Here is a 115,343-nt window from a genome sequence, read left to right as displayed (position 1 = left end):
GCCGCGCAACCAGCCTGACAGCCAGTCCATCAACATGACCATCACAATAATCAGGATGATGTAATAGGCGACTTCCTCCCAGTCCTTTTGGGTCTGGATCGCCTGCGTCAGCATCAAGCCGATGCCACCGCCTGTGATCGCGCCAATGATCGTCGCGGACCGGGTGTTGGATCTCGAGGAAATAGAGCACCTGCGCCAACAGCACCGGAACCACCTGCGGGATCACCCCGAAGCGATACCGTTGCAGTGGTTTCGCTCCCGTCGACGTGACACCTTCGATCTGTTTGTCGTCGACGTTTTCAAGCGCCTCAGAGAAAGTCTTACCGAATGTTCCCGTATCCGTGATCAAAATCGCCAAAGCACCCGTCAATGGCCCCGGACCAAACGCACGGGCAAGAACAACCGTCCAGATCAGCGCATCCACGCCGCGCACGAAATCAAACAGGCGGCGGGTGGCAGCACGCAACAGCAGGATTGGCGTAAATCGTTTTGCGGCCATGAACGCCAGTGGCAGCGCTATCATCGCGGCCCCCATGGTGCCGAGGAACGCCATGAGGATCGTCTCACCGATGGCCCAGGCCACATCTTTGTGGCGCCACATTTTATTGTTCCAAAAGTCCGACATCGCGCCGCTGATGTTACCACGGTCAGGATCAATCTGGGCGCCAAACAGCACCTGACCGAAACCCACCCCGTGATAGGGGCTGTCGAGCGTGAACCAAAACAACTCCCACCCTGCGAAATAATTGAACACCTCGGTGCGGCTTCCGGTCAACGTGATCCGACCCTCGGGCGTGGTGATCGCAACACGGCGGTCCGACGCGTTGATCCAATCAGGCAGATCAGCGGGCAGATTGGTGGTGACCTTGCGGCCTTCGGCCTGCGCGGCGATCAAAGCAAAGCCCGGAATGTCCACCTCTGTCCGGTTGTCGGGCAGGAAACGCACAATCGTATCACCGCCCAGATCAACCGTGATCACATCAGTGCCGCTGACCCAATCGGGGCGTTCGCCTTCGGGGTATGCGCCCTTGCGCTCGCCCTCAACCGCATAGGCGATTTCGCCGTTCCGGTTATCGCGCGTGACGTGAACCTTGTGGGACCATACATCAGACGTCAACGCACGCGCGTTGTCCATATTCGCCCGCTGGACCAAGCTGGGCACATCGAACGCAAAGAAGATGTAGGTGAAATAAATCAAGATCAGCGCAGGTAGGCCAAAGGCAAACAGACGTTTGCGGCGAAACAGACCCTCCGCATGCGCCTTTGTGGCTTGAATATCTACGGAACTCATTGGGCCTGTCCTTCGGTCAAACGGTTGCGGTAGCGGCTTGAAACCTGATCAAAGAAGACGATCGTGCCGAACAGCAGCACAAAGATCGCGGCGGCCTCATCGAACCGACCCGGTCCCCATGCCATCGCATTGCGTAACTCGTACCCAAGGCCGCCCGCGCCAACAAAGCCCAGAATGGCCGATGCGCGGATGTTGATTTCAAACCGAAGCAGCGTGTAGCTGACGTAATTTGGTGCGACCTGCGGCAACACGCCCAGCAGCATCCGCTGTGTCCATGTGGCCCCGGTTGAGGCCAAACCTTCGACGGGCTTGAGGTCGGCATTTTCGGCCACTTCGGAAAACATTTTGGCCAGTGCGCCGGCTGTGTGCAGCGCAATTGCGATCATCGCGGGCACCGGACCGCCGCCCAAGACGAAGATCAGGACCAACGCGATCACGATCTCGGGGATCGCACGAAGAATGTCGGAAAACCTGCGAAACAGTGGGATCAGGCGTGGCCATTTCGCAAGGCCCCGCGTCCCCAACAGAGACAGGATCAGGCCACCAATCGCGCCGATGATCGTCGACATTGCTGCGATATTTATGGTTTCGATAAGGGCAGGAAAAAACTTGGCAATCAGGCCTGGCAGGTCAGCGCGCTTTTCCCACGCCTCGGCGAGAACCTCTCTGGGGTAGTCGCCAATCTGATGCAACCCTTCCCAGAACCCACCTGCATTGCGCTCATCGGCAATGCTAAAGCCGGACACCATCAAGACCACGAAGATCAGCAGCGCCAAACCACTGTATAGTCTGCGCCGTCCGACCTGCGCGAGGTAGCTTTCGCGAATATTACCGACGCTTGGCGCGCGGCCCGAGTCTGTTGCTGTCATGATGTCCCCGCACAAAAATACCGGCCGCCCCGCATGCGAAGGCGACCGGTGTCGTCATGAAAATATCTTAGTTGCCGATCACAGACTGACGGGCCGCAACAATGCTTTCGTATGTTTCGTGGGTCACCGGTTGGGCGCCGAGGTTATCGCCCGCGAAAACGCCGTAAGAACACTCTGGGTCGTTTTCATACAGGTTGTCCATAAGGTCGGTCATTGTCGCCTTTACGTCCTCAGGAAGTGCGCTGCGCAAGACGACTGGGCCTTCAGGGATAACTTCGGATTTCCAGATTTGGACGAGGTCGTTCATGTCAACAAGACCTGCATCAACCGCACGGCGTAGGGCACCAGAGTTATAGCCATCTTCCCATTCACCTTGGGCGTCAGCCCAGGATACACCAGCGTCGATGTCACCATTTGCAACCGCAACGATCGTTTGCTCGTGGCCGCCGGTGAATTTGACTTCACCAAAGTAATCGCCCGACTCCATTGTGGCTCCGGTCGCCTGTGGGATTTCGATGGATGGGATCAGGTAACCGGATGTGGAGTTCGGATCACCGAAACCAAAGACCTTACCCTGCACATCTTCCAAGCTTTCGATACCGCTATCAACGCGGGCAAAACCGATGGAGTGATAACCGATTGACCCGTCGAGATTTACTTTAACCAGCACAGGCTCGACGGCGTCGGGGTCTTGCAAATACGTTGCAGCGTAAGAAGACGCCCCAAGCCAAGCCATGTCAATGGTACCACCCAACAGGCCCTGAATGACGCCATTGTAGTCTGCGGGTGCAAAGATTTTTGTTTCTACGCCAAGCGCTTCAGTTGTGTAGTCCGCAAGACACGCAAAAGAGTTCATGCGGTCTTGGGCGTTTTCACCGCCGAGAACGCCGATACGGAACTCAGTGATTTCTTGTGCAAAAGTAGGGGTGGCCAAGGCCGTAGTTGCCAATGCGGCTGCGATAAACTTTTTCATCAGTGTCTCCATGGAGGGAATTGGGCGCCCGTTGGCGCGGGTAAACTGGCTCAGGCGACGACCTCGATTTTGGGCGTGTCGGTTCTGTCCAGCGTTTCGATTTCGGTTGATGTGGCTGCTTCGGAAAAGTCCGCGCCCGCCCCGTAGATGTCGCGTGCAACACCTGTCGTAAGCTGTGCGGGCGTGCCGTCGAAGACGATACGGCCATCACGCATACCAATCACGCGGTCACAGTAGCGGCGCGCGGTATCCAAGGTGTGCAGGTTTGCGATGACCATGCGGCCATCTTCTTCGTGGATGTCGCGCAGGGATTGCATCACGACCTGCGCGTTCATTGGATCAAGCGAAGCAATTGGTTCGTCCGCCAGAATGATTGCTGGGTCCTGCATCAGCGCGCGCGCAATCGCGACGCGCTGTTGCTGACCACCTGATAGCGCTTCGGCACGTTTTGGTGCCTGTTCAGCGATGCCAAGACGGTCCAGAATATCGATGGCTTTGTGAATGTCCGACTGAGGATAGAGGTTGAACATCGTCGCCAGCGTTGAGCGGCGGTTCAACGTGCCGTGCAACACATTCGACACCACATCCATGCGCGGCACCAGATTGAACTGTTGAAAGATCATCGCGCAGCGGGATTGCCATCTGCGTCGCGCGGCACCGCGCATTGCCGTCACGTCTTCGCCTTCAAATAGGATTGTGCCGCTCGACACATCGCTGAGCCGGTTAAGCATCCGCAATAGCGTTGATTTGCCAGCGCCAGATCGTCCTATGATACCAATCATCGCAGGTTCATCAATCTGAATGTTGGCTGCGTCTACCGCGACTTTTTCGCCAAAGCGCTTCGTCAATCCGTTGATACTTAGCATGCCATCCCCCGATGCGTTTTCGGAGTGGTTAAGACTGTAATTCAACACTTTGGTGGCAGTTTTGAATCAGATTTCTGATGGTTTCTTAACGACTACGTGACAGCAAGTCGGTCGCTGAACGGCGCCGGGCTTCAAACCGATCAACAAAATCGCTGCTGCAACACACATGGGAATATTTCTGTCATATACTTGTTACATTAACGCTTCCCCGACTAATGTGATCCTATGACACGCTATACTTTTACTTTCCTGGCGGCCTTCTTGGCCTTTCCCGCTGTGGCTCAGGCGCAAACGGCGGATGTGACATGCGACGACAGCGCCCGCTTGGAACGGATGCTCAGCACTGTGATGCAATCCGAACGCCGCGCCCTCGGTTTGCGTGGGCCCGAGACATTGCTTGAGGTCTGGATTGATCCGCGCACACAGGATTGGACTTTGGTACAGACCTACACCAACGGGACGTCCTGCATCATTGCGATGGGCGAACACTGGGAAGATTTGATGCCCGCGCCGGCATAGACACTGCTAGGCCTCCTCAAGGCGGTCTGTTGCTGGGGCAGGTGTTTGGCTGAGGGCAGAGATCTGCGCATAGTCTTTGCCACTCAGTGATACGTGCGCTGCGGCGAGTGATGGTCGCAACTGATCAACCGATCGCGCACTAATAATTGGGCAAGTCACACTCGGATGATGTGCCGCCCACGCCACGGCAAGAGTCGCGGGCGCCACCTGCATCTGCGTAGCAAGGGCGGCAAAGTCCTGCGCTGTCTTGTGCATCCATGGCTGGCCATACCGCGCGGCATACCGACTGTCAGTGGCAAGACGTCCGCCCCCACTCCAGGTGTCCTTACCCGTCAATAGCCCCGCACCAAGGGGAGAATAGGCGGCGACGCCGATGCCTTCGGATTTGGCCATGGGCAGCAGTTCAACTTCCGCCTGACGTTTGACCAGTGAATACATCGGTTGGATGATATCAATACGGGTGCCCATAGCCTCTGCGACCCCCTGCGCCTTGACGACCTGCCATGCCGCATAGTTGGATACGCCAATGTGGCGGATTTTTCCGGCCTGCTGCAATAGCGCAAGCGCCTCAAATGTTTCGCTCGTTGGGGTATCTGCGTCGAAGCGGTGCAGATACAGCAAGTCAATGCAATCCAGTTGAAGCCGCTTTTGGGAGTCCGCAAAGGTCGTGTTGATGTTCCTGGACCCCGCACCGCCCGTATAGGCAACCTTGGTCGCGACATAGATATCGTCGCGCTCATCTTTGATGAACTGGCCCAACAGCGTCTCGGACGCGCCGCCTGTATAGACATGTGCTGTGTCGAAATGGTTCACACCCGCAGCGCGACAGGCGTCAAACATGGCCCGGCTCATCCCTGCATTGGCTGTACCGCCAAATTGCATTGTGCCAAAACACAAAGGAGACAATGGCGCCCCGCCAATTGTCTTTAAGTTTATCATGCCGCTTGCCCCTGCTCGGGTGTCAGAAAACCTACCGCGACGGCGGAGAGTGCGACCATGCCCGCCGCGATCCCCAGCATCAGGGGGAGCCCTCCGATCTGATAGCTCAGCCCTGATGCGAGTGTCCCGATCAAGCGCCCCGCAGCGTTTGCCATGTAGTAGAACCCGACATCCATGGTAACGCGTTCTGCCTTCGTGAATGACAGGATCAAAAAGGAATGGAGCGAGGAGTTCACCGCAAACAGTGCCCCGAACACCAACAGGCCCGCGACCACGCTGAGCGTCAGCCAATTTTGCGGACCATCTGCGACCAGAGCGGCCAAAGACAGAACCGCAGGCACGATTGCAAGCGCCCACGCCCAACCTCGTGCCGCTGCAATTAGATCGGAGGTGGGGCGTGATTTCGCCCGCAGGATGCGTGGGGCGTTGGTTTGGACCAGCCCGTATAGAATAACCCACACGGCCATGAAGGTCCCGATCAGGAAAAACGCCGTGCGATTGCCTTGCGTCGTGCCGTCCGACAGAACCGCGTAGAAATAGATCGGAATACCGACCACGAACCAGACATCGCGCGCACCGAACAAGACGACCCGCGCAGCGCTCAGCCAGTTGACGTTGCGGGACTTGGAGAACACCTCGGTAAATTTCGCGTCCTTGCGGCCCTTGGGCAGCCCTGACGGCATGAACGCCAGCACAGCGATCAGGATCACCGCCAACACCGCCGCCATGCCAAGCACAGCGCCAACAAAGCCCACTGTCGCCAAAAGCGCGGCACCCAGCAGAAACCCGACACCTTTGACCATGTTCTTGGATCCCGTCAGCAATGCAACCCATCGGAACAATCCCGCATCACCCGCAGGCGCCAGCAATTTGACCGCAGATTTGGACGACATCTTGGCGAGGTCCTTGGCGACACCGCTCGCGCCTTGCACCAGCATGACAAACACCACCGACGCCCCTACGGCCCATGCAGGATCAAGCTGTGCCAACGCCAAAAGTGCTGCAACCTGCAACCCAAGGCCCGCATAAAGCGTCGACGTCAGCCCGAACCGCGCCGCGATCCAGCCTGCGCAGAGGTTCGTCACGATCCCAGCGATCTCGTAGAGCACAAACAGATAAGCCAGTTGAACGGGCGAAAACCCCAGCGTATGAAAGTGCAACAGCACCAACATCCGCAGCGCCCCGTCGGTTAACATGAACGCCCAATAGGCGGCTGTGACGGCAATATAAGCCGACAGGCCCTCGGGGCGCGTTGCGGTCACAGACTGTCCCCAACCATCAACGCCACATCAACCAGACGATGGGCATAGCCCATTTCGTTGTCATACCAAGCGTAGACTTTCACCTGCGTGCCGTTGATGACCATGGTCGACAACGCATCCACGATGCTTGAACGTTCATCATTGGTGTAGTCGGTGGATACCAACGGGCGCTCTTCATAGCCCAGAATGCCGTTCAACGCGCCTGCCGACGCGGCTTTGAAGAGGGCGTTCACCTCTTCGGCGGTCGTTTCGCGTTCAACCTCAAACACACAATCGGTCAGTGATGCGTTGAGTAGCGGCACGCGAACTGCATGACCATTCAAGTGCCCCTTAAGTTCGGGGTAGATCAGCGTAATTGCTGTCGCACTGCCCGTCGTCGTCGGGATCAAGGAGTTGAGCGCCGAGCGCGCACGGCGTAAGTCCTTGGCAGGGCGATCCACGATGGTCTGGGTGTTTGTCACATCATGGATCGTGGTGATCGACCCATGCTTAATCCGCAGATTTTCATGGATCACCTTCACCACCGGCGCGAGGCAGTTCGTAGTGCAACTGGCGGCGGTCACGATGCGGTGGCGGTCCGCAGCATAGATGTCGTGATTGACACCATAGACGATATTGGCCGCATCACCGTCCTTTACCGGGGCCGACACGACGACCTTTTTCACACCAGCCGCGAAGTAGGGCGCGATCTTGGCCTCAGACTTGAAAACCCCTGTACAGTCGATGACCACATCGACCCCGTCCAGCGGCAGGTCAGCGATGTCGCGGGTGCCAATGAACGGCAGGCGTGTTCCGTCAATGGTTACGCTGTCCTCGTCATGGGTAAATTCGGCGTCCCAGCGTCCATGCACCGTATCAAACTCCAGCAGGTGCGCGTGCATCTCGGGATCGCCAACCGCGTCGTTGACCCACGCGATCTTTGCACCCCGCGCCAACAGGGGTTTCAGAGCAAGTTTGCCAATACGGCCAAGGCCATTCAGGGCGTAGACAGTCATTGGTCTATCCTTTGTCGTTCATTTGGCCGATGTCATCCACGGCCCTTTGCAGGGAAATACGATCAAGCGACGCAATGGGCAGCGCGGTAAACCCCGTCATGCGGTTGCGCAACGCACCATAAGTCTGACGGAACGCGAGGCTTTTTCTGCATCCGTGCCCTCAACCTTAACCGGATCAGGCAGACCCCAGTGGGCACTGATGGTCTGCCCCTGCCACGCGGGGCATTCCTCATTGGCAGCCTTGTCACAAACGGTGAACACGAAATCCAAGGCCGGCGCATCTTCGGTCTGAAACTCTCCGATGTTCTTGGCGCGCAAAAGTTCAACGTCATGTCCGTTGTGCTCCAACACTTCCAACGCGAATGGGTTTAGCTCCGATTTCGGCTTGGTGCCTGCGGAATAGACGTTGAAGCGATCCGGCGAGAGGTCGCGCAGGATGGCTTCGGCAAAGATCGACCGGGCCGAATTGCCGGTACAGATGAACAAGACGTTGAACTTTTGATCCTTCACTTCAGAACTCTTACTTGTGGCATCATGATCAAAAGGAAGACAGATTTCGGGTCGTCCCCGACAGCAGTCATGAAGAAGAAACCCGATTGTCGCTTGCGTCGCCTCAATATCCACCGCGTAGCGCAGCGATGTGCCGACCCGCTCTTGGCTGATCAGACCGGTTTGCATCAGTGCGCCCACATAAGTGGAAAGCGTATTGGGCTTTAGGTCCAGCGCATGCGCCAATTCGGTCGCAGGGACGCGATCAGGGTAGCGGCGCATAAGCAGCCGGAACACGGCAAGACGTTGCGGATGTCCAAGCGTTGAAAGTCGATCGGGAATCAGTTTATCCATAGTTCATGAATAATTGAATTATGGATCGGCGCAAAGTGAAGGTTTTGTGACACTGAGCCCGTGGCTCGTTGGAGAAAATCTCTGTGAAGAGTTGCGGATACGCGATCTAGAGCTAAGTGATGCGCCGAGAGACCGTTGCTTCCCCGTCCGCGACATCAAGCTGAAAAGCTAGCCCTTTCGGGTCACTGTATCCAGCCACCTGACGATTTCCTTTTGAGGTGCTCCCAAGAACTCTGCAGGTTGCCGAGGATCAAATATGTGCTTCTTTGGGTCAAAAACGCTTGGTCCGCGCGCAGTTCTCTTCTTGACCCAAACAGCAGCAATGCGGTTCGCTTCATCCATTTCCGCAACATATCTGTCCATAGCTTACCCACTCCCCAGTATGTAACGCTTTCATGACGCTAAAATACTTGGAACGATTCGAGAAGTATCCCAGCGGTCCGGGGTCTGTCCCGGATGCGCCTGGACCTTTGAGCATGCGTTCGCGATTGGGACCAAATACTGATAATGCACGGACCCGGTCCGACTGAAGCACTAGATCTGTGCATCCACTACGACCTGATGGTCATATTCCAGTGAGGCAGACCTCACCAAGACCTCGGCGAACGGCCAGCACCGTTCGCCGAAATCGCTTAAATGTCGATGCGCTCTGCGATTGTCAGAGCGTCTTCTAGTTCGACACCGAGGTAGCGCACTGTGCTATCGACCTTCGTATGGCCAAGCAAAAGTTGCACTGCGCGCAGGTTGCCGGTCTTGCGGTATATCTCCGCGGCTTTAGTCCGGCGGAGTGAATGGGTGCCGTAGCCGCTCGGCTCCAATCCAATCATTGTCACCCAATCACGGACAAGCCGACCATATTGACGTGTTGAGATATGCGGGCGGTCGTGGAAGCGGCTCGGAAACATGAAGCGGCAACCGATCATCTCCGGTGACCTCATCCAAGCAATGACGGCATCCCGCGTGTTTTCAATCAATTCAAACTGAACCGGCTTTTTGGTCTTGCTTTGGATAATCGAAACACGTTCGCGAACGCGATCATCTTTGACCAAGTCGGTCACGGTGAGTTTGACCAGATCGCAGCCCCGTAACTTACTATCAATCGCTATGTTGAACAGCGCTAGGTCGCGAAGGTCGCCCGCAAGTTCGAGGCGCGCGCGGATTGCCCAGACTTGTTTGGGAAGCAGCGGCCGTTTCTGCCCGATGATCCGCCCTTTGTTCCAGGCTTTGCGCTTAGGGGTAACTGCAGGAAGTTGGACTCTTGGCATGATTTGCCCTCCAATCCTCCCTCCAAGCCCAGTCGTCAGCACTGCGCTGACACCAAAAGCATAGCATTGGATTGAATGGCCGTCCTTGGCCGCGCGTGCAGGCGGTATTTCTAAGACAGCATGGCGCCGCAACAAGCCAGACTTGATCCTTTCGCCTTTTATCTTGGCTGCGATTTGTTTGAATGACCACTTTTCCTGCTGCGCGGCAGCACCGAAATTTATGCCGTTGCAGCATTATCCTTGCTGCACGCGCGCGCAGCAAGAAAAGCGAACTCACAGAATGGGCTGATTGTGTTGAAAAACTCCAAAATCTGACGGCTGCATTTTTCTGCCAGATTCCGTTGCGGCGGCCAACTTGAAACCAAGTGCCCAGTGAAGGCTCTGAGAGCCTCGCACGTCGCCAACGCTGATCTTAGGCCGACCCCCTAAACGAATTTTTGAAGTGGACCTCTATAGGCAAGTATTTGACCCACTTTGACGAAAATCGGAGTTTTTCAACACAATCGGCTCCTTTGGCCCATTCGCCGCGCCCCGCACGGATGGCAGCTTTTCTTAATTTGGGTCACTGTCACGATCAGAAGGTCAAATTTATCAAACGGCCCACATCGCGGTTACTCCGAAATCAGCAAAGACATGGGCAGCGTAGCATCCGTCGCCTTGTCCCGCGTTGCGAATGTTGGTGTGCAATAGGGTTGCTGACGCACATAGCTTGCCATTTCCGCCCGTTTGTCGCGGCGCGTCATGGGGCCCCAATCTGCGCCAATCCCTGCAGAGCGACCGTTTTTCAGGGCAATGGCGCCGTCGCGAATGACTGTCGTTGACATAATGCGTATGGCACAACTCAGATTAGCCGCGCCATCTTTCAATGCTTTACCGGATTGCGCGCGGCATCCATAGCCGCGGGCCGTTGAGGGCTGGATTTGCAACAAACCAAACCAACGCCCACCGCCACCGACGGCTAACGGATTCCATGTGCTTTCATGCTTGGCCAGCGCTGACAGCAAACCTGTCCAAAAGGCTGCGCGTTTGTCTGGGCCATTCTGCGCATAGGCCGGGCACCAATCGCCAATGTCTTCAGGTACCGTGCTAAGCAATTGAACGCCATGCGTTGTTAATGCGGCTTTGGACGCTTCGCTCCATTCCGCGCCTTGAGGCAGATGGTTCCACCGCGCCTCGGGCAGCGGTGCGCGCGTAGCTTCCGGTTCAGACTTTGTGCCGCAGGACATAATTAAAAGGCCTGCTGACACAAGCAAAGCCGTCACTTTCATAGTCTTCATGGAGCAAAATTCTCTGTATAGTCCAGACTGGAGGCTGCTTGCGCTTCAACACGCGCCGGTCTCGGAACTGGTCGAACAGTATCGAGTGTCCGACAATATTTCTGTTCCCGTAGGTAGGACGCCATTTCGGCCCGTTTCGTGCGTTTCGTCATTGGACCCCAATCTGCCCCTACGCCGGCAGAGCGGCCGTTTTTCAGCGCGATGACGCCATCACGTGGAACAGTCGTGGCCATAATCCTGACAGCGCAGCTCAGATTGGCAGAGCCATCCTTCAGCGCTTCACCAGTAACCGCCCGGCACTTATATCCCCGCGCAGTCGCTGGCAGGATTTGGGTCAACCCGAACCAGCGCCCGCCACCGCCAACAGCGCGCGGCTTCCACGTGCTTTCATGCTTGGCCAGGGCCGATAACAACCCATTCCAAAAAGCCGCGCGTTTGTCAGGGCCATTTTGCGGATAGGCCGGGCACCACTCGGCAATATCTGCGGGAACCATCTTGATCAGCGGCTTGCCATGGCTTTTGAGCGCGGAAAGGGTGGTACGGGTCCAAAGATGCCCTTCCGAGCGGAAATCCCAGCGTGCGCGTGGGATATAGTCAGGCTTTGGCGTCGGTTTTGGGATAGGCTGCACCACTTGGGTCCGAGCCGTATTCAGGACTGAGGGCGGAGCAGCATGTAACACGCTTTCCGCCCAAGCAGAGGACCCATAGCAGAGGGTACAAACTATGAAAAAATATCTCAACATTCGGCGGATGTTGCCCCAAACGGCCTCTAAAGAGCAAACACCATAGGCCGCAAAGCGCTTTTTGCTATTTAACATGCTGTAAAATATAAGAAAGCCTACACCTATTCGGAACGGGCAGGACAACAAGTCCACAAGCTGTGGCATAGAATCACCTCGCAGATTGGCCGTGATGATGCAGAGCAAAACATTGCACTTGCCAGCCGGTTTGGCTAAGCGAACCTCAGATATAAAATTTAGAGGCCACACCATGCTTGATCTGACCTACGAGACGCCGAAACCCAAAGTCATCGCGGGCGCGAAGCAGGATTGGGAATTGGTCATCGGCCTTGAGGTACATGCACAGGTTGCGACAAAGGCGAAGCTTTTCTCAGGCGCTTCGACACAATTCGGCGCTGAACCCAACTCAAATGTATCGTTTGTTGATGCTGGCATGCCGGGTATGTTGCCCGTCATAAATGAGGAATGCATTGCACAAGCGGTGCGCACTGGTCTTGGTCTGAATGCCGATATCAACCTCTATTCCGCCTTTGACCGGAAGAACTATTTCTACCCCGACCTGCCACAAGGCTACCAGATTTCTCAGCTTTACCACCCCATCGTGGGCGAGGGCGAAGTGCTTGTCGATATGGGCCCGGGCATCGCACGTGTTGTTCGGATTGAGCGGATCCATCTTGAACAGGACGCGGGTAAATCGATTCACGATATGGACCCGCAGATGTCATTCGTCGATCTGAACCGCACTGGCGTGGCCTTGATGGAGATCGTGTCCCGCCCAGATATCCGTGGCCCTGAAGAAGCTGCCGCCTATGTCAGCAAACTGCGCCAGATCATGCGCTATATCGGGTCATGTGACGGAAATATGCAGAACGGCAACCTGCGTGCAGATGTGAATGTCTCGATCTGCCAGCCCGGCGCTTATGAGCGATATCAGGAAACCGGCGATTTTTCACACCTTGGCACACGTTGCGAGATCAAGAACATGAATAGCTTGAGGTTTATCCAACAAGCTATTGAAGTTGAAGCAAAACGCCAGATTGCCATTGTTGAAGGCGGCGGTAAGATTGACCAAGAAACCCGTCTTTATGACCCAGACAAGGGCGAGACGCGGTCGATGCGCTCCAAAGAAGAGGCGCATGATTATCGCTACTTCCCCTGCCCGGATTTGCTGCCTTTGGAAATTGAACAGGCGTGGATCGATGATCTGAAATCCAGCCTGCCCGAACTGCCCGACGAGAAACGTGCGCGGTTTATGGATGGCTATGGCCTGTCCGAATATGACGCCTCTGTGCTGACGGCAGATGTCGAAAACGCTGCCTATTTCGAGAAGGTGGCCGAAGCCTCTGAGGGTAAGCTCGCCGCAAATTGGGTGATCAATGAACTGTTCGGACGACTGAAAAAGGATGACGACAAAGGTATCACGGAAAGCCCGGTCAGCCCTGAACAATTGTCCGGTATCATCGCGCTGATCACCAAGGGTCATATCTCTGGCAAGATCGCTAAAGACCTGTTCGAAATTGTCTACTCCGAAGGGGGCGACCCGGCGGAAATCGTTGAAACCCGCGGGATGAAACAAGTGACCGACACGGGCGCTATTGAGGCCGCCGTGGATGAAATCATCGCAGCCAACCCTGCACAGGTCGAAAAGGCCAAAGCCAATCCGAAATTGGCAGGCTGGTTTGTCGGTCAGGTCATGAAGGCGACCGGCGGCAAGGCAAACCCAAAAGCCGTGAATGAGATCGTGGCGAAAAAGCTGGCAAGCTGATATAATTTGACAGACCGTGACAGCTTGGCATCAATGGTCCGATTGATAAAAAATCGTTGTTGGCGAAATGAAAGCTCCACGCTAGAAGACAATTTGTCATGTTGGACGAGGAATCATGTCACAGTTTGAGTATTCAGTTATTCCATCCCCCCGCAAAGGCAAATCTGCCAAGGGTGTGAAAGGCACGCCCATGAAACTTGCCAATGCCTTGTCGTCTGTCATGAATGATATGGCTACGGAAGGATGGGAATATGTTCGCGCAGACACCCTGCCCTGCGAAGAGCGTCAGGGCCTGACCGGTAAGACCGTTAACTATCATTCACTTCTAGTCTTCCGTCGCCCTCTTGCTGAAAGCTCTGCAGATGAAGCTGCAACTCAGGAAGTCCTTGGCCTGCCACCCCTCAGAGAAGAGCCAAAGCTCGTGCGGGAAGAACCCGAGACATACGAGCTGTATGAAGAAGAGCAGGAACAGATAGACACGACCGAACATCAGTCTGAGCAAGAAGCCGGAAACGATGTTGCAGACAGATTACGTTCTGTCTTTGCATCCCAACGCAACTCAGCCTAACGGCTTGCCGCGTTAGGGCGCAGAAATATCAAGCGCAAGCGCGTGTATACGCCCTATGATGTCTTTGCCTATCGCTTCGTGAACTGCACGATGTCGCGCAAGACGGCTTTGCCCAGCAAAAGCGTCGGACACGATACGCACCTGAAAATGGCTTTCGCCACCCTCTTGATACCCTGAATGCCCCCTATGGGCCTCACTGTCATCGATCACTTCCAACTCAACCGGCGCAAAGGCCTCGTGCAATTTGGCATGAATCTGCTCAACAACGCCCATGATTTTCCATCTTTCCTCTTCACCTCTGCACAGAACACTCTAAACTCAAGCGTCCTGAGTCGAGAAGGTATTTTCCATGACTGGTCGTGCACCCTTTGATCCATTCGAATTTGACATATCTGTTTCCACCGACAAGAAACGCCGTGCCAAAGGCAGGCGGGGCATGTCTGGTGCCGTTGAGACATCCCAGCGCGTTTGTGAGGCACCGGGATGTGATGAGGCGGGAAAATACCGCGCGCCCAAGTCGCCAGACGTGCTTGATGATTATTACTGGTTCTGCAAGGAGCATGCCCGCGAATACAATCTGAAATGGAATTTCTTCGAAACCCATACGCAAGAAGAGATGGAGCGTCAGATGGCCTCTGACAAAGTATGGGAACGTGAAACCAAGCCTTTCAAAAAAGGCGAAGAGCAACGCGCATGGTCCCGCCTTGGTGTTGATGACCCGATGGCCGTGCTGGGTGAAAATGCAACCCGCAATCCCGGCAAGCGTTCCGGCGATGTAAACAGGAAGTTGCCACCGACAGAACGGCAAGCGCTGGAGATCCTTGAAGGCAAGGCCAACATGAACAAGTCAGAGCTTCGTAAGCTCTACAAGTCTTTGGTGAAAGATTTGCACCCCGACATGAATGGCGGCAACCGCGCGGATGAGGACCAGTTGCAACAGGTCGTTTGGGCTTGGGATCAAATTAAGGACAGCCGCAATTTCGGAAATGACTGACTGCCTATTGATAGACAGTTAATTTTAACGCCAACATCTCTGCGGCAGGATTACGCATTTTCAACCCCGCCTTGCCCTTGCCCTTCCCTATTATATGTTGCATTTCATCGCAGAGCCGAACCCTGGCGTAGAGGACATTTGAAAATGGCAGACGGAAGCATGGATATCGGCGCAAAACCAACGGAAGATATCGCGGTTCGTGACGTCTTCGGGATCGATAGCGATATGAGCATCAAAGGATTTGCCGATCGCTCTGACCGTGTGCCTGACCTCGACAGCACCTACAAGTTTGACCATGACACGACGCTGGCAATTCTTGCGGGTTTTTCCCACAATCGCCGCGTGATGATCCAGGGTTATCACGGCACTGGCAAATCCACCCATATCGAACAGGTGGCCAGCCGTCTGAACTGGCCTTGCGTGCGGGTCAATCTCGACAGCCATATCAGCCGGATTGACTTGATCGGAAAAGATGCGATCAAGTTAAAGGATGGCGTTCAAGTCACTGAATTCCAAGAAGGTATTCTGCCTTGGGCTTTGCGAAACCCGACTGCGATCGTGTTCGACGAATACGATGCAGGCCGCGCCGATGTGATGTTTGTCATCCAGCGAGTGCTGGAAGTTGACGGCAAGCTAACCCTGCTTGACCAGAACAAGGTGATCGAACCGCACCCCTATTTCCGTATTTTTGCAACGGCCAACACGGTCGGCCTTGGCGATACAACTGGCCTTTATCATGGTACGCAACAAATTAACCAAGGCCAGATGGATCGCTGGTCACTGGTTGCAACACTCAACTACCTGTCGCATGATGCCGAGGCTGCGATCATCTTGTCCAAAGCGCCGACCTACAATACTGCCGAAGGCCGCAAGACCATTGGCCAGATGGTTACGGTTGCCGACTTGACGCGCACCGCCTTTATGAATGGCGATTTGTCGACCGTGATGAGCCCACGGACAGTGATTGCCTGGGCGCAAAACGCGCAAATTTTCAAGGATGTCGGCTACGCCTTCCGCGTGTCCTTCCTGAACAAATGCGACGAGCTGGAGCGCGAAACCGTGGCCGAGTTCTACCAACGCTGCTTCGACGAGGAACTGCCAGAAAGCGCAGCTAGCGTGAGCCTTGGCTAGTAGAGTATCAGCCATTGTCGCAACGATTGCTTTAACGCTACCGGCCGTAGCGCAGGATGTTGACCAGCTATACGACCTAACGAACGCTGTCTGGCCTGATGCTGTGAAAAACAAAACAATAGTCAGCCAATGCGCCGGTTTGCTGCGGTTTTACATCGATAACCAAGACCCAAAATTGAACAGCACGACTTTGGACAGGCAAGAAGCACTATCTGAGGCCGTCATTGCCGAGAAGAGAGAGAAATTTCTGGCGCAAACTGAATTGGAGCGTGAGATGGCTCAGTATTTTGGTGGCCTTCGTGAGGCCATGGAAATTGCTGATGGGGTAAATCCAGAACATGCTAATTATGCACAAGGTCTTGCAACTATGTTTTATACTCAGATTTATCGCTCAGTCGAGGTCGCCTCAATTGAGGAAACAGGTCAGGCCTGGAAGAAGGGAGACCCCTTTAAAGTCATGTTTGACGCCCACAAATACGCCTGCACAAAAATCTATAATAGGCGGGAAGAAATCGGGCCCGCGAAATGAGCAAACCAAACGACAACCCTGCTGATCCGTTCAAAAAAGCCTTGGCCGAGGCGACTAAGACGCTTGCCAATGACCCCGATCTTGGCGTCAGCTTCAGTGTCGATCCGCCCGGCATGACCAACGATCAGGTCCGCCTGCCCCAAGTCACACGCCGCATGACCAAGGATGAAGTGTTGCTGGCCCGCGGAACCGCCGACGCCTATGCCTTGCGTCGCCGCTTTCATAACCCGACCACAAACAACCGCTATCTGCCTCAGGGCAACATGGCGCGTGAGCTCTATGATGCGATGGAAACGGCCCGTTGCGAAGCGATGGGCGCACGTACCATGCCTGGCACGGCTGGCAATATCGACGCGAAGATTGGCTCCGAAGCGGATCGCAAAGGTTATGGCCAGATCACCGAGCCCGGTCAGGCACCTCTCTCAGTGGCCGCAGGTTATCTGATCCGCCATCTTGCGACAGGGCGCGACCTGCCTGCTTCGGCGCAGAATGTCATGGGGCTTTGGAAGGATTTCATCGAACAATCCGCTGGCGGAACGCTCGAAGACTTACAGGATGTGCTCGACAACCAATCGAAATTCGCCAAATTCGCCCGCCAGATCATCGACGATCTGGGTTATGGCGATCAGCTTGGTGATGACCCTGATCAGATGGATGACGATCAGGAAGACGAGGCCGAAAGTAACGAGCAGGAAGAAGATCAGGACGATAGCGCCAATCCTGATAAAGAGGACGATTCCGAGGATGCGGAAGCCGCGCCAGAGCAATCCCAGGATGAACAGCAAGATGCCTCGCAGGCAACCGTTCAGCATGATGACATGGCCGATGCTGAAATGGGCGACGAGGCAGAAATGCCCGAGGGCGATGCGCCGATGGACCCACCGCCCCCCCGCCGCATTCCGATGCGGACCCGAACTATATCGTCTATTCCACTGAATTTGACGAAGAAATCAGGGCAGAAGATCTGGCCGAGCCGCAAGAGCTTGAACGCCTGCGGGCCTATCTTGATCAACAGTTGGACCCGCTGAAAGGTGCCGTGTCACGCCTTGCCAACAAATTGCAACGCCGCCTGCAAGCACAACAAAACCGCAGTTGGGAGTTCGATCTGGAGGAAGGTATTCTGGATGCAGGCCGACTGGCCCGTGTCGTCGCCAATCCTACAACGCCTCTATCCTTCAAGCAGGAAAAAGACACCGAGTTCCGCGATACCTGCGTGACGCTTCTTTTGGACAACTCCGGGTCCATGCGTGGTCGTCCGATCTCTATCGCTGCGATCTGTGCCGATGTTCTGGCGCGCACGTTGGAACGCTGTCAGGTGAAAACAGAAATTCTGGGGTTTACCACCCGCGCCTGGAAAGGCGGCCAAGCCCGCGAGAACTGGCTGAACGAAGGCCGCCCACAACAACCCGGGCGCCTCAATGATCTGCGCCACATCATCTATAAATCCGCTGACGCGCCATGGCGTAGAACGCGGCCCAATCTGGGCCTGATGATGAAGGAAGGCTTGCTGAAAGAAAACATCGATGGCGAGGCTTTGGAATGGGCACACAGACGAATGATAGGTCGACCTGAATCGCGTAAGGTTCTGATGGTCATCAGCGACGGGGCGCCGGTGGACGACTCAACTTTGTCCGTTAACCCTGCAAATTACCTGGAGAAACATCTGCGCGATGTGATCGAGATGGTGGAACGGCGTAAAGCCGTGGAGCTGATCGCCATCGGCATCGGCCATGACGTGACCCGCTACTATGATCGCGCCGTGACGATCACGGATGTAGAACAATTGGCGGGCGCAATGACCGAACAGCTCGCAGCCCTGTTCGACAGTGATCCAAGGGCACGGGCCCGCATTATGGGGATGAAACGGGCCAGCTGATGTTTCAGACATTCGATGCGACAACCTCGCCCCTGCAAGGTCCTCCACGGCTTGCGGCCTTACGCGCGCTTCTGAAACAGGAAAAGCTCGACGGGTATATCGTACCGCGCGCCGACGCCCATCAAGGCGAATATGTCGCCCCCTGCGATGAACGGCTTGCATGGCTGACAGGATTTACAGGATCAGCCGGGTTTTGCGTTGTTCTGTCTGATATCGCTGGTGTCTTCATTGATGGCCGCTACCGCGTTCAGGTCAAAGAGCAGGTTGATACCAAGCACTACACGCCGGTGCATTGGCCCGAAACCAAACCTGGTGACTGGATAAAGGACCATTTGTCCGAAGGCGTGATCGCTTATGATCCATGGCTTTTCACCAAAACCCAGGTTGACGAGATCAAAGAGGCTTTGGAAGACACCGCCATCACGCTTGAGGCCCGAGCACAAAACCTGATTGATAGCATATGGGAAGACCGCCCTGCCCGCCCGATGGGTACGGTTGAAGCCTACCCGGTTGAGCTAAGCGGTCAGCGCTCACCAGACAAACGTGAACAGATTGCGCAAACGCTGCGGGATGCGGGTCAGAAATGTGCCATTCTGACTCTGCCCGATAGTATCTGCTGGCTTCTCAACATTCGCGGCACCGACATTGCGCGCAACCCTGTCGTGCAGTGCTTTGCCATCATCCATGATGATGCGCATGTTGATTTGTTTATAGAAGCAGAACGCGTTGCCCATCTGGGACCAGACCCCAATATTGCGATCCTCGCGCCCGAGGCTTTTTCCACCAGCATAACCAGTTGCAACGGCCCAATTCGTGTGGACAAAGCGACCGCGCCGCAAGCGATTACCGACCTGATTACCAAACAGGACGGTGCTGAGCTAATCTACGACGAAGATCCCTGCATCCTGCCCAAAGCCTGCAAGAATAATGTCGAGATCAAAGGCACCCGCACGGCCCATCTGCGTGATGCAAAAGCGGTGATCAAATTCCTGGCCTGGCTGGATGCCCAGACCCCCGACAGCTTCACCGAGATCGACGTTGTCACAGCGCTTGAAGGGTTCCGCAGCCAAACCAACGCCCTGCGCGACATCAGCTTTGAGACCATCGCCGGCACTGGTCCAAACGGGGCCATCGTGCATTACCGTGTTACCAATGACACCAACCGGACGGTCGCGGATGGCGACCTGCTGCTGGTTGATAGCGGCGGACAATATGTGGATGGCACAACCGACATCACCCGCACCATTGCCATCGGCACGCCCACACATGAGCAACAGGAATGTTTCACCCGCGTGCTGCAAGGCATGATTGCGATCAGCCGCGCACGCTTCCCAAAGGGTCTTGCCGGGCGCGATCTGGATGCGCTCGCCCGTGCATCACTATGGATGACAGGCCGGGATTACGACCATGGAACTGGTCACGGCGTCGGCGTATATCTTTCGGTGCATGAAGGCCCCCAACGCTTATCGCGCATCTCACACGTGCCTCTGAAGCCCGGCATGATCCTATCGAATGAGCCCGGCTATTACCGCGAAGGTGCCTTTGGTATCCGCATTGAGAACCTGATCGTGGTACAACCTGCCCCACCTCTTGGCGATAACCGTGATATGCTCTGCTTTGAGACGATTACTTGGGTTCCCATTGATCGCCGGTTGATCCTGATTGAACTTCTCAACGCTGACGAACGTGATTGGGTCAACGCTTACCATGCCGAAATCCGGGAAAAACTGGATATCACAGGGCCAGAGGCCGATTGGCTGCAACAAGCCACCGCACCAATTTAGATACCCTGTGGCCTTGCAAAGTGACACAAGCCTGTCATGTTCCCGGTCTACCTGTATTTTTGGAGGAGTCCCCATGGCTGACCATATAAAACTGCGCAAAGCTTCCGGCACCTATTCGATCCGTGCAGGCGGGGCGGTTCTGGGGGAAAGCTCCAACGTCATTGAGCTGAGCGAGGGCAGCTATGCCCCCGTCCTTTATATCCCACGCGCCGACCTAGCGATGGCCTTCTTTGATCAGACTGACCATAGCACCCATTGCCCTCATAAGGGCGATGCGACCTATTTCACCATTCAGGCCAAAAGCGGCCCGATCAAGAACGCAGCATGGTCTTACGATGCGCCCAAAGCTGGGTTGGAGCAGATTGCCGGGCATCTTGCCTTCTACACTGACAAAGTTACGGTTGAGCAGATTTAAAGCTTTTGAGAACACTGCTCCCAACTTAAAAACGGATTGGATGCAAATCGGATTCAAAAAGGGAACTGTCTTAAAAATGACACCACCCAAGCATCGTAGCTGGTTTAGCTATTTTTTGGAAAATTATGGTGGGCCAGCGCTATTCTGCGCAGCCTTGTCGTTATTTTTTATTGGCCAAAGCTTTCAAAGTGACTGGTTAGCACGGTCTTTTAACGAACGCGGGGTAGAAGTCACCGCAGAGATCGTTGATCGGGATATACGATCTCCTGATGACGACACTGATTTTTATTATGTAACTTTTAGATATACTGTGTCTGGTGTCACGTATGAAGAGACCCGAGTTGTGGGCTCCGGATATTATGAAGATCATCCAAAAGGCGTTTCAACACAGATTATGTATTTGCAGAATGATCCAAGCACAATTCAGGTGCATAAAAATGAGAAACAGTCAGAAACTAAGGCAAATTGGTTTGTGGCAGGTTTGCTGGGTGTAATTTCAGTTATCGTATCTCTTTATGCAGCAGTGCGTGCATCCATACTGATAAAATCCCAGCTTTCGCCTTTTAAGGACTGAATACCTGGAAAACAATAAATTTGGGGCGATAAGGTCAGGCCGCAACCAACCCGAAGATGAGAACGGTATTCACGAATGTTCCTCCGCCGCTGTGGCAGCCAGGGCGCGGTTGTATTGTCGTAAGGCATCCACCTGAAACAAGGCGCCAAGGATCGTGGGCGGCTCCCCCTCTGCACCGAAGGTGACAACGGGGATAAACGCGCGATTGCTATGTTCAAACATAGGCATAGCGTCTTCAAGCGTGGCGTTAGGGCCGATATGCACACCTTCCTCAATCACCGCCCAGACCGCCTCGTCCGAAGCCGCATTTGGGTCATCCGGCTTGCGCATTACGTTTGACACCCTAAACATTGACAAAAGATAGGCTTGCGGTCCCGCGGCCAGATGTACATTGCGTTTTTCCAACTGCGTCAGGAAGAATGACCGATCCACCAACCGGCTGGATAGCGCAGTGGATAGCGATACCGCCACCATCACCGCCAGCCCGGTCTGCCAGTCGCCCGTCAATTCAAACACGATCAGCGTGGTTGAAATCGGCGCGCCCAGAACCGCCGCCGACACGGCCCCCATTCCTGCCAAAGCATACAGCGTCTGTTCCCCCGAGACATCCGGAAACACCCCTGTCGCCACATATCCGAAGGCCAGTCCAGTCAAAGCGCCGACCATAAGGGATGGTGAAAAGACCCCGCCACCCATCCGACCCGCCATTGTGATTGCGACTGCAATCACTTTCAAAACGGCGAATATTACCGCTTCATGCAACAATAATTCCCCGGTCAGCGCAGCCGAGATCGTGCCATACCCGACCCCGATAATATGTGGAAACCCGATCGCAATGACACCCAGCAAAGCGCCCGCCACCGCAGGACGCAACCAACGCGGGATATGCATCTTCTTTTGCACATAAGTGCCGATATCATCGGCCCAGAAAATCGCGCGCATCAGCGCGACGGCGACCAAGCCGGAAAGAAGGCCCAACATCAAAAACGCCGGAAGCTCTACATAGAAATTCAACGTGTTTCCTTCGGGCAGCATGAATTCCGTCACGCCCCCAAATTCCAGACGGTTGATCACCGTCCCGGCTGCGCTGGCAATCACGATGGGGGCAAAAGCATGCACGGCGAAGTGGCGCAACACCACTTCCAATGCAAACAAAGCACCAGCAATCGGCGCGTTGAAACTGGCCGAAACCGCAGCCGCCACCGCACATCCCAACAGGTCGCGCCCGGTGATCCCATTAGCCTTGATCAGCCCGCAAACCCAGCTTGAGATCACACCTGCCAAATGCACCACCGGCCCCTCGCGACCTGTAGACCCACCCGTGCTGAGCGTGATCAGCGACGCTGCGGCAGAGGCAAGCCCTGCGCGCTTTTCCACCCGGCCATTATGCAACGCGGACCCTTCAATCACGTCAGCCACAGAACGGACCCGGCCATCCGGGGTAAAGAAATGCAGGATAAGCCCTGTGAGCAACCCGCCCACAATGGGGATCAGCACGATCCAGTACCACTCCAGATCGGTGACGAATTCCTGAAGCTCGCGCACGTCCTTGGCGTCATAAAGGACGCCCTGTATCGCCTCGATCCCTTTGCGGAACAGCAGCGCGGCAAACCCGGCGGCAATACCGATCATCAAGGCAATAAACCAGAACTGTATCTGCGACGGCCCCCGGTGGCGCATCAAGCTCCAACCCTTGCGACAGGCTAGAACAGCGCCATCCAGTTGCTGTCCGATCAGGGTTTTCTCTGGCTCGGCCATATGTACCCACATGCTGCCACTTTCCCTAACGGATCAGACAGCTTAACTTACTTTAACACCAAACCGATCCGGGGACACAGCCATGACCATTGCGGATGCGATTACAGAACTCTCTTCTGTTCTAGGCGAAAGGCTCACGACCTCCAAGTCAGATCGTGACATTCATGGCCGGTCCGAGACCTATTTCACGCCCGCACCACCTGACGCAGTCGCTTATCCGGAAACAACGGACGAAGTTAGCCAGATCGTGCGCATCTGCGCGGCTCATGATTGCCCCGTGATCCCATGGGGTACAGGGACATCCCTTGAAGGGCATAGCCTTGCTATCCGTGGCGGCGTCACAGTAGATTTTTCGCGCATGGACAAGGTTCTGGCGATCAACCAAGAGGATATGGATGTTGTCATCCAGCCGGGACTGACCCGCGTTGCTCTGAATGATCATTTGCGCGCAACTGGCCTGTTCTTCCCGATCGATCCCGGCGCGAACGCCGCCCTTGGCGGGATGGCAGCCACACGGGCCAGCGGTACGACCGCCGTGCGGTATGGCACTATGGCAGACAATGTTCTGGCGCTTGAGGTTGTGCTGGCCGATGGCCGCATCATCCGCACCGGGTCTCGCGCGCGTAAATCCTCTGCCGGATATGATCTGACCCATCTGTTTGTCGGCTCTGAAGGTACATTGGGTCTGATCACCGAGCTAACACTGAAATTGCAAGGTATCCCCGAGGCAACCTCTGCCGCCATTTGCGCCTTTGAGAATATCGAGGCCGCCGTGCAGACTGTTATCATGACGATCCAGATGGGTCTGCCGCTGGCTAGGATCGAATTCGTCGATACTGCGACGGCCGCCGCGTTCAATGCCTATGCAGAGGCGTGTATGCCGGAAAAAGCTCATTTGATGGTAGAATTCCACGGATCAGATGCTGGTGTTCAGGAACAGGCCGAACGCTTTGGGGAACTGGTATCCGAGATGGGCGGCTCTGGCTTCAAATGGGCCACCCGGACCGAGGATCGCTCTGCCCTATGGAAAATGCGGCACGATGCTTATTACGCCATTCTGGCCTCGCGCAAGGGGGCCACGGCGCTGGTTACGGATCTGTGCGTGCCGATCTCGAAACTGGCCCAAGCCGTAGAAGAAACCCGCGCCGATATCGCCACTTCCAATATCCCTGGCCCAATTCTGGGCCATGTGGGCGACGGTAACTTCCACGCTATTCTGCTGGTTGACCCGGGCAGCAAGGCCGAATTGGAAGAGGCTAAATCCCTGTCAGACCGCATGGTCAACCGGGCCCTTGATCTGGGCGGCACTGTGACTGGTGAGCATGGCGTCGGCATGGGCAAACTAGATTACATGCACCGCGAACATGGCGAGGCCTGGGGCGTCATGGCCGACCTGAAACGCACGATGGACCCGAAAAACATCCTGAATCCCGGTAAGGTGGTACGGGTGAATTAATACAGCACTTATGGCGTGCCCAGCAACGCCTTTGCGGCTTCTCGGGCCGCGTCGGTGATCTTGTCTCCCGACACCATACGGGCAATTTCGTCGACGCGGGCCTTTGTGTCCAGAGGCGTCACAGTTGAAAACGTCTCATCTTTGCGCACTTGTTTTTCCACGCGCCAGTGATGCCCCCCAAGGGCTGCGACCTGCGGCGAATGGGTTACGACCAAGACCTGCGCGCCTTCGGCCAGCGCCGCTAAGCGACGTCCAACCGCATCCGCTGTTGCCCCGCCCACGCCCCGGTCAATTTCATCGAAGATCATTGTCACCCCAGAGGCCTGCCCGGTCAGGCAAACCTTCAGAGCCAACAGAAAGCGCGACAATTCCCCGCCCGAAGCAATCTTGTTCAAAGGCCCCGATGGCGCACCGGGGTTTGTCGCCACCGTAAAGGCCACCGCGTCGCATCCGTCGGGACCCGCCTGTTCCTCTGTCATCTCGGTGCTGAATATCGCGCGTTCCATCTTGAGCGGCGCAAGCTCTGCCGCCATGGCTTTGTCCAGCAATTTCGCGGCCTTCACTCGTTTGGTCCGAACCGCCTCTGCGGCCACCTGATACTCCGCCTTAGCGTCGTTCAGCGCAGCGCTAAGCCCCGCGATTTCTGCCTCACCGCCATCTACTGCCGCCAGGCGCGCCCGCAATTCATCTGCAAGCCCGGCCAGATCATTGGCCAGCACATTATGCTTGCGCGCCAGACCGCGTATTGCGAACAGCCGTTCTTCCACGGCTTCCAGTTCACGCGGATCAAACGACAGCGCGTCCAGACAGGTCTCAACCCCTTGCGCAGCCTCACCCAGCTCTGTCATTGCGCGCTCTAACCCAGCCAACGGCTCATCAAGTTGGCCTTCGGCCTTGTCTGCCACACCATCAAGCCAACGGGCGGCATCGCCCAGATTACCTTCTGCGCCGTTTGACCCAAGTGCCTGCAATGCCTTGCCAATGTCTTCACGAATACGCTCCCCCGCTTGCATCAGGCGGCGTTGCGTGTCCAATTGTTCCTCTTGTCCCGGTTGCGGATCAAGCACGTCCAGTTCTGCTACGGCATGACGCAGGAATTCCTCGTCCTTGCGCGCCTCTTCCAGTCGGTCTTCTGCCGCCTTTAGCGCTTTGCGCGCCGAAGAAACCTCTCGCCAAGCCAACCGAACCGTGTCCAAATCAACACGCGCATAGGCATCCAGCAATTGCCGGTGCACGCGCGGGTTCAATAGTCCCCGATCATCATGTTGCCCGTGCAGCTCAACCAACGTCTCGGATAAGGCCCGCAACACCTCGCCCGACGCACGACGATCATTGACATAAGCCTGCTTGCGCCCGTCGGGGTAATTCACTCGACGCAGGATCAGCTCACCCTCGGGATCAAACCCAGCCTCTTCCAGAACGGCAATGGCATCGTGCCCAGCGGGCAGATCAAACGCCGCCGTGACTTCGCCACGCTCGGCCCCCTGACGCACCAGTTCGGCCCGACCACGCCAGCCCAAAACAAAGCCCAGCGAATCCAGTAAGATAGATTTACCTGCCCCGGTTTCCCCGGTCAGAACATTCAAACCCGGCTGAAATTCAAGGCTCAGCCGGTCGATGATCAGCATATCGCGGATATCAAGACTGCGCAGCATTTACACCCCTTGCCGCCTGCACGGGTTTCACCCTTATAGCCACTGTCCCCTGATCATCTGCCGGTACACATCCCGTAGCCATCCGGTGCCGCGCGCGTCCGGGGCCAACCCACGACCTTTCAGCAGGTTGAAGCTGTCCTGATAAAATTCCGAAGATTGATAGTTATAGCCAAGGATTGCCGCCGCTGTCTGCGCCTCATCGGTCAGGCCCAGCGACAGGTAGCTTTCGGTCAAACGGTGCAATGCCTCAGCCGTATGTGTCGTTGTCTGGAATTCTTCCACCACAACACGGAACCGGTTGATCGCCGCCGTATAGTGACCGCGCTTGAGGTAATACCGCCCGATCTCCATCTCTTTGCCCGCCAGATGATCGAATGCCAGATCAAATTTCAGGATCGAGGAGTTGGCATATTCGCTGTCAGGATAGCGTTCAATTACAGCGCGCAAAGCTTGCAAGGCCTGAAAGGTCAGACCCTGATCGCGGCCAACCTGATCGATCTGATCATAGTAGCTGAGTGCCAACAGATATTGTGCATACGCCGCGTCTTCATCTGCCGGGTAAAAGTCCAGATACCGTTGCGCAGCCGCGCGCGATTCCTCGTATTTCTGATCTGCATGATAGGCAAAAGCCGACATTATCAAGGCACGTTTCGCCCACTCGGAATAGGGGTATAGCCGCTCAACCTCGTTGAAAAAGCGCACCGCTTCTTCCGGATCGCCGCCTTCAAGCTCAAACTCTGCCTTTTGATAGATTTGTTCCGGCCCAAGGTTCTCAACCGACACATCGCGGGTTGCGCCCCCACCAAACAAGCCGCCACCGCCGCCACAGGCTGACAGGCCAAAGAGACAAACAATCACAGCTATTTTGCTTACATAAGACCCACTGCGCGACATCAACCGCAAACCCCATATTCCCCGCCGTTTCTGATTAGAGAAATCGGCCAATCCATCGCGGTCTAGCACATCTTTTCGCGGGGCAAAACGTCTTTAAAGCGGATGTGAACGTCTTAGGCCGCCAACGGCACATCGGTCAATTTCACACCAACGCCCGGCAGATGCCGTGCTTGCTTGGCCGAGCATTTAACCAGTCGGTAAGACCCTGGCGTTGCAAACAATTTACGCAGCAACCGATTGGTCATCGCATGACCAGCCCGCTGCCCTGTGTAACAGCCGAGAATAGGCATGCCAGCCAGTGCCAGATCACCCAAGGCATCCAGCATCTTGTGGCGCACGGCTTCATCCTTGTGACGCAGGCCACCGGGGCTCAGAACAGTATCGCCATCTACAACAACAGCGTTCTCATAAGTGCCGCCCAGGGCCAGCCCCTGTGCGTGCATCGCATCGATATCAGCTTTACGGCAGAACGTGCGGCTATCGCTCAATTCCCGAACGAAGGCACCATTGCCCATGTGAAGATGTTTTGCCTGTCGACCGATTACCTTGTCGTCAAAATCGATCCGAAAATCGATCTCAAGCGCGCCTGCCGGGGTCATCATGGCAACTGCGCCATTATCTTCGACCATAACAGGTGACAAAACTTCAATTGCATAGAGCGGCGCGTTCTGAACCTCGATCCCGCATGCAATGAAAGCTTTTACAAATCCAGCAGAGCAGCCATCCATAATAGGTATTTCAGGGCCATTCACCTCAACAACCGCATTGTGGATACCACAGCCGGCCAAGGCTGCCATGATATGTTCAACCGTCAAAATCTCGACGCCGTCATCGTTTATCAGGCGGGTGCAAAGCGGTTTCTCAGCAACATGGTCGTAAAGCGCCGGGATCATCTGATCACAGCCCACTATATCCGTGCGGCGGAACCATATCCCATGCCCGGCCGGTGCCGGAAGCACCTTCATCGCGGTCGTTACACCCGAGTGAAGACCAACGCCACTGAACGTGGCTTTTGATTTTAGTGTCGCCTGCACCTACTGCTCCTAAAGGGAAACTGTTTTCCCAAACGATTGCCATATGGAACGCTTTGTTTAAACGCCATAATCTGTGGCATAATCTAGGGTTACAGAGCCCTTGTCACAATTCACTCTTTATGACCGTTTGAAACAATGTTGCAATACCGTTTAAAGTATTGATTTCAAAAGAAAAAGGCCGGCATTGCCGGCCTTTTCAAACTTATGACGTAACGTCGATTCAGTTGGCTTGACGCCGCAGGAAGGCAGGTATCTCGATTTTCTCCTGCTCAGGATCGGCAACCGGGTCCGGATCATAGGACGTCACTGGGGGGTGTCTGCGGGCAACCTGTTGCGGCTCAGACGCCATGCCTTCATGCCCATGACCTGTCATGCGATTGATAAGGGAGTTGATCCCGAACCGTGGTTTTTCAACATGCCCTTCAGCCGCCTCATGAGACGCATGAGCAGGCTCTGGCTGCTGATGACCGGGCGTCTTGTTCACAGCTGCGCGCAGCCGCTGCAATGCCTCTGGCGTTGGCGTGCCTGCAGGCGCGCGTTGCTGATGCTGAGACACGAAAGAGGGATGGACCTCTTGGATCGGTTCTGGCTGTGGCGCAATCTCTTCAGGTTGCTGGTGCTGATACACCGGCATAGGCAACCCGTCTTCTGACACAGGCTCTGGTGTCGGAGCTGCCGCAGGCGTTTCCAGTTCTGCAAACAAGGATGGTTCAGGCGCTGCAGATTGTGGAGCCGCTGGTGCAGGCGTTACAGATGCCGCAACAGCAGGTGTTTCAACTATAGCAGTCGCAGGCGTCTCGACTTCAGGTTCCGGCTTGCGTTCGGGCTGGGTCAAAGGTGTCGCCAGACTGCGACGCGGCACTTCCATTTCAGCGGCCTCTTCGCTGGCATCGATACCTGTCGCCACGACGCTGACGCGCATATAACCTTCCATCGATGTATCGAGAGTAGACCCGACGATGATATTCGCTTCTGGGTCCACTTCCTCGCGGATACGGTTCGCGGCTTCGTCCAGTTCGAATAGTGTCAGATCATGGCTGCCGGTGATATTGATCAGAACGCCTTTTGCACCGCGCAACGAGATCTCGTCCAGCAGCGGGTTCGCAATGGCCTTCTCGGCGGCCTGAACAGCGCGGTCTTCACCATCGCTTTCACCAGTACCCATCATCGCTTTGCCCATCTCGTCCATAACGGCGCGCACATCGGCAAAGTCGAGATTGATCAGACCGGGCCGGACCATCAGATCGGTCACGCCCTTGACGCCTTGATACAACACATCATCAGCCATCGAAAACGCCTCGGTAAAGGTGGTCTTTTCATTGGCCAGACGGAACAGGTTCTGGTTCGGAATGATGATCAGCGTATCAACGACCTTTTGCAGCGACTCGACACCGTCTTCGGCCTGTTGCATCCGCTTGCCGCCCTCAAACTGGAAAGGCTTGGTCACGACACCAACGGTCAGAACACCCAGTTCCCGTGCAGCTTGCGCGATAATTGGCGCGGCACCCGTTCCGGTCCCGCCCCCCATACCGGCGGTGATAAAGCACATATGTGCGCCTGCAAGGTGATCGACAATTTCCTCAATCGTTTCTTCAGCGGCGGCGGCCCCGACACTTGGGCGCGCACCTGCCCCAAGACCTTCCGTGACTTTTACACCCATCTGTATCTTCGCGCTGGATTGCGATTGTTGCAGGGCCTGCGCGTCTGTATTGGCCACCACAAACTCGACCCCGTCGAGTTCTTTCTCGATCATATTGTTGACCGCGTTTCCACCAGCGCCACCGACGCCGAAGACTGTGATACGTGGTTTCAGTTCTGCCTGTTCGGGCATCCGAAGATTGAGTGTCATGAGTATGTCCGCCTGTCTGTTCCGTTTCGGAGTGGGCCAGTTTCGGCCCTTATAATTATGCCTCTTAGCCTGAAACCTTACCGACACTTCCGGGCGGCGTCACGCAAAAAACACAGTGTTTGCACAAAATATGGCTATTTTATTTTCCGCTTCGGCGGTATTTCGCGCATACCTGCAAATCTAGCAGAAACTCGCTGCATAGGCACAAAATGCAGAAAATCTCGCTCTCGGAAATCATCCGGAACGTGCAGCGGCTTCTCGCTGTCATTCAGGCCGAATCCAGATCGATCTGGCCTTGAAGCTCTCAATTTATGGCGACTGCTCAGCCTGCCATTTCGCCTCTTTGGGCGTTACACCTCTTGTTAGCACATCGGAATTTCGAGGTCATCCAAATTTTCGAAACCCTACCAATTGTCTTTGAACCATTTAACGGCCCGTTTCAGTGATCGCGCCGGGTAGCTATCAACGGGAATGTCGAAATCCCACCATTCATCCTGCGGGTGCGCTGCAAACAAACAGGTGCCAACCGCGCTTGCAAAAGACGGGCCTGTCACCGATTGCGGCAAGCCTTGCACTCGCAAAGGTCTGCCAAGGCGAACCTGCTGACCCAGAATTTTCGTCGCCAACCCGTCGAGTCCCGGCAATTGGCTTGCGCCCCCTGTCAACACAATGCGTTGTCCCGGCAAATGCTCGAACCCGGCGGCATCAAGGCGCACGCGAACCTCTTCCAGAATTTCCTCCATCCGCGGACGCATCACGCCGATCACCTCGGCACGGCTGACAGTCCGGCGATCATGTTCCCAATCGCCCGTGTCAGAACTCAGATCGATCCGCTCACGATCATCCATCCCCGTCGCCACAAGCCCGCCATAGAATGTCTTGATCCGTTCCGCTGTCGGCATTGGCACCTGCAAGCCTTGCGAAATATCCGAGGTCACATGATCCCCACCCATGCGCACTGTGTCGGCATAGATCATATGCTTTTTGATAAAGATCGAAATTCCAGTAGACCCGCCACCCAGATCGATGCAGGCCGCGCCCAGCTCTTGCTCGTCTTCGACCAGCGATGCAATCCCCGCCGAATAGGCTGAGGACGCAATCCCGGCCAGTTCCAGATCACATCTTTTAATGCAATATAACAGGTTTTCGATGGGTGCGCGGTCCACGCTTAGCATGTGCATATCAACCGACATCGCATTGCCAGCCTGCCCCCGCGGATCGCCCAGACCCGTGCGATGATCCACCGCGAAATTCACCGGCTGCGCATGAAGAATTTCCCGATCAGCCCCGTAATCCGGCAAATCACAAGAGCTCAGAACCCGCGCAACGCAATTATCAGTGACCGTCCCATCATGCAGATCAACCGTCCCGGCAAGACCATAGGACCGGGGCTTGGCCCCTGCAAAACAGGCAATCACGTGATCCACCCGCACATTCGCCATTTTCTGCGCTGCCTGTACGGCAGTTCGAATAGCACGTTCGGTCTCATGCATTGCGTCAATCTCGCCAAAGCGAACCCCACGAGACCGCGTTGTTGCAGCCCCGATCACGCGGAATGACGATTGCCCGGCCAAGGATCCAATCCCGTCACTATCGCGGAACCGCTCAGGCCCATCAAAGCGCAGCACAAGGCAGGCAATTTTCGACGTCCCAACATCCAGCACAGCAATGACCCCACGATGCAAAGCTGCTTGCCGCTTGTTTCTCATGGCGCGTTGGGACTGGTAGAGGTCGGTCATTCCTGGTTGTCCTTCTTCTTGATTTCAATTCCCTGAGACACGCGCAGCTCAGTCATCGCGTGCGGAGACAGTTGCAGTGTGGGGCGTTTTCCGTTGCGAATATCGATCCGGGTGACATCACGGCTGAGCAAGCCTTGGGCGTCATTCAAAGCAATCACCCGGTCCAGCGCCTGTTCCGGCTCGGTCTCGGGCAACAGGATACGCTGGTTGCGATCCAGCACGATGTCCCAGCGGCGTTCACCCATACGCACAAGGCCCAGAATGCGTTCGCCAATCGGTTCGGCCCGGCTCAGCAGACGCAACGCTTCGGGCACAACGCCATCAGCCCCCAGACCTGTGATCAACAGCAAATCAGAACGGTCAGCACGCGCGGCAATATTCACTACCCGGTGCCCCGCTTCATCAAGCAACGTCAATCCGTCCGGCCCGCGCCAGACAACGGCAGGCACACGTTCCGTCACACGAACCGCCAACACGCCGCCTGAGCGGACGCGAATATCAGCCCGCGCCACCGCATCCAGCTTTTCGACCTCGATACGCAGGGCTTCGAGGTCAAGATCGAACGAGCTTATAGGCAGATCAACTGGCAAGACTTCCCGGATATCACCCGCAAGATCCTTGGACGCGCCGTCAATTGCCATGATCTTCACCATGAATTCAGGGCGCTCCTCAACCGATCTGCGAAGTTCTGCAAATTGCACATTCAGGCTGTCGCGACGCCCCTCATCCGAGAAATAGAGGCCAATAAGCACGATAACCGTTGCCACCGGCAAACCCACGCGCAGGCCGACACGGAAAATCGGCGTCAACCACAACCGCTGAATGCGGTAGGCCACACGGCTTGGTGCCGGATCGCGTTTCATCGGTTGCATGACGCGTCCTCCACGACCCAACGACACAATGCACCCATGGACATACCGCAGACCTTCGCCTGCTCTGGCGTCAACGATGTTGGTGTCATCCCCGGTTGGGTATTCGTCTCCAGAAGGATCAGACCGTCTGCCCCTTTCCCTTCGTCCCAGCGAAAATCTGTGCGGGAAACACCCCGACAGCCCAGCACCTGATGCGCACGCAGAGCATATTCGAGACAGAGATCGTGAATATCCGCAGGAATTTTCGCCGGGACCACATGACGCGACCCGCCCTCGGCGTATTTCGCATCATAGTCGTACCAACCATCGGTCAGAATATCTGTTACCGTCAAGGCGCGGTCGCCAATGACAGTTGTTGTCAGTTCGCGCCCCGGTGCAAAGGCTTCAACCATCACCGTCTCTGGCATAGTCTCGGCCAGCTTGGGCGGACCATTGGCATCCTCATGCACCAGATAGACCCCGACAGAAGACCCTTCATTGTAAGGTTTTACCACATAAGGTGGGGCCATCAGATGGCGTGTCATAACCTCAGCCTTTGGGGCCAGCAGGCTGTCAACCACTGGCAAGTCAACGCTGCGATACACCGCTTTCGTGCGCTCTTTGTCCATCGCCAAAGCCGAGGCCAAAACGCCGGAATGGGTGTAGGGAAGGCGCAGCCATTCCAGTATGCCTTGCACACAGCCATCTTCGCCCCAGCGACCATGGAGCGCATTGAACACAACATCAGGGGCAATTTCGATCAGGCGCACAGCGACATCCGGACCTGCATCCAGCTCCGCCACTTCAAAACCTTCTTCCCGCAAAGCAGCGGCGCAATCACGCCCAGACGAAAGAGACACCTCGCGCTCTGCCGAGGGCCCGCCCATCAATACCGCCACTTTCACGGATGTCCTGCTCGACATACCCGCCTCATGTGCCTGCTCGGGCCTTTTGCGACCCTTGTTATTGTGTGTGGAGCCTTTGCGGCCCCTACATCTTGTGTTTAGCTTTTGATTGGCCTATCACCTATCCGAAGCACTTCCCATTCTAACTGTATTCCACTGTTTTTGAAAACCTTTTTCCGCACCAGCTCACCCAAATCCTCTAAATCGGCAGCGGTGGCTTGCCCGGTGTTTATCAGAAAATTTGGATGTTTCTCGCTCATCTGCGCGCCACCCAATGTGGCACCACGCAAACCGGCATCTTCGATCACCTTCCATGCCTTAAGGTCATGATTGTCATCCGCCCGGCCCGTTGAGCTATATCCAACAGGGTTGCGAAAGGTGCTTCCGGCACTGCGATCCTTTGTTGGCTGTGTCGCATTACGCTTAGCAAGCTGATCTTCCATCTTTCTGCGCAAAGCTTCAGGGGCGCCAGTCGATGCCTCAAACACCGCTTCCACAATCACCGCACCCTCTGGCAAATCACTTTGCCTGTAGCGGAAATTCAGGTCATCCGGGCCAAACGTTACAACCTCGCCCGCGCGGGTGATGACAGTCGCCTCAACAAACACATCGGCCACGTAAGACCCGTAACACCCGGCATTCATCCGCACCGCCCCGCCAATGGCACCGGGAATGGTTCGCAGAAATGTCAGATCTACCCCCGCATCTGCTGCCTTGCGCGCCACATGTGCATCCAAAGCCGCAGCTCCACATGTCACCCGCGTGCCTTCAACTGTGATACCGTTGAATCCCCGGCCAAGCCGGACCACCGCAGCACGCAGCCCCCCATCCCGGACAATCAGGTTCGAGCCGACCCCCATCGGAAATACCGGTATATCGAGGTCCAGCGCCTTCAGAAACTGCGCCAGATCATCATGATCTGCAGGTTGAAACAGGTAATCTGCAGGCCCGCCAACCCGAAGCCATGTCAAGTCAGCGAGAGGGCGGTCGGGGGTCAGAGCGCCCTTTACAGATGGTAGAGATTTCATCAATACACCATATCGATGCATCGCATCACTCGGCCGGGCCCTTCTCAGGCTCTACAATCTTGCGTTTGACCCACCGCCCCAAATAGCGGACCGGCCAGCGTAAGATAGACACGCCTGCGGCCAGACAGAACAGACCTATCCAGGGGCCATTTTCATAAGTAACCCATCCCAACAGAGGAATACCGACCGCAATCAGCACATAAGCTGCAGGCCAGTGATAGTGTTTGGACGGAAACATCGCGGTCACATTTGCGACGATCATCCAGACAAAGGCTAAGACCAAAGACAGGCTCATTTCGGGGTCTCCTTGCGCTCTCGCGCGACTCGGTACAGGTACTTCAATGGGTTACGGAACATCGACACAAAAGCCGCAAGGGCAAGTAAGGCAAACCAGACCCCGTGCTGATACCAGATAAAGATGATCAGGATCGGCGCCAGCAGTAACAGGCACAATCCGGGTTTGTATTGATACCGCATGGGCAATAACGCCACGCCGGTCGCCAACAGCGCCCACAGGATAGAAAGAAGGACCGACCAACTCACCCTTGCCCCCTGCGCATGGTGTATATCTTCATTTCGACAACCTCTCGGCCAATCCATTTGCCCAACCGCTGATTGTGCCTGCCCCAAGGCAGACAACCATATCACCGTCTTTCGCTTGCTCACGCACCAGTCGTTCCAGATCATCCTCGCCCGTCACCGCACGCGCATGGCGATGGCCATGGCGGACAAGCCCCGCCACCAGATCATCGCGCGAGGCACCTTTGATCGGGTCTTCCCCGGCCGAGAACACATCTGCAATGCCGACGACATCCGCATCATTGAAACAACTGCAAAAATCCTCGAACAGATCATGCAGGCGTGTGTATCGATGGGGTTGGTGGATGGCGATCACCCGCCCCTCGGTTGCCTGCCGCGCGGCTTTCAGAACGGCGGCGATCTCAACCGGGTGATGGCCATAATCATCAATGATGGTCACACCGTTGACCTCACCCACTTTGGTAAAGCGGCGATTGACACCGCCAAACGCCGCAAGCGCTGCTTTGATTTCTGCCGCCTTCATCCCCAGATGCCGGGCAATGGCTACGGCGGACAAGGCATTGGAGACGTTGTGATCACCGGGCATAGGTAGGGTGCACCCTTCGATGACCATCCCGTCATTTTGCAACGCAATATCAAAATGCGCGACGCCGTTCTTATAGCTCAGATTGACCGCCCGCACATCAGCCTGCGCATTAAAGCCAAAGGTCACGACCCGGCGATCTGTGATCTTGCCCACCAGCACCTGCACATCCGGGTCATCGGTGCAGCAGACAGCCAGCCCGTAGAACGGAATGTTGGAGACGAAATCCAGAAACCCTTGCTGCAAGTTCTCAAAACTGTCCCAGTGCTCCATATGTTCGGGGTCGATATTGGTCACAATCGCGATTGTCGCAGGCAGGCGGTTGAACGTGCCGTCGCTTTCATCGGCCTCGACCACCATCCATTCGCCCTGCCCCACCCGCGCATTTGAGCCATAGGCATGGATGATCCCGCCATTGATAACGGTCGGGTCAATCCCGCCCCCATCCAGCAATGCGGCAACCATTGTCGTGGTTGTCGTTTTGCCGTGGGTGCCCGCAACCGCGATATTCGACTTCAGCCGCATCAGCTCGGCCAGCATTTCCGCCCGGCGCACGACCGGCAAGCCCATGGTTCTAGCTGCGTCAAGTTCAGGGTTGCCTGATTTGATAGCGCTGGAAATCACCACGACATCTGCATTCTCAAGATTTTCCGCGCTCTGCCCTTCAAAGATCACAGCACCAAGGCCCTTTAGCCGATCCGTGATTTTCGACGCTTTCAGGTCAGACCCTTGCACCTTATAGCCGTGGTTCAACAGAACCTCAGCAATGCCGGACATACCAATGCCGCCGATACCGACAAAATGGATCGCACCAAGTTCAAGGGGCAGTTTTGTTGCAGCGCTCATGCGTTCTTCTCATTGAGGATTTCGACCAATTCGACCAGCCGTTCCGTTGCGTCAGGCCTGCCGGCAGCAAGTGCGGCATTAGCCATCTTTGTGGCCGCGTCCGGATTGTCGAAAATTGCGAGTATATTCTCAACCAAAGCTTCCTGCGTCAGCTTACTTTCTGGAATCAGGATCGCGGCGTCTGCCTCGACAAGGCCTTTTGCATTGGCCGTCTGGTGGTCAGCTGTTGCAGCCGCGTATGGAATAAAAATGGCTGGTCGCCCAATCACACTGATATCCGCCACCGAAGAGGCCCCCGCCCGCGAAATCACTAACTGTGCTTCAGACAACCGTCGTGGGACATCCTGAAAGAACGGCTCCACCTCGGCAGTGACACCTGCTGCGGCATATGTCGCCGTAACATCCTCTATGTCCTCAGCCCGTGCTTGGTGGGCGACACGCAGATTGCCACGCACCGCGTCAGGCAGGCTTGCAATCGCCGCCGGAACAATCTGGGATAATATCCGCGCACCCTGAGACCCGCCCATCACCAATAGGCCCATAGGGTAATCACCGGGCGGAATATAAGGCGCACCTTGCCGGTCCAGAACGGTGTTGCGCACCGGGTTGCCCGTAAATATGCCATCCACGCTGTCAGGCAGTTCCGTGGGCCATGTGCCGCAGGCCACCGCGTCAACGCGCTTGGCAAAAAACTGGTTAACCCGCCCCAGAACCCCGTTTTGCTCATGCAGCATACGTGGCAGGCGCATTAGGGTTGCAGCCGCCATTGCCGGGAACGCCGGATAACCACCAAAACCCACAACCACCGCAGGCCGGTCTGCGCGCATCTTCATCAATCCGGACGCAACACCGCCCGCCAGCTTGAACGGGGCAATCAACTTACCGACAATCCCGCCACGGGCAAAGGTGGCAGAGGGCAGCACTTCGATTTCGACCGTATGGGGAAAGCCGCCCGTATACCGCGATCCGCGCTCATCGGTTGACAGTTTCACCCGCCAGCCTTTGGCCAGCATCACCTCGGCCAAAGCCTGCGCCGGGAACATATGCCCCCCTGTACCGCCAGCGGCTATGATCAGAAGAGGCCCAGACATCTCAGCGCCCCCGCTTGATTAGAATATCGCCGATCTCGCCCTGCGGGCAGGTGCGCGTAAAGGCCAAGAGCATCCCTAACGCGATCCCGCCCGCAATCAGCGACGATCCACCGTTTGAAACAAACGGCAACGTCATTCCTTTTGCAGGCAACAGCCGGACAGCCACCCCCATATTGATAATGGCTTGCATCGAAAACATGGCGATCAGACCCGTACCAGCCAGCCGGATAAACGGGTCACGTTCCTTCGTGAGACGATAGAGCGTGCGCACAGCCAGAATGGCATAAAGCGCGATGATCGCCAGCACCATCACCAGACCGTATTCCTCGGCAGCAACGGCAATAATGAAATCCGTATGCGCGTCCGGCAAAGACCATTTCACTGCCCCCTCACCCACACCGACCCCGAAAAACCCACCCTCGCGGATTGCGTTGGTGGCATAGCCAAGCTGCGTTGTCGGATCGACCTCGGCGGACAAAAACCCATCGATACGGCGCGCGAAATGCTCGGAATAGGTATAAGCACCAAGGCCCGCAAAACTAACAGCCCCAGCCATGCAGATCAGCAAAAGCATCGGCGCACCGGCGACAAAATACACAACGCCCCAGCCAAACAGCACCAGACAGGCCTGCCCGAAATCAGGCTGTATCGCCAGAAAACCCACGACGATCATCGTCAGGGCAAAGGAAAACATCTTGCCAGGGGGGCCGTTGATCTCTTGGCTGGCAGCGATCAGCCAGGCAGATATCACGATAAAGACCGGTTTGAGAAACTCAGACGGTTGCACAGAGGCAAAGCCAAGCGAATACCACCGCACCGCACCTTTGCCGAAATCCGTTCCAAAGACCGGCAGCAACATCAAAGACACCAGCGCCCCAAAGAACGCCAGAATTGCCAGACGCCGCACCAGATGGGTCGACATCATCGAAACCACCACCATCGTTCCCAGCGCCAGCGCCCCAAAGAACGCTTGCCGCGATACATAGTGAAACGGGTCCAGACCGTTCTTTTCTGCCAGCGGCGGCGAGGCCGCGAGGCCCAGTAACAAACCAATACCAAATAATGCGAAAACGCAGGTCATCGACCAACGATCCACGGTGCGCCACCATTTCGGAAGAATAGGCTCTCCCGGACGCACGGTCACGGCGCCATACACCATCTCGGTCATGAGAATACCGCCTCAAACTGCCTCAAACGCCCGGTTTTCCGGGTCTGTAACAGAACACTAACCCGTTTTGCCTTTGCAATCCAGTGTCAACTGCCCACGAAACGCTGGAAATTGCTGGATATTTACTTGGATTGGCAGCCTGCGTTATCACATGTTACAAAACTGACCCGAATTTCAGCGCAAATCCCCGATTGGCAAGAATGTGCTGCGCAAAATATTCGGGAATATCCTTGCAGGTTTGGCCTCAAACAGCAGAAAACCAGAAATCAACCCCCGGAACAGGCCTTGTAATCTAACTCACAGGTTTGTCAGGCCCACCTTACGGCCGTCAGCGTTACAATTGTACTGCGGTCGACATTGCGGCCGCGACAACGCCAAGAACGGAGATACGTTATGTTACGCACAGCTCTCACCACTGCCCTTGCGGCCACTCTCATGATGGCTGCGGCCCCCGGTTTCTCACGTGTAATGATCAGCGAGGTCGACGTATCCGCCGATCTGGATGCGATCAAAAATGAAAATGCTGCGGCCCATTGGTCGTCCCTGTCCGATAACCTGGAGAACGCCATTGTCGAGCGGATCACCGACCGGATCGTGGAGGACGGCGCCCGAATTTCTGTCGATATAGATGAGGTTGCACTGGCCAATGGTTTTCGCTCACCTCTGACCCCAAATGATTCCAAGCTTGTGGGGAAGGTGCGCATCAGTGACCCGAACGACAACTCCAATTTCGCCAACTATACCCTGACAGTCAGTTTCGAGCAGGCCCAGCAGTTTTTCTTGCCAGGCACCGATCTGCGGCTAATCACTGCCGACAGTAAAGAATATTACGACGGCATGATCGCCGCTTTCGCCGAGCGGGTTGCGTCAAAGCTACCCTGAGCAACGATAACTCTGTTAAGCCAAAAGCGGGCCGCCCTGAAAGGGGCGGTCCGTTTTTATAACGCAGAATGGGTTATCACCTATCCCGCCCGCGTCTAAAGCCCCTCAACCTGCGCGATGAAGTCCTCGCCGCGCTTTTCGAAGCTGTCATATTGATCAAAGCTCGCCGCGGCAGGGGCTAGCAGGACAGTATCTCCGGCCTCGGCATCACGGGCTGCGGTGGCTACAGCATTGGCCATCGTGTTGCAAACCTCATGCGGCAGATCACCCAGCTGCAAGGCAAAGCCAGGCGCTTCGCGTCCGATGACATAAGCTTTCTTCACACGGCCCAAATGGGTCAGCAGCCTATCAAGGCCGCCTTCTTTCTCAAGCCCGCCACATATCCAGCGGATATTTTCGAAGGCTTGCAAGGCCTGCGCAGCACTGTCCACATTGGTGGCTTTGCTATCATTAACGAACCGCACGCCATCTTTTTCGGCCACGAGCTGGCTGCGATGGGGCAACCCCTTGAAGCTGTGAAACGCCGCCTCGATCACTCGCGGGGCAAGACCAACGGCGCGGCAAACGGCATAGGCCGCGCAGGCATTCTGATGATTATGCGCGCCGGGCAAGCCGACAACCTTGCGTAGATCAACCGAGGCCATCTGCTTGCCCCGACGCCATTCTGCCAAAAATCCCTTGCGGGCAAAAACAGTCCAGCCAAGCCCTGCCAACTTGCGCCCGGACGAGATCTGGATGACCCGATCATCGCCTGACCCGCCTGCCAGTTGATTGGCCAAATATTGCCCTTCGACCTCGTCCACGCCGATCACCGCACGATCCGGGCCACCTTCTGCAAACAAACGGCGCTTGGCGGCGAAATACCCGCCGGGACCGTTATGCCTGTCCAGATGATCAGGCGACAGGTTGGTAAAAACCGCAATATCCGGCGTCAATGCACGGGCCAGTTCCGTCTGGTAAGAGCTCAGCTCAACGACCACGATCTCGCCGTCAATTGCAGGTTCCATATCCAACACGCCGCGCCCGATATTGCCAGCCAGCTGCGTGGGACGGCCAACCTCTTGCAGGATATGATGGATCAGGGCGGAGGTCGTGGATTTTCCGTTCGACCCAGTCACGGCAACCACTTTGGGCATTTGGTCAAACCCGTCCCAATCCTGCGTGGCAAAGGACCGGAAGAACAGACCGATGTCATTATCTACAGGAACCCCTGCCGCCCAAGCCGCTGCAATGATCTTGTTGGGTTGCGGATAAAGGTGCGGGATGCCGGGCGACACGATCAGCGTTGCGACATCTTCAAACGCACCGGCTTTGGTCAGATCATAGGGTGCAAAGCCTTCGGCCTCAGCCCTTGCGCGCACGTCAGCGCTGTCATCCCAGACCAGCGGCGTGGCGCCGCCCGCCTGCAAGGCTTGTGCCGCAGACAGGCCAGAGCGGCCAAGCCCCAGAACTGCAACCTTCGCGCCCTTATAGCCCCGAACCGGGATCACCAATCGATCCTTTTGCGGTCCCGGAAGAAGCCGCCCGTTGGGCCATCATCAGGCAATGTCGCCAGCCAGATTGCCGTATCTGCACCTTCCTGTGTGCTGCGCGCAGCACCTGCACCGCCCATGCGGGTCTTGACCCAACCGGGGCACATGGCGTTGATCTTGATCGTTGCGGGCACATCTTGCGATGCACGAAGGGTCAGCGCGTTCAACGCAGCCTTGGCGATACCGTAAGCCCCGCCACCGCCCAATCCTTCCGAGAAGCTGCCCCATTCGGATGACACGTTCACGATTCTGCCATATGCGCGCGCTTGCATCCCCATAAGGGACGCACGCATCAATTCGAACGGCCCATTCACCATCACCTGCATAGATCTGTAATAATTATCATTCGGGCCCAGAAACGGCATCTCTTCCAGAAGGCCGGCATTGTTGACCAGCACATCCAGTTCCCCCGCCCAGGCGCGCGCTTCGTTGATTGAGGTCGCATCCAGCAAATCAAGCCGTTTTGAGCGCACCCCAAGTTCTGCAGCGGCGATTTTACCTTCGTCAGGGTCCCGCGCACCGATTATCACATCCAGACCTGCATCCCGCAAACCCGCCGCAATAGCCTTACCAATGCCGCGATTACCACCTGTAACCAGCGCCGTTCTCATCTGATTTTCAGGGTCGCCAGCCCGATCATTGCAAGGATCAGCGAGATGATCCAAAAGCGAATGACGATCTGCGGCTCGGCCCAGCCTTTCTTTTCAAAATGGTGATGGATCGGGGCCATCAGAAACACCCGTTTGCCCGTGCGTTTGAAATAAAGCACCTGAATGACAACGCTGAGTGTTTCAACCACGAACAGCCCGCCGACGATCCCCAGAACCAATTCATGCTTGGTCAGAACGGCGATAGCACCAAGGGCACCACCCAAGGCCAAGGACCCGGTATCACCCATAAACACAGCCGCAGGGGGGCGTTGTACCACAGAAAACCCAGACCACCACCAATGAGCCCTGCGGTGAAAATCAATAGCTCGCCGGTGCCAGGGACATAATGCACATCCAGATATTCCGTAAAATCAACCCGCCCCACCGCATAGGCGATAACCCCCAACGTGGCGGCGGCAATCATCACGGGCATAATGGCAAGGCCATCCAGTCCATCGGTTAGGTTGACAGAATTAGCAGCCCCCACGATCACCACCATGGCAAAGGGAATGAACATAAAGCTGAGATTGACGAGCGTATCTTTGAACACAGGCAATGCCAGTTGATTGGTCAGCTCATCCGGGTGCAGCAATGTGGCGGCATATCCCGCAATCGCAGCAATCACAAAACCGATCAACAAACGCACCTTCCCGGAAATACCCGCATGGCTGTTCGACGTTACCTTAGCGTAATCGTCAACAAAGCCGATCAACCCGAAGCCGATTGTCACCAACAGCACCGTCCAGACAAACCCATTATCAAGCCGCGCCCACAGTAAGGTCGACACGACCAGCGCCCCAAGGATCAGCACGCCACCCATCGTGGGGGTGCCCTGCTTGGTCAGCAAATGCCCCTCAGGGCCATCATCGCGGATAGGTTGGCCATTGGCCTGCCTGCGCCTGAGCAAATTGATCAACGGCTTGCCAAACATGAATCCGAAGATCAGCGCCGTAAAAAATGCGCCACCAGCCCGGAATGTGATGTAACGAAACAGATTGAAAAGGTCGCCACCATCGGACAATCCGGTCAGCCAATACAACATCTAGGGTGTCCCTCTTTCATTTTTGTCAACGGATTGACCCAATTTTGTGATGGCGTCAACGATGCTGGCCATTTTCATTGAGAGTGATCCTTTAACCATCACCACATCGCCGGCATCCGCCAACTGAGTTGGGCGTGCCGACAGCTCAGCCGCTGTTTCAGCCCAAAACCCGCGTTTATCCTCGGGCAAAGCCTCGTGCAGATGTTTCATCAACGGACCGACACAATGGACCCTGTCGATCTTTTCCATGGCTGGTCGCCCAGCAAAGGCCGCATGTAGATCAGGCCCCGTCGGGCCCAGTTCTTTCATGTCACCCAAGATGGCCACGCGACGCCCTCTGGCGACGCGGCCGATATTATCTTGCGGTGTGGTCTCGGCCAGAACATCCAACGCAGCCCCAACCGAAGCAGGGTTGGCATTATAGGCATCATCAAACAGATCAATCCCGATACCGCTTTCAATATCATCAAGCTGAATGAAATGTTTCTTGCCGCGCCCGGCGGGCGGCGCCCATTCTGCCAGCGCAACCGCTGCCTGCCCCAGATCACCCCCGGCGGCATGAACCGCGGCAAGTGCTGCAAGCCCGTTCATCGCAAAATGTTGCCCCGGCGCGCCCAGTTTGAACAGCAGGCTTTGTGTCCCGTGCTGCACCCTGCATACGGTCGTTTCATCACTTGAGATCGCTTCAACCAGCCGCCAATCTGCCGTTTCGTTCTGCCCGAAGGTCTCTCGGCGCAAATCAATGCCACCGCTTAACAAAGCGCTGGTCTCAACATCCCCGTTTACAATCGCCACACCGCCCGGCGTCACGCCTTGCAGGATCGACGCCTTTTCGCGTGCGATGTCTTCGACAGAATTGAACGCCTCCAGATGTGCAGGAGCCACGGTCGTAATGATCGCCACATCCAATTGTGCCATTACAGCCAGAGGTGCGATCTCGCCGGGATGGTTCATGCCGATCTCAATCACCGCGAAATCCGTCTTGGCGGGCATGCGAGCCAGTGTCAGCGGAACGCCCCAATGGTTGTTGAAGCTTTTTTCCGCCGCATGGACATGACCCTGCCCGGACAGCGCAGTGCGCAGCATTTCCTTGGTCGAGGTCTTGCCAACCGACCCTGTGATCCCAATCATCTTCGCCGCCGCCCGCGCCCGCGCAGCGCGGCCCATGGCCTCTAACGCGCTTAGGACGTCGTCGACGATTAACAACGGTGCATCTTCAGAAACGCCGTCCGGCACGCGCGATACCAGCGCCGCTGCCGCCCCCTTGTCCAACGCTTGGGCGACGAAATCATGACCATCGCGCACGTCCTTCAAGGCCACAAACAAATCGCCCGGCTCAATCGAGCGCGTGTCAATCGACACCCCTGTCGCGCCCCATTCCGTTGTTGCCCGACCACCCGTTGCCGTTGCCGCGTCCGAGGCTGTCCAGAGCACGCTCATATCCGTCCCTCCAAAGCGGCCACAGCCACACTGGCCTGTTCCACATCATCAAAGGGCAACACATCATCGCCCACAATCTGCCCGGTCTCGTGGCCTTTACCAGCAATCAACAGCGTGTCACCGGGACCAAGCGCATCGACACCACGCAAGATCGCTTCCGCCCGGTCGCCAACCTCATTGGCCGCTGGCACCGCGTCCAGGATCATCGCCCGGACCACGGCCGGGTCCTCGCTGCGCGGATTGTCGTCGGTGACAAATACCACATCGGCATTGTCCCGCGCCACAGCCCCCATCAGGGGGCGCTTGCCTTTATCCCGATCACCGCCTGCCCCGAACACAACGATCAACCGCCCCATCACATGGGGCCGTATCGCCTTCAGGGCTGTTTCAAGCGCATCCGGTGTATGGGCATAATCGACAAATACCGCCGCCCCATTGCTACGGGTTGCAGCTTTCTGCATCCGGCCCCGCACCGTTTCAAGTCGTGGCAATGTCTGAAAAACATCTGCAGGCTTCGCGCCTGCACCAATGGCAAGCCCCGCCGCCACCAGCACGTTTGACGCCTGAAACCCGCCGATCAACTCAAGCCGCACCTGACAAGCCTGCCCGTCATGGGCAAATCGTAGCTCCTGCCCGGTCGCATCAAACCTTTGGCTCAGAAGCTGAAGCTCACACGCGTCAGATTGCCCAACCCGCAGCAAATGGTGGCCCCGCTTTCGGGCCACACCCAGCATATCCCGCCCGCGCGGATCGTCCATGTTGATCACGGCAACGCCATCCTGCGCCAGAACCCGCGAAAACAACCCCGCCTTGGCATTGAAATAATCCTGAAACGTCGCGTGGTAATCCAGATGATCCTGCGAGAAATTGGTAAACGCGGCAGCCATCAGATGTACGCCATCCAAACGCCGCTGCTCCAGCCCATGAGAGGATGCCTCCATCGCTGCATGGGTTACACCGGCCCCGGCCATCTCGGCCAGAAGGCTGTGCAGGGTTATCGGCTCTGGTGTTGTATGGGTCATCGGCGCGGCATACGCACCTTCGACACCTGTTGTTCCAAGATTTGCGCCTTTCAGCCCAAGCTCCATCCAGATTTGCCGTGTGAAACTTGCAACCGAGGTCTTCCCGTTGGTGCCTGTCACCGCCACCATCGTGCCGGGCTGTGCGCCGAACCAAAGCGCGCTGGCATAGGCCAGCGCCTGTCGCGGGTCTTCGGTCACGACCACGGCGACATCCGATGCCGCCAGTTCATCAGCGGCAATCTCGGCCCCTTCCGGATCGGTCAGAACCGCGCCCGCCTTCATCCGCAAAGCGTATGTAATGAACTCGCCCCCGTGGATTTTGCTGCCCGGCAGAGCAGCAAACAAATGGCCCGGTTTGACCGTCCGACTGTCGACCGACAGGCCTGTGACCTCGGCCTCGCGCCCATCACGCGCGGTCAGACCAAGTGCATTCAAACTGGCTGTATTGCCTTGGTCCATCTGCCCCCCTTTAGTATTTGGTCTCTGTTACCGCAGTCAGGGTTCCGGGTTCAATCTCTGGTCGCAGCCCCAGAAGCGGCGCAACCCGGCGGATCATCTCTGCCGCCACGGGCACTGCCGTCCAACCAGCGGTGCGGCGCGGCTTGGTGCCGGAATTCTCGGACGGCTCATCTAGCGTAACAATCAGCACATATTGCGGATCATGCATCGGAAAAGCCGAGGCGAAAGTCGCGATCACCTTATCATCGTAGTAGCCACCCGTATGTTTGGCCTTATCTGCTGTTCCCGTTTTGCCGCCCACCGCATATCCCGTCACTTCGGCAAAGCTGGCTGTGCCACGTTTGACCACCTGACGCAGCATCTTGCGGGCCTGCTCCGAGGTTTTCTCCGAGATCACCCGTGGGCCGGGCTCGCGATTTTCCGATTTCAGCAATGTTGGCGTCACTTTTGTCCCGCCATTTACAACCGTCGCATAGGCTGCAGCCAGATGCAGCGGGCTTGCCGCCATACCGTGGCCATAGCTGATGGTCATGGTCGAAATATCGGACCACTTTTTGGGCCACAATGGCTTGGAACCGGGGGCCTCCACCAATTCCACTTTCGTTGGTTCAGAAAAACCGAGTGCTTGCAGAAACGCCTTTTGACGGACCCCGCCAATATTCAGCGCCATCCGAGCCGTGCCGATATTCGAGGATTCGACGATCACATCGGTCACACTCAGCTCATCACCATAATCATGAAAATCGCGGATTTTGTAGCGCCCCCAACGCAAAGGACCTTTGGTCTCGATCATAGTCGATGGGTTGACCAGCTTCAGCTCCAACGCCTGTGCGACGGTGAATATCTTGAAGGTTGAGCCCAGTTCATACACACCCTGCACCGCTCGGTTGAATAAGGGACTGTCAGACGGATCACCCTTCACAGGCTGCTGAGGTCGTGTGTTCGGATCGAAATCCGGCAGCGACACCATCGAAACCACTTCACCGGTTTTCGCATCCATCAATATGCTGGTCGCGCCCTTGGCGTTCATCAACTTCATACCGCCATACAGGATGTTGCGCGAAACGGCCTGTATCGACATATCGATGCTCAGCTCCAAAGGCGCACCGCCCTGCGCTGGATCACGCAGATATTCGTCAAACGCCTTTTCAACGCCCGCCGTGCCGATCACCTCGGCAGAATGCACACCTTCACGCCCGAAACTGGCCCCACCCAGAACATGGGCCGCCAGTTTGCCGTTGGGATAAAGGCGCATTTCACGCGGGCCAAACAGCAAACCCGGCTCACCAATTTCATGCACAGCCTGCTGTTGCTCCGGGCTAAGTTTTTTCTTGACCCACAAGAACTTACGCTTACCGGTGAAATCTTCTTGCAACTTCTTCAAATCAAGATCAGGGAAAATCTCGACCAGTTTCTCCGCTGCTTTATAGGGCTCCACCATCAAATGAGGCTGCGCATATAGCGAATTCGTCACCAGATTTGTCGCCAGAACGCGGCCATTGCGATCTACGATATTCGCCCGCTGTGCCACAATATTGGCACTGGATACCGACGCACGTGGCTCTGTCGCCTCAGACGATGCCAGCACCATCATGCGCGTCCCGACCAAGGAGAAGCCGATCAGGAACAACACCCCGACGAACAGCAAACGGCTTTCAGCGCGCAGACGCATTTGATCGCGCATTTCCTCATGACGCAGACGGATATTCTCACGCTCGATCCGGTCAGGGTTTTCCCCGGTCGAGCGCGCAGCCAAAATGCGCGCCAAAGGGCGCAAGGGTGTCCGGATCATTGCGTGCTCTCCCCGCTGCTTACATCAATTGCCTCGCGTAAGGCCTCAAGGATCAGGTCTTCCTCTTTCTGCGGCTCCGCAATCTGACCGACGGTTCCGAATTGATCAGGCGTGATCGGCATCAGTTGTAGTCGCTCAAAATTCAACGACGCCAAATCTTGCAGACGCTCCGGTCGGTTCAGATAAGCCCATTCTGCTTCCAGCACGCTCAGGCGTTCGCGCGTGGCCCCAATAGTGCGCTGCAAATCTGAGGCCGTGCGCAGCGCTTCCTGTGTTTTGTAATTCTCATAGTAAGCCCAATAAGCCAGCCCCATTACCACCAAAGCAGAAACCGCATAAAGAAAGCCACGCATCAGAAAAGCTCCTGTCCGACAAGTTTTGGTAAACCCAGCGCCGTGCGATCCTGAGCCTGAGCAGGCACATCGATGCGCCGCCCGACCCGCAACTTGGCCGAACGGGCACGCGGATTGCGCGCTAATTCCTCGGGCAAAGCCGTCACCGCTTTCCGGGCGATCAGCTCAAATGTGGGTGTTACCGTATCTTGCAAAGGTGCGTGGCGGCTGCCACCCCCGGCGCGGCCTGCGCGCGCTTGCAAAAACTTCTTCACGATCCGGTCTTCCAGTGAATGGAAGGTCACAACGGCCAGTTCTCCGCCGGGCTTTAGCGCGCGCTCCGCTGCTTCCAACCCGGCAATCAACTGGCCGAACTCATCATTCACCGCAATCCGAAGCGCCTGAAAACTACGCGTCGCCGGATGGCTTTGTCCCGGCTTGGCACGCGGCAAACACGCCTCAACCACAGCAGCCAATTGCCCGGTTGTCGAAATTGGCCGTGCGGCAACAATTGCCTTGGCGATCCTGCGCGATGCGCGTTCCTCGCCGTATTGAAACAGAATATCCGCGATCAACGCCTCATCACCCTCATTGACCAAATCGGCAGCCGAGGGCCCATCCTGCCCCATCCGCATATCCAAAGGACCGTCACGCAAGAAAGAAAATCCGCGGTCAGCCTGATCGAGCTGCATTGAAGAGACCCCAAGATCAAGAACAACCCCATCAAGCGGCATATCAGCCAACGTATCGAGGTCGGAGAACACCCCTTGGCGCAAAACCAGCCGGTCCCCATAGGAGTCCGCCCAGGGCTTTGCCATCTCAAACACCATCGGGTCGCGGTCCAACGCAATGACCCGATCCGCCCCGGCCTCCAGAAAGGCGCGGGTGTAGCCACCGGCCCCGAACGTGCCATCAAGCCAAATGCCCTTTGGTGTCACAGTCGCAAGAATTGCATCAATCAGAACCGGCAGATGCGGCGCCTCTGGGTCTGAAACACGCGCGGCAGCGGCCATGATCACTCCACCGCAGCAGGGGGCGGTGCCGCATCAAGCAAGGTCAGAGGATCGAAATCATCCCCCTGCTCGGCAAGCCAGTTTTCGATATCCGCATTGCGGTTTTCATGGGCATCAGGTGCCCAGATCTGGAATGTATCGCCCGAAGCCTTGAAATAGGCCTCATTCGATATCCCGACCTTTTCCCGCAGCTTTTGTGGCAACACCAAACGGCCTGTGTCATCGGTCTGCGTCGGCAAGGCCTGCCCATTGAAAATATGTTCCAGCGCCCGTCGTTGGCGCGACCCGCGCGGTAGGCGGGAAATCGTTTCATCCACCTCGTTGATGGCCTGCTGCGTGTAAACTTCAAGGAATTTCTGGGATTGACCACCATAAACGATCACAAGGTTCGGCGTCAGCCCATCGGTCCAATCTGGATCGCCGGCTTCAAGCACACGGCGAAACAGAGCCGGGATAGACACCCTGCCCTTATTGTCCACCTTATGGACACTTTCACCTCTGAACCTTTGCGCCACGCGTCCCTAGTCCCGTTCCCCCATTCTAAAAATGGAAACGGCGAATTGAGCTGCTGCCACTGCCCAATCCGCCGCCCTCGTCCCACTTAGGGAGTGTCCGACCCGCGCCACCTGGGGGGATGTCTGCTCGCGCAGGGTCGGACGTCTTTCAATGAAAGCGGGGCCTGTATGAAACCTTTTCGGTCGCCTTGGGGTTCTTAGCGCCCCTTCTCTTATCCCGTCCTCATCGTGAGAATGAATGTACACGGGTATTCATGGAAATCAATACCACTTTATGGGATATACTAGGCTATCGAGAACGAAAAGGCTTCGCAAAATATAGAAACCGCGAAGAAAAGAGTGCAATTAGTAGGAGTGTAATAAACAAGCACTATATATAGTGTATAAAAAATATGGAATTTTTCCCATAATTTCCCACTAAATTACAAAAAATCGCTGCTTCCAAAGCATTTCAGACGCGAATCACCCATAAAATAGGAGTCGCGACCGCGTGAATAAGCGTGATTTTGCTCGACGAGCTTTTCAAAAACGCACACCGTTTACCTCATCAGTAAAACGACTTGCACCGCCCATACAAAGCAACTTAGAGAGAAATCATTCAAATGATGGACGTATATCAATGAAATTTTATCTTGCCCTAGCATTTCTGCTGGCCCTTGCCGCATGCAAAGAAAGCCTTGAAGATCAGGAAGCCGCCCGCATTCAGGCGCAGGCTGAATTTAATACCAAGGCAGATGGCCTTGAAGACACCGCGATGCGCGACCAATTCAAACAGCTTGCCCATACGGCTTTTCTTGTCAAAGGCTGGGCGATTGAGGGCCAGCGCCCACCGACCAGCGTTCAATATACAGCTGATCCCTTCGCTGTCTTATCAGACTATGAAAACGGTCAGGCCCTGCTGGACACATATCTTGCAGGCTTGATGGTCATAAACCAACCGCCCTACAACGCCTATAGCCTCGATGTGAGGCCACCTTTCGCTTATCCTTTCGCCCATGCAGTGATCTGGGATGAGGTTGCGTTTGACGATGGCAGTACACTACCGGTCAGCTACGAATTTGAGCGCACCCCGCCGGTTGTCGGCGTTTGGAACAATGGCACGGTTCTGAGGGTAGAAGTCGAACCCGGCACCGAGATAACGCAACTGCCCACACGTGTTACGGGAACACTCAAGGTCAGCGTGCCAACCCTGCCCGAAAAACTGACCTTGTCTCAGGGCGACAGTGCGACTGTCGGTGACTACAACATTACATTGGAAGAGATAGATGGCCACATCGTCTTGCTCGACATAAAGCGACTAGACGGTGCGTTGATAGATATTGACAGTGACGCCGTGATCATCGGGGCAAAGGACACGACGGGACAATACCTTTATGACAGTGGCGGCGGCACAGGCCGCACGGAATTTTTCGATGACTACCTTGAGGTCGTGGGCACGATGCTAGACGCAGCGCTTGCAGGTAAATTCGAAGGCGCATCACTTGAAAAGGAACTTGAGACGCGGCTCGTCAGTTTTGAGGAAACCCACCGTGCCAGCCTGACACTTACCAAATATTATAGAGGCGAGGTATCCGAGGTGGATATCGCCCTAGTCACGACACCTGATAGTGAGCAGGTTGAAATTCCGCTGGATATGGAAATCACAAATTTTGAAGCACCACGCGATAGCAACCAGCCTATCCGCCCGATCCCAAGCGATGCGGTTGTCTTCGCAGAGATGCCAGAAACCTCAGCCCCTGTGGACCTTGAGATAAGCGAGTTGCAAGATCGCATCACGGTTACGACCTCTGACGGGCAACATGACGAACAAGATATCAGATTCGTGTACCCAAAGGTCCCAAGTGATCTGTTTTTCGATGTCTTTGATCGTTATGAAATGGATGACGGTCAGGTGACATTCTATACGGCGTCCGGCGATGTCATAAATACACCGGACCAAGACACGATTTATGAACTTACGGTCAACCGGTTGGAGTTTAATACAACGAACTTTCCTCAGCCCCCGGTGCGGGCCAAAGGCAGCTTTACTGTGAACACAGCGCCCTACATGACATCTGAGACACATAGTGCAAATGAGCTGCCCGAAGGTATTGAGCTGCGCGACAATATGTTAATCTCCCAAATCAAGAACCAGAAATCGGATGCAATAGTGTTCGCCATGGATGCGAATGGCCGCGTTCTGAAAAAATTCGCAACGATTCCCTACCGCTATAGCGACGGGCCGAGCCTTTCTGTCGACTACTATTTCGGCACGCCTGCCTCTATTCTCTATGTCACGCGTGGTGACATTGAAGAATATACGTATAAATTCGACGTTCCCATCGAAGCGGCAGTGGCAGAATAGGCTACGCCATACCGCCCGCCACTAGCCGTGCCGCCAGCGCCCCATAAGCATCGGCGACCGCCCCCTCGCCCGCTGCAATCGGCGTCCCTTCGTCACCAGCCAGCCGAATATAAATGTCCAGCGGGATTTCCCCCAGAAACGGTAGACCCAACCGTTCCGCATCTTCCTTGACGCCACCATGCCCGAAAATATGTGCCTCGCGCCCGCAATCGGGGCAGATATACATGGACATATTCTCAACCAACCCCAGAACCGGCGTGTTCAGCGTCTTGAACATATCCAGCGCCTTGCGCGCGTCCAGCAACGCCACATCCTGAGGGGTCGAGACCACAATAGCCCCGGTCAGCTCAGATTTCGTGCATAGCGTCAACTGCACATCCCCCGTGCCCGGCGGCAGATCAACAAGCAGCACATCCAGCTTGCCCCACTCCACCTGCCCCAGCATCTGCTGCAACGCCCCCATCAGCATCGGACCGCGCCAGACCACGGCTTTGCCCGGGTCCATCATCAACCCGATCGACATCATCGTGACCCCATGCGCATGCAGGGGCAGGATTGTCTTGCCATCCGGTGATGCGGGCCGCTTGGACACACCCATCATGCGCGGCTGCGACGGCCCATATATATCTGCATCCAAAAGCCCGACCTTGCGGCCTTGTTTTGCCAAAGCAACCGCCAGATTGGACGATAGGGTGGATTTCCCCACCCCGCCCTTGCCCGAGGCAATCGCCAAAATCCTGTCCACGCCCGATGGCTTGGTTGGTCCCGCCTGCGGTTTTGGGTGCCCGCCCACCTTTAAGGATGGTGGTGGTCCAAAGGGGGACGCTTTCTGCGCAGGTCCATGGGCCGTCATCATCACCATGGCCTTGGTGATACCCGGCACCCTTGTCACAGCTTTCTCTGCGACTTGCTGTAAAGGTGTCATGGCTTGCGCCTCTTCAGCCGCCACTTCGATCACAAAACGCACGGAATCACCTTCAATCGTGAGCGCACGGATCATATCGCGTGAAACAAGATTGCCACCGCCCGGCACCGCGACAGTTTTCAGCGCCTCCAGAACAGCATCATGGGAATTACTCATGTCAAAATTCCGCCCTATTTGATTTTCCCCATACCTAGTGACAGCGCTAACATAGAAACAAGGGGTTACTCTGCATATTGTGTCGTTTTCACTCTGCGACAAATTTGTGCACGTTGCTCAAGAGCTGTGTAAATGCCACTTTCTTGCCCAAATTGACGTCAGGTTAATCATTTGAATCAAGTACTTAAGCCATGCGAACGCTGCATAGCAGCATTGCGGAGAAAGGGGATTGTTGCAGTGCAGCATTTCCCTACATATTGGTCACAACACAGCAAAAGACATTCTGGCCCCGATGGCCAACCGAAACGAAGTGGAACTTAAAATGGCATACGCATCAAGCTCACGCACTGGCTCAGGTCTCGTCGCACGCATTTCAGCGCGCATTGCAGAACTGAAAGACCAATACGCACGGTATCGTACATACCGCAACACTCTGGGTGAGCTGGATCAGCTCTCTAATCGCGAATTGAACGATCTGGGCCTGCACCGCTCAATGATCAAAAGCGTCGCTCTGGAAGCTGCGTACAAGAACTAACGTCTTCATACACAGACCATATCCTCCCTTTGGTTTGTGTATGTGATTGGCGGCGGCCCCGTCCTCCTCCTCCCAGGGGCCGCCGTCGAAAGAATTCGAATACGGGCTGTTCGCCTCCTCCCTGAATAGCTCGTTGCCTTGAACGGCGATGCCCACCTCCTCCCGGGCATCGCCGTTTTTTTACGGGTAACAGCCGGGTTCAGCTCCTTGCGCGCATGATCGATACAAAATTGACAAAACCGTCAATGGATGTGTTTCGCGTAGGCCATTATGCCTGTGCTAGGGTTTGGCCAAAGATATACTGGAGCCACCCCATGCCCATCGCAGCCAACCGCTTTATGCTTTTGATCCTCGCAGGTGCGCTCGCCACGGCCGCGTTCGAAATCTACGGTCAAGCGATCAGCCCACTTCTGGGCGGTGCGAACCTGGCCCCTGTACCGCTTGCGGGGTCTGTCTTCAAATCCATTGCCGGCTTCGCATCCAAGCCCGCATCCTATATTCTGCACTACTTTGCCGGGGTCGTGTGCTACCCGCTGGGCTTCGCGCTTATCGCCCGACCGCTTTGGCAAAAATTGGCCCCCGCTGTTCCATGGTATGTTGTGGCCGTGGCATTCGGATGCGCGCAATGGGTCTTCGCACTTTACATTCTGGCCCATCTCGTTGCCGGTATGCCCGCCTTCCTTGGGTTCACCGGTATCACATGGGCCGCGCTCTGGGGTCACATCGTTTATGCACTGACAGCCATCGGTATCACGCAGCATTTCGCCGTAACCCGCCGCTAGGCCTCAGGCGCGCTCATCCTTTGGTGATCCCATAACCACGTAAGATGTGATTGCATTGACCTGTGGCAGTGTGCCCAAGACATCCGTATAGAATATCTTGTAAGCGGCCAGATCGGCGCATTCGACCCGCAGCAGATACTCGATAGTGCCGGTGATATTGTGACACTCCCGCACCTCTGGGCTGCGCGAGATTGACCGCTCAAACGCTTCCTGCGCAGCTTTGGAATGATCCGATAGCCCAACACCGATATAAGCCGCAAAGCCAGACCCAAGCTTCGTGCGGTCCAACACAGCACGATACCCTTGGATCACGCCCGTGCGCTCCATCTCTTGCACCCGGCGCAGACAGGCAGACGGAGACAGCCCCACACGATCAGAAAGCTCAAGATTGCTGATCCGGCCATCGCGCCCCAACTCTCGCAATATCTTTTCGTTTATTTGATCCAACTTCGTCATAAATTGCAGAGATACTGGAAAAGCAACACAATACGCAACTTTAATGCACGCCAACCCACCTAATCTTGCACTCATGACCTATGAGCTATTCACCGCCTTCGCGCTTTTCGCCTTCGTTTCTTCGATTACGCCGGGGCCGAATAACCTGATGCTTCTGGCATCAGGCGCGAATTTCGGCTTCCGCCGGACTGTGCCACATATGCTTGGCATCGGCATCGGCTTCACCTTGATGATCGTTCTCGTGGGTATTGGCCTTGCACAAATATTCACGACCTATCCGATGAGTCATGTGATCCTGAAAATTGCCAGCACTGTCTATATGTTTTGGCTCGCCTGGAGGATCGCCAATGCAGCGACCCCAACCGAAGGCCAGTCTGCTGGCACGCCCATGACCTTCCTGCAAGCCGCCGCCTTTCAATGGGTCAACCCGAAAGCCTGGGCCATGGCCTTAACCGCAGTTACGATCTACGCACCGGAGCAAACCCTTGCCGCCATTGGTCTGGTTGCTGGGATCTTTGGCGCGATTAATCTGCCCACGGTCAGTTTCTGGACCGTCCTAGGTCAACAGATGCAAAGGTTCCTGACCAACCCCGCGCGCTTGAACGCCTTCAATTGGCTGATGGCGGGGCTTTTAGTGCTGTCGCTTTATCCAGTTCTGTTCGGCTGATCACTGAGCGTAATTTTTCGCAGAAAAATTGCCTACGCTCAGAACGGCACGTCGCCAGCTGCATCTGCCGCAACAATGAAGCGGCCGACCACCTTCTTCAGGCCTGCTTTGTCGAACGCCACGTCCAGTTTATCGCCTTCAACCGCATCGATCACGCCATAGCCAAATTTCTGGTGAAACACGCGCTCGCCCACAGTAAAGGAGGACACCGCCTGCGCATCAATAACAACAGTCTTGCTTTCGCGCGGCTGGCTTACACCACGCATATTCTGACGGTCCCGCATGCGCCGCCAGCCCGGCGAATTATACACATCCGCCCGTGCTGCCTTTTCGCCCAGATCACTGTCGAGCGCGCCCATCATATGTTCCGCCGAGCCCGCCTGATGACCATAAAGCCCCGGCGGTGTCAGCACCTCGACATGGGCCTCTGGCAACTCATCGATAAAGCGTGACGGCAGCGCTGATTGCCATTGCCCATATACCCGCCGGTTACCAGCAAAAGAGATTGTGCAAAGCTCTTCTGCCCGCGTGATGCCCACATAGGCAAGCCGGCGTTCTTCTTCCAAACCTTTCAGCCCGCTCTCATCCATCGAGCGTTGTGACGGGAACAACCCGTCTTCCCAACCCGGTAAAAACACAGCCGGAAATTCCAGCCCTTTGGCGGCGTGTAGCGTCATGATCGACACTTTTTCAGACGCATCCTCGCTGTCATTATCCATGACCAGCGCGATATGTTCCAGAAAGCCTTGCAGGTTCTCGAATTGCTCTAGAGCTTTGACCAGTTCTTTAAGGTTTTCCAGCCGCCCCGGCGCCTCAGGGGACTTATCATTTTGCCACATTTCTGTGTAACCAGACTCCTCTAGGACCACTTCGGACAGTTCAATATGCGACATTTCGCTACCACGCTGAAGGCGGCCCCAGCGGTCCAGCGCGTCAATCAGGCGGGTCAGCTCAACCGCGCCTTTGCCGCCCAAACCTTTCGTGGCTAACAGCAACCGCGCGCCTTCCAGAAGCGACACACCATTGTTGCGCGCCATCATCTGAATTTTCTGTACCGCCTTGTCACCAAGCCCGCGTTTGGGCGTGTTGACAATCCGCTCAAAGGCCAGATCATCGTCAGCTGAAACCACCAACCGGAAATAAGCCATCGCATCGCGGATTTCGAGGCGTTCATAGAACCGCGGGCCACCAATCACCCGGTAGGGCAGGCCAATCGTCAGGAACCGATCCTCAAAGCTGCGCATCTGATGGGACGCACGCACCAGAATTGCCATCTCATTCAAGCCAATCGGGTGCATCCCGCGTGTACCGACCTGCATTGCTTCGATCTCGTCCCCGATCCAGCGGGCTTCTTCCTCGCCATCCCAATGGCCGATCAGGCGCACTTTCTCACCGCCCTTAGCTTCGGTGAACAGCGTTTTGCCAAGCCGACCCTTGTTGGCCGCGATAATGCCAGAGGCAGCCCCCAGAATATGTTCGGTCGAGCGGTAATTCTGTTCCAGCCGAACAACCTTTGCGCCTTCAAAATCCTTCTCGAACCGCAGGATGTTGCCCACCTCAGCACCACGCCAGCCATAGATCGACTGGTCGTCATCGCCCACACAACAAATATTCTTATGCGCCGCAGCCAAAAGCCGCAGCCACATATATTGCGCGACATTGGTGTCCTGATATTCGTCCACCAAGATATATTTGAACCAGCGTTGGTACTGGGCCAACACGTCTTCATGCCGCTGAAAAATCGTAACGCTATGAAGCAGCAGATCACCGAAATCCACGGCATTGAGCGCGATCAGCCGCGCCTGATATTCTGCATAAAGTTTGCCTCCCATATCGTTGTAGACTGCGGCTTCCGCCTCGGGCAGAGTTTCGGGCGTCCAGGCACGGTTTTTCCAGCTGTCAATCAGCCCGGCCAGCATCCGCGCGGGCCAGCGCTTGTCGTCGATATTCTCGGCCACGATCAACTGTTTCAACAATCTGATCTGGTCATCCGTATCAAGGATCGTGAAATTCGATTTCAGCCCGACCAGTTCGGCATGCTTGCGTAGAAGTTTCACACAGATCGAGTGGAACGTGCCAAGCCATGGCACCCCCTCCACAGCCTCGCCCAGCAACGCCCCAACGCGGTTCTTCATCTCCCGCGCGGCTTTGTTGGTAAAGGTCACTGCCAGAATTTCGTTGGGCCGCGCCCGCCCCATTGTCAGCAAATGCGCAATACGTGTCGTCAGCGCCTTGGTCTTGCCCGTCCCCGCGCCCGCCAGCATCAGGACGGGGCCGTCCAACGTCTCGACCGCCTCGCGCTGAGCGGGGTTCAACCCGTCCAGATATGGGGCCGCCCGCGCGCCCATGGCACGCTGAGATAAGGGAATGGCGGCGGCTTCAAACGCCTCTGCATCATCGAATTCGCTCATATGTCGAAAGATAGCCTGAAGCGACAGGAAGGAAAAGGCTTGTTCTTATAATGTTCCGACCAATTTACTGGACAAGCCAAGCGTTTGCTTTGACAAGCAAAGGATGGACGACCATGCAACCTATCCGGCGCTCAGTGACCTCAAAGCCCGAGCCTACAAACGCATCCCGCATTTCGTTTGGGAATATCTCGACAGCGGCACCGGGTCCGAGGCGACGCTACGGCGCAATCGGGGAAAGCTGGATGCGGTCCTGTTCAAGCCCTCGATCCTGCATGGCGAATTTACACCAGACCTTTCGACAGACCTGTTGGGCGCACAATACCCTTTGCCGTTCGGCATTGCCCCTGTCGGTATGTCCGGCCTGATCTGGCCGGATGCTGAAAAGCTGCTGGCCCGTGCAGCGCGCCAGCTTCAGGTGCCCTATTGCCTGTCGACCGTTGCCACCCAGACGCCCGAGGATGTCGCGCCGCATCTGCCTGAAAACGCATGGTTTCAGATGTATCCCCCGCGCGATCCTGAAATCCGTGCCGATATGATGGGTCGCGCCCGAAACGCAGGATTTCACACGCTGATCCTGACGGTAGATGTCCCCGTCGCCAGCCGTCGCGAACGACAAACCCGAGGCGGCCTGACCCAGCCGCCCAAGCTGACACCCCGCCTTGCCATTCAAGCCGCCCTGCGCCCCGCTTGGCTAAACGGCATCCGACGAACCGGAATGCCCCGGATGAAGATGATGGACGGCTATGCAGAGACCGCGAAGCTGGACAAGCAGACCCGGTCTACCACCGCCCATGTGGGCTATATGTTACGGACATCGCCCGATTGGGATTACCTCAAAACGATCCGGGACGAGTGGGACGGCCCGCTGATCGTCAAAGGTGTCACGCAAGCAGATGATGCCGCGCGACTGCAAGATGAGGGCGTTGATGCGCTTTGGGTGTCGAACCACGCAGGCCGTCAGTTCGACGCAGCCACCGCCACGATAGAATGCCTGCCGCATGTGCGCGCTGCGACAAGCCTGCCGGTCATTTTTGATTCTGGCATTGAGACCGGGCTCGACATCTTGCGCGCAGTCGCGCTTGGCGCAGATTTCGTCATGCTTGGCCGCCCCTGGCATTACGCTTTGGGCGCATTGGGTGCGGATGGCCCAGCGCATCTGGCTGATATTCTTAAAAAGGACATGGAGTCTAATATGGGCCAGCTTGGTGCCAAAAGCCTGAAAGATCTCGCCAGCAGACTTCTTTAGGATCTGGCGGCAATGCGCTTTGGCGATGCATAACCAGTTTACCTCATTACAAAAACTTCATAACTATGCTGCAACTGCAAAACAGGGATGGGTCCGATATGGCTGACTTCCAGAAAATCCTCATTGCCAACCGCGGCGAAATAGCAATCCGCATTATGCGCGCGGCCAATGAGATGGGCAAAAGAACCGTCGCAATCTATGCCGAGGAAGACAAGCTGGGGCTGCACCGATTCAAGGCAGATGAAGCCTATAAGATCGGCGAAGGGCTTGGGCCGGTTGCAGCCTACCTTTCTATTGAAGAAATCATTCGCGTCGCCAAAATGTCGGGTGCGGATGCGATCCATCCCGGTTACGGGCTTCTGTCCGAAAACCCCGATTTCGTAGACGCTTGCGTCGCAGCCGGGATCACATTTATTGGCCCCAAGGCTGAAACCATGCGCGCCCTTGGCGACAAGGCGTCTGCGCGCAAGGTCGCTATCGAGGCAGGTGTTCCGGTTATTCCCGCGACCGAAGTTCTTGGCGACGATATGAAAGCGATCAAAAAGGAAGCGGCCCAGGTGGGTTATCCGCTGATGCTCAAAGCTTCTTGGGGCGGCGGCGGGCGCGGGATGCGGCCAATTTTCAGCGAAGATGAGCTAGAAGAAAAAGTACTGGAAGGCCGCCGCGAGGCCGAAGCGGCCTTTGGCAATGGCGAAGGCTATCTGGAAAAGATGATCCGGCGTGCCCGCCACGTAGAGGTCCAAATTCTGGGCGATAGCCATGGGCAGATTTACCACCTTTGGGAACGCGATTGCTCGGTCCAGCGCCGCAATCAGAAAGTGGTGGAACGCGCCCCTGCCCCATATCTGTCAGGTGCGCAGCGCGAGAAGCTTTGTAATCTGGGCAAGAAGATTTGCGAACACGTCAATTATGAATGTGCAGGCACCGTCGAATTTCTGATGGATATGGACACTGGCGAATTCTACTTCATCGAAGTCAACCCGCGCGTACAGGTTGAACATACGGTGACAGAGGAAGTCACAGGCATCGATATCGTGCGCGCGCAAATCCTGATTGCCGAGGGCAAATCGCTGATTGAGGCAACGGGGTGTGCCTCTCAATATGATGTCAAGCTGGATGGTCACGCGCTGCAATGCCGGGTGACGACAGAAGACCCGCAAAACAATTTTATCCCCGATTACGGGCGTATCACCACCTATCGCTCGGCTACCGGCATGGGCATTCGGCTGGATGGTGGCACGGCCTATTCCGGCGCTGTGATTACACGTTATTACGACAGCCTTCTGACCAAAGTAACCGCATGGGCTCCCACGCCCGAAGCCGCCATTCGCCGCATGGACCGCGCCTTGCGCGAATTCCGTATCCGCGGGGTCAGCACGAATATCGCCTTTGTCGAAAACCTGCTGAAGCACCCGACATTTCTGAACTACGAATACCACACTAAATTCATCGACGAGACGCCAGAGCTTTTTGATTTCAAGAGCCGCCGCGACCGGGCCACGAAAATCCTGACCTATATTGCTGATATCACGGTGAACGGTCATCCCGAGACCGAAGGCCGCCCCCTGCCCGCCGAGGCACGTATGCCCGTAGCGCCACCCCGTCAGTGCGAGACCCCGCCTTACGGCACCCGCAATATTCTGGAGGATCACGGCCCCCAGGCCGTCGCCGACTGGATGGGCGATCAAAAGCATCTACTGATCACCGATACCACGATGCGTGATGGGCATCAGTCGCTTTTGGCGACGCGGATGCGCTCGATCGATATGATCCGGGTGGCACCCACTTATGCGTGCAATATGCCGGGACTGTTCTCGATGGAATGCTGGGGCGGGGCTACATTTGATGTGGCCTATCGTTTCCTGCAGGAATGCCCGTGGCAGCGATTGCGCGATTTGCGTGCCGCGATGCCCAACCTTCTGACACAGATGCTGCTACGCGCGTCAAACGGGGTGGGCTATACGAACTATCCTGACAATGTGGTGCAGGAGTTTGTGCGACAAGCGGCCGAGACCGGGGTGGATGTGTTCCGCGTCTTCGACAGCCTCAACTGGGTCGACAACATGCGTGTTGCAATGGATGCGGTTCTGGACAGCCGCAAGATTTGCGAGGGTACGATCTGCTACACAGGTGATCTTTTGAACCCGGACCGGGCCAAATACGACCTGAAATACTACGTCGAAATGGGTAAAGAGCTGAAAGCGGCAGGCGCGCATATTCTAGGGCTCAAGGATATGGCTGGGTTGATGAAACCTGCCTCAGCCACAGTCCTGATCAAAGCACTGAAGGAAGAGGTCGGCCTGCCAATCCATTTCCACACACATGACACGGCTGGCGTTGCAATTGCGACGATTTTGGCGGCTGCAGAAGCGGGCGTTGACGCGGTGGACTGCGCAATGGACGCGCTTTCGGGCAATACCTCGCAGGCGACTTTGGGCTCCGTCGTTGAGGCACTGGCCCATACGGACCGGGACACAGGGCTCGACATCAAAACCGTGCGTCAGATCAGCGATTACTGGGAAACAGTGCGCGCGCAATATGCCGCGTTCGAATCTGGCATGCAGGCCCCGGCCTCTGAGGTGTATCTGCACGAGATGCCCGGCGGTCAGTTTACCAACCTCAAGGCGCAGGCCCGGTCCGTCGGCCTAGAGGAACGCTGGCACGAGGTCGCGCAGACCTATGCGGATGTGAACCAGATGTTTGGTGATATCGTGAAAGTCACGCCGTCTTCCAAAGTGGTCGGTGATATGGCGCTTATGATGGTGTCGCAAGGCTTAACGCGCACGCAGGTCGAAGACCCAACGGTCGAGGTCGCCTTCCCCGATAGCGTCATTGATATGATGCGCGGAAATCTTGGCCAGCCCCCCGGCGGCTGGCCCAAAGCCATTCAGAAAAAGATTCTGAAAGGTGAAAAGCCCATGACACATCGGCCCGGCGAGAACCTGCCCCCTGTTGATCTGGAGGCCACACGTAAAGACTTGTCTGACCAGCTTGACGGTATGGACGTCGATAACGAGGACCTTAATGGCTATCTGATGTATCCAAAGGTTTTTCTGGATTATATGGGGCGCCATCAGACCTACGGGCCTGTGCGGACGCTTCCAACACGCACGTTCTTTTATGGAATGGAGCCGGGCGAAGAAATCAGCGTTGAAATTGATCCCGGCAAAACCCTTGAAATCCGCATGCAGGCTTTGGGTGAAACCAACGAGCTGGGCGAGGCCAAGGTGTTCTTTGAGCTCAATGGTCAACCCCGTGTGATCCGGGTGCCCAATCGCAAAATCGCGTCTGCCAGTGCACGGATGCCGAAGGCAGAGGCTGGAAACCCAAATCATATTGGCGCGCCGATGCCGGGTGTGGTGGCAGCAGTCGCAGCTCAACCCGGCATGAAAGTGACCGCAGGCGATCTGCTTTTGACCATTGAAGCCATGAAGATGGAAACTGGCATTCACGCAGAACGTGATGCGGTGGTTAAGGCCGTCCACGTCGCCCCCGGCGCACAAATCGACGCGAAGGATCTCTTGATTGAGTTAGACTAAGCGCGAATTTTCCAGGAAAATTCAATGTCCCAGAAGGCAGCATTTTTGGAAAGATGGTCGTGATTGCACCGATTTACATAGGGCTGTTGGGCTTACTCTATATTGCGATCTCAATGCGGGTGATCAGCAGACGCATCTCTGAGAAGGCTCTCTATGGCGATGCCGGAGATCGACAATTGCGCCAATATGTGCGTGCGCATGGAAATTTCGCGGAATATGCGCCGATCTTGTTGATCCTGCTACTGGGGTTGGAATTGCAAGGCACCCCTGGATGGGTGTTGCATGTGTTCGGCATAGCAATGCTGGTCAGTCGTGCTACGCATGCTTGGGGAATATCGCAGATGCCGGAGCCTTTGGCGATCCGTCAGGCGAGTATGCTCATAACATTTACCCTAACGGCACTTATGGCCTTGGGAAATCTTGCGCTTGCAATTTTTTGAACGCTTAGCGCTTGAGGCTTTGGAGGGGGCAGCTTAGGTATCAAGAACAGCTTTGAAAAAGGATTGCCCAATGCGTTTTGATTTGCCATTCACCCTGCCCCAGATCGCCTATGACGCACAGGACGGTGGCAGTCCATTTGGTGATTTGCCGGAATGGGATCTCAGCGATCTCTACCCAAGCCCAGATGCGGCGGAATTCAAGCGCGATATGGATTGGTTGGAACAAGCCTGTGCGGAGTTTGCCAAGGATTATGAAGGCAAGCTGGCAGGGTTGTCCGCGGCCAAGATGCTCGACTGCGTCAAACGCGAAGAGAGGCTTTCGATGGTGGCGGGGCGCATCATGTCTTATGCGGGGCTACGCCATTACCAGAATACGGTTGATGCAGACCGGGCCAAATTTATGGCGGACGCACAAGACAAAATCACCGGGTTCACCACCCCACTGGTGTTTTTCTCTCTGGAGTTCAACGCAATAGAGCAAAAAGCGTATGAGACGCTCTTTGCCTCTGATCTCGACCTTGCGCGCTACAAGCCCTATTTTGACCGGATGCGGGCGATGAAACCTTATCAGCTGTCTGATGAGTTGGAAAAGTTTTTACACGACCAATCTACCGTAGGCTCTGCCGCGTGGAACCGGCTGTTTGATGAGACCATTGCTGGTTTGGAATTCCAGATCGATGGGGAGGTTTTTGGCATTGAAGCAACGCTGAATCTGCTGACCGATCCTGACCGTGAACGCCGCGAATTGGGCGCGCGGGAATTGGCGAAGGTCTTTGGCGAACAGGTAAAATTGTTCGCGCGGGTTCACAATACCTTGGCAAAAGAGAAAGAAATCGAGGATCGCTGGCGGGGGATGCCCACGCCTCAGACAGGTCGGCATCTGTCAAACCATGTGGAGCCAGAGGTTGTGGAGGCTTTGCGCAACGCAGTTGTCGCAGCATACCCGAAGCTGTCCCACAGGTATTATGAGCTGAAGCGCAAATGGCTTGGGCTGGACAAGATGCAGGTCTGGGACCGCAATGCGCCATTGCCAATGGAAGACACGGCATTGGTTGATTGGGACACGGCCAAGACAACCGTTTTGGACGCCTATAGCGATTTCGCGCCAGAGATGGCTGATCTAGCCAAGCCGTTTTTCGACAAGGGCTGGATTGATGCTGGCGTGAAGCCGGGCAAGGCGCCGGGGGCGTTTGCGCATCCCACGGTGACAGATGTGCATCCTTACGTGATGCTCAACTACCTTGGCAAACCCCGCGATGTTATGACCTTGGCGCATGAATTGGGACATGGCGTGCATCAGGTGCTGGCGGCAGGGCAAGGCGAATTACTGTCCTCGACGCCTTTGACCTTGGCTGAAACCGCATCGGTCTTTGGCGAGATGTTGACCTTCCGAAAGCTCTTGGATGCGTCTGACACACCTGCACAGCGCAAGGTGCTATTGGCGGGCAAGGTTGAGGATATGATCAACACGGTCGTGCGCCAAATCGCGTTCTACGATTTTGAATGCAAGCTGCACGACGCACGCAGCAATGGCGAGCTTACCCCGGATGATATCAATGCATTGTGGATGTCGGTGCAGGGCGAATCTCTTGGACCGGCATTCGAATTCATGGACGGTTACGAGACCTTCTGGGCCTATATCCCGCATTTCGTCCATTCACCGTTTTATGTCTATGCCTATGCGTTTGGTGACGGTCTGGTGAACGCGCTTTATGCGGTTTACGAAGAAGGTGGTGCTGATTTTCAAGACAAATATTTCGAAATGCTGAAAGCAGGCGGCTCGAAACACCACAAAGAGCTGCTGGCCCCCTTCGGACTGGACGCGTCTGACCCGAAATTCTGGGATAAAGGTCTGTCGATGATCTCGGGGATGATTGATGAGCTGGAAGCGATGGAAGGCTGAATGGGTCAGCCTAAACTAACATAGTGTTTGAATAGGAAAGACATGAGATGGCGGAGCTTAAGGTGTCAAAGCGAAGCCATCCGGTGTCTCTTATCTGACGCTGCCTGTGTGGTGATGGCGTTTTCCATGGTCCATAACATCGGCAAGGATGACATGTAGTTGCCATAGTGGCGATGCTTCCGGTCTTGCGCGGCGATTGGCAGCTTGGTGCATCCACAGATCAATATCGCCAGCGTCCATGATGCGGGTGTTTGCAGTAGTGTTCATAATTTCCCCTCCAGTAACAGAGAGACCCTGATCTCTCTCAGCTTGTCTTAAAACAGGACAAAATGGTCACTTCGGGGAGGAATTGGGGCCATTATAGGAAACGATTGTTTCCAGATGCCACAATTGGCCCGCAACGCTTGCGCGCGGAGTATAGAGTGTCTCTTGAGGGAAAGGCAGGCCGATCTTTACCAAGACCTGTTTATAGAAATAAGGCGGCGCCGCCGGTTGCGGTAATGCCGGACAGGGTTTTACCCCCGCATCTTGTGGGGCAAATACCCCGTCATGCATGATTATTCAGATGCCCCCAAAGCGCGGGTGCCAAACCGGTGCGGGATCCAAGAACCACGATTTTCGACGTCGGAGGCGTTTTTAGCCGCAAGGGGTTTAGGAAGCGTTAGACCTGCGTGCGGTGCTTGTCTGCCGCATAGACCGCATCGATCATGGCCTGCGTGCCTTTGGCGTCCTCAAGGCTCCATGGAAAATCCGCGCCGTCACGCACGGATTTGCAGAAGGCCTCTACCTGATGCACATAGTGATTGTCGGTCGGAAACCGCTCAGTACTGATGTTCAGGCCGTTCCGGTGCAATTCAAACCGGGCCACGTCATAAACATTCGCGTTGAACGGAGCAGTCAAACGAATAACGCCTTTATCGCCATGAAAGGTGACTTCCTGATAGGGGTGCATCCGGGTCGAGATATAGGCCGAATAGCTGGCATGTTCGAACTGCGCGGTGAAGCGGCTCATCACATCAACGTCGTTTTGCCAATCGATCTGAGCGCTGATGTTCGTACCTTCATGCCCCGTCACATAGCGTGCGCAGCCGGTGGCGTAGACGCCGATATCAGGCAAGGCCCCACCGCCCAGATCAGCGCGGTTGCGGATGTTATGCGGGTCACGGTTGTCAAAGGTAAACGCCACGGTGATATGAGCCAGCGCGCCGATGGAGCCGCCCTGAACCAGATCGCGCACACGTTGCCATTGCGGATGGTGGACGATCATATACGCCTCGGCTGCCAGAAGGCCTGTCTCATCGCGCAGCGTGATCAGGCGGTCTATCTGGTCCGCTTGCATCGCAATGGGTTTTTCGCAAAGCACATGCTTGCCGGCTTTCAACGCCTTTTCCGCCCACTCCACATGCATCGTATTCGGCAGGGGGATGTAAACTGCATCAATCGCAGGATCGGTCAGCAGATCGTCATAGCTGTTGTGCAGACGCAGATCAGGGCAAAAGGCCTGAAACGCGCTGGCCTTATCCGGGTTTGACGTCGCCAGTGCCGCAAGACGTGCGCCCCTAGCGCTGTGAATGGCCGGACCCATATGTTCTTTGGCAAAGTTCGCCGCGCCAAGAATGCCCCAGTTGACTGTGTTTGACATGATGTTTCTCCGGTTTTAACCGGACGGTAACCCAGAAAAAAACCCGCCGAAAGGGCGGGTTTTGCAGGTTTGAAAGAATGCATTGGGTCAGGCGTCGACCAGCATCCCTTTTTCTTTCGCCAGATCGCGCATGCGTTTTTGCAACTTCTCGAAGGCACGAACCTCGATCTGACGGATGCGTTCGCGGCTGACACTGTACTGACCTGACAGTTCCTCTAACGTGACAGCTTTTTCTTTCAGGCGACGCTGAACCAGAATGTCCTTCTCACGATCATTCAGCACGTCCATTGCCTCGGCCAGCAATTCGCGGCGGCTTTCCAGCTCGTCCTTTGCTTCATAATCCGAGGCCTGATCGGCATCTTCGTCTTCCAGCCAATCTTGCCACTGCGCCGTACCTTCGCCATCCGAGGACACAACCGCATTCAAGGACGCATCCCCACCCGACAAGCGGCGGTTCATCGAGATCACTTCGTCTTCGCTCACATTCAGATCATGGGCGATTTTTTCCACATGCTCCGGCCGCAGATCGCCATCTTCAAGCGCACCAATGCGCGATTTTGCCTTACGAAGGTTGAAAAACAGCTTCTTCTGTGCAGACGTGGTGCCAAGTTTTACCATGCTCCAGGACCGCAGGACATATTCCTGAATCGATGCCCTGATCCACCACATTGCATAAGTCGCAAGGCGGAACCCTTTCTCGGGATCAAACTTCTTGACCGCTTGCATCAAGCCAACATTGGCTTCCGAGATTACCTCGGCCTGCGGCAAGCCATAGCCGCGATACCCCATGGCGATTTTTGCCGCCAAACGCAGGTGTGACGTCACCATCTTATGGGCTGCGTCCGTATCCTCGTTTTCGACCCATGCTTTGGCCAGCATGTATTCTTCTTCAGGCTCCAACATCGGAAACTTGCGGATTTCCTGCAAATATCTGCTAAGACCCTGTTCCGGCGATGGAGCCGGCAGATTACCGTAATTTGCCATACATTGCCCCTTCTAGTGTTTATTCGCTTAACATTAATTATGAACGACACGGTTCAGTTTCAAGATTTCCGGGTGGTTTGCCGATGATAGAGTGCGAAACACTTAAGAAAATAAGGCAAAATCAGCCGGAAATAACCGTTTTAATGTTATTTTCACATTAATATGTGTTTTGTTTCAAGGTCTCAATACGTTCAACATCCTCTGAAAGTCCGGCGGCAAAGGCGCTTCGAATTGCATTATTTCCCCCGAAACTGGATGTTCAAATCCCAATGTGGCCGCATGAAGGGCCTGCCGAGGGAAGGCTTTCACCGCATCCTGCGCGGCTTCTGACAAGGCTGTTTTTGTCAATTTGCGCCGTCCGCCATAGACCGGATCACCTACCAACGCATGGCCCGCATAGGCCATATGCACCCGGATTTGGTGGGTGCGACCTGTTTCCAGCCAGCATTCCAGCAGGGACAACACCGGCGGCGTACCAAAGCGCTGCAAAACGCGCGCGCGTGTAATGGCGTGGCGACCGGCATTCTTAACCACTGCTTGTCGTTGACGGTCAGTCTTGTGTCGCGCCAGATTGGCATTGATCCGCAGGATATTGCCCGCCTCGAACCCAACACCGGCAAGCCCTGTCAGGCGGGGATCAGCGGCATCCGGCACGCCGTAAGCCAGCGCCAGATAGTGGCGCTCAACGGTGTGTTTTTCGAACTGCTTGGCAAGCCCGTGATGGGCCACGTCAGATTTGGCGACCACCAGCAGGCCCGAAGTGTCCTTATCGATCCGGTGCACAATACCGGGGCGCTTTTCGCCCCCGATACCTGACAGAGTATCGGCACAATGATAGAGCAACGCATTGACCAACGTACTGGTGGGCGATCCGGGGGCCGGGTGCACCACCATCCCCGCTGGCTTGTTCACCACGATCAGCGCGTCATCTTCATAGATCACATCAAGCGGTATGTCCTCGGGCTGTGCTGCGATCTCTTCCGAGGCAGCGATGGCGACATCCCAAACCTGTCCGGCGGCTACCTTGGCTTTGGCGTCCATGACCACCTGTCCGGCGTAGGATACGGCCCCTTCGGCAATCAACCGGGCCAGACGCGACCGGCTGAGCGACGCATCTGCTGGTGCGCTCTCGGCCAATGCCTTATCAAGGCGCGCGGACGGATTTTCTGATATTGTAATCCGCACAAGATGCAAAGGGTCTGACATGGATAACGCTCCGGGTGACGAGCCCGCCAATCTGAAGTTTCTACGGCGGCTGGTAACAACCCTGACCGCGGTGATGATCCTGGGCCTTGTAGTGCTGATCGGGCTGGTTGTCATCAGATTGCAGGCCCCTGCCCTGACTTTACCTGACAGCATCACCCTGCCCGACGGGGCGGTTGCCACGGCTTTCACCCAAGGCACCGAATGGTATGCGGTTGTGACAGAAACAAACCAGATCCTGATCTACGACCGCACCACCGGCACATTGCGCCAAACCGTCGAGCTTGAGTGATTACACCGCCTTTATGGCTGGCCAGCGGTGATCCTTGTCAAAAAGCAATTATTCCGGGCCGAGCGAACATCAACATAAGCAACCTCACCGCGGCCAAAAAGCATGTTTGCGTAACCTTCGATCTGATCTGATGGCGTTATCTGACCCGTGCCATAGATAATCCGATGATCTGCGCCATAGGCTTTAAGAAGGTAGTCCGGCGACGTGGTCAGAATTGGCGGGACATCATCGCCCTTATGAGGCGTGCAGGCATCTGCACACAGGAAAATCGGGCCAGTTTCAGCATATGCATCAAGCCCCGGAAAAGGTCTTGCCGCAAGGATAAGCATCGCAGCGCCTTTGGGGATATTTTCAAGGCAAGATCGACAGGGCTTACCCTGCCCGTCTGACAAGGCATGTTCAGCAGGGTTGCCATAGACATCCACACCATCCGCGCGGATATGATCGACATAGGTTTGATCGTAGGGAAAAAAGCGCATTACAACAGTTCCAGTTATAGAAAAGACACCTCAGTCTTAACCGGACCACCTGAACCGCGCGACCCGGAACGTGCTGAATGCATCTGTTGATAGACGACGATCTGTATGGAAAGACCGTTGAGATTGAGTGATAATAGACTGCAGGATATCTCAGGCTAGGGCTGAGACGCTCTAAAATCCCACGGGCGAACTTCCAGAGCAATTTTGCCCCGCTCACCATCGGCGATGCGCAGGCTTACAGCTTCACCTGGTTCGACCGTGGAATACCCACAGGATTGCAGGACTTGGGCATGGATGAAGATATCATCTTCTTCCCCAAACGCATTGGCAAAGCCAAAACCCTTAACGTTCTCAAACCACTTGATACGTGCCGGCGTCAGGTCGCTTGCAGTGGCATCACCTGCTTCTGACAAAACGTGTATGCTATCTGTTTCCGGTTCAGGCGGCTCTACCGAATAGAGCTTCGTCGCCTGAAGTCCCCGGTCGCCGCGACGCACACTGATCCGCACAATACTGCCCGGTGAGACCGAGCTTTGCCCGAAGCTTCGTATAATATTGGCATGCAGCAGGATATCTTCGTCAGACTCATCGCTGACGACAAAACCAAGGCCGCGTTTAATATCAAACCATTTCACGCAGCCAGTTACGATTGGTGCGCTTTTCGAAAGTTCTACAACTTGGGTCATCGGTAACACTCTTTAGGTTGGCGGCCTCCTGAGACATGTCATGCACAGCATTCAGGGCTTTAGTATGACAACTCTCAGACAAGACATTTAAAAACGATACTTCCAAAGCGATAATCCCACCCCGGATAAGCCCAAACAACGATGATACGGTATGATACGTGTAATTTTGAAATAATATCATTTATTAACAAAATCTTAAATACCTTGCGCCATCAGAGAATCTGGCTTCGCGGCGGTTTGGAAACCTTACCTTCGAAGCTTTGTTGTAGCGAAAATCGCATTCGCACGGGCTGTCATCCCTTGCCGATCTTCTACCTTGAAGAAAATTATTCACGCACTGCAGCGGGTAATGCTATGATGCTTATTGTGTGTTGTGGAGTAACGGTTTGAACGAGGGAAAAATAAGGACTTCCCTGTCCAGAGTGTTGGAGTCTGGTGGCTTTAAGGCTGCTTCAGTTCTTCAGAAAATACTCAACTACGTTGTCATTGAAGAGCTAGAAGGGCGTGGCGATCATCTGAAAGCATACTCCATTGGCGTTTTCGCTTTGGGTAAGCCAGACACGTTCGACCCACAGACAGATCCCAGTGTGCGTACCAGCATGGGCAGGCTTCGGTCAGCGCTCACACAGTATTATGCCGATGAAGGCGCGGATGATCCCGTCAGAATTGTAATCCCGAAAGGGACATATCGCCCCGTTTTCGAGGAAGCGACTACATCCACAACTTCCCTACAGCCCCAAAATGCAGCGGTTGTCCCACAGACCAGATGGGTATCTCGTCAGATGCTGGTAATCGGGCTGTTATGTTTGGTCGCAATCGGATCGGCAATCACATCATATCTCTATGTTACGCGTCAGGACAGCACGGCGATACAAACGCCAAACAACTCTATGTCCATCGTTGTTGCGGTCCGTGATTTTGAACCAGCGGACGATCGTAGCGAATCGTCTGGTCTTGTGAGAGAGCTGCGCGCAATCTTGTCGCGGAATAAAGCCATCGCAGTCATTTCATCCAATGCGACAGAACCAGACGCGACCGCTCTGCAAGCTGATTTTACCGTAACTGGTAGCGTTCAAGCCTCAGACACAGGAAAACGCGTTTCCATTGAGCTGAGCAATGCCAAGACAAGAACGGTCGTTTGGGCCCGCGTGTTTGAGGCGATCCCGGATCAGATCAGCGAAGACCGGACAAGAGCGGTCAGCGCCATCGCGCGCGAACTGCGTGTCCAGATATTCGGGGCTTCCAAAATCGCGCTGGAGTCCCGTGATCCGAAGACACTTTCCGCTCAGCAACTCTTTATGATGGCGACATGGGTGCCGGGCCCGGCCACGAATGCAGTGAATTGGGAACAGGAGCGGATTGACCTAGCGCGGCTCGCTATCCGGAAATCCCCTGAATTTGGCGCGGCCTATTCGGTGTTGGCAGACAAGCTGGCTTATCTTGCGAACATGAACGGCCCCTCCAACACAGAGGCTGCATTGCAGGAAGCGCGAGACAGTGCGCGCCGGGCGATGGAGCTTTCCGCATCTGATGTAAATGTCGTTTTCAATGTTGCGCAATCCCAATGGCATCTGGGTCGTATAAGAGAAGCGACAGCCACGATGCAGCGTGTCATTGAGCTGGACCCCAGCCATACGCTGGCACGGTTCCTGGACGGCGTCCTGCCCTATACATGCGCCGCTGCGCCGGATGACGTTGTCGAAACGGCAATCATGTTTGACCAATCCCTGTCCAGCGACAATCCGATCCGCTGGCTGACACTGACCTGGATCGGATGGCTCCATGCTTACCGAGATGAATATGAACTTGCGCTTGAGGCCGAAGAACGTGCTGCGCAGATATTCCAGGTCCCCTATACGTTCATGCGACACGCGATGCTGCTCAGCAAACTGGGGCGCAATGATGAAGCAGCCGATTTGATCAGGTCACAAAAAGACAACTGGCCTGATATTGATCCCGAACATTTCTCTGCGGTAACGATCCCAAGGCTATGTCAGGAATTCGATGGTGCGGCCAAGTTTATTGGCTATTACGAAGATCTGACGGACGCTATGAAAGGCCGGCTTGAGTGAGGTCCACGAATTTCACCGCCACAGATAGGCATAGCTGGAAAATACCCCCTGTGCTTTGGCCAAAAGCCGGTTCGCCGCACTACGTTTGGGAATATCCCCCTTGCGCAGCCGGTCGATAATCACTTCAGGCGGGCAAGGTAGCTGGGTGACGGGATCAAAGTAACGCGGATACCCGATAAGTGTTGCGTGGGTCAGTTGATCCAGCGTGGGACGGGCGTCCCGCCAGACAGGTGTGTCCACACGGTCATCCGTCAGACCCCATCCCGCATAAAACGGGGCGCCATAGCAACTGACAGGTAAGCCCCGCAAAAGCGCCTCGAAGCCAAGCAGTGACGTCATGGTGCAAACCCGGTCACAACGGCTCAGCAGGGCATTCGGATCGCTTTGTTGGGCGACAAGATCGGCAGCTTTTGCGTCGATTGCGCCACTGCGCAAACCCGCCTCCACATCAGGGTGCGGTTTATAAAGGATGAATGCGTCCGGGTGATCATGCCTGACGGCTTCCAGCAGTGCAGTGTTGGTTTTGATACTCTGCGTTCCAAGGTGGATAGAGGCGTCATCTTCAACTTGTCCCGGAACAAGTATGACTTCGCGTTCGCCCGGATCAAATGCTGGCACATCACCGTCGAGATTATATTTCGTAATGCCCGCTTGGAGGATGGCGCGCCGCAGACGTTCTGCCCGGTAAAGCTCGGCTTCCGGCAAAGCCAGAGACGCGGCAATCAGACCATCCAGCTGGCTCCGGCGCGTTGCATCATAATATATCCCCTGATCATCTGTGACCAAAGACAGAGGCGCAACGAGATCAGCCCCAAGACCGCGCGATCGCAGAAAGCCATCCTCGACACGCAGAAGCGGAATATCCTGATCCAGTGCCTGACCCGCAAGGCCCTGTGGTTCCTGACTGGCCCAGACCAGAAGCGATTTGTCCTTGGCAGCCGTCACAGCCTTGGTCTGATTTGAGACGAATTGCACAGTTTGCCCGGATTGCCCGAACATCTTTTGCAAAGGTCCGCGCTTCCAGAGCCGCATGCCAAAGGCAACATGGCCAGTATGATCCTGCCTGTAGGCACGCGCTTGTGCCTCTAACGTGGCGATCACATCCTCAATCTCGCAAAGCTGATCGCGGTAAGGATCGTACCAATGGGGATATTGGATCATGGCCAACCCGAAAAGTTGCGCCCGTGTCAGTTTGCGCTCGCGGCGTGCCACTGGGAAACGGTCATCCGTCAGACCCCACCCGCCATAAAACGGCTGGCCAAACACAACGGGGCGGTGATCCGCCAGGATAGCTTCAAAGCCCATGCCTGAACTCACCGTGTACACCGCAATTGCGCCTTCCATCAGCGCATAGGGCGAAACAGGCTCGGTCAGCAGCGTGATCAAATCACTTGTATGCTCGGGCCCGTAATGGCCGGGTCTATGACCGGCGGTCGTATCGGGGTGCGATTTGATCACGATGCGCGCACCGGGATGCTCTTCCTGCGCGAAAACCAGCATCTCCAGAAAAAGCGCTTTGTTGCCACCCCCATATTTAACCGATGCGTCGTCTTTGGTCTGATCAAGCACCAGAACGTAGCCCGGTTCGGGCAGCGGGGCGGTCAAGGGGTAGGCATTGTATTTTGAGATATGCAGGTGTTTCAGGCGCGCCATTGCATCACGGGCGCGGGACAGAATGGCACCGTCATCAACCGGACCCGTCGCCAGAAGCGTTTCCAGATCAGAGGGCCCAGAGCTATCAAAGTAAGGGCGTTGGTGGTCGATGGTCAGCCCAACTGGCGGCTCCCCGAGCGGCCGGAACGGACCGACCGCAAAAACGCATCCTCCACATGAACAAGGCTTGCATCCGTGTAGTCAGCAACCGCCTCGCCGCGACCGGAGGTGGGGCTTTTGCCCCAGACCGCGATCTTGTCGCCTTCGCCTGGTTTGCCAAGGGTCAGGTCATAGCCGGCAAGCTCCATGATCCGGCGCACGCGCGCTTGCTGCAGAAAACCCGCATTGAAGTAATAGAGCCGCTGGCGATGTTGTGCGTCCCCTGAAGGGTCTTGCGGTATTACGTTAGCCACCATCACCAATAGTCGTCGCGGCATCAACAGATGCAAGCGAACCCGTCAGCGCCGAGATCGTCTTATCCCATGTGACAAACGGCGCTTCGGTGACATAGATTGTGTCCCCATCGCGGATTTGAAAATCACGGGCGTCGAACATGCCGGTAGGTTCTGTCAGATCAAGTACATAGGCAAAACGCTTGTGGCCGTTAAGGTCAGTGCGCCGTAGAACTTTGTTGGCAATATGTGCGGGCTCATCGCGGAACACGAATATACCTTTCGGGTCCGCAAGGGAGGAACTTAGCCCACCAACTTGTGCTAATGCTTCAATCGCAGAAAGTTCCCGCTTGAGAAAATCGACACGGCTTTGCGTGCCTGTGGCCCCAAGTACAGTAAATGTCCGAGTGTCTTCTTCCACAAGAACGCGGTCCTGACCGCGCAGGGCAATATCAAGCTGCGGGTTTGTGTACAGATCCTCGAACCAGATTTTGCTGCGTTGCCCCCCCGAAGGACAGTGATCTGTGCGACTTCCGGCTCTATTGTAATGCCACCGGCGCGCGCCAGCATGGCAGATAGTTTACGTGTTGGTCTGTCGATTGGATACACGCCCTGCGCGCCAATACCGCCGACCAGCGAAACAGTTGCACCATCACCCGCCACACGGTTTACACTGACCTGCGGATCAGGGGTCTGGGTGTCCAGCTTACCGGTGATTACACGGCGCAAAGCCTCAGGTGTATTTCCAGCGGCTTTGATGCGACCCGCATAGGGCACAAAGATGAAGCCATCACCGTCAACCTGTACTTCTTCAAGAACTGTCGCGCTGGCACCTTCCGAAGTTAGCAGGCCATCATCAACATTTTCCCAAACGGATAGGCCCAGAACATCACCGGGCCTGATTGTATCAGAACCCAAAACGCCCGCATTCAGGAATTCGCGTGAAAACCCAAGGGCAGGTTGCAAGTTTGTGGTTCTGGTCACGTGATTATTGACCGCAACGACGAACGCATCGCCAGATTTCTGGACAGAGCCAGAATAAATCTCACGTTTACTGGGCCCCGAACGTGGTAAACCACACGCCGCAACCGCAGTTATTGTCAAAAGCAGAGTGCAAATACGCACACTCTTGGAAACTCGCCTATTCACTTGGAATACCCCACTACATAGATTCCATTGAACTTAATCAAATATCCCTATCGAATTAAACGAAAAATGATAGTCCTTGTGTCAGTTTGCGACATATAACTGTTGCCGTGGCGTCGCAGTGCCGGATTTTAGGGCATCATAGGGGTCTTCGCTGCTCAGAATCATATCAACAACCTGACGCAGCAATTGTTTGCGCCCTCTGGTCGAGTAGTAACCACCAGGAATCTGTGAAGTTTCAAGGAGATAATGCCTATAAGCCCTGTATGCCTGGCTATCTGACCGTGTTGGCATAGCGAAAAATTGTGGCAAGGGTTGGGACGATACAAACTCCGGTTTATTATAAACAGCATCCCCGAAGACCTTAAGCGGAAGTCCGCGCCAGAGCACTTGCTGGGCTGCGGTCGAGTTTACCGTAACTGCACTGCGAGCCGTATCCAGAAGGGCGGCAAGCTTACCGCCGCGCACGTAATGCACCCGGTTCGAGACGTTATACACCTTTGCAAGACGCCTGATGTCGCGCCGCAATGGGACACGTCCGTCCTCAAGGGGGTGGGCCTTGAACACCAGATGATGATGACCCGGCGCGCCTTCGGCAAAGCCCTGAATAACGGTTTGCAGGAACTCGGACAGGGTCGAAAATGGAGAATGCTGCTGAAAACTGGCGTCATGTTCCAGTTGCAGCAAGGCCAAATGATAAGGAAAACCACCATTCTTGATCCGAAACGTGGCAATCCCACGGTCCAGAGCCGTGAAGGGCATAAAGAGCAGGCGGCGCAGATAAATCTTGAATTCCTGTGTCACAGTCAGTGCTCTGTGTGGGTGGAAGTTGCGGTATTTTCCATTCCGTAGGAACACAAAATAGTGGTAAAGCGCGCCATAGAAGATGTGCTGGCGCATATCCCCCCAATGACCGGGCGGATTGGTCAGCTCAAGATCCAAACCCTCAAGCGCTTTGCGCATGTCATCGACACTCATATCCATCAGGCGAGAATGGCCGTTGGACCCGTCGCGCTCATACGTCACCCAATAGGGGCGCAGATAGCCTTCCTCGAACACATGAATCCTGATGTTGCTTTCGCGCGCGGCCTTGATCGCTTGGGCATGTATTGGGCGTGTATCGCCATAAAGGACGATGTCAGTGATACCCTTCTCGGCAAAAAGTGCGCGCACCCGGTCCGGCCAGTCGTCCTGCGGATCGGTGAAAGGAATGTAGCAGTTATTGTTGAACCAGAACGCATCGTCGCCCTTATTGAACCCGACGCGCCAGATATCAGCCCCGGCTGCCTGCAGCATTTGCCCAAGCCTGTAGAAGAAAGGGCCATGCGGCCCTTGTAGGAACAAATAGGTTTTGCCGTGTCCCGAGACTGTCATCGCATTCCGTTTATTGGCCAATCCTGTGGAGTCAGAACAGCTTTGTGAAGAAAACATGTAATTTGTGTTAAATCTAGGGAGTTCTTGCAGCATTCGTTAGTGCGCGCTAGGTCTGGGCAAATGGCAAAAGGGGACGCGATGTTTACCGGGATCATCACCGATATTGCGACAGTGACCGAGCTGAAACAGCGCGGCGATCTGCGTGCACGCCTGAGCACAACGTATGATCCTGACGGCATCGAGATCGGTGCCTCGATCGCCTGTAACGGCGTCTGCCTGACGGTGATTGAACGTGGGATGTCTGATACAGGTTGGTTTGACGTCGAAATATCGGCTGAAAGCGTCTCGAAAACCAATATCGGTGATTGGACAATTGGCAGCCGCATCAATCTGGAACGTGCCTTGAAGGTCGGGGACGAATTGGGCGGGCATATCGTTTCGGGCCATGTGGATGGTGTGGCCGAGGTGATCTCGATGCATGATGAAGGCGACAGCACCCGCGTGCAATTTCGCGCGCCCGAGCCTCTTGCAAAGTTCATTGCCCCGAAAGGGTCCGTTGCGCTGAACGGGACGTCCCTCACTGTCAATGAAGTGCAAGGCGCAGTCTTTGGTATCAATTTCATCCCTCATACGAAAAGCGCCACGAATTGGGGGGATACGAAGGTTGGCGACCGTGTAAATCTGGAAGTTGACACAATGGCCCGCTACGTCGCACGGCTTCAGGATTACGCAGCATGACCGGGCCGGGTCACAATAATGGCCCGACGCTGGAACCGGGTGCCCGCTGGCGCAAACATTGCTGGTCAAAAGCGCGGGCCGATCTGCTGCCAACCCTGCCCATAGAGATACTGCGCACCCGCGTCCGTCGCGCGAAAGAGCTGGGTTTGACCTATAAAACCTATGCCTCCGTGCGTGCCTCGACGGGCCGCGATGTGGTTGGTTTCCTGTTCTCGAATAACGCGCTGAGACTGCTGCGCGAGGGGCAATCCTTGCCGGAAAGCCGCCGCACAGCGCTGAGCGCTTTGCGCGATACTAAACTTGCCGCGCTGGTGCACGCCCCGCTGGCCCCTGATGCTTTTGCACAATCCCTGCAAGCAGGGCTGGACCGGAACATTTCCTGCGGCCCTGCCCCACATTTTGCCGCCGCCTGGTCTGACATCCGCGCCAAGGTGCTTGAGCCGCTGCATCAGGCAGACATGCCCCGCGACGGCGTTCTTGTCATTGGCGACACAACACTGGAACGCTATTGGTCCGATGCCGGAAAACTGGCCGGCTACCTCAGCGCAGACCGGTATTTTGTGTTGGGGTAATTCTGTAGTGAAGATTGCGGCGAGGCGTTTAATGAGGACGGTAGCGAAATTACTTTATGTCAATTTCTAAAGGTACACCAAAATTTTCAAGACCTAACTACCTTTGATCAGAAGGTGCTTGCTCGGGCTTCTTTTAACAAACTCGTCTTCAATCCAACTCAATACTCGTCTTTGCCCCCCAAAGGCGACCATTTCTATAGCTTCCTCGAAACCCACCCATCGGTATTCGCTGTGTTCGTGATTTAAGGATACATCCGCAGCACTGTCGATGAATGCGACAAATACAGGCGCAATGGTAATCGCATCACGGTCCGCTTCATAGAATTGCTCACAAGTATCGGCAGAATATAAAGCGTCAGGCTTTAGACCAGTCTCTTCATCAAGTTCACGTAGTGCAGTCTGCCAAGCTGTTTCACCTTCTTCAATACTTCCCGCGATCTGACACCACTCGCCTATTAAAGTCTGTGTTCTTTTTAGCAAAAGCACCTCATGCCGTGCCTCAGTTTCTCGGACGGCGACAAGCGAAGCAAAGAACGACCTTATTGGAATTTCTGGCATTATCTACCCCTTCTCTAGCTATGGCTATGTTTAGCTTTTTTGGTAGTCGATGGTGATTGGCAAAGTATCGCTTTGTCTAACCTGTCACTATCAAATTAGCATCGCTCGGCACCCAAATAAGAACTGCCGACTGATCCCCCGATAAAGCTCAGAATAAAAGTCCACGCAGATCAACACCGCCTGCTATTCCACAAAACAAGCATTCGCCCACCCCCTTTCCAATCCGGCGACCTTGGGCTATCTGCCACGGAAGCAGGTGCAGAGGGTGCTTCATGACTGACATCGACTATTCCGATGCCATCTCCTCGGTAGAGGAAATTATCGATGATGCCCGCAATGGGCGCATTTTCATTCTGGTGGATCATGAGGATCGCGAGAATGAAGGCGATCTGGTTATTCCCGCTCAGATGGCCACGCCCGAGGTGATCAATTTCATGGCCACACACGGCCGTGGATTGATCTGTCTGACCTTGCCGGGTGACCGGATTGACGCGTTGGGCCTGCCTTTGATGGCATCTTATAACTCTTCGCGCCATGAAACGGCATTCACCATCTCTATTGAAGCGCGAGAAGGTGTGACGACAGGTATTTCCGCCCATGATCGCGCACGCACGGTTGCTGTGGCGATTGATCCGTCGAAAGGTGCCGCAGATATTGCGACGCCCGGTCATGTGTTTCCCCTACGTGCGCGTGAGGGTGGCGTTTTGGTCCGCGCAGGCCATACCGAGGCGGCCGTGGATGTGTCTCGTCTGGCGGGGCTAAACCCGTCCGGCGTTATATGCGAAATCATGAACGAAGACGGCACCATGGCGCGACTGCCGGATCTGGTGGCCTTTGCGCAGCGGCATAACCTGAAAATTGGCACGATCAGCGATCTGATCGCTTACAGACGCCGCCATGACAATCTGGTGCGTGTGCGCGATGAGGAAACCATAACGTCCGAATTCGGGGGCGACTGGAAGCTACGTATCTATACGGATGAGACACAAGGCGCTGAACATATAGCGCTGATCAAGGGCGATATTGATGATGGCAACCCTGTGCTGGTGCGCATGCACGCGCTGGACCCGCTGCTTGATATGGTTGGCACCGGTCCTTCAGGGCGCGCGTTTGAATTCTCGGACGCGATGAATATTATTGCCAAGGAAGGCCGGGGCGTTTTGGTCCTGCTGCGCGATCTGCACATGAAACTGTCTGCAAATGAGGGCGTATCACCGCAAACCTTGCGTCAATACGGGCTTGGCGCGCAAATATTGTCATCCCTTGGTGTTTCGAAAATGATATTGCTAACGAACTCCCCCACGCCCAAAGTTGTGGGCCTTGATGCTTACGGGCTGGAAATCGTCGGGACACGCAAAATATCGGAGCTTGGATAAATGGCCGGACAAGAAACGCACCACGTCCTGGAGACGCCGACATTCGACAAACCTGTCAAACTGCTGATTGTGGTCTCGCCTTACTACAAGGATATCGCCGATAACCTGCTGGCGGGCGCGCGAGCCGAATGCGACAAGGCCGATGCCACCTGCGAAGTGGTGGAGGTGCCGGGCGCGCTGGAAATTCCACCAGCTATTCGCATCGCGCACCGGCAGTCCAACTTCGACGGTTTTGTGGCTCTTGGCTGTATCATTCGTGGCGAGACGACCCATTATGACACGGTCTGCAATGACAGCTCGCACGGGTTGATGTTGCTTGGGCTGGACGGGGCCAACATTGGCAATGGCATCCTGACCGTCGAGAACCGGACGCAGGCTGTGGTCCGCGCGGACCCTAAAGATCAGAACAAAGGCGGCGGTGCCGCTGCGGCAGCCTTGCATCTGATAGCACTTCAGCGCAAATACGGCGCGCAATCCAAAGGTATCGGTTTCAAGCCAACCCCTGAAACCATTCTGATTGCTGGCGATACAGAAGGCCCCAAAACTGCATGAGCGTTTCCGGCAACCAAAAGCGGCAGATGAAATCTGCGGCACGGCTTTATGCGGTGCAGGCACTGTTCCAGATGGAGCATTCCAACCAGAGCATTGATGCCGTCCGAGCCGAATTTGAAGACCATCGCTTTGGCGCGGTTTATGAGGGTGTCGAGATGGCCGAAGGCGATGTGGACACGTTCCGCGACCTGCTGGAGGGGGCGATCGCAGATCAGTCGCAGATCGATCAGATGACCGACCGGGCGCTGGTGGCGAAATGGCCGATTGACCGCATTGACCCGACCCTGCGCGCTTTGTTCCGCGCCGCTGGGGCCGAGCTTGTGTCAGGCGGGACCCCACCAAAGGTTGTGATCGTTGAGTTTGTTGATGTGGCCAAAGCCTTCTTTCCAGAGGGAAAAGAGCCCAAATTCGTCAATGCCGTGCTGGATCACATGGCGCGCGAAGCTTGCCCCGAGGCGTTTTCCTGATATTTGCAGGGATTTAGGTACGATATCCTATTCGGAATGAAGGAGTAGAAGGGTGTAGGCTGCTTTGGGGGTTTTACGGTCTCACAAGCAGACGACACATATAGACAGCGGGCGTATCCCCGCCGTCTATATGACCCCTCGCGCCGCGGATAAGGGCCCCATGGTTCAGTGGTTTTGATCGCTGGGCTCCGGAATAAACAGCAGCATGCATTATTTGAGATACATCAGGCAGTCGCGGAGTTTGATAGGTTCTGCACAGACAATAGCCTACAGGCTGTATCAGATCACTTATCCAGCTAAAACTTTTTAGAACTCATTCTAAGTATTTGATTTTTTTGGTACCACCTCCTGGTCTCGAACCAGGGACCTCTTGATCCACAATCAAGCGCTCTAACCAACTGAGCTAAGGCGGCAACCTTGTTTTTGTCGCTCACGTATGATCGACGCCGTGCATATAGCAGGACTGCATATCCAAGGGCAATAGTTCACGTGGACAAATTGTGACAATCCAACCGCTATGATGACAGCGGGCTTTCTACTCCGTCACAGCGTCGGTGACATCTGTGACCACGTCGAAAATTGACATGTTTTGCACGAACACGCCCTCTTCCAGAAAGCGAACAGTCTGCGCAACAACAATGGGGGAGTTCATCATCAGCGTATGGGTCACAGGCAGCACCAGATGTTCTTTCATACCTTCGACTTCAGTGCTTTTGACCGACACTTTACCATCATCGCGCCCCGGTATCATCGACGAATAAATCAGGTTCAGACTTTGCGTTCCGGCAATTACGCCAAGTTCAAACGTAACTGGCCCCAGCGTATTCGGCACAGAATCCGGGCCGGTATGCAGCTCAAGCCCTGCTGGGCCATTGGCCCAAAAGAACGGGTCGAGGTCGCCCAGATTATCTACTAATTCTGACCCGTGATTGGGTGGGGCCAGCATGACGACACGACCAAGTGTGTCAAGGTCATGATCCTTCATCCACGCACGCACCATTATACCCCCCATGGAATGGGTCACGAAGTGAATAGGGGTATTGCTGTCGCATTCCGCAATCGCGGTGGGGATAGTGCTGTTGGCCAGATCGTGGATCGTTTCACTGGTCGAGGGATAATCAGGATTGACCACTTGATACCCGGCAACCTCCAGCGTTTCTTGCATCACAGTCAGTGATAGCGAGCTGCGCGCCAACCCATGCAGAAGCACGACGCAATCGGCAGCAGCCGCACCGGGCAGAAGCATGAATATAAAGGCAAGCATACGCATGAGTTATATATAGCTTTCACAACAGAGGATTTCATCCTTGACGCGCTTCAACCTTACGTAACATTCATGGCAAATCCGTGTCTGAATGAGCTGAAGATTGATTGCGCTGCACTATTGTGACGCAGGACTGTTGACATCACTGCCAGTCCAACCCCATGTATCCCCGCCAGAGATACCATATTTTTCAGAGGTAATTTATGCCCGTAGTCGTTGTGGAATCACCCGCTAAGGCCAAGACAATCAACAAGTATTTGGGCTCTGACTATACGGTTCTTGCCTCTTACGGCCATGTGCGTGACCTGCCACCCAAGGATGGATCGGTTGATCCGGACGCTGATTTCGACATGAAATGGGAGGTTGCGTCCGACTCGAAAAAACACGTCAAAGCCATTGCGGACGCTCTGAAAGACGACAACAGCCTGATCCTCGCCACGGACCCCGACCGCGAGGGAGAGGCGATTTCATGGCACCTTGAGGAAGCCCTGCGCAACCGCAAAGTGCTAAAGAAAGATACGCCCGTCAGCCGTGTTGTATTCAACGCCATCACTAAATCTGCCGTCACCGAAGCGATGAAAAATCCCCGTCAGGTGGATGAACCGCTGGTTCATGCCTATCTTGCCCGTCGCGCTTTGGATTATCTGGTGGGCTTCAAGCTGTCCCCTGTTCTTTGGCGACGTCTGCCCGGCGCAAAATCCGCAGGGCGGGTGCAATCGGTATGCCTGCGCCTGATCGTTGACCGCGAGATGGAGATCGAGAAATTCATCGCTCAGGAATACTGGAGCGTTAAGGCGATGCTGTCGACGCCGCGCAGTCAGGATTATGAGGCGCGGCTGACCGTGTTGGGTGGCAAGAAGCTTGATAAGTTTGACATCGCCAATGAAACGGCAGCCGAGCTTGCCGTTCAGGCGGTCAACAGCCGCGATCTGAGTGTGAAATCAGTCGAGGCCAAACCAGCAAACCGCAATCCTGCTGCGCCTTTCATGACATCAACCTTGCAGCAAGAGGCATCCCGCAAATTTAGCATGGGTGCGCGTCAGACCATGTCTGCGGCCCAGCGGCTTTATGAGGCCGGCTACATTACTTATATGCGGACTGATGGCATCGATATGGCCCCCGAAGCCGTTCATGCTGCCCGCGACGCCATCGCGTCGAAATATGGCAAAGACTACGTTCCTGACAGCCCGCGCATGTATAAAAACAAGGCTAAAAACGCGCAAGAGGCACATGAATGTATTCGCCCGACGGATATGATGCAGAATGCTGCCTCACTGAAAATTTCCGATGCCGACCAGCGCAAGCTTTATGATCTGATCTACAAGCGAACTATCGCCTCTCAAATGGCAGCCGCCCGGATGGAGCGCACAACAGTGATCGTTGGCTCAGCGGATGAGCAGGTAGAATTGCGTGCATCCGGTCAGGTGATGATCTTCGATGGCTTTCTCAAGGTCTATGAAGAAGGTCGTGACGATGCGGTCATTGATGATGATGACAAAAGCCTGCCGCAAATCGCCCAAGGCGAAGGCGCAGCAAAGAAATCCATCACGCCCGAGCAGCATTTCACCCAACCGCCGCCCCGCTACACCGAGGCCACACTTGTCAAGCGGATGGAAGAGCTTGGTATCGGGCGTCCTTCGACATATGCGTCGATCGTGACAACGATTCAGGACCGTGATTATGTACGTAAGGATAAAAACCGCCTGATCCCCGAAGATAAAGGCCGTTTGGTCACGGTTTTCCTAAGCAACTTCTTCCGCAAATATGTGGAATATGACTTCACAGCAGCCTTGGAGGCAGAGCTTGACGATGTTTCCGCAGGCTCGCGGGATTATAAGAATGTCCTGAGCCGCTTCTGGTCCGACTTCTCGGTCGCTATCGCCGAGGCGATGGATTTGTCGATCACCGAAGTTCTGGAAAAGCTGAACGAAGTTCTGGCACCTCATATTTTTCCACCAAATGAAGATGGAACGGACCCACGTCTTTGCCCTAATTGCGGTGCAGGCCGTCTCTCTATGCGGACGGCGCGCTCAGGCGGGGCGTTTATTGGCTGTTCAAACTATCCTGAGTGTAAATACACCCGTCCCTTTGGCCCCCCCGGTGCCGATGATGGCAGCGCAATCCCACCTGAAGGCAAACTGCTTGGCGAAGATGCAGGCGACAAAATCTGGGTCCATAAAGGCCGCTTTGGCCCTTATGTACAGCGCGGCGAGGTCACAGATGACAACAAAAAGCCGCCCCGCCAGTCCATCCCAAAAGAATGGCCCCCTGAAGAGGTTGAGCTGGAGCAGGCGCTGAAATTGCTTTCCCTACCACGCGCTATCGGTCCGCATCCTGAAGATGGCGTTATGGTCTGGTCCAATATCGGTCGTTATGGGCCTTATTTGAAACACGCTGAAAGCACGTCTGACCGGGGTGGAACCAACGCCAATCTCGAAACGATCGAGGATGTTTTTACTGTTGGCATGAACCGTGCGGTTGAGCTGTTGGCACAAAAAGTTGCGTCCCGTGGTGGGCGCGGTGCGCCTGCGAAAACCTTGCGTGATATGGGGGAACACCCGGACGAAGGCGGGCAGGTTAGCGTTATGGACGGCAAATACGGACCATATGTCAAATGGGGTAAGGTCAATGCGACTGTTCCCAAAACCATGGATGTTGAGAAAATGACTGTGGATGAAGCCGTGATCCTGATTGCCGAGAAACAAGCCAAAGGTGGTAAGAAACGAGCAGCGCCCAAGAAGAAAGCTGCGACGAAGAAGAAGGCGACGGCCAAGAAGGCGAGCTAAAAGATTAGACTCAAATGGACCGCTGCGGTGTTCAAATGAACTTCAATTGCTTCGATAAGGCGCGCTACGAATGATCAAAGGCCTCTTGCTTCTGGCAAGCATATTGCTTGTCCTGATCGCGCTTTTGATCTGGGCCAAAACCCGCCCAGCAAAGGCAGCGTTGTCGCCAAATCTTCATATAGCGGTTACGAAACTTTAGAAAATTCGCTATCTTTGGGCAAGGTCAATACTCTGTAAAAAGGTTCTGCCTATGTCCCTGAAATCCAATAGTCTTCTTGTCGCCTGCACGTTAATGGCCATGCCCGTATCCGCCGATACGATAGAAGTTGGGCCTCGCCCGCTCTACCTGATTGACCAGATGCAAGATGGCGCGTTGAAGGAAAAACTGCTCTCTTGCGCCGGTGATCCGGTCAAGCGGACAAACTTCTCTATCGGCCATCGCGGTGCGCCGCTGCAATTCCCTGAACATACCGTCGAAAGCTACACTGCCGGGGTGCGCATGGGGGCTGGCATCATGGAATGTGATGTGACGTTTACCAAGGATAAGGAACTGGTTTGCCGTCACGCACAAGACGACTTGCATACCACCACCGATATCCTTGCCACCGAGTTGTCACCAAATTGCACGGCAGGTTTCACTCCGGCCGCAGGCGATACGGAAGCCGCCGCCGAATGCCGGACGTCTGACATCACACTGGCTGATTTTCGAAGCTTGACCGGCAAGATGGATGCCGCCGATGCAACCGCCACGACGGTTGAGGCATATATGGACGGCACCGCAAATTGGCGTACCGATCTTTATGCGGCAAACGGCGGTACACTGATGACCCATGCCGAAAGCATCGCTCTGTTCAAAGACCTTGGTGTGAAGTTCACGCCAGAGCTGAAAAGCCCTGCTGTTGATATGCCCTTCGATGGGTTTTCGCAGGAAGATTATGCTCAGAAGATGATCGATGAATACAAAGCCGCCGGTATCCCTGCATCTGATGTTTGGCCGCAGAGTTTTGAGCTGGACGACATTCTCTATTGGATCAAAGCAGAGCCAGACTTCGGAAAACAGGCCGTCTATCTCGATGACAGTTATGACATTGACGGCTGGTCGCCATCAGATCCCGCGACATGGGCTCATTCCATGGAAGAGCTGAAAGAAATGGGCGTGAACTACATCGCTCCGCCGCAATGGGTGCTGGTCACGCTGGAAGACGGCAAGATTGTCCCGTCTGCCTATGCGCAAGCCGCGAAAGCTGCAGGGTTGAAGATCATCACCTGGACCATTGAACGTTCAGGCCCGCTGAACACGGGGGGTGGCTGGTATTATCAGACGATCACCGATGCGACCACAGGTGATGGTGTCATGTATGAGCTGATTGACGTTCTGGCCAAGGACGTGGGCGTCGTCGGCATCTTCAGCGATTGGCCTGCGACTGTCAGCTACTATGCAAGCTGCATGGGTCTCGATTAACCCGACGGATCAATCCTTACCTTCAGGGTCCGGTGGGTCCTGAAGGTGCTTCAAAAATTGCCCACATCCCAGTTGTAAAATCTGTTCTTTTAAGGTTGCGCTTACCGACGTAATCGTTTGGTCTTGGAATATTGTAATTAAAGTTCCACGCGTCTTTCTGGCGTATCTGATTTAAGCGAGGGGTGAACAAACATGGCCAAGAGTTTTGGGCCGCTGGTCTCGAATTGGACTGTTCCTCCAAGACCGTCAGACCCCGTTCTGCGCGGGACTTATGTTCAGCTAGAGCGTCTAAGCCTAGATCATGCCGCTGATCTGCACCGTGCGAATACGGCTCATGACGGGATCTGGGATTACCTGCCCTATGGGCCGTTTGCGTCTGTGGCGGAATATTCTGACTGGGTCAAAACTATGGCCGCAAGCAGCGATCCGCTTTTCTATGCGGTTCGCGTGCTTGAAACAGGTCGCATGGGTGGGGTTGCCACCTATCTGCGGATTTTACCCGAGACCGGTTCGATCGAGGTGGGTCATATCAATTTTGCGCAGGAATTGCAGCGGACCCGTGCAGCAACAGAAGCCATGTTCTTGATGATGAAATGGGCGTTCGAGGCGGGGTATCGCCGGTATGAATGGAAATGCGACGCACTGAATATGGGGTCGCGGCGGGCGGCCCAACGCTTTGGGTTCAGCTATGAGGGCGTGTTCCGGCAAGCCACGATCTATAAAGGTCGCAACCGGGATACGGCGTGGTTCGGGTGCATCGACAAGGAATGGCCTGCCCTGAAAACGGCGTTTGAAACGTGGCTTGCATCGGAAAATTTCGATGCGGACGGGCAGCAACGCCAAAGCCTGTCAGCGCTGACCGCGCCGGTGCTTGTCAGCCGTGATCCTTTAAACTAGCTCTTTTTCCTGAACACGGTCCTGAAGGATTTCGCGCGTCATACGGATTGCACCACTCACACCTTTATCCGTGGCGACGGCATCAGAAAGGCCGTCAGCGGCAGCTTTCAACTGCTTATCTGCTGCCAGTCGGGCAAGGCCTTGTAGAAAAGGCACAACATAAGGCAGCGTTTCGGGGCCGGAATTCAAAAGCTCATCCAGATGAGCAAGGTCTTCACGAAGCGCAATCGGGTCGGGGCTGATCATTTCGTCATTCACCAGTCTTGGGCCGCTGGGGCGTTTATCTTCCGGCAGGTGTTTCAGGATCGCATGCTGAAACGCGCTAAGCGAAGCAATGGGTTTGGCCAGAAAGGCATCCGCCCCGGCCTCTAGGGCGTGTTGGTCGTGACCATCCCCGTCAGCACCGCTGGTCGCAAGGATCACGGGCCGGCCAACGGGATCTTCTGACGCGATATCGCGGATCAGATCAATGCCGGAACCATCGGGCAATCCCAGATCGATAATGGCAACAGAGGGTCGGTAGACTTGCAAATGCCGATGCGCAGCGGCCAGACTATCGGCCCTGCGGATGCGTGCACCGGAACGGATTGACATCAATCGCACTGCTTCAGACGCAAACCGGCTGTCTTCGACCACCAGTACAGTAAGGCCCAGAAGCGGTCGGGCAGCGGTGGCAGGCAAGCTCATTGTCATACATCCCAGATCATCAGGCATATCATGTTCTCCACAAAGGCTACGTGAGTCGGTTGTTGCGTCAAATTTGAGCGTACTTGCCTAACAGAAGATGAACGGCGGCAAAGTTTTCCCTGCGGCGGTGCGTCTCTTGCAGTGTCGCGATGCACAGACCATAACCAGCGAAAGAGTTAAAAGCGGAGTTCGCCTTATGATTGGCCGTCTGAACCATGTCGCAATTGCTGTGCCCGATCTAGACGCGGCAAGCGCTCAGTACCGTGACACATTGGGCGCCAAAGTTGGTGCGCCTCAGGCGGAACCGGATCATGGGGTGACGGTTGTCTTCATCGAGTTGCCAAATACCAAGATCGAGCTGCTGCACCCGCTGGGCGAAGACAGCCCGATCAACGGCTTTCTGGAGAAGAACCCTTCCGGTGGGATTCATCACATTTGCTACGAGGTGGATGACATTCTGACTGCGCGCGATCAGCTTAAAGCCAGCGGCGCGCGGGTGCTGGGCTCGGGTGAACCGAAAATCGGCGCACATGGCAAGCCGGTGTTGTTTCTGCACCCCAAGGATTTCACCGGGACGCTGGTTGAGTTGGAGCAAGCATAATGGCGATCACCTCGGCCTTCGTTGTGTTCGCAGTGATCTGGTTTCTGGTGCTGTTCTGCGTGCTGCCACTGCGCATGCAATCGCAGGGCGACGCAGGGGATGTGGTGCCGGGCACCCCGGCTTCAGCCCCGGCTAATCCACAGATGAAACGCAAATTCCTGATCACCACCATTGTCACAGTGCTGATATGGGTGCCGGTCTGCCTGATGATTGTTTACGGCATCCTGACGGTGGACCGTTTCAACCTGTATCAGTGGGTGGACCCGTCCGGCTGAGCCCGGCTGAGCCTGTGAAAAAGGTGGGTAAAGCTGGCAACCCCAAGGATTGGCACCACAAGATTGATCACGGGGACGCTCAGCGGGATGGCCATCAGCGTCCCGGCAACCCAGATTTCAAGAAAGTGGCGTTTACGAAATTCGCGTGCCCCGGCAGTCCCTAATCGCCTTTGGGCTACCAGTTGCGCATATTCGCGGCCAAGAAGCAGGCCGTTGACCCCCCAGAAAATCAGCGGCGCAAGCGGTGCGAAGAAAATATAAAATAACAGTGCCAGAAGGTTAACCGCTAACAATAGTCCCAGAAATCGAGCGGAATCGCCCAACGCTTCGGATATGGGAACATGCGATACCGGGGGCTGGTTCGGGTAGTGTTTTACCTCAACGGCATCAGCAATCTGATCAAGGAAAAACCCGGTAAAAGCAGAGGCCACAGGGACCATCAGAAAGATAGACGCGACAAACATCACCGGGATCACAGCAAGGCTCAGGGCGTTGTCGATCCACGTGATCTCACCGACCCACGGGATCGAGAAACTGTCCGGCACAATCAGCCCGACAGCCCAGACGAAAACCACTGTGAACGCAAAAAGCAGCCCAACTGTCAGACCAAGCCCCATCAGAAGAACCCGCATGAAACGGGAGTCGCCAATTTGACCAAGGGCTTTGAGAAAGTCCGAGACGATCATGCCCGAACCCATGTCGTGATTGCATCGATGTCCGGGCGTGGCCGCTCTGGCGGGGCAGAGGTCTCGGTGCCCAGATGGATATAGCCAGCCACGAATTCATGTGGCGCAAGGCCCAGCACCTCTTTCAAAAACGCTCGATCCGTCGATGTCCAGCCGCTGAGCCAATTGGCCCCCCATCCCGCAGCCAGTGCTGCGTTCAGCAAAGCCAGACAGACGGCACCTGCGCTCAGCGTCTGCTCAATCTGCGGAATTTTTTCGGAAGGTTTCGGAGAGGAAATAACCGCCACAGAAAGCTGCGCATCAGCGAACATCTTTGCGTTCTTGGCGTTTTTGTCTGGGTCGAGCCCAAGGGATTTCCCACGCTGTTCGGCCTCAAGCGCCATACGTTGCAAAGCCGGGGCTTCTAGAACCATAAACCGCCACGGTTCCAGTTTGCCGTGATCAGGACTACGCGCAGCGGCCCTTAGCAGTGTCTGCACGTCGTCGGGACCGGGCACCGGGTCGGTCAGCGTCTTGGCAGGGCGCGAGCGTCGGGTCAGTAGAAACTCAAGCGCAGCGTCATTCGGTGTTGGCATAGGGTCCCCCGGATGTTTGAGGATATGTTGTGTATCCGGGAAGGGAGTTCAACCCCGACTGACCGGGAAAACGATGGTACAGCCACAAGACAGAGCAGGCGCATTCGTATGATCATGTCCTACCGCCCAAAGCGTCAGCCTTCAAATCCACATGCCATTAGTTTGGCGCAGCGGTGGAACGTCGTGCATTTTGTTTCGATGTAGCGAGTGTCTGAATCCTATCGAGCAGAGGCGGCATGTAATATTGATCCACACGTCAAGCATTCCCAACCCGGATCGGACCTTGATTGTGGTCGAAGTTAAAATGTGCAGTGCAGGGCTTTGCTGCCGCTCATTGCTGAACAAAACTTATTTCGGGCGCGGTAATCCTACTTATCAATCCACCAGTGTTAACAGCGTTATAGATTGATCGCGGGGGACGCGCTGTATCGTTCACACTACGCTGCACCCAATTTCTGTCCTCCATTGATCTCAATGATTGAGACAAAGCACGATCTGTAATCGTCAGGAGTTTGCGCTTGATATCATTGAAGTGACTCGGTGAATGAAGCGATACCAAAACCGGCAATGTCCATGAGCGACGAAGCAAGTTTTGATCTTCATCCCCGGCAACGCTTTGAACTTTGTTTGCAATTTTTGCAGCACTTACTCCTAGTTTGGTAAGTCTAAACTCTGGTCTGAGTGGATGGCCGTGACCGGGGTTTCGCTCCAATAATCCTATCTCGATAAGATGATCCATGCTTTGGGCAAATGCTGTCCTGCTTGCTCCTGTTGCGTTCAGCAATGGTGCCTGCCGCCCCGGAACACCTGCATACAGATTTGACAGAATTGGCAATGCCCAAGCCCTGGAGGCGATATTGACAAACGATGCAATGTACATAAATTATAGTTAATATATTTTTAGATATAAGGAAAGATCATGCCGCTCATTTCGTTGGAAGAAACTATTACTATCGCGTTATCAGTCAAAGATCGTCATGTGAGCGCCAAGTGGTACGAAAGCATGCTCGGATTTAAGACGCTCTATCACGCGGACGATGCAGGCTGGTCGGAACTCCAATCAATGACTGACGGTGTAACAATCGGCCTTGGCGAACATACCAAGCCGATACCCGGCAACTGTGTTCCAGTTTTTGGGATCGCCGATCTGGACGCTGCCCGTCAAAAATTGGAACAGGCCAAAGTGAAGTTTGATGGGGAAACCGATGTGGTCGAAGGTATGGTCAAGACAGCAACCTTTTACGATCCTGATGGCAACGCCCTCATGCTCGCTGAAGATTTGACGGTAGGGTCTTGATTTTGTGCATGTGAACGATGGCTTCCGACCCATAGGTCGTTTGTTCGTTTTTACGCTTCTCTCATTTTTGGATCAATGTCGTGACGTAAACATCGGATAGACCCTAAGCCACCTCGGCCAATGCTACTTTCGGGGCAATCCCAAGTGCGGCGCAGATGTCGCGGGTAAGTTCTGGTTTGTTCAGCGTGTAGAAATGCAAATCTTCGACACCGCCATCAATCAGGTCAGAGCATAGCTCGGTCGCAATGGCCGTGGACAGAAGCTCTTCGCGGTTATCACGCTGGGCTGTGGTGTAGGCATCGTCCAGCCATGCGGGAATAACAGCACCGCAACGGGCCGCGAAGTTGCGGGTTTTGGACCAGTTCTCGATCGGCAGGATACCGGGGATAATCGGCTTGTCGATCCCGGCCCGCGCGCAGGCATCGCGGAAGCGGAAGAACGTATCTGCCTCAAAGAAGAACTGCGTGATCGCAGCATCCGCGCCCGCATCAAACTTGCGTTTCAGGTAGGCAACATCCGCGTCAAGATCAGCGGCGTCGGGATGCCTGTCAGGGTAAGCGCCAACGCGGATAGTAAAATCGCCAGCGTCTTTGAGTGCGGTGATCAGTTCGACCGACGATGCAAAGCCGTCCGGATGCGGTTCAAACCTGTCCGCCGCCTTCGGGGGGTCGCCGCGCAGGGCAACCAGATCAGTCACGCCCGCCTTTGCGTAATTATTTGCGATGGTCAGGGTTTCATCCTTTGTCGCATCCACGCATGTCAAATGCGCCGCGACGCGCAGATCGCAGGTTTTGTGCAACGTCTCCACGGCTTCGTGGGTCAGCTGCCGCGTGGTGCCCCCGGCACCATAGGTTACAGACACAAAGGACGGATCCAGCGGAGCCAATGTTTGCACCGTGTCCCAAAGCCGAAAGCTGGCCTCCAAACTTTTGGGAGGGAAGAATTCGAACGAGACATTGGGCGTGGGCATTACAGGCTCCGGAAAGTTGATAATGTGTATGTCTTGTCCCATAGACAGGTTTGTGAGACAATTTCATAACTTTCAACATTATCATGAGGCGTACATGCATCTTGAGTTTCGCCACCTGCGCACTGTTCAGGCCATTCATCAGGCGGGTGGGCTTGCGCGGGCAGCAGATCAGTTGAACATTACTCAGTCTGCGCTGAGCCATCAGATCAAGGGTTTGGAGGATCAGGCGGGGGTTGAGCTGTTTATCCGGCGCTCAAAACCAATGAAACTGACGCCGGCGGGTATGAAGCTGTTGAAACTGGCCGAGAAGATTTTACCCGAGGTTGAGGCGTTGCAGCAGGATTTCATGGGGCTACGATCTGGCAAGACGGGGCGGCTGCATATTGCCATCGAATGCCATGCCTGTTTCGAGTGGTTGTTCCCAGTGCTGGAAGGGTTTCGTAAGGCGTGGCCCGATATTGATGTGGATATCCGGCCGGGATTGTCGTTTGACGGATTGCCTGCGCTATTGCGTGAAGAAGTCGATCTGGTTGTGTCTTCTGATCCGGAAAACCTTGATGGTGTCGATTTCACGCCACTCTTTGACTATGAACCTGTTTTTGTAGCGTCATCCCAGAACCCATTGGCGCAGAAAGAATATATCGAAGCGTCCGATCTGCGCGATCAAACGCTTATCACGTATCCGGTGGATCGCACCCGGCTGGATGCGTTTACCGAATTGTTGATCCCAGCTGGGGTGGAACCGCGCGCGACCCGGCAGGTGGAACTGACGGCTGTCATCTTACTGCTGGTCGCCTCGAACCGCGGGGTTGCTGTGCTGCCTGACTGGGTTGTCCGCGAGGTGCGGTATAACTCGGATTATGTAACGCGCCCGCTGACCAAAGGCGGCAAGACCCGCCGCCTGTATGCAGCGACGCGGGTCGAGGATACCTCAAAGCCGTTCATGTCAAATGTGATCCGCCTGGCCCGGACCGAGCCCCTCAAGCTACAGCGCCCTAAGCTTCCGGCGGAATAAGCCGGGCTGCCTGTTGTTCGCGGAGGATGATGTAAAGCCCTGCGCCCATGGTGATCGCAATACCGACAAACGCCAACCCGTTGGGCAAGTCGCGAAAGATTAGGTAGCCAATAACAGTGGCAAAGGGGATTTCCAGATATTGCATCGGGGCCAGCGTCGCCGAGGGCGCGAAGCGTAGGGACCATGTCATCAGCAGATGCGCCACAGTGCCAAGAACGCCGATCACAGCGAGCAACCATAGCTCAAACCCGTTGGGCGTAACAATCCGAAGCATCTCGGTCTGATCCGCGAATAACAGATAGATGGCCCCCAGCATGATCGTCGCAGCCACGCCGCTTGTGGCTTGTAGGCTGACCGGCTCGGTTTGTTTGGCAATCTGGCGCGTGACCAGCATGAATAAGGCAAAGACAACGGCCACGACCAAAGGCAACAGGGCTGGCAGGCCAACGGCGGCGAAGCTGGGTTGAATGACCAGTAGCGTGCCACCAAATCCAACGCAGCAGGCGATCAGGCGACGCTGGCCGATTTCTTCGCCCAGCACGTAACGGCCCAGAAGCAGCATGATGAACGGCATCACAAAGGCAATGGCCACCGCATCCGCCAAAGGTAGAAACCGCAGTGACGTGAACATCGCCCCAATACCAACAATGTGCAGCCCCGTTCGCACCAGCATCAGTCGGAAGACACGCGGCGTCATCCACAGCGACTGTCCGGTGATCCAGACCACTGGCAACAACAGCACTGCTTGCAGTGCAAAGCGCACAAGCAGCAATTGCCCCAGCGGGATTGTGTCGCCCAATATTTTTGCAATGGCGTCGCCCAGAGGGGCCAGCGCGCAGAACCCGATCATCAAAAGGATGCCCAGAACGGGCCTGTCCGCAGTCATGATCGCACGCTACCCAGCGTCAGACCCGGCTGCAATGCGTCTTCGCCCTTTCCCTTATGCGTGTAGCCAGCTATATGCGCGGCCTGAGCGACAGGAGACGACCCAATGCAAGGTAGCGCCAATCTCAACATCATGATCAAGGCTGCACGTCTTGCGGGCCGTAGTCTGGTCAAGGACTTTCGGGAAGTCGAGAACCTTCAGGTGTCGATGAAAGGCGCCGGGGATTTTGTCTCAAAAGCCGATATTGCCGCAGAAGATATTCTGAAAACGGAACTGATTGAGGCGCGACCCAACTATGGTTGGCTGGGCGAGGAAAGCACAGAGATCACAGGCACCGATCCGACGCGCCGCTGGATCGTCGATCCGTTGGATGGAACTACAAACTTTCTGCATGGCATGCCCCATTGGGCGATCTCCATTGCTTTGGAACATAAGCGCGAGATCGTCTCGGCAGTGGTCTATGATCCCGCTAAGGACGAAATGTTCTTTGCTGAAAAAGGTCAGGGCGCGTGGATGAATGACCAGCGTTTGCGCGTGTCCGGCCGCAACACCATGGCCGAAACGGTTTATGCGACGGGTGTGCCGTTTGCTGCGAATAAATACCTGCCCGCCACGCTCAAGGATCTTGCCAACCTGATGCCCCAATGCGCAGGCGTGCGGCGTTGGGGGGCAGCTTCGCTTGATCTGGCCTATGTCGCTGCTGGCCGATATGACGGCTATTGGGAACGCGGCCTGAACATCTGGGATATTGCGGGCGGCGTCCTTCTGGTAAAAGAAGCCGGTGGCCTGATCGAGCCTTTGCGCAAAGATCAGAACCTGCTGGAAGGCGGGCATCTTATTGCGGCCAATGCCGAGATTTTCGAGCAGTTTGCCAAAGTGATCCGCAGCACTTCGTAAGCTTTGAGGCTAAAACAGGGTATGATCAGCGCATGTTCCGCTGAGGGCATTGAATATTAATAATACGAAGATCTGCACCCTCAGACTTATTGTATATAGGCTTAAACGCGTAACCGCTGTTTGTTATCTTAACTGTAATATTAAAGCTTGAATTGATGCCTGCGCGTCAAACTGTCTAAAGTGATCAAAATCGCAGTGCAGATCATCAAGGACAGCAATGCGGCGGTCACTAATATATAATCGGTTTGACCGTAGCCCATATCGCGCAAAGCAAGAACGATAAGCCCATGCCCCAAAAAGATCGGCAGGGTGCGTTTGCCGAGCTGCGTAAGAGGGTTCTCTTGTTTGGGGATAAGCACAAGCACGACGATACATGTTGCAAAGCTTACAATGTAATGCGTCAGTCGCAGCAAAATTCCTACTGCGTCCGTGACGCCAAACGCAGTATATGGGTGACTGCCATACAGCCATTGGACAGAATAATCTGCTGGTATGAAATACACAGCAACACATGTCATCAATACCATTGGAACAAATACAGCCATTTTCTTTAGCTTATCAATGTCGCATTCTGAAAGCTGATAGCCGATCACAAAGAATGGGAAGAAATATACCGTTCTGGACAACGAGAGAGAATAGCCGACCCAGTCAATACAGCCCACAATGAGACTTAAAAAAATTGCTGTTAGGACGGGAAATGGAAGCCGCATCCATAGCGGTATCATTAAACGCCAGCATACAAGTGAAACCAAAAACCACAAAAGCCAATAAGGGGTAAGCAAACCTGGCATGCTCCCATTCATAGAATAGGCCCATGACCGGTAAATTAGCTCGGCTATAATATAGGGAATAATAATACCCGTGAATATCTTCCGGTAATCGATGCGTACCCTTGCAAAATATCCAGAGACCCCAACGAATAGAGGCATGTGAAACAGGTATATAAATATATATAAGTCCTTCACCAAACCGCCTTGTTGCAGGCCAGACTCGATCAGGTGACCGAAGACCACGCAGATGATCAGAAAACCCCTCAAGTTATCCATCTGCACGTTTCGCATTCGGTTCCCCCATTATGCGCATCAGGCATAGGGTTCGTGCTCTATGCCGTAAGCTATTTTGTCGAGGAAGTGTTTCGACACACTTCATAACAGTTAGGCACTGCTAGGTCTTATGACCTTGCACGCAGGGGAAGAACAGTTTTCAAAGATTACCGGTTCGCCAACGCATCTGTTGTTAAATTGCGATCAGTAAATAGTCAGATTTTATTTTTCTTAACTATTTCTTACAGGTGCAAATCAATTATTACGCAAGGCTTGTTTCGGCCTAAAAACGCTTATCTGTTTCTAACAGCTAAATGTTTTGCTACTGCATATGGGATTATGTTTCGGGATCGCTCCAAGACACCATCGCGTCGCCAGCCTGCATCGCGTCGGTCGCGCGGTCAAATCTCAGGTAGGCAATGCCATGCCCGTTCGCTTGGGTATACAAAACACCAGCTGCCTTGCCATTTGCCGTTATCTCGGTGCCCACCGGGGCCGTGCCATCTACCTTCACAGTCACCAACCCCTTGCGAAGCGTGGTCTTGTGGCGCATTCGGGCCGTGACTTCCTGACCAACGTAACAGCCTTTGCGGAAATCTACGCCAAACAGGCGCTCAAGCCCGGCTTCAAGGATGAATGTCTCGTTCGGGATCAATTCAACCCCGGTTTCCGGGATACAGTGCTTTACCCGTAACGCGTCCCAATCCACATCTGGTGGCTGTGCCTTGGCACCATATAGCCGCCACCCCAAGGCCGGATAGCGTGGGTCCGCAAATGCATCGTCAGGGGCATCGCCCAAACCCCGGCTGACGGCAATATCCGTCATCTCAAGCCCCACATCGGCGCGCAGGCGATACATATTCAGCCGTTTCAGCAAACCATCTGCCAAAGGCGCAGCCACATCCAGCAGGATATAGTCGTCCCCGGGCACCACAAAGAAATCCGCCAGATACTTGCCCTGCGGTGTCAGAAGGGCCGCATAGACCAAGCCGTCGGATAGCCCGGCGACATCATTGCTGATCAGACCTTGCAAAAAGCTTTCACGATCCGCGCCAGTGATCCGTAGCAGTTTTCGATCTTGCGGCATAATCGTCCCTCCACTCTGGACTGTCTTTGTCATATAGAAGGTTCGCAGCTGAATAACAGGCCCTTATGGCACCCCGCCTTTCGATCATTCTTCCTACGCTGAACGCGGCACAAGATTTGCCTGCGACCCTCGATAGTTTGCTACCGGGTGTCTCTGCCGGTGTGATCCGGGAGGTGATCATATCGGATGGCGGCAGTTCTGACGACACGCTCCTGCTGGCCGAACAGGCCGGGGCTGAGGTTATCACCGGCCCTAAAGGTCGGGGTGGTCAGTTGCGACGCGGGGTTGAGGCAGCGCAGGCGGATTGGTTGATGTTTTTGCACGCGGACAGCCACCTTCCTGTTGATTGGGTCGGTGCGGTGTTGGTGCATATCAAGACCCGTCCGGAAACGGCTGCGGCCTTCCAGCTAAGGTTTCGTGCCAAGGGCGTGATGCCGCGCCTTGTTGCAGGTTGGGCCAACCTGCGTAGCCGCGCCTTTGGTTTGCCTTACGGTGATCAGGCGCTTGTGATTTCGCGAAAGCTATATCAGGACATAGATGGTTATCCCGATCAGCCCTTGATGGAGGATGTCGCTCTTGCTCACGCGCTGAAGGGGCGGATTACATTGCTTGACGGTTTCATCCTGACCGGCGCGGATCGTTATACCCAAACTGGCTGGATCAGACGCGGCACGCGCAATCTGTGGACTTTGCTGCGCTACCTCATGGGCGCTGACCCCACAAAGCTTGCTGAGCGCTATCACAAACGGTGAACTGTCGGGCAATTGACGCTTTGAAGTGGTCGGTCTAACTCTGTCTGAACGATTTGAGAGGTATGTTTTATGACCCTTGCAAACGGACGGCATATCCTTGCCATTCCCGGCCCTTCTGTGATGCCCGACAGGGTGCTGAATGCCATGCATCGTGCCGCGCCCAATATCTATACGGGCGAGCTGGTTGACCTGACCCAAAGCCTTGTGCCGGATCTGAACGCAGTCGCCCGCAGTTCGGGTCATGTTGCGATGTATATCGGCAATGGACATGCCGCGTGGGAAGCCGCTTTGGTAAATATACTAAGTCCCGGTGATACAGCTCTGGTGCTGGCCACGGGGCAATTCGGCCATGGCTGGGCCGAGATGGCGCGCCGCCTTGGGATCAAGGTCAAGGTGCTGGAGTTTGGTAAACGCAGCCCGTTTGACGCCGCCAAGGTTCGAGAGACACTGGCCGCAGACAAAGATCATACGATCAAGGCGGTCCTGGCCGTACAGGTAGATACAGCCACCAGCGCGAAAAGTGACATTGCAGCATTAGGGCAGGACATGGCGCAGCTTGATCATCCGGCACTGTTGATGGTCGATTGCATCGCCTGCCTGGCCTGCGACCGCTTTGAGATGGACGCATGGGGCGTTGATGTGATGGTGGCAGGGTCTCAGAAAGGATTGATGGTCCCGCCGGGCATGTCCTTCGTGTTCTTCAATGAAAAGGCCGATAAGCTACGCGGCGATATGCAACGGGTTTCCAGCTATTGGGATTGGCGGCCACGGTCCCGGCCCGCGCAATACTATCAACACTGGTGCGGCACAGCCCCAACCCATCATCTGTATGGTTTGCGCGAAGCGCTTGATATGATCTTGCATGAAGAGGGGCTAGAGGCAGTTTGGACCCGGCATGAAAAGCTTGCCAAGGCAGTCTGGGCTGCGTTTGAGACATGGTCCAGGGACGGCCCGATAGAGCTGAACATCGCAGATCGCGCCCATCGCAGCAACGCGGTGACGTCGGTTCGGATCAGGGCACCCCTTGGCACACAACTGCGCGACTGGCTGACCGAGAATGCGGGTGTGACGCTTGGCATCGGTCTGGGAATGGCCACACCGAATGATCCAGCATGGCACGGGTTTTTCCGTGTCGGACATATGGGCCATGTGAACGCGCATATGATCCTTGGTACTTTGGCAAGCATTGAGGCCGGCTTGACTGCGCTAGAAATACCACATGGCCGCGGCGCGCTGGAGGCGGCAGCAAGCGCTTGTGCGTGATGCTAATCGCGCTGCGGTATGATGTTGATCAACAGGTGAACGATCAGACTTGCCAGCAATGACATCACATATCCCGCAACTGCCCAAAGCGTGAACAGCCCCATGAACAGCACAACAAAGGCCATCATCAGAAATGGCTTGGTGTAATCCTCAACCTCTGTGGAATGCCGGTCCGGCATGGGCGGGGCTCCTTAGCGAAATACGGACGTGAACCGCTCCAGGTTTTCTGGAGGCTCCAATTCATGAATAGGATAAAGTATCATAAACAAGACAACGAACAAGTATTCCCCTTAAGTGCGCGAACGTGCAATACGAATGAGGTTCGCTGAAGTTGATTGGATCGTTGAAGCTATAGCTATACCTGTTCGTCCCGCCCCCCCGGCTCCAATATTTACCATTGCAAAGGCCTCAACTCGTTTTGTGGCAAACGGTATGCCAAATAAAGCCCTCGAAATTTGCGCTCGACTTAAGCCGCTCGTGATCGGATCAATACGAGAAAAATATACTCCCGATCCCAAGCGGGCATTCTTCCAGCCATTATTATAGAGTGAGGGCATAATTTGTTGGCTTGCAACTATAGATTCTATGTTAGCCGTGGTTGAATAGTGATAAGCATAATCTGGCTCCGGCGGTGCGTATCCCAGCGCGGCCATGACAGTAGCAAGAACACCCAATATACCTCGTCGACCTATTCTCCCAGACTTTGGGCGCCCTAAATCTGTAGGGTCCGCCACGGTTTGAGAAACCAAGCTACTAGGTGTTTAGTCCCGGCATGTGGTGGTCTACTGATTTGTGACCATCAGAAGGGTGAACTATGGGACAAATTCTTCACGGGAGCGCCAAGACCACGCACGCCGTCCGAGCTCTCATACAGCGATCGCAAGCTTCGAACGCGGCGCTGAGTCGGGAACTGGGCATCAACGTCAAGACCGTCGCAAAGTGGCGCAAGCGTGACAGCGTTCAAGACGCTGCTATGGGGCCGAAGGAAGCCCATTCCACGGTTCTCAGCATCGAAGAGGAAGCCGTCATCGTCGCGTTCCGGCGGCACACGCTGCTGCCTCTGGATGATTGTCTCTATGCGCTGCAGCCCAGCATTCCGCATCTCACCCGATCATCATTGCATCGGTGCTTGCAGCGGCATGGGATCAGCCGTCTTCCAGATGTCGAGGGCGACAAGCCGAAGAAGAGGGCGACAAGCCGAAGAAGAAGTTCAAACGTTACCCGATTGGCTATTTCCACATTGACATCGCAGAAGTACGCACTGGAGAGGGGAAGATCCGTTTGTTCGTGGCCATCGACCGAACCTCCAAGTTTGCCTATGTCGAGCTGCATGAGAAGGCGGGCAAGATGATTGCCGCCCAATTCCTGCGCAATCTAATTGCCGCCGTGCCATACAGGATCCACACGATCCTGACGGATAACGGCATCCAGTTCACCAATCGCAAACAGGACACATCCGCATTCGAGCACATCTTTGATCGCGTTTGTCGCGAGCACGAGATCGACCACCGCCTGACAAAGGTGAACCATCCGTGGACGAACGGCCAAGTTGAACGCATGAACCGGACAATCAAAGAGGCGACGGTCAAGCGATATCACTATGACACACATTCACAGCTTGAAACGCACGTCACCGACTTCATTGCAGCCTACAATTACGCACGCCGATTGAAGACGCTGCAAGGCCTCACACCATTCGAATACATCTGCAAAATCTGGACAACCGAACCGGAACGCTTCAATGTCGATCCGACCCACCACATGCCGGGACTAAACAACTAATACTCATGAAACAGACCTAAATAACAGTCAGACACAAAAATAAATGATCTATGTCAATAGATTTCAGAGCATGGTGTGGCGGTCAAGTGAGATAGTTTGACGGGTATGGATTACCTTACTTCATGCAAAAATATATAGACTAAAATCGGCGACAATTATCAGTCATTGATCTAAATTGTTTCCATTTTTCATTCGCTTACGTTAGCAGCATAGAGTATGTTCTGTTTTGATGTGCGCATATTTACCATTTCTTCACATTTGCAGCCATCGAGGATCGTATTCGTGATTCCCTCATCCTTAGCGGATGCCCCCACCACACCCACACATCACCACCCTTGGTCTTGGCTATGGCCGCTACGGCTATGGGCTATGGAAGCTCAAAATTTGAAAATCACTGTAGTTGCGACTTCAGCAAGGCTCGATATTGGGCCAAACGCCGACTTCTTCAACAATATCTCCGCATCTTACCAATTCGTGCACGGTGCAACGAGCTTCGATTTTTACTGAACCGGACATTTGTTCGGGTCGCGGCGAATGTGCCGCGAGAGCCCAGAGTCACCGATGCTGCCAAATGGATAAATGTCCGCTGTGGCGAGGAGCGTTAAACACACCTCACCAGTGCGACAATCAGAAGGCCCAGCTGAATCCCGTCGCCTCTTCCGACACTTCCCACAGCTTTGAGCCTTGTGGTGAAGCGACAGTCAGAGCCTTGCTTGTATCAAATCCAGACCACATCTGGTCCGGTCGGAACGTCATAGGCGAGGGCCTGGGTGATTGAGTCGACCTGATCGTCATGTCTGCCAGAGGGGAAAGCGAGGAGTTCGGCTAGGAGATCGGACAGCCGGCCATGATTGCGACCTGTGCCGATTGGGATGACCTGATCTTCGTGGGCAATGGCTGGCAGGTTCAGGACTGTCCAACCATGATCATCCAGCTGAGTGACATGCCCTACCTACTTTCAGCCACGATAACCCCAACCCGGTCGCCACCAACCGACACGTAAAAACGGAATTCTCCGTCCTCGATCATTTTGATTGCCTTATCTAGTGTGATCTTCCAGCCATTTGTTTCATGGCCCCCAACATGACTAATGCGCTCCCACGCACTGTCTCTATGCAAAATTGAACTATCTCAGCCAGTTTCCACACAGCCTCCGGACTTTCCCGACATTCGTTTTTCCCACTTCGCTGACGCAGCATTTACTCGCGCATGCGGCATGATTGTCGCAGCCATGCAGCAAATGTCACGACTGAGCGGATGAAGTGGATGGCTCCTGCTCCACCCGGCGTCGCAATGCGCCATAATGCAGGTGTCGAAATCTGCTTTTGAGAGGAGCCACCCAATGCAAGTAAAAACCATAGGACTGGATCTGGCCAAGAATGTTTTTCAGGTTCACGGAGTTTCTGTGACTGGCGACAAGGTCTTCAACAAGAAGATCAAACGCGCAAAACTGTTAGAGTTCTTTGAGGGCCTACCGCCTTGTGTGGTCGGTATGGAAGCCTGCGGTTCGGCCCATCATTGGGGCCGTGAACTTCGCAAGTTAGGGCACGATGTCCGTTTGATGCCAGCAACTTACGTCAAGCCATATGTCAAACGCGGAAAGACCGACGCAGTGGATGCAGAGGCAATCTGCGAAGCGGTTGGCCGCCCGACGATGAGATTTGTTGAGATCAAGACCGAAGACCAGCCAGCTCTTTTGACCGCCCACCGCACGCGCGAACTCATCGTCCGCCAGAGAACCCAGGTCTCAAACATGATACGGGGGATGCTGCGTGAGTTTGGCTATGTTCTCCCAACCGGGGTTGAGGCTGTGGCCCGCTTTTCCAAAAGCCACCTGGACGGTGATCAACCTAAAATTCCCGAACTGGCGAACGGGGTTCTCGGCACCTTGTGTTATCAACTCCTTGGGCTCAGCGCCCGAATTGAAGGCTTTTCCAAGTTGATCGAGAGCCATGCTCGGCGAGATGCCAACGCACGCCGACTGATGCAGGTGCCTGGGATTGGTCCAATTACGGCGTCGGCCATCGTGGCGACCGTCGGCGACGCCAAACAGTTCAAAACCGGACGAGATCTGGCCGCTTGGCTGGGCTTAACCCCGCTCAACAAGTCCAGTGGCGGCAAAGAGAGGCTTGGGCGGATTACCAAGAAAGGTGATCATTACCTCAGGAAACTTCTTATCGTTGGCATGACATCGCGCGCATTGATGGCAAAACTCCATCCCGAGAAAGTCGATATCTGGACAGCGAGGATGCTCGCTGGAAAGCCGGTTCGACTTGCAACAGTTGCCATGGCAAACAAAACCGCGCGCGTGATCTGGGCAATGTTGACGAGACAGGAGAATTACCGGCAGCCGGTCACCTGATCGGGACACCTGCCAGAGATGCAAGGCGCATGACGTGATGATGCGGACTAAGTCAACCAAGAGCGAGGACACTCCGGGAATGACGTTGGCCCTCGAAGGCCGTGAAGCCGATTGGAACCTCGCTTGCGGAAATCATCAAGGCCAGTGGCAGATCACCACATGAACAGGCCGGACAGACGACTGTACTGATTAAACGCCGCAATAAACGTCAAAAATGTCTTGCAATGCAGGAGCCATCCACAGACGACTTCTAACGAAGTCCCCGACTGCTGCAGTTGCAGCCTGCACAGCCGACATTCACTAAAGGTGCGAAATTCGCCGACTGTTGAGCGTCTGAAGTGAAGAAGGGAATGGTCGTTCAACCTGGCCCAGTACGCACGAAGTGGGGTAAAAGCGGCAAGATTTCAGGGTTTGGTTTGATCTATTGACAAGGTGGTATGTTCCGTAAGTATATTCCGATATTAGTTATAATTGGAATATGTATGCAGCAGATTTGGTCGGATGAGGAGCTGAGGGCACGTTGGATTGTAAGCGACGCGGAGCGTGGCCTGTTGAAGGGCGTGTCTGAGAAGCGGCGTCTGACGCTTTGCTATTACCTCAAGTACTTCCAACTTCACGCGCAGTTTCCCACGTTGTTGGATTTTGGTTCTGCGCAGGTGCTTGAGTTTTTGGCGTCGCAGATTGGTAGTGCCAATGATGATGGGCTTCCCGTCGTTCCGAAGAGAACGGCTCGCTTTTATCGACACCAGGTTATTGCGTTTCTCGACATTCAGCACTTTGAAAAGGAGACTCGCGCGGTTTTCCTGAACTGGCTGGTCGAGACCGTTTTGCCGACCGCCCCAAATGAAGCGACATCGGACGCTGCCATTACAGAATGGTTCTTGTCCATGCGAATGATCCGGCCCAAGGTAAAAGCCCTGGCAAATCTGATGGCAAAGGCAGAGCGCCGGTTTGAGCGTATTCTGTTTACCAGGATCGCTGGGCGACTTTCCGATGACCATCGGGCGCGCCTTGATGCCCTGCTTGAGACGACGGCTGGCCCTTCTTCTTTTGCCGAAGTATCGCGCAGTTCTGGAGCAGCCAGCGTCGAAAATGTGCTCAGAACGGTGACACGCTTGGAAACCGTTTGTGCAGTCGGTTTGGATCAGACGATCTTGGCGGATGTGCATCCTGACATTGTTGAACGGTTTCGGCTGCGGGCGGGCACAGAAGATGCGTGGGACATGCGCCGACACCCGGATGAGACGCGATATGCGTTGCTATGCTGTTTTCTTGTTCCCCGCGCTGCTGAATTGACCGACGAACTCGGTGATCTTCTGATCAGCATCACCCACAAGATATCTGCTCGCGCGGAAACCAAGGTCATCAAGGAGCTTGTGGCCGAGTTTCGCAAGGTTGAAGGCAAGACGACACTGCTGTTCAAGATGGCGCTTGCGGCAGAAGCGGAACCGACCGGTCGCGTGTGCGATGTGATTTTCCCGGTGGTCAGCCAGAAGACCGTAAGCGATCTGGCCAACGAATATCGTTCTGAGAACCCATCATTTTCATACCGCGTGCATCGTAAGATACGCCGATCCTATGCGCAGCATTACCGGCGCATTCTTCCCGTGATCCTCAAGACGCTCACCTTCAGGTCAAACAATCAGAACTGGCGCCCGCTATTGGATGCCATTGAAGTCTTGGCCGCAGACACAAGCAGGAAACCGCAATACTTTTCTCTCGATGAGGTGCCGCTTGACGGCGTTGTCAGACCCAAGTGGCGAGATGTTGTCATTGAACCCGGACCAGGCGGGCAATCCCGCATCAACCGCCTCAACTATGAGATTTGTGTCCTTCAAAGCCTGAGGGAGCGCCTACGCACCAAGGAAGTATGGATTGAAGGCGCGGCCAGGTACTGCAATCCGGATCAGGATTTGCCACAGGATTTCGATGACAAAAAAGAGCAGTATTTCCAGGACATTGGACAGCCATTGGAAGCTAATCTCTTCGTCGAACGCCTCAAGGGTAATCTCATCACCGCCCTAGATGTGTTCAATCGCGATCTGCCCTCGAACAACGACGTGGCGCTGAAATCGCGGGGCGGCAAAACCCGGATATCGCTCAAACCACTGCAGGCTCAGGATGATCCGGCTATGCTGAATGCACTGAAGGAGGAATTGACCCGCCGATGGCCCATGACCAGCCTGTTGGATGTGCTCAAGGAAGTCGATCTGCGCATCGGCTTCACCAGATCTTTCCCAACAGCGGCAGCGCGACAAGCCCTGTCCGGTGATGAGGTATCCCGCAGGCTTCTACTGGCGCTCTATGGGATCGGAACCAATATCGGGCTAAAGGCTATCGCTGCCGGGCCGCATAATGTGACCTACAAAGAGTTGCTCTATATCCGGCAGCGCTTCATACACAAAAATGCACTGCGCGCTGCAACCCGTGCCATTGCCGATGCCACGAACCGCATTCGCGCCACAGACATCTGGGGCGATGGAAGCAGCAGTTGTGCGTCGGATTCAACCCAGCTCGGGTCTTGGGATCAGAACCTGATGACCGAGTGGCATCAGCGCTATGGCGGGCGGGGTGTCGTGATCTACTGGCACGTCGATGCGAAGGCGACTTGCATCCATTCGCAGCTCAAGCAGGTATCTTCCTCAGAAGTGGCGTCAATGATCGAAGGTGTTTTGCATCACGGTACCGAACTTGAGATTGATCGCCAGTTTGTTGATACCCACGGTCAGAGCGTCGTCGGTTTTGCTTTCTGCTATTTGCTGGGGTTTGAACTCATGCCCCGGTTTAAAGGAATAGCGCGTCAAAAGCTGGTGCGGGCTCTTCCAAAATCCGAACGCACCTATCCAAATCTCGAGCCCCTTTTTGTGCCCAAACCGATCAATTGGGATCTGATTGCTCAGCATTATGATGAGATGATCAAGCTGGCAACTGCCCTGAAACAGCGGACCGCGGAACCAGAGGCCATTCTGCGCCGTTTCATCCGCGGCCAAAGCCACCCGGTGTTTTCGGCGCTTCTGGAACTCGGCAAAGCAGCTAAGACGATCTTTTTGTGCAAATACCTTGGTGACAAGGATTTGCGGCGTGAAATCAATTCCGGCCTCAACGTGATTGAGCGCTGGAACGGGGTGAACGACTTCATCTTCTATGGCAACGGTAATGAGCTGGTATCCAATCGGCGCGACGATCAGGAGATATCAGTTCTGTCACTGCATCTGCTTCAAGCCAGCATGGTCTACGTGAATACACTCATGATCCAGGATGTTCTGGCGGATCAGATCTGGCGCAAGAAAATGACCTCCCGCGACATGGCTGCCCTGAACCCGCTGCCATACAGCCACATCAATCCATACGGTGTCTTCGATCTCGACATGAATGCGCGCCTGCCCCTGAATGAAATGCCGGTGGCGGCATGATATGTTCCGAAACTTATAACAAACGGAACGAATTTTTCCGGTCGCAAAAACAAAGCCTTACTGAATCCGTAATTGCGTTCCGCATTAGAACCCGAAAAACAGGCGCAAAACCATGCTGATCGGCTATGCGCGCGTTTCCACCACAGGACAGAACCTCGAAAGCCAGATCGAGCACCTTCAGGCCGAGGGCTGTAACACGATATTCCAGGAGAAACTGACCGGATATGACCGTCGCCGTCCTCAGCTGGAGAAGATGCTGAGCACCCTTCTACCAGGTGATACGCTCGTCGTCACCAGCCTGGACCGGCTCGCCAGATCCACGCATGATCTCTTTGTCATCACCCGGAAGATTGAAGCCGCAGAGGCGTCGTTCCGGTCGCTCCGGGAGCCCTGGGCCGATACCACAAGCTCAATGGGAAAGTTCCTTCTTACTGTTTTTGCAGGCCTTTCCGAACTGGAGAGAAACCTCATCAACGAGCGAACCGAAGAAGGCCGGACATCGGCTAAAAAACGCGGCGTGAAATTCGGGCGAAAACTCAAGCTCACAACCCACCAGCAAGATCAGGTCAGAACCATGCTACAGGAAGGCCAATCCATCCGCGCAATTGCCCGGCACTTCAATGTCGGTGTCGCAACAATCGACAGAATTAAACGGGCAACTCTGCTCTCCTAAAATCTTGCCGTTTCTGACCCCTTTGAGCGTTCAGGGCCATGATCGCCAGTTCATTATCATTGAAAACGTACCTCCGACCCCCGAAATTGCGCTTTCGGATCAAACTATCGAATTTACGGGCTCCAAATCTAACGGTCGATTTGGCTTGTTTCAGGGCTAAGTCTACTCCGATGAGTCAATTTGATCGAACCTGGATCTTTCCAGCATGGTTGGAGCAGAGAAGAAATGATAAGGGTCAGTTATCCAAATGTCCGGAAATAAGTCGATGTTACCGCATGCTGCGGCAAGCACGGATGTCTGCTACCGGGTTGTCCGATCTTCCGCCCTGTCTCGGCTTAACTTAACGATACCAACTACGGCTAGCATTCCAAATATCGCGACAGCAGTGGAGGTGTGGCGCAAACTGGTAATGTCGGAAAGCAAACCATAGATGATTGTACCAAGCGCCGTTGAACCTATGCGCATCATGATCCACAGGCCCATAACCCGACCGTGGAAACCGTCAGGAATCGACTGCTGTATTTTCGATTGATTTGTTACACTAACGATGGATGCCGAACAGCCCAGGATAGCCGCGCAGGTCAAGCCGAGCGCCCAACTCTCCGTTCGCGACATGACCCAAAGAGCCGAAAAGCCCACAAACGCGAGACATGCTGCGATGTTTTCGGGAAGGTTTTTACGGAGCACTAGGATTGCAGCGGCAACGACCGCACCCAGCCCCGCTGCCGAGAGTAAAAGCCCGGCCCCGTCTGCACCGCGATTAAAGGCAGCCGCCGCAAAAAGTGGGAACAGGTCTACTGCTGCACGCCCTCCCTCCCAACCCGAAAACGCCTGTCAGAAGAAACGCCATTTGGACTTCCCGGCTTTCTCGAATGACGGACCAGCCATCTTGCAGTTGAGAAAGGAAGTCACCGCTTGATTGCGCATGGGTCGTTACTTCTTTTCTCAGTGACCAAACGACCGAAGCAAGGACCAGATTTCCGATTGCACCGGCGAAAATAACCATAGGGACACCGATCGATACAATGAGAACCCCTGCCAACGCCGGGCCAATCATTCGAGTCAGATTGAAGACGAGGGAGTCGAGCGCAATGGCTCGTGACATCAATGCTCTTGGAACTAGCGCAGGAACCAACGCCATGCGCAAAGGCTGATGCGCCGAGACCGTGATGCCGATCAGACATTCAAAGGTGATTAGTACGGCGAACCCCCAACCAGTGCAGTGATTTCAGTCCCTGCTTACTTTAACCAAAACCGTTGCCGTAGGATGAATCCGTCTAGGGAAAGGGCACCTATTTTCAGCTGCTGATTTGTGCAACATAGCCGTGATCCCGCATCTTTCAGAGTTGCGCTTAAGCCGTTGAGACCCGCCGTGTTTGCACCACTCTTGTCAATCGCACAGGCCTTGGGAAGACCGTTGGATCTGATCGCTTTCGTCAAGAAAAGCAGCGCGGCGGCCTCATCGCGATGCTCAGAAAGCATGAAATCAAGCGTTTCCCCATATCGGTCCACAGCCCGATACAAATAACACCACTCACCTCGCACCTTGACGTAGGTCTCATCTAGGCGCCACGATTGCGCGGTCTGAGCTTTGCGCTTCTGAGCGTGCGCGGCCAGTGCGGAAGAATATCTGATCACCCATCTATTCAGTGTGGCGTGGTCGACTTCTACGCCACGCTCGGCCAATATTTCTTCAAGATCACGGTAGCTCACGCCGTAGCGCACGTAGAAGAAAACCGCGTGCAGGATCACATGCTTCGGAAACTGCGCACCTTTGAACGATAGCATCAAACCGGCCTCATGGGGAAATCAGTGGACGACATAGAACATCCGCGCAAACTTTGCGACACAACCGTTTGCCGAGCTCGCTGGATAACTGTATCCAGTCAAAACCCTATCTCGCTTCAGGCCAAAGTTTGAGAAACTGCCGTCTGAGACGCATCAGCCTAGTTGCGATTGAAGAAACTAACCTGACAATGCCGCCCATCCGCCGAATTCTGCTTTCCCATCTCACCGTTCGTCTTAGGTGATGGTAAAATCAATAACTGATGATCCGCCCTTCGGCACGTTTTCGACAACTAGTGTGCTGTTTTTGAGAAGCGTGTCGATCGCATTACGCACAGCTTTGGGCGACAGGACGGTGAATGGCCCAGAGGTTTGTGCTTCGTCATCTCGCGTATTGAACGATTTTGTTCCAGCTTTATTGAGCACCCATTTCCATTCGTCAGGTGTGAGCATTCTACCGACACCGGCCTTTGACATCGCATATTCCTGACCAACGGCAATCAACGAAGCAACCTCAGGGGCAGAGAAACTGGTGCCATCTCTGGGACCGAATTCAGTGTTGTTTTCCCACGAGGCGCCAACCAACTCGTAATCCGTACTCACTGTGACGCCGTCGGGCTCAAACCGGGCATCTGGATCGATTTCGGTGGCTTTTTCTGGATCCGTTCCGCTAACTGTGATGACGCCGGGCATTCCATTCAGACTATCTTGGCGAGCATTAAACCCCGAGCGATTGCCAAAACTCTTAACGACAATGACTCCCAATTTATTTAACTCCTGAAATTTTTGAAATATCTTACGTCTGTTAGGATCGCCGAACCGGATTGACTTACCAAGCGGTAACGTAAGCACGATTGGGCGTCCGCTTGAGGTGCGGGCAGTTTCTATCGTATCGTCCAGCGCTTTGAGCAACTTGGTTGTATCCGGCTTTGCCTTACCTGTTTTCGGATCGCGATTAACACCGTTGAGTGAGATCAGTGTCGCGTCTGCGGAAAACGCCGAAACGCGAGCTCCATCCGGATTTGTAATGCTTGGTGGCATCCGCTTGCCCACCAAACGTGTTGCAACAGCAGTTGCGTGCGCTGAAACTGGATCAGTTGAATCCCCACCATAAAATGTCGGCCCGCCTGAAAAGGTTTCATGCTCAAGATTAGGCTTACCGTCGACCATAACATGGATACTGTCGCGTCCCTTTATCTGCTCACCAGAGGGGTAGGTAAAGACGGCCCGCTGTTTGCTATCTTCAGTAGCGGTAACAGACGTTGCTTTTTTTGCAAAATTCGGCCCGCCTTCGCTACCAAATTGTTCAGAAGCGGGTTCCGGCCCCTTAGATGAAACTGGAGTAGTCGCGCGTCTCGCAGCGCGATCATTCGCCTCAGGCTGCACCGGCGGCAAGGTAGGTATCGTTCCGCTAGGAGCATTCAAATCCTCACCTTTTGGCCCAATTCGCCGCTGACGCACTGCTCTGCCACCCGGCAAATTCGCCGTCACACCTTGGAGACCTGCCGGCAAATTCTTGATCAGGTAGCTCCCATTTCGGTCGGTCAGAACACCTACTTCAGTATTATCCTGTTTACCATTCGCGTTCTCGTCGATGAACACTGGAACGCCCTCCAAGGCCTTCTCCCCCTTTTGGCGTTTACCGTCCTCGTTCTTATCAACAAAAATGTCACCCTCTAACGAACCTTCAGTGCCGCGCTCATACGGCGGTGCAGGAAGGGGTCGATTTTCTTTGGGAATATCATCAATGTCCAGTTCACCACCTCTCTGATTCTTGATCGGCGCTGCTTGCTCTGGCATTTTGCTCAGCGCCCTATCATCGAGAACAAACAGGCCTGATCCACCCTTTGAGAATATCGGTGTATCAAGATTCTCAATCGCGTCTGGGTTTATGCCACCTTGTCCGTCTGGGAATTTTTTAGCCAGCAACTTCCGGTCTTCTATGTCGACCCCTATTGCGTCGAGGAGGTCGTCTTTTTCCCCTTTTTTGAGGGAGGGTGAGCGCAGGATGTTTGCGACGATGCGGTTTGGTCTGTCACCTGTCATGGCATCTTTGTTGATCGACCATGTGCCGGATTTTTCGTCGATCTTGATGATGCCTTTTTTGATGAACAGGTCGATGTCCTTGGCGCTCATGGGCTTGCCACCATTCAGTGCCATGAGCACATTGGCCCCCTCACCTGCTTCGAGGCTTGTCCCGTCATCATCGAAGTCGAAGCCGGCTTTGCTCATGTTCTGAACAAACTTTTCAGCGTTCACGCTGCCTGATCCCGCAATGTCCGTCCCGGTGGTGGCAACCGATCCAGTTGGGACGGGATCGACGCCTAGCTTTTTGGCGTAGTTTTTGTTGAAGTAGTCAAACGTTGCAGAGAACTTGGCGCCAAGCGCTCTGGCCTCTGCTGGAGTGGCATTACCATTGGCGACCATCCACCATAGGCTTGCGATCTCACTATGTTCGCCACCGCTGCTACTTGCATCGAGATCACCAACATCGTCCTTTTCGAGAGCTTCTTTCCACGCTGTGGGATTTTTTACGTTGCCGGCTTTGCCTGTTCCGTCCTGCAAAATACGATAGAAAAAATTCTGTACCATATCCGCCCGCAGGCCGGTCCCATCCTCATCGACATATTTTTCAATGTCGCGCGCATGGGCCGTGATCGCGAGCGAGGTCAACATCGCTTTTGCTTTCGAATTTGAAGTCAGGTGAACCGTAGGCGTCTTCCTCAGTCGTCCCATCTATGACGCTAAGAGATTTAATGCCGTTATCCTTGACCTCGTCCAAAAGCTTCTCACCGCCAATGATATTGAGAGAACGCACAATACCCGCAATGCCTGCGCCCATGGCTTTGTTGCGTTTTCCTACCCGGCCCTTACTATCTTTGGTATTGAAGATAAAAATATCAACAACATCACTCATCATATCAAGAAAGGCATCATTGCCACTGGGTTTATACGGTTCGACCTCTCTCCCGTCGGTCGAGCGTTGATACAGGCGCCCTTTTACGACGCTCTTACCTTTATATGTGATGACAAATTTGGTGTTGTCCTTGCTATCAAGCTTGACGTCCCAGTTTTTTAGATCCTTTTCGGTCTGCTTGTTTTCTTCCAGAAAAACGCCAAGCAGAGAATTAAACCCACCAGCAGGCGTTCCATCAAGAATCCGTTGCACACTTGGGCGGATACCGCCGCTTTTTTGCTTCAGGCCGCTGGAATCGTCCGCCGAGACGCTAAAGCCATCCGTCTCTTCAGCCGCAGTGCTTCCATCATCGGTTTTGCTGTTTGGGTCTGTCTCTTTGACGCTGCTGCGCGTGACGAACGTGTTATCGGGGCCCATAATCAGGTAGCCGTCATCAATCGCGCGGTTGATCTCGACGGGGTGCAAAGTTCCGTCGCCATTGCCATAGCTGTCATCAATCCGTGTGCGCAGTTTCTTGTCGTCAAAGCCCAACTGGCCCGTGATCTTGTTGCGCCCCTTTTCGGTATCTGACGCAAAGGTCAAAAGCTTGCTGTTCTTGTTCAATGCAAAGGTAATGCGCTTGAGCTCTGTTGGTTCCAACTTCGTCAGATCGACGCTCCATTTACCATCCTTGATCACAATCACACCGCGATCAATGAACTTGGCAATGTCTTTGGCGCTCAGAGGCTTGCCACGATTGGCCGCTTGCAGGGCGAACATCGCAGCCGTCTTGCCCTTCGCATCACCCCCATACTCAAGACCGTCCTTGGTCACGACGCCCTTCTTCTCCATCAGCTTGGGCAGATCTTTCATCGTCACAGGCTTGCCGTCATTGGCCGCAATGATCTTGTCGCCGATCTCCTGATATTGCGGCTCCGGTGTGAACTCCGTCGGATCGGTGGGTCTGGCACCCGCAGACGGCTTCGTCTCGGCTGGCTTGCCCGTCGTCGTATCCACAGGCTTGCCAACCGCGCTCTTGGCACCGGGCTTGACGTTGAACGACACAACCGCGTCGCGGAAATCATCGCCTACAAACTCACCATCACCTTTGGAGCGCAGGCGGTCCTCAAACCCGATCGCTTGTGTCCCTTCCTCAGGATTGACCAATAGCCGCGCACGTTGCGGATCACTGCCCGAGATGATCGCGCCGTCTTGGGTGATATTGCGCACCCGCACCGCAGGCGGCGTTTTGCCAACCTGGTTGATATCGACATATTGCTCTGTCTCTTGGTATCCAAAGCCCTTCCTGGCAATCACCGTCCATTTCTTCGTCTTGGGATCAAAAACCTCAACCACCAACTCATCTTCAGTATTGAACTCAACCTTCGTGCGCGACTTCTTGATGGTGCCCTTCGGCACAGAAGGCGGGGCGTCGGTCGCGTCAACCGGCGAGCCAAAGGAAGGACCCGCAGGTTCGACTGGACCAGTGGTGACCGTATCACCTTCTGACCCATCGCCTGGCTTAGATGGTGCTGGCTTGCCATCCGGTGTTGCACTTGGCTTCTTCTGAGGTTTGATGGTTATAATGGCATCATTAAAATCACCATCGCCTTTGAAGCCAACAGAACCATCGGGCTCCAAGCCATCTACTCGGCCGTCGCCAAACTCATCAAAAGAAATTGTAATGGAGCCATCTGCATTGCGCGTGCTGCGTGACGTACTTCCTGCAGGATTGCCATCAACCTTCGCCGCAGTTGTCGCCACCACGTAGCCACCTTTAGGGTGGCTTTTATCAACATTGAAAACGCTGAACTCACCATCAAGCTTGTCAGGCAGTTTAGCCGTCAGATCCGTGACAACAAAAGGAACTTTATCTTGGGCATTCGGTGTCTGCTTTTTCTTGCGCGCCACGACGATAGGTTTCTTCGACCCTTTGGGAGTGTAGAGCACCATCAGCTCATTGGACGATTCAAACGACGCCGTGACCTGCTGGACAGGCGCATCCGTCGTAATCCGCGCCTGCGCCTGCACCGTTTGCCCATCCAACCGAACCTGGGCCGTGTCGGAAGATTGCGATCTGTATAAACCGGGCGTGGCTTCACGCGATACAGGCTTGCCAGTCACAACCCGCGCAATCCGAGCCCCGACATCACCCGGCGCGACGTCCACACCTTTGGAGGCCATATAAGCACCGACAGCCTCCCCATACTCCTCGTTCAATGTCTTTTGACGCTCAGATGGTGTCAGGCCAGCCCGCAGGATAATCGTCCCCCGCCCACCATTCCGCCCTGCCACAAACGCACCGTTCGCACCATCCGGAAGCTGCGTCTTGCGATCACCAGGAACCGCAACAACAACCTTGGGTGTCTTAAAACCATCCAGAGAAACTTCGTCGCCACTGCCACCCAAAAACTCATCAATTAAAAAATCCATGAAAATCTGTTCGCGTAACGTGCGCTCTTGTGCCGTCATTCCGTCAATTGCTGTCGCAAGCTCCGCACGACCCTCAGCAGTCGAAACCTGCCCCTTCAATTGAACGCGCGGCTGGGACACCGAACCGTCACGACCCCCGCCAGACCGCACACCACCTGCAGAGCCGCCATCAGACCCCGTGTCGGACCCCTTTACACCACCTCGCCGGACACCCACCCCATCAGCTTCTACCTTATTGCCAAAGCCAACACCATTACGACCAACCAGCTGTGTATTTGACATTTGAAAACTCCAATATGAGACCTGACCGTCAGCTTAACTACAAAAAAATAGCAGAAAAATTGCGCCAGCTACTCAAACATCAAACCGATCCCTGAAACACAAGACAGTCCCAGATACGCAGATCTGATACGTA

99 protein-coding genes, 1 tRNA gene and 9 pseudogenes (1 of these 109 running past the window's edge) are annotated in these 115,343 nt (G+C 55.0%); 42 read left to right on the top strand and 67 right to left on the bottom strand.

Annotated elements, in window-relative coordinates; all coding sequences use genetic code 11:
• The 4 genes and pseudogenes from phnE (ACZ1HF_RS00545) to phnC all read right to left on the bottom strand — a co-directional run.
• Positions 1–1,291 (bottom strand): annotated as a pseudogene (phnE, locus tag ACZ1HF_RS00545) (phosphonate ABC transporter, permease protein PhnE); it reaches 27 nt to the left of the window's first position.
• Positions 1,288–2,160: a phosphonate ABC transporter, permease protein PhnE gene (phnE, locus tag ACZ1HF_RS00540; RefSeq protein ID WP_472655679.1), complete on the bottom strand. Its 873-nt coding sequence runs from the start codon at positions 2,158–2,160 to the stop codon at positions 1,288–1,290. The pseudogene phnE (ACZ1HF_RS00545) and the gene phnE (ACZ1HF_RS00540) overlap by 4 nt, the downstream one beginning before the upstream one ends.
• A gap of 67 nt (positions 2,161–2,227) precedes the next feature.
• Entirely contained in the window at positions 2,228–3,133 is a 906-nt protein-coding gene (gene phnD / locus ACZ1HF_RS00535) for a phosphonate ABC transporter substrate-binding protein (protein WP_472655678.1), read from the bottom strand.
• A 50-nt stretch (positions 3,134–3,183) separates the two neighbouring features.
• Entirely contained in the window at positions 3,184–3,999 is an 816-nt protein-coding gene (gene phnC, locus ACZ1HF_RS00530; protein ID WP_472655677.1) for a phosphonate ABC transporter ATP-binding protein, read from the bottom strand.
• Between the two features lie 225 nt (positions 4,000–4,224).
• Between phnC and ACZ1HF_RS00525 the strand changes: the two genes are divergently transcribed.
• Positions 4,225–4,518 (top strand): hypothetical protein, encoded by a 294-nt coding sequence (locus ACZ1HF_RS00525; RefSeq protein WP_472655676.1) that lies wholly within the window; start codon positions 4,225–4,227, stop codon positions 4,516–4,518.
• A gap of 6 nt (positions 4,519–4,524) precedes the next feature.
• On the opposite strand, the gene ACZ1HF_RS00520 is transcribed toward ACZ1HF_RS00525, so the two are convergent.
• The 7 genes and pseudogenes from ACZ1HF_RS00520 to ACZ1HF_RS00490 all read right to left on the bottom strand — a co-directional run bounded on the left by ACZ1HF_RS00520 (position 4,525) and on the right by ACZ1HF_RS00490 (position 11,779).
• On the bottom strand, positions 4,525–5,457 hold the full coding sequence (locus ACZ1HF_RS00520) for an aldo/keto reductase (protein ID WP_472655675.1): 933 nt from the start codon (positions 5,455–5,457) through the stop codon (positions 4,525–4,527).
• Positions 5,454–6,719 (bottom strand): organoarsenical effux MFS transporter ArsJ, encoded by a 1,266-nt coding sequence (gene arsJ / locus ACZ1HF_RS00515; protein ID WP_472655674.1) that lies wholly within the window; start codon positions 6,717–6,719, stop codon positions 5,454–5,456. The genes ACZ1HF_RS00520 and arsJ overlap by 4 nt, the downstream gene beginning before the upstream one ends.
• On the bottom strand, positions 6,716–7,714 hold the full coding sequence (locus ACZ1HF_RS00510) for an ArsJ-associated glyceraldehyde-3-phosphate dehydrogenase (RefSeq protein ID WP_472655673.1): 999 nt from the start codon (positions 7,712–7,714) through the stop codon (positions 6,716–6,718). The genes arsJ and ACZ1HF_RS00510 overlap by 4 nt, the downstream gene beginning before the upstream one ends.
• 4 nt (positions 7,715–7,718) lie before the next feature.
• Positions 7,719–8,557: pseudogene (locus ACZ1HF_RS00505) on the bottom strand (arsenate reductase/protein-tyrosine-phosphatase family protein).
• 632 nt (positions 8,558–9,189) lie between these two features.
• A complete protein-coding gene (locus ACZ1HF_RS00500) occupies positions 9,190–9,822 on the bottom strand; it encodes a tyrosine-type recombinase/integrase (protein WP_472655672.1) in 633 nt (210 codons plus the stop codon).
• 611 nt (positions 9,823–10,433) lie between these two features.
• Positions 10,434–11,090 (bottom strand): transglycosylase SLT domain-containing protein, encoded by a 657-nt coding sequence (locus tag ACZ1HF_RS00495; protein WP_472658941.1) that lies wholly within the window; start codon positions 11,088–11,090, stop codon positions 10,434–10,436.
• Between the two features lie 5 nt (positions 11,091–11,095).
• Positions 11,096–11,779: a transglycosylase SLT domain-containing protein gene (locus ACZ1HF_RS00490; protein ID WP_472655671.1), complete on the bottom strand. Its 684-nt coding sequence runs from the start codon at positions 11,777–11,779 to the stop codon at positions 11,096–11,098.
• A gap of 310 nt (positions 11,780–12,089) precedes the next feature.
• Here ACZ1HF_RS00490 and gatB point away from each other — a divergent pair, with 310 nt between their 5' ends.
• Together gatB and ACZ1HF_RS00480 are read left to right on the top strand one after the other, a co-directional pair.
• Entirely contained in the window at positions 12,090–13,604 is a 1,515-nt protein-coding gene (gene gatB, locus ACZ1HF_RS00485; RefSeq protein WP_472655670.1) for an Asp-tRNA(Asn)/Glu-tRNA(Gln) amidotransferase subunit GatB, read from the top strand.
• A 115-nt stretch (positions 13,605–13,719) separates the two neighbouring features.
• On the top strand, positions 13,720–14,172 hold the full coding sequence (locus tag ACZ1HF_RS00480; RefSeq protein WP_472655669.1) for a DUF4177 domain-containing protein: 453 nt from the start codon (positions 13,720–13,722) through the stop codon (positions 14,170–14,172).
• 12 nt (positions 14,173–14,184) lie between these two features.
• On the opposite strand, the gene ACZ1HF_RS00475 is transcribed toward ACZ1HF_RS00480, so the two are convergent.
• Positions 14,185–14,445, bottom strand: a complete 261-nt coding sequence (locus ACZ1HF_RS00475; protein ID WP_472655668.1) for a BolA family protein — start codon at positions 14,443–14,445, stop codon at positions 14,185–14,187.
• Positions 14,446–14,521: 76 nt separating this feature from the next.
• Here ACZ1HF_RS00475 and ACZ1HF_RS00470 point away from each other — a divergent pair, with 76 nt between their 5' ends.
• The 7 genes and pseudogenes from ACZ1HF_RS00470 (at position 14,522) to ACZ1HF_RS00440 (ending at position 21,475) form a co-directional block, all read left to right on the top strand.
• Positions 14,522–15,166: a J domain-containing protein gene (locus ACZ1HF_RS00470; protein WP_472655667.1), complete on the top strand. Its 645-nt coding sequence runs from the start codon at positions 14,522–14,524 to the stop codon at positions 15,164–15,166.
• A gap of 144 nt (positions 15,167–15,310) precedes the next feature.
• Positions 15,311–16,297 carry a cobaltochelatase subunit CobS gene (gene cobS, locus ACZ1HF_RS00465; RefSeq protein ID WP_472655666.1) on the top strand — a complete coding sequence of 329 codons (987 nt, stop codon included), beginning with the start codon at positions 15,311–15,313 and terminating at the stop codon, positions 16,295–16,297.
• A gap of 103 nt (positions 16,298–16,400) precedes the next feature.
• Positions 16,401–16,826 (top strand): hypothetical protein, encoded by a 426-nt coding sequence (locus tag ACZ1HF_RS00460; RefSeq protein WP_472655665.1) that lies wholly within the window; start codon positions 16,401–16,403, stop codon positions 16,824–16,826.
• Positions 16,823–18,702: pseudogene (gene cobT, locus ACZ1HF_RS00455) on the top strand (cobaltochelatase subunit CobT). The gene ACZ1HF_RS00460 and the pseudogene cobT overlap by 4 nt, the downstream one beginning before the upstream one ends.
• Positions 18,702–20,486, top strand: a complete 1,785-nt coding sequence (locus ACZ1HF_RS00450) for an aminopeptidase P family protein (protein WP_472655664.1) — start codon at positions 18,702–18,704, stop codon at positions 20,484–20,486. The pseudogene cobT and the gene ACZ1HF_RS00450 overlap by 1 nt, the downstream one beginning before the upstream one ends.
• 73 nt (positions 20,487–20,559) lie before the next feature.
• The gene (locus tag ACZ1HF_RS00445) at positions 20,560–20,901 is read left to right on the top strand and encodes a DUF427 domain-containing protein (protein WP_472655663.1); all 342 of its coding nucleotides are present in this window, start codon (positions 20,560–20,562) and stop codon (positions 20,899–20,901) included.
• Positions 20,888–21,475 (top strand): hypothetical protein, encoded by a 588-nt coding sequence (locus tag ACZ1HF_RS00440; protein WP_472655662.1) that lies wholly within the window; start codon positions 20,888–20,890, stop codon positions 21,473–21,475. The genes ACZ1HF_RS00445 and ACZ1HF_RS00440 overlap by 14 nt, the downstream gene beginning before the upstream one ends.
• Before the next feature lie 69 nt (positions 21,476–21,544).
• On the opposite strand, the gene ACZ1HF_RS00435 is transcribed toward ACZ1HF_RS00440, so the two are convergent.
• Positions 21,545–23,233 carry a chloride channel protein gene (locus ACZ1HF_RS00435; protein WP_472658940.1) on the bottom strand — a complete coding sequence of 563 codons (1,689 nt, stop codon included), beginning with the start codon at positions 23,231–23,233 and terminating at the stop codon, positions 21,545–21,547.
• Positions 23,234–23,315: 82 nt separating this feature from the next.
• Here ACZ1HF_RS00435 and ACZ1HF_RS00430 point away from each other — a divergent pair, with 82 nt between their 5' ends.
• Complete coding sequence (locus tag ACZ1HF_RS00430; protein WP_472655661.1) at positions 23,316–24,689, top strand: FAD-binding oxidoreductase; 1,374 nt, start codon at positions 23,316–23,318, stop codon at positions 24,687–24,689.
• A gap of 8 nt (positions 24,690–24,697) precedes the next feature.
• Here the strand turns inward: ACZ1HF_RS00430 and recN are convergent, their stop codons facing one another.
• From recN to ACZ1HF_RS00365, 13 genes are all read right to left on the bottom strand, one after another.
• A complete protein-coding gene (gene recN / locus ACZ1HF_RS00425) occupies positions 24,698–26,344 on the bottom strand; it encodes a DNA repair protein RecN (protein ID WP_472655660.1) in 1,647 nt (548 codons plus the stop codon).
• A 33-nt stretch (positions 26,345–26,377) separates the two neighbouring features.
• Positions 26,378–27,238 carry an outer membrane protein assembly factor BamD gene (locus tag ACZ1HF_RS00420; RefSeq protein WP_472655659.1) on the bottom strand — a complete coding sequence of 287 codons (861 nt, stop codon included), beginning with the start codon at positions 27,236–27,238 and terminating at the stop codon, positions 26,378–26,380.
• Positions 27,239–27,351: 113 nt separating this feature from the next.
• The gene (gene lpxC, locus ACZ1HF_RS00415; protein WP_472655658.1) at positions 27,352–28,272 is read right to left on the bottom strand and encodes a UDP-3-O-acyl-N-acetylglucosamine deacetylase; all 921 of its coding nucleotides are present in this window, start codon (positions 28,270–28,272) and stop codon (positions 27,352–27,354) included.
• A 220-nt stretch (positions 28,273–28,492) separates the two neighbouring features.
• Positions 28,493–30,121, bottom strand: a complete 1,629-nt coding sequence (gene ftsZ, locus ACZ1HF_RS00410; protein WP_472655657.1) for a cell division protein FtsZ — start codon at positions 30,119–30,121, stop codon at positions 28,493–28,495.
• A gap of 404 nt (positions 30,122–30,525) precedes the next feature.
• Positions 30,526–31,860, bottom strand: coding sequence for a cell division protein FtsA (ftsA, locus tag ACZ1HF_RS00405; RefSeq protein WP_472655656.1), 1,335 nt, complete (start codon positions 31,858–31,860; stop codon positions 30,526–30,528).
• Complete coding sequence (locus ACZ1HF_RS00400) at positions 31,857–32,732, bottom strand: cell division protein FtsQ/DivIB (protein WP_472655655.1); 876 nt, start codon at positions 32,730–32,732, stop codon at positions 31,857–31,859. Before ACZ1HF_RS00400 ends, ftsA begins: the two co-directional genes overlap by 4 nt.
• Complete coding sequence (locus ACZ1HF_RS00395) at positions 32,720–33,634, bottom strand: D-alanine--D-alanine ligase (protein WP_472655654.1); 915 nt, start codon at positions 33,632–33,634, stop codon at positions 32,720–32,722. The genes ACZ1HF_RS00400 and ACZ1HF_RS00395 overlap by 13 nt, the downstream gene beginning before the upstream one ends.
• A gap of 80 nt (positions 33,635–33,714) precedes the next feature.
• The gene (murB, locus tag ACZ1HF_RS00390) at positions 33,715–34,644 is read right to left on the bottom strand and encodes a UDP-N-acetylmuramate dehydrogenase (protein ID WP_472655653.1); all 930 of its coding nucleotides are present in this window, start codon (positions 34,642–34,644) and stop codon (positions 33,715–33,717) included.
• A gap of 25 nt (positions 34,645–34,669) precedes the next feature.
• Positions 34,670–34,939 (bottom strand): DUF2484 family protein, encoded by a 270-nt coding sequence (locus ACZ1HF_RS00385; RefSeq protein WP_472655652.1) that lies wholly within the window; start codon positions 34,937–34,939, stop codon positions 34,670–34,672.
• Positions 34,936–35,187 (bottom strand): DUF2484 family protein, encoded by a 252-nt coding sequence (locus ACZ1HF_RS00380; protein WP_472655651.1) that lies wholly within the window; start codon positions 35,185–35,187, stop codon positions 34,936–34,938. The genes ACZ1HF_RS00385 and ACZ1HF_RS00380 overlap by 4 nt, the downstream gene beginning before the upstream one ends.
• A 28-nt stretch (positions 35,188–35,215) precedes the next feature.
• Positions 35,216–36,613: a UDP-N-acetylmuramate--L-alanine ligase gene (murC, locus tag ACZ1HF_RS00375; RefSeq protein ID WP_472655650.1), complete on the bottom strand. Its 1,398-nt coding sequence runs from the start codon at positions 36,611–36,613 to the stop codon at positions 35,216–35,218.
• A complete protein-coding gene (gene murG, locus ACZ1HF_RS00370; protein WP_472655649.1) occupies positions 36,610–37,704 on the bottom strand; it encodes an undecaprenyldiphospho-muramoylpentapeptide beta-N-acetylglucosaminyltransferase in 1,095 nt (364 codons plus the stop codon). Before murG ends, murC begins: the two co-directional genes overlap by 4 nt.
• 1 nt (position 37,705) lies before the next feature.
• Positions 37,706–38,872 (bottom strand): peptidoglycan glycosyltransferase FtsW, encoded by a 1,167-nt coding sequence (locus ACZ1HF_RS00365; RefSeq protein ID WP_472655648.1) that lies wholly within the window; start codon positions 38,870–38,872, stop codon positions 37,706–37,708.
• Positions 38,873–39,265: 393 nt separating this feature from the next.
• On the opposite strand from ACZ1HF_RS00365, the gene ACZ1HF_RS00360 reads away from it, so the two are divergent.
• On the top strand, positions 39,266–39,754 hold the full coding sequence (locus tag ACZ1HF_RS00360; RefSeq protein ID WP_472655647.1) for a hypothetical protein: 489 nt from the start codon (positions 39,266–39,268) through the stop codon (positions 39,752–39,754).
• 95 nt (positions 39,755–39,849) lie between these two features.
• Here ACZ1HF_RS00360 and murD read toward each other — a convergent pair whose 3' ends face one another.
• The 10 genes and pseudogenes from murD to ACZ1HF_RS00310 form a co-directional block, all read right to left on the bottom strand.
• The gene (gene murD / locus ACZ1HF_RS00355; RefSeq protein ID WP_472655646.1) at positions 39,850–41,244 is read right to left on the bottom strand and encodes a UDP-N-acetylmuramoyl-L-alanine--D-glutamate ligase; all 1,395 of its coding nucleotides are present in this window, start codon (positions 41,242–41,244) and stop codon (positions 39,850–39,852) included.
• Positions 41,241–41,897, bottom strand: a complete 657-nt coding sequence (locus ACZ1HF_RS00350) for an SDR family NAD(P)-dependent oxidoreductase (RefSeq protein ID WP_472655645.1) — start codon at positions 41,895–41,897, stop codon at positions 41,241–41,243. The genes murD and ACZ1HF_RS00350 overlap by 4 nt, the downstream gene beginning before the upstream one ends.
• Positions 41,894–42,184, bottom strand: a complete 291-nt coding sequence (locus tag ACZ1HF_RS00345) for a hypothetical protein (protein ID WP_472659093.1) — start codon at positions 42,182–42,184, stop codon at positions 41,894–41,896. The genes ACZ1HF_RS00350 and ACZ1HF_RS00345 overlap by 4 nt, the downstream gene beginning before the upstream one ends.
• A gap of 3 nt (positions 42,185–42,187) precedes the next feature.
• Positions 42,188–42,867, bottom strand: a pseudogene (gene mraY, locus ACZ1HF_RS00340) (phospho-N-acetylmuramoyl-pentapeptide-transferase); the annotation flags it as partial.
• 111 nt (positions 42,868–42,978) lie between these two features.
• A complete protein-coding gene (locus ACZ1HF_RS00335; protein WP_472655644.1) occupies positions 42,979–44,418 on the bottom strand; it encodes a UDP-N-acetylmuramoyl-tripeptide--D-alanyl-D-alanine ligase in 1,440 nt (479 codons plus the stop codon).
• Positions 44,415–45,899, bottom strand: a complete 1,485-nt coding sequence (locus ACZ1HF_RS00330; protein WP_472655643.1) for a UDP-N-acetylmuramoyl-L-alanyl-D-glutamate--2,6-diaminopimelate ligase — start codon at positions 45,897–45,899, stop codon at positions 44,415–44,417. The genes ACZ1HF_RS00335 and ACZ1HF_RS00330 overlap by 4 nt, the downstream gene beginning before the upstream one ends.
• A 10-nt stretch (positions 45,900–45,909) precedes the next feature.
• Positions 45,910–47,691: a peptidoglycan D,D-transpeptidase FtsI family protein gene (locus ACZ1HF_RS00325; RefSeq protein ID WP_472655642.1), complete on the bottom strand. Its 1,782-nt coding sequence runs from the start codon at positions 47,689–47,691 to the stop codon at positions 45,910–45,912.
• Positions 47,688–48,044 carry a cell division protein FtsL gene (gene ftsL / locus ACZ1HF_RS00320; protein ID WP_472655641.1) on the bottom strand — a complete coding sequence of 119 codons (357 nt, stop codon included), beginning with the start codon at positions 48,042–48,044 and terminating at the stop codon, positions 47,688–47,690. The genes ACZ1HF_RS00325 and ftsL overlap by 4 nt, the downstream gene beginning before the upstream one ends.
• Positions 48,044–49,036, bottom strand: a complete 993-nt coding sequence (rsmH, locus tag ACZ1HF_RS00315) for a 16S rRNA (cytosine(1402)-N(4))-methyltransferase RsmH (protein ID WP_472655640.1) — start codon at positions 49,034–49,036, stop codon at positions 48,044–48,046. Before rsmH ends, ftsL begins: the two co-directional genes overlap by 1 nt.
• Positions 49,037–49,038: 2 nt before the next feature.
• Positions 49,039–49,497 carry a division/cell wall cluster transcriptional repressor MraZ gene (locus tag ACZ1HF_RS00310; RefSeq protein ID WP_472655639.1) on the bottom strand — a complete coding sequence of 153 codons (459 nt, stop codon included), beginning with the start codon at positions 49,495–49,497 and terminating at the stop codon, positions 49,039–49,041.
• Positions 49,498–50,170: 673 nt separating this feature from the next.
• Here ACZ1HF_RS00310 and ACZ1HF_RS00305 point away from each other — a divergent pair.
• Positions 50,171–51,895 (top strand): hypothetical protein, encoded by a 1,725-nt coding sequence (locus ACZ1HF_RS00305; RefSeq protein WP_472655638.1) that lies wholly within the window; start codon positions 50,171–50,173, stop codon positions 51,893–51,895.
• A gap of 1 nt (position 51,896) precedes the next feature.
• Here the strand turns inward: ACZ1HF_RS00305 and ACZ1HF_RS00300 are convergent, their stop codons facing one another.
• Entirely contained in the window at positions 51,897–52,976 is a 1,080-nt protein-coding gene (locus ACZ1HF_RS00300) for an Mrp/NBP35 family ATP-binding protein (protein WP_472655637.1), read from the bottom strand.
• 322 nt (positions 52,977–53,298) lie between these two features.
• Between ACZ1HF_RS00300 and ACZ1HF_RS00295 the strand changes: the two genes are divergently transcribed.
• Positions 53,299–53,511 (top strand): DUF1127 domain-containing protein, encoded by a 213-nt coding sequence (locus ACZ1HF_RS00295; RefSeq protein WP_472655636.1) that lies wholly within the window; start codon positions 53,299–53,301, stop codon positions 53,509–53,511.
• A 314-nt stretch (positions 53,512–53,825) separates the two neighbouring features.
• Positions 53,826–54,293 (top strand): hypothetical protein, encoded by a 468-nt coding sequence (locus ACZ1HF_RS00290; RefSeq protein WP_472655635.1) that lies wholly within the window; start codon positions 53,826–53,828, stop codon positions 54,291–54,293.
• Positions 54,294–54,296: 3 nt separating this feature from the next.
• Here ACZ1HF_RS00290 and ACZ1HF_RS00285 read toward each other — a convergent pair whose 3' ends face one another.
• Positions 54,297–54,749, bottom strand: coding sequence for an Lrp/AsnC family transcriptional regulator (locus tag ACZ1HF_RS00285; protein ID WP_472655634.1), 453 nt, complete (start codon positions 54,747–54,749; stop codon positions 54,297–54,299).
• 73 nt (positions 54,750–54,822) lie between these two features.
• Between ACZ1HF_RS00285 and ACZ1HF_RS00280 the strand changes: the two genes are divergently transcribed.
• Complete coding sequence (locus ACZ1HF_RS00280; protein WP_472655633.1) at positions 54,823–55,416, top strand: LysE family translocator; 594 nt, start codon at positions 54,823–54,825, stop codon at positions 55,414–55,416.
• A gap of 38 nt (positions 55,417–55,454) precedes the next feature.
• On the opposite strand, the gene ACZ1HF_RS00275 is transcribed toward ACZ1HF_RS00280, so the two are convergent.
• Complete coding sequence (locus ACZ1HF_RS00275) at positions 55,455–57,827, bottom strand: ATP-dependent helicase (protein ID WP_472655632.1); 2,373 nt, start codon at positions 57,825–57,827, stop codon at positions 55,455–55,457.
• A gap of 103 nt (positions 57,828–57,930) precedes the next feature.
• On the opposite strand from ACZ1HF_RS00275, the gene ACZ1HF_RS00270 reads away from it, so the two are divergent.
• From ACZ1HF_RS00270 to ACZ1HF_RS00255, 4 genes are all read left to right on the top strand, one after another.
• The gene (locus tag ACZ1HF_RS00270; protein ID WP_472655631.1) at positions 57,931–59,073 is read left to right on the top strand and encodes an alpha-hydroxy acid oxidase; all 1,143 of its coding nucleotides are present in this window, start codon (positions 57,931–57,933) and stop codon (positions 59,071–59,073) included.
• A 98-nt stretch (positions 59,074–59,171) separates the two neighbouring features.
• Entirely contained in the window at positions 59,172–62,612 is a 3,441-nt protein-coding gene (locus tag ACZ1HF_RS00265) for a pyruvate carboxylase (protein WP_472655630.1), read from the top strand.
• Between the two features lie 59 nt (positions 62,613–62,671).
• Positions 62,672–63,052, top strand: a complete 381-nt coding sequence (locus tag ACZ1HF_RS00260) for an MAPEG family protein (RefSeq protein WP_472655629.1) — start codon at positions 62,672–62,674, stop codon at positions 63,050–63,052.
• A 70-nt stretch (positions 63,053–63,122) separates the two neighbouring features.
• Complete coding sequence (locus ACZ1HF_RS00255) at positions 63,123–64,955, top strand: M3 family oligoendopeptidase (RefSeq protein ID WP_472655628.1); 1,833 nt, start codon at positions 63,123–63,125, stop codon at positions 64,953–64,955.
• A gap of 90 nt (positions 64,956–65,045) precedes the next feature.
• Here the strand turns inward: ACZ1HF_RS00255 and ACZ1HF_RS00250 are convergent, their stop codons facing one another.
• The 4 genes from ACZ1HF_RS00250 to ACZ1HF_RS00235 all read right to left on the bottom strand — a co-directional run bounded on the left by ACZ1HF_RS00250 (position 65,046) and on the right by ACZ1HF_RS00235 (position 68,787).
• Positions 65,046–65,222 (bottom strand): hypothetical protein, encoded by a 177-nt coding sequence (locus tag ACZ1HF_RS00250; protein ID WP_472655627.1) that lies wholly within the window; start codon positions 65,220–65,222, stop codon positions 65,046–65,048.
• Between the two features lie 394 nt (positions 65,223–65,616).
• Positions 65,617–66,597 (bottom strand): Gfo/Idh/MocA family protein, encoded by a 981-nt coding sequence (locus tag ACZ1HF_RS00245; protein WP_472655626.1) that lies wholly within the window; start codon positions 66,595–66,597, stop codon positions 65,617–65,619.
• Positions 66,598–66,684: 87 nt separating this feature from the next.
• Positions 66,685–67,581, bottom strand: coding sequence for an RNA polymerase sigma factor RpoH (gene rpoH / locus ACZ1HF_RS00240; protein WP_472655625.1), 897 nt, complete (start codon positions 67,579–67,581; stop codon positions 66,685–66,687).
• 174 nt (positions 67,582–67,755) lie between these two features.
• Complete coding sequence (locus ACZ1HF_RS00235) at positions 67,756–68,787, bottom strand: RluA family pseudouridine synthase (protein WP_472655624.1); 1,032 nt, start codon at positions 68,785–68,787, stop codon at positions 67,756–67,758.
• On the opposite strand from ACZ1HF_RS00235, the gene ACZ1HF_RS00230 reads away from it, so the two are divergent.
• On the top strand, positions 68,786–69,076 hold the full coding sequence (locus ACZ1HF_RS00230) for a DUF6476 family protein (RefSeq protein WP_472655623.1): 291 nt from the start codon (positions 68,786–68,788) through the stop codon (positions 69,074–69,076). The genes ACZ1HF_RS00235 and ACZ1HF_RS00230 overlap by 2 nt on opposite strands.
• 11 nt (positions 69,077–69,087) lie before the next feature.
• Here ACZ1HF_RS00230 and ACZ1HF_RS00225 read toward each other — a convergent pair whose 3' ends face one another.
• Together ACZ1HF_RS00225 and ACZ1HF_RS00220 are read right to left on the bottom strand one after the other, a co-directional pair.
• Positions 69,088–69,555, bottom strand: a complete 468-nt coding sequence (locus ACZ1HF_RS00225; RefSeq protein ID WP_472655622.1) for a DUF1203 domain-containing protein — start codon at positions 69,553–69,555, stop codon at positions 69,088–69,090.
• A gap of 155 nt (positions 69,556–69,710) precedes the next feature.
• Complete coding sequence (locus ACZ1HF_RS00220; protein ID WP_472655621.1) at positions 69,711–70,241, bottom strand: cold-shock protein; 531 nt, start codon at positions 70,239–70,241, stop codon at positions 69,711–69,713.
• A gap of 386 nt (positions 70,242–70,627) precedes the next feature.
• On the opposite strand from ACZ1HF_RS00220, the gene ACZ1HF_RS00215 reads away from it, so the two are divergent.
• The gene (locus ACZ1HF_RS00215; RefSeq protein ID WP_472655620.1) at positions 70,628–72,313 is read left to right on the top strand and encodes a hypothetical protein; all 1,686 of its coding nucleotides are present in this window, start codon (positions 70,628–70,630) and stop codon (positions 72,311–72,313) included.
• Between the two features lie 12 nt (positions 72,314–72,325).
• On the opposite strand, the pseudogene ACZ1HF_RS00210 reads toward ACZ1HF_RS00215, so the two are convergent.
• From ACZ1HF_RS00210 to ACZ1HF_RS00200, 3 genes and pseudogenes are all read right to left on the bottom strand, one after another.
• Positions 72,326–74,382, bottom strand: a pseudogene (locus ACZ1HF_RS00210) (capsular polysaccharide biosynthesis protein).
• A pseudogene (locus ACZ1HF_RS00205) lies at positions 74,372–75,483 on the bottom strand (polysaccharide biosynthesis/export family protein). The pseudogenes ACZ1HF_RS00210 and ACZ1HF_RS00205 overlap by 11 nt, the downstream one beginning before the upstream one ends.
• Positions 75,484–75,588: 105 nt before the next feature.
• Entirely contained in the window at positions 75,589–76,878 is a 1,290-nt protein-coding gene (locus ACZ1HF_RS00200) for a capsule biosynthesis protein (RefSeq protein ID WP_472655619.1), read from the bottom strand.
• Positions 76,879–77,016: 138 nt separating this feature from the next.
• On the opposite strand from ACZ1HF_RS00200, the gene ACZ1HF_RS00195 reads away from it, so the two are divergent.
• Both ACZ1HF_RS00195 and ACZ1HF_RS00190 read left to right on the top strand, forming a co-directional pair.
• Positions 77,017–77,616, top strand: a complete 600-nt coding sequence (locus ACZ1HF_RS00195; protein WP_472658939.1) for a riboflavin synthase — start codon at positions 77,017–77,019, stop codon at positions 77,614–77,616.
• Positions 77,613–78,188 (top strand): hypothetical protein, encoded by a 576-nt coding sequence (locus ACZ1HF_RS00190; protein WP_472655618.1) that lies wholly within the window; start codon positions 77,613–77,615, stop codon positions 78,186–78,188. Before ACZ1HF_RS00195 ends, ACZ1HF_RS00190 begins: the two co-directional genes overlap by 4 nt.
• Before the next feature lie 93 nt (positions 78,189–78,281).
• Here ACZ1HF_RS00190 and ACZ1HF_RS00185 read toward each other — a convergent pair whose 3' ends face one another.
• On the bottom strand, positions 78,282–78,746 hold the full coding sequence (locus ACZ1HF_RS00185; RefSeq protein WP_472655617.1) for an NUDIX hydrolase: 465 nt from the start codon (positions 78,744–78,746) through the stop codon (positions 78,282–78,284).
• Between the two features lie 272 nt (positions 78,747–79,018).
• On the opposite strand from ACZ1HF_RS00185, the gene ribB reads away from it, so the two are divergent.
• The 3 genes from ribB to nusB are packed head-to-tail and all read left to right on the top strand — an operon-like array spanning position 79,019 to position 81,141.
• Positions 79,019–80,122: a 3,4-dihydroxy-2-butanone-4-phosphate synthase gene (gene ribB / locus ACZ1HF_RS00180; protein WP_472655616.1), complete on the top strand. Its 1,104-nt coding sequence runs from the start codon at positions 79,019–79,021 to the stop codon at positions 80,120–80,122.
• Complete coding sequence (locus ACZ1HF_RS00175) at positions 80,123–80,674, top strand: 6,7-dimethyl-8-ribityllumazine synthase (RefSeq protein WP_472655615.1); 552 nt, start codon at positions 80,123–80,125, stop codon at positions 80,672–80,674. It begins immediately after the preceding gene.
• Positions 80,671–81,141: a transcription antitermination factor NusB gene (gene nusB, locus ACZ1HF_RS00170; RefSeq protein WP_472655614.1), complete on the top strand. Its 471-nt coding sequence runs from the start codon at positions 80,671–80,673 to the stop codon at positions 81,139–81,141. The genes ACZ1HF_RS00175 and nusB overlap by 4 nt, the downstream gene beginning before the upstream one ends.
• A 336-nt stretch (positions 81,142–81,477) precedes the next feature.
• Here nusB and ACZ1HF_RS00165 read toward each other — a convergent pair.
• A tRNA-His gene (locus ACZ1HF_RS00165) sits at positions 81,478–81,554 on the bottom strand.
• Positions 81,555–81,676: 122 nt separating this feature from the next.
• Positions 81,677–82,411 carry an alpha/beta fold hydrolase gene (locus ACZ1HF_RS00160; RefSeq protein ID WP_472655613.1) on the bottom strand — a complete coding sequence of 245 codons (735 nt, stop codon included), beginning with the start codon at positions 82,409–82,411 and terminating at the stop codon, positions 81,677–81,679.
• Positions 82,412–82,608: 197 nt separating this feature from the next.
• On the opposite strand from ACZ1HF_RS00160, the gene topA reads away from it, so the two are divergent.
• From topA to ACZ1HF_RS00145, 3 genes and pseudogenes are all read left to right on the top strand, one after another.
• The gene (gene topA / locus ACZ1HF_RS00155) at positions 82,609–85,191 is read left to right on the top strand and encodes a type I DNA topoisomerase (RefSeq protein WP_472655612.1); all 2,583 of its coding nucleotides are present in this window, start codon (positions 82,609–82,611) and stop codon (positions 85,189–85,191) included.
• A 250-nt stretch (positions 85,192–85,441) separates the two neighbouring features.
• Positions 85,442–86,653: a glycerophosphodiester phosphodiesterase family protein gene (locus ACZ1HF_RS00150; protein WP_472655611.1), complete on the top strand. Its 1,212-nt coding sequence runs from the start codon at positions 85,442–85,444 to the stop codon at positions 86,651–86,653.
• A 192-nt stretch (positions 86,654–86,845) separates the two neighbouring features.
• Positions 86,846–87,325 (top strand): annotated as a pseudogene (locus ACZ1HF_RS00145) (GNAT family N-acetyltransferase); the annotation flags it as partial.
• A gap of 216 nt (positions 87,326–87,541) precedes the next feature.
• Here ACZ1HF_RS00145 and ACZ1HF_RS00140 read toward each other — a convergent pair.
• Positions 87,542–88,264, bottom strand: a complete 723-nt coding sequence (locus ACZ1HF_RS00140) for a response regulator (RefSeq protein ID WP_472655610.1) — start codon at positions 88,262–88,264, stop codon at positions 87,542–87,544.
• Positions 88,265–88,433: 169 nt separating this feature from the next.
• On the opposite strand from ACZ1HF_RS00140, the gene mce reads away from it, so the two are divergent.
• On the top strand, positions 88,434–88,838 hold the full coding sequence (mce, locus tag ACZ1HF_RS00135) for a methylmalonyl-CoA epimerase (protein WP_472655609.1): 405 nt from the start codon (positions 88,434–88,436) through the stop codon (positions 88,836–88,838).
• On the top strand, positions 88,838–89,113 hold the full coding sequence (locus tag ACZ1HF_RS00130) for a DUF1467 family protein (RefSeq protein WP_472655608.1): 276 nt from the start codon (positions 88,838–88,840) through the stop codon (positions 89,111–89,113). Before mce ends, ACZ1HF_RS00130 begins: the two co-directional genes overlap by 1 nt.
• Here the strand turns inward: ACZ1HF_RS00130 and ACZ1HF_RS00125 are convergent.
• The 3 genes from ACZ1HF_RS00125 to ACZ1HF_RS00115 form a co-directional block, all read right to left on the bottom strand.
• Complete coding sequence (locus ACZ1HF_RS00125) at positions 89,089–89,799, bottom strand: EI24 domain-containing protein (RefSeq protein ID WP_472655607.1); 711 nt, start codon at positions 89,797–89,799, stop codon at positions 89,089–89,091. The genes ACZ1HF_RS00130 and ACZ1HF_RS00125 overlap by 25 nt on opposite strands.
• Positions 89,796–90,374 carry a nitroreductase family protein gene (locus tag ACZ1HF_RS00120; RefSeq protein ID WP_472655606.1) on the bottom strand — a complete coding sequence of 193 codons (579 nt, stop codon included), beginning with the start codon at positions 90,372–90,374 and terminating at the stop codon, positions 89,796–89,798. The genes ACZ1HF_RS00125 and ACZ1HF_RS00120 overlap by 4 nt, the downstream gene beginning before the upstream one ends.
• A 331-nt stretch (positions 90,375–90,705) precedes the next feature.
• Positions 90,706–91,254 carry a winged helix-turn-helix transcriptional regulator gene (locus ACZ1HF_RS00115; protein WP_472655605.1) on the bottom strand — a complete coding sequence of 183 codons (549 nt, stop codon included), beginning with the start codon at positions 91,252–91,254 and terminating at the stop codon, positions 90,706–90,708.
• Positions 91,255–91,293: 39 nt separating this feature from the next.
• Between ACZ1HF_RS00115 and ACZ1HF_RS00110 the strand changes: the two genes are divergently transcribed.
• Positions 91,294–91,671 (top strand): VOC family protein, encoded by a 378-nt coding sequence (locus ACZ1HF_RS00110; protein ID WP_472655604.1) that lies wholly within the window; start codon positions 91,294–91,296, stop codon positions 91,669–91,671.
• A 103-nt stretch (positions 91,672–91,774) separates the two neighbouring features.
• On the opposite strand, the gene metF is transcribed toward ACZ1HF_RS00110, so the two are convergent.
• Positions 91,775–92,641, bottom strand: a complete 867-nt coding sequence (gene metF, locus ACZ1HF_RS00105) for a methylenetetrahydrofolate reductase [NAD(P)H] (protein ID WP_472655603.1) — start codon at positions 92,639–92,641, stop codon at positions 91,775–91,777.
• Positions 92,642–92,735: 94 nt separating this feature from the next.
• On the opposite strand from metF, the gene ACZ1HF_RS00100 reads away from it, so the two are divergent.
• Entirely contained in the window at positions 92,736–93,656 is a 921-nt protein-coding gene (locus ACZ1HF_RS00100) for a LysR family transcriptional regulator (RefSeq protein WP_472655602.1), read from the top strand.
• On the opposite strand, the gene ACZ1HF_RS00095 is transcribed toward ACZ1HF_RS00100, so the two are convergent.
• A complete protein-coding gene (locus ACZ1HF_RS00095) occupies positions 93,637–94,542 on the bottom strand; it encodes a DMT family transporter (protein WP_472655601.1) in 906 nt (301 codons plus the stop codon). The genes ACZ1HF_RS00100 and ACZ1HF_RS00095 overlap by 20 nt on opposite strands.
• A 105-nt stretch (positions 94,543–94,647) precedes the next feature.
• On the opposite strand from ACZ1HF_RS00095, the gene ACZ1HF_RS00090 reads away from it, so the two are divergent.
• On the top strand, positions 94,648–95,439 hold the full coding sequence (locus ACZ1HF_RS00090; protein ID WP_472655600.1) for an inositol monophosphatase family protein: 792 nt from the start codon (positions 94,648–94,650) through the stop codon (positions 95,437–95,439).
• Between the two features lie 140 nt (positions 95,440–95,579).
• Here ACZ1HF_RS00090 and ACZ1HF_RS00085 read toward each other — a convergent pair whose 3' ends face one another.
• Positions 95,580–96,500, bottom strand: coding sequence for an acyltransferase family protein (locus ACZ1HF_RS00085; RefSeq protein ID WP_472655599.1), 921 nt, complete (start codon positions 96,498–96,500; stop codon positions 95,580–95,582).
• Positions 96,501–96,819: 319 nt separating this feature from the next.
• The gene (gene ygfZ / locus ACZ1HF_RS00080) at positions 96,820–97,569 is read right to left on the bottom strand and encodes a CAF17-like 4Fe-4S cluster assembly/insertion protein YgfZ (RefSeq protein ID WP_472655598.1); all 750 of its coding nucleotides are present in this window, start codon (positions 97,567–97,569) and stop codon (positions 96,820–96,822) included.
• A 65-nt stretch (positions 97,570–97,634) separates the two neighbouring features.
• Between ygfZ and ACZ1HF_RS00075 the strand changes: the two genes are divergently transcribed.
• Positions 97,635–98,321, top strand: a complete 687-nt coding sequence (locus tag ACZ1HF_RS00075) for a TIGR04283 family arsenosugar biosynthesis glycosyltransferase (protein ID WP_472655597.1) — start codon at positions 97,635–97,637, stop codon at positions 98,319–98,321.
• Positions 98,322–98,390: 69 nt separating this feature from the next.
• Positions 98,391–99,584 (top strand): pyridoxal-phosphate-dependent aminotransferase family protein, encoded by a 1,194-nt coding sequence (locus ACZ1HF_RS00070; protein ID WP_472655596.1) that lies wholly within the window; start codon positions 98,391–98,393, stop codon positions 99,582–99,584.
• Positions 99,585–99,586: 2 nt separating this feature from the next.
• On the opposite strand, the gene ACZ1HF_RS00065 is transcribed toward ACZ1HF_RS00070, so the two are convergent.
• On the bottom strand, positions 99,587–99,763 hold the full coding sequence (locus ACZ1HF_RS00065) for a hypothetical protein (protein WP_472655595.1): 177 nt from the start codon (positions 99,761–99,763) through the stop codon (positions 99,587–99,589).
• A gap of 111 nt (positions 99,764–99,874) precedes the next feature.
• Positions 99,875–100,237, bottom strand: coding sequence for an HYD1 signature containing ADP-ribosyltransferase family protein (locus ACZ1HF_RS00060; RefSeq protein ID WP_472658938.1), 363 nt, complete (start codon positions 100,235–100,237; stop codon positions 99,875–99,877).
• Positions 100,238–100,398: 161 nt separating this feature from the next.
• On the opposite strand from ACZ1HF_RS00060, the pseudogene ACZ1HF_RS00055 reads away from it, so the two are divergent.
• Both ACZ1HF_RS00055 and ACZ1HF_RS00050 read left to right on the top strand, forming a co-directional pair.
• Positions 100,399–101,366: pseudogene (locus tag ACZ1HF_RS00055) on the top strand (IS481 family transposase).
• An 847-nt stretch (positions 101,367–102,213) separates the two neighbouring features.
• Entirely contained in the window at positions 102,214–102,369 is a 156-nt protein-coding gene (locus ACZ1HF_RS00050) for a hypothetical protein (RefSeq protein WP_472659092.1), read from the top strand.
• Here ACZ1HF_RS00050 and ACZ1HF_RS00045 read toward each other — a convergent pair.
• Positions 102,315–102,485 (bottom strand): DUF3892 domain-containing protein, encoded by a 171-nt coding sequence (locus ACZ1HF_RS00045; protein ID WP_472655594.1) that lies wholly within the window; start codon positions 102,483–102,485, stop codon positions 102,315–102,317. The two genes, ACZ1HF_RS00050 and ACZ1HF_RS00045, sit on opposite strands and share 55 nt — an antisense overlap.
• Positions 102,486–102,708: 223 nt before the next feature.
• On the opposite strand from ACZ1HF_RS00045, the gene ACZ1HF_RS00040 reads away from it, so the two are divergent.
• The 3 genes from ACZ1HF_RS00040 (at position 102,709) to ACZ1HF_RS00030 (ending at position 107,814) form a co-directional block, all read left to right on the top strand.
• Positions 102,709–103,728 carry an IS110 family RNA-guided transposase gene (locus tag ACZ1HF_RS00040; RefSeq protein WP_472655593.1) on the top strand — a complete coding sequence of 340 codons (1,020 nt, stop codon included), beginning with the start codon at positions 102,709–102,711 and terminating at the stop codon, positions 103,726–103,728.
• Positions 103,729–104,210: 482 nt separating this feature from the next.
• Entirely contained in the window at positions 104,211–107,141 is a 2,931-nt protein-coding gene (locus ACZ1HF_RS00035; protein WP_472655592.1) for a Tn3 family transposase, read from the top strand.
• A gap of 112 nt (positions 107,142–107,253) precedes the next feature.
• Positions 107,254–107,814 carry a recombinase family protein gene (locus ACZ1HF_RS00030; protein ID WP_472655591.1) on the top strand — a complete coding sequence of 187 codons (561 nt, stop codon included), beginning with the start codon at positions 107,254–107,256 and terminating at the stop codon, positions 107,812–107,814.
• A 300-nt stretch (positions 107,815–108,114) separates the two neighbouring features.
• Here ACZ1HF_RS00030 and ACZ1HF_RS00025 read toward each other — a convergent pair whose 3' ends face one another.
• From ACZ1HF_RS00025 to ACZ1HF_RS00005, 5 genes and pseudogenes are all read right to left on the bottom strand, one after another.
• Positions 108,115–108,606 carry an MFS transporter gene (locus tag ACZ1HF_RS00025; RefSeq protein ID WP_472658937.1) on the bottom strand — a complete coding sequence of 164 codons (492 nt, stop codon included), beginning with the start codon at positions 108,604–108,606 and terminating at the stop codon, positions 108,115–108,117.
• Positions 108,575–109,009 (bottom strand): MFS transporter, encoded by a 435-nt coding sequence (locus ACZ1HF_RS00020; RefSeq protein WP_472658936.1) that lies wholly within the window; start codon positions 109,007–109,009, stop codon positions 108,575–108,577. The genes ACZ1HF_RS00025 and ACZ1HF_RS00020 overlap by 32 nt, the downstream gene beginning before the upstream one ends.
• 134 nt (positions 109,010–109,143) lie before the next feature.
• Positions 109,144–109,602 (bottom strand): annotated as a pseudogene (locus ACZ1HF_RS00015) (IS6 family transposase); the annotation flags it as partial.
• A gap of 234 nt (positions 109,603–109,836) precedes the next feature.
• Positions 109,837–112,191 carry a S8 family serine peptidase gene (locus ACZ1HF_RS00010; RefSeq protein WP_472655590.1) on the bottom strand — a complete coding sequence of 785 codons (2,355 nt, stop codon included), beginning with the start codon at positions 112,189–112,191 and terminating at the stop codon, positions 109,837–109,839.
• A 40-nt stretch (positions 112,192–112,231) separates the two neighbouring features.
• Positions 112,232–115,210 (bottom strand): hypothetical protein, encoded by a 2,979-nt coding sequence (locus ACZ1HF_RS00005; RefSeq protein ID WP_472655589.1) that lies wholly within the window; start codon positions 115,208–115,210, stop codon positions 112,232–112,234.
• Between the last annotated feature and the right edge of the window lie 133 nt (positions 115,211–115,343).

It is taken from the genome of Litoreibacter sp. GN1-5 (assembly GCF_055693805.1).
This window is presented reverse-complemented; position numbering and strand designations above follow the sequence as displayed.

Bases quoted from the DNA above. Each gene is read 5' to 3' on its own strand.
- phnE (WP_472655679.1), bottom strand. From the start codon at position 2,160: ATGACAGCAACAGACTCGGGCCGCGCGCCAAGCGTCGGTAATATTCGC.
- phnD (WP_472655678.1), bottom strand. From the start codon at position 3,133: ATGAAAAAGTTTATCGCAGCCGCATTGGCAACTACGGCCTTGGCCACC.
- phnC (WP_472655677.1), bottom strand. From the start codon at position 3,999: ATGCTAAGTATCAACGGATTGACGAAGCGCTTTGGCGAAAAAGTCGCG.
- ACZ1HF_RS00525 (WP_472655676.1), top strand. From the start codon at position 4,225: ATGACACGCTATACTTTTACTTTCCTGGCGGCCTTCTTGGCCTTTCCC.
- ACZ1HF_RS00520 (WP_472655675.1), bottom strand. From the start codon at position 5,457: ATGATAAACTTAAAGACAATTGGCGGGGCGCCATTGTCTCCTTTGTGT.
- ACZ1HF_RS00510 (WP_472655673.1), bottom strand. From the start codon at position 7,714: ATGACTGTCTACGCCCTGAATGGCCTTGGCCGTATTGGCAAACTTGCT.
- ACZ1HF_RS00500 (WP_472655672.1), bottom strand. From the start codon at position 9,822: ATGCCAAGAGTCCAACTTCCTGCAGTTACCCCTAAGCGCAAAGCCTGG.
- ACZ1HF_RS00495 (WP_472658941.1), bottom strand. From the start codon at position 11,090: ATGAAAGTGACGGCTTTGCTTGTGTCAGCAGGCCTTTTAATTATGTCC.
- gatB (WP_472655670.1), top strand. From the start codon at position 12,090: ATGCTTGATCTGACCTACGAGACGCCGAAACCCAAAGTCATCGCGGGC.
- ACZ1HF_RS00480 (WP_472655669.1), top strand. From the start codon at position 13,720: ATGTCACAGTTTGAGTATTCAGTTATTCCATCCCCCCGCAAAGGCAAA.
- ACZ1HF_RS00475 (WP_472655668.1), bottom strand. From the start codon at position 14,445: ATGGGCGTTGTTGAGCAGATTCATGCCAAATTGCACGAGGCCTTTGCG.
- ACZ1HF_RS00470 (WP_472655667.1), top strand. From the start codon at position 14,522: ATGACTGGTCGTGCACCCTTTGATCCATTCGAATTTGACATATCTGTT.
- cobS (WP_472655666.1), top strand. From the start codon at position 15,311: ATGGCAGACGGAAGCATGGATATCGGCGCAAAACCAACGGAAGATATC.
- ACZ1HF_RS00450 (WP_472655664.1), top strand. From the start codon at position 18,702: ATGTTTCAGACATTCGATGCGACAACCTCGCCCCTGCAAGGTCCTCCA.
- ACZ1HF_RS00445 (WP_472655663.1), top strand. From the start codon at position 20,560: ATGGCTGACCATATAAAACTGCGCAAAGCTTCCGGCACCTATTCGATC.
- ACZ1HF_RS00435 (WP_472658940.1), bottom strand. From the start codon at position 23,233: ATGGCCGAGCCAGAGAAAACCCTGATCGGACAGCAACTGGATGGCGCT.
- ACZ1HF_RS00430 (WP_472655661.1), top strand. From the start codon at position 23,316: ATGACCATTGCGGATGCGATTACAGAACTCTCTTCTGTTCTAGGCGAA.
- recN (WP_472655660.1), bottom strand. From the start codon at position 26,344: ATGCTGCGCAGTCTTGATATCCGCGATATGCTGATCATCGACCGGCTG.
- ACZ1HF_RS00420 (WP_472655659.1), bottom strand. From the start codon at position 27,238: ATGTCGCGCAGTGGGTCTTATGTAAGCAAAATAGCTGTGATTGTTTGT.
- ftsZ (WP_472655657.1), bottom strand. From the start codon at position 30,121: ATGACACTCAATCTTCGGATGCCCGAACAGGCAGAACTGAAACCACGT.
- ftsA (WP_472655656.1), bottom strand. From the start codon at position 31,860: ATGACCGACCTCTACCAGTCCCAACGCGCCATGAGAAACAAGCGGCAA.
- ACZ1HF_RS00400 (WP_472655655.1), bottom strand. From the start codon at position 32,732: ATGCAACCGATGAAACGCGATCCGGCACCAAGCCGTGTGGCCTACCGC.
- ACZ1HF_RS00395 (WP_472655654.1), bottom strand. From the start codon at position 33,634: ATGTCGAGCAGGACATCCGTGAAAGTGGCGGTATTGATGGGCGGGCCC.
- murB (WP_472655653.1), bottom strand. From the start codon at position 34,644: ATGAAATCTCTACCATCTGTAAAGGGCGCTCTGACCCCCGACCGCCCT.
- ACZ1HF_RS00385 (WP_472655652.1), bottom strand. From the start codon at position 34,939: ATGAGCCTGTCTTTGGTCTTAGCCTTTGTCTGGATGATCGTCGCAAAT.
- murC (WP_472655650.1), bottom strand. From the start codon at position 36,613: ATGAGCGCTGCAACAAAACTGCCCCTTGAACTTGGTGCGATCCATTTT.
- murG (WP_472655649.1), bottom strand. From the start codon at position 37,704: ATGTCTGGGCCTCTTCTGATCATAGCCGCTGGCGGTACAGGGGGGCAT.
- ACZ1HF_RS00365 (WP_472655648.1), bottom strand. From the start codon at position 38,872: ATGACCGAGATGGTGTATGGCGCCGTGACCGTGCGTCCGGGAGAGCCT.
- ACZ1HF_RS00360 (WP_472655647.1), top strand. From the start codon at position 39,266: ATGTTACGCACAGCTCTCACCACTGCCCTTGCGGCCACTCTCATGATG.
- ACZ1HF_RS00350 (WP_472655645.1), bottom strand. From the start codon at position 41,897: ATGAGAACGGCGCTGGTTACAGGTGGTAATCGCGGCATTGGTAAGGCT.
- ACZ1HF_RS00345 (WP_472659093.1), bottom strand. From the start codon at position 42,184: ATGGGTGATACCGGGTCCTTGGCCTTGGGTGGTGCCCTTGGTGCTATC.
- ACZ1HF_RS00335 (WP_472655644.1), bottom strand. From the start codon at position 44,418: ATGAGCGTGCTCTGGACAGCCTCGGACGCGGCAACGGCAACGGGTGGT.
- ACZ1HF_RS00330 (WP_472655643.1), bottom strand. From the start codon at position 45,899: ATGGACCAAGGCAATACAGCCAGTTTGAATGCACTTGGTCTGACCGCG.
- ACZ1HF_RS00325 (WP_472655642.1), bottom strand. From the start codon at position 47,691: ATGATCCGGACACCCTTGCGCCCTTTGGCGCGCATTTTGGCTGCGCGC.
- ftsL (WP_472655641.1), bottom strand. From the start codon at position 48,044: ATGCGTGGCTTTCTTTATGCGGTTTCTGCTTTGGTGGTAATGGGGCTG.
- rsmH (WP_472655640.1), bottom strand. From the start codon at position 49,036: ATGGCCGCTGCCGCGCGTGTTTCAGACCCAGAGGCGCCGCATCTGCCG.
- ACZ1HF_RS00305 (WP_472655638.1), top strand. From the start codon at position 50,171: ATGAAATTTTATCTTGCCCTAGCATTTCTGCTGGCCCTTGCCGCATGC.
- ACZ1HF_RS00300 (WP_472655637.1), bottom strand. From the start codon at position 52,976: ATGAGTAATTCCCATGATGCTGTTCTGGAGGCGCTGAAAACTGTCGCG.
- ACZ1HF_RS00295 (WP_472655636.1), top strand. From the start codon at position 53,299: ATGGCATACGCATCAAGCTCACGCACTGGCTCAGGTCTCGTCGCACGC.
- ACZ1HF_RS00290 (WP_472655635.1), top strand. From the start codon at position 53,826: ATGCCCATCGCAGCCAACCGCTTTATGCTTTTGATCCTCGCAGGTGCG.
- ACZ1HF_RS00285 (WP_472655634.1), bottom strand. From the start codon at position 54,749: ATGACGAAGTTGGATCAAATAAACGAAAAGATATTGCGAGAGTTGGGG.
- ACZ1HF_RS00280 (WP_472655633.1), top strand. From the start codon at position 54,823: ATGACCTATGAGCTATTCACCGCCTTCGCGCTTTTCGCCTTCGTTTCT.
- ACZ1HF_RS00275 (WP_472655632.1), bottom strand. From the start codon at position 57,827: ATGAGCGAATTCGATGATGCAGAGGCGTTTGAAGCCGCCGCCATTCCC.
- ACZ1HF_RS00270 (WP_472655631.1), top strand. From the start codon at position 57,931: ATGGACGACCATGCAACCTATCCGGCGCTCAGTGACCTCAAAGCCCGA.
- ACZ1HF_RS00265 (WP_472655630.1), top strand. From the start codon at position 59,172: ATGGCTGACTTCCAGAAAATCCTCATTGCCAACCGCGGCGAAATAGCA.
- ACZ1HF_RS00255 (WP_472655628.1), top strand. From the start codon at position 63,123: ATGCGTTTTGATTTGCCATTCACCCTGCCCCAGATCGCCTATGACGCA.
- ACZ1HF_RS00250 (WP_472655627.1), bottom strand. From the start codon at position 65,222: ATGAACACTACTGCAAACACCCGCATCATGGACGCTGGCGATATTGAT.
- ACZ1HF_RS00245 (WP_472655626.1), bottom strand. From the start codon at position 66,597: ATGTCAAACACAGTCAACTGGGGCATTCTTGGCGCGGCGAACTTTGCC.
- rpoH (WP_472655625.1), bottom strand. From the start codon at position 67,581: ATGGCAAATTACGGTAATCTGCCGGCTCCATCGCCGGAACAGGGTCTT.
- ACZ1HF_RS00230 (WP_472655623.1), top strand. From the start codon at position 68,786: ATGGATAACGCTCCGGGTGACGAGCCCGCCAATCTGAAGTTTCTACGG.
- ACZ1HF_RS00235 (WP_472655624.1), bottom strand. From the start codon at position 68,787: ATGTCAGACCCTTTGCATCTTGTGCGGATTACAATATCAGAAAATCCG.
- ACZ1HF_RS00225 (WP_472655622.1), bottom strand. From the start codon at position 69,555: ATGCGCTTTTTTCCCTACGATCAAACCTATGTCGATCATATCCGCGCG.
- ACZ1HF_RS00220 (WP_472655621.1), bottom strand. From the start codon at position 70,241: ATGACCCAAGTTGTAGAACTTTCGAAAAGCGCACCAATCGTAACTGGC.
- ACZ1HF_RS00200 (WP_472655619.1), bottom strand. From the start codon at position 76,878: ATGACAGTCTCGGGACACGGCAAAACCTATTTGTTCCTACAAGGGCCG.
- ACZ1HF_RS00195 (WP_472658939.1), top strand. From the start codon at position 77,017: ATGTTTACCGGGATCATCACCGATATTGCGACAGTGACCGAGCTGAAA.
- ACZ1HF_RS00190 (WP_472655618.1), top strand. From the start codon at position 77,613: ATGACCGGGCCGGGTCACAATAATGGCCCGACGCTGGAACCGGGTGCC.
- ACZ1HF_RS00185 (WP_472655617.1), bottom strand. From the start codon at position 78,746: ATGCCAGAAATTCCAATAAGGTCGTTCTTTGCTTCGCTTGTCGCCGTC.
- ribB (WP_472655616.1), top strand. From the start codon at position 79,019: ATGACTGACATCGACTATTCCGATGCCATCTCCTCGGTAGAGGAAATT.
- ACZ1HF_RS00175 (WP_472655615.1), top strand. From the start codon at position 80,123: ATGGCCGGACAAGAAACGCACCACGTCCTGGAGACGCCGACATTCGAC.
- nusB (WP_472655614.1), top strand. From the start codon at position 80,671: ATGAGCGTTTCCGGCAACCAAAAGCGGCAGATGAAATCTGCGGCACGG.
- ACZ1HF_RS00160 (WP_472655613.1), bottom strand. From the start codon at position 82,411: ATGCGTATGCTTGCCTTTATATTCATGCTTCTGCCCGGTGCGGCTGCT.
- topA (WP_472655612.1), top strand. From the start codon at position 82,609: ATGCCCGTAGTCGTTGTGGAATCACCCGCTAAGGCCAAGACAATCAAC.
- ACZ1HF_RS00150 (WP_472655611.1), top strand. From the start codon at position 85,442: ATGTCCCTGAAATCCAATAGTCTTCTTGTCGCCTGCACGTTAATGGCC.
- ACZ1HF_RS00140 (WP_472655610.1), bottom strand. From the start codon at position 88,264: ATGCCTGATGATCTGGGATGTATGACAATGAGCTTGCCTGCCACCGCT.
- mce (WP_472655609.1), top strand. From the start codon at position 88,434: ATGATTGGCCGTCTGAACCATGTCGCAATTGCTGTGCCCGATCTAGAC.
- ACZ1HF_RS00130 (WP_472655608.1), top strand. From the start codon at position 88,838: ATGGCGATCACCTCGGCCTTCGTTGTGTTCGCAGTGATCTGGTTTCTG.
- ACZ1HF_RS00125 (WP_472655607.1), bottom strand. From the start codon at position 89,799: ATGATCGTCTCGGACTTTCTCAAAGCCCTTGGTCAAATTGGCGACTCC.
- ACZ1HF_RS00120 (WP_472655606.1), bottom strand. From the start codon at position 90,374: ATGCCAACACCGAATGACGCTGCGCTTGAGTTTCTACTGACCCGACGC.
- ACZ1HF_RS00115 (WP_472655605.1), bottom strand. From the start codon at position 91,254: ATGTACATTGCATCGTTTGTCAATATCGCCTCCAGGGCTTGGGCATTG.
- ACZ1HF_RS00110 (WP_472655604.1), top strand. From the start codon at position 91,294: ATGCCGCTCATTTCGTTGGAAGAAACTATTACTATCGCGTTATCAGTC.
- metF (WP_472655603.1), bottom strand. From the start codon at position 92,641: ATGCCCACGCCCAATGTCTCGTTCGAATTCTTCCCTCCCAAAAGTTTG.
- ACZ1HF_RS00100 (WP_472655602.1), top strand. From the start codon at position 92,736: ATGCATCTTGAGTTTCGCCACCTGCGCACTGTTCAGGCCATTCATCAG.
- ACZ1HF_RS00095 (WP_472655601.1), bottom strand. From the start codon at position 94,542: ATGACTGCGGACAGGCCCGTTCTGGGCATCCTTTTGATGATCGGGTTC.
- ACZ1HF_RS00090 (WP_472655600.1), top strand. From the start codon at position 94,648: ATGCAAGGTAGCGCCAATCTCAACATCATGATCAAGGCTGCACGTCTT.
- ACZ1HF_RS00085 (WP_472655599.1), bottom strand. From the start codon at position 96,500: ATGCGAAACGTGCAGATGGATAACTTGAGGGGTTTTCTGATCATCTGC.
- ygfZ (WP_472655598.1), bottom strand. From the start codon at position 97,569: ATGCCGCAAGATCGAAAACTGCTACGGATCACTGGCGCGGATCGTGAA.
- ACZ1HF_RS00075 (WP_472655597.1), top strand. From the start codon at position 97,635: ATGGCACCCCGCCTTTCGATCATTCTTCCTACGCTGAACGCGGCACAA.
- ACZ1HF_RS00070 (WP_472655596.1), top strand. From the start codon at position 98,391: ATGACCCTTGCAAACGGACGGCATATCCTTGCCATTCCCGGCCCTTCT.
- ACZ1HF_RS00065 (WP_472655595.1), bottom strand. From the start codon at position 99,763: ATGCCGGACCGGCATTCCACAGAGGTTGAGGATTACACCAAGCCATTT.
- ACZ1HF_RS00060 (WP_472658938.1), bottom strand. From the start codon at position 100,237: ATGGCCGCGCTGGGATACGCACCGCCGGAGCCAGATTATGCTTATCAC.
- ACZ1HF_RS00050 (WP_472659092.1), top strand. From the start codon at position 102,214: ATGATTGCGACCTGTGCCGATTGGGATGACCTGATCTTCGTGGGCAAT.
- ACZ1HF_RS00040 (WP_472655593.1), top strand. From the start codon at position 102,709: ATGCAAGTAAAAACCATAGGACTGGATCTGGCCAAGAATGTTTTTCAG.
- ACZ1HF_RS00035 (WP_472655592.1), top strand. From the start codon at position 104,211: ATGCAGCAGATTTGGTCGGATGAGGAGCTGAGGGCACGTTGGATTGTA.
- ACZ1HF_RS00030 (WP_472655591.1), top strand. From the start codon at position 107,254: ATGCTGATCGGCTATGCGCGCGTTTCCACCACAGGACAGAACCTCGAA.
- ACZ1HF_RS00010 (WP_472655590.1), bottom strand. From the start codon at position 112,191: ATGGTACAGAATTTTTTCTATCGTATTTTGCAGGACGGAACAGGCAAA.
- ACZ1HF_RS00005 (WP_472655589.1), bottom strand. From the start codon at position 115,210: ATGTCAAATACACAGCTGGTTGGTCGTAATGGTGTTGGCTTTGGCAAT.